The sequence below is a fragment of the Aeromonas diversa CDC 2478-85 genome (assembly GCF_000819805.1).
Lineage (GTDB): Bacteria > Pseudomonadota > Gammaproteobacteria > Enterobacterales > Aeromonadaceae > Aeromonas > Aeromonas diversa.
In genome coordinates this window covers 1-109,971 of the sequence record NZ_CDCE01000025.1, presented here as the reverse complement: position 1 = coordinate 109,971, position 109,971 = coordinate 1, and the positions used below count along the sequence as shown (strand labels likewise).

Genomic DNA, 109,971 nt, shown 5'->3' with positions numbered 1-109,971 from the left:
TGATAACTAGATCTGTACACATGATTATTCTTTACTGCATTCTCTAGAAAAGAGAAAACCCTTTGTTAAATAATGAGCTCACCAACCAAAGTAAGTCAGCAAGCCCATTATGCAATCAACTCATCTGAACACTAAAAAATAGTTTGCTCACAAAAACTAAGACTTAAGAAAAATAATCATCAAACTAAACCATTGTCAGCACATCATCTTATTCAACGTCTTCAATGTATGGATCTTTATACTTTTTAACAAAGATATAGTTTTTAGTGCCGCACCATATGATAGGTTTACCCTCACCACCATTGCTGTAGGAACACCGTCCTGCGACTAAGACGTAAGCACCAAGCAGATCATCTAACTCGTCAACCTCGAAGAATTGCATGAAATCATCTGCTATATCTTCAAATATAGCCACGCTAGCAGAATTATAGCTCATCCTTGAGTTGAGCCATATTTTTCCATCTGCCGTTTTTTAACGGACACAATAGGGCCCCAATAAAAATTGATCTTGTCATGATGCTTTTCTTTCGTAATATCAGCAAAACTAATTACTATATCCTTCACTTGCCCATCAAGCATCACATCATCATTAGTCCTATAGAAAATAATACGACTAGCAGACTTCCTGAAAGCCTCACTTTTGACTAACCGATGCAAAATTCGGCGAAGTGTAAACTGCTGTGACGAAAGCCGAGTATTATCAGTAATGACATACCTTCGACCACCTTCTCCTTGACCAGAGATAGGGGGAGCCTGCACTTGGACAACATCGATCGCGCCCCCCTTTTCTTTGTCTAGTCTGACAATTATAGTGTCATTGTTTGCCACTTCATCTGCCGTTTCTGTTACATCATCTCTGTTTTCTGTAGATGAAACATACTCAACCTTGAGGTCACAACCTTCAGCATGATGAGCACAAAAATGTGGGGGGTTCCCATGAATGCTTCTTTTTCTGTACCACGCAAACTCACCACACTCGGTACAAACAAGACTGGTTCTTTTAGTCTCTAACTCTCCGGTAGGCAATCTCTCAAACTCGGCTGCCTCCCAATTCTTGTTATCAAGGGTGCATTTTGCATACTGCATGATGGGCTCCTGAAGCTAATTCAGACATACTCACCACTAACGTTATATCCCATCAGGGCTCATTTGGAGTTTATCATGTTGTATACAAGAGGTAGATCACATAACAAAATAGGTTCGCACTCTTCATATGACTCAGTGAACCAGTCATCCACCTGTTCAAAACATTAAACTGAGAAGTATCTTAATGTAAGAATAAGGCAAGGAGCCATGAGATGAGTTTCTATGGCTTTACTTATTATCTAGACCTCACCTCGGCTGACAGATATAGGTCACCGGATTGAGATGGCAGTTCTGAACGATGGCGCCGGGGAGTTCGAAGGCTTGAGGGGCATGACGGAAGCGATAGACGCGGGTTAGCACGAAGAGATCGGCGTGATCTTCGGAAAACGCCACCTCGTTTTTGCTGGCATAAAACGGCGTCTCCTTGGCAAAGGCGGTGGTCTTCACCTCGATGAGCCGATCTCTTCCATTAGCCTCGAAGGAGTGAATGTCATAACCAAGCCCATCCCCCTTGCTCTGGGAGACATGCTCCACCCGATCGGCCAAGTACTGACACCCTTGGGCTATCAAACGTTGCCGCTCAAAGGCCACGACCAGCTGCTCACCGGCCAATCCCAACGAGCGATTAGCCGCCTCTTGGGCCACATAGTCCCTATGTAGTTGCGGGCGCCTGAGCTGATAGGGTGCGACCTGCTCTTGCAGGCTGTTATCGAGGGCGGGTGGCTCGACTAAGAAGGTGCCGAAGTCAAAATAGGCGGGCGCGACGGCGGGGCGCGCCACCTCGGCATCGAGCTGGCGGTCGAACTCGGGGTGATGGAGCAGCCAGGTTTCCACCTCCTCTCGCAGCGCCTCTTGGACGTTGGCAAGGGGCTTGTAGCCTGCAATCCACATGCGGTTGAGCGACTTTAAGACGGCGCTGATGTTCTGGTGTTTCTTCTCTACGGCGGCAGGAGTGCGAGCGCTGAGCTTACTGAGCAGAGCACGGCGGTGTTCGGCCTTGTTATAGCGCTGACCGGCCAGCTCCTGCTGCAACATGGCCATATAGTCCGACACCGTGGCGGCAATCTCCAGCGCTGACCAACTATTCCCGCGAGCCATCGGACTTTCCTTTTATATTCAATCAGTAAGGCGGTCATATTACGCCCTTATGGACGCCTCAGCCAGCGCAGCCCTCAGCCCAAACAAAGCGCCCCCATCAGGGGGCGCTGTCGTTAGAGAGACACAGTCACAAGCTGGCCATCACGCAATCTCATACTTCTTTATCTTGCGATAGAGGGTGGCGATGCCGATGCCGAGGGCCTGGGCGGCCAGCTTCTTGTTGCCAAGGCGCGAGAGGGTCTCCTCTATCATCTGCCGCTCCATGCTCTCCAGGTCGTTCTCGGCCATGATGTGCCCGGCGGGCTCATCGCGGCCAGGCCACTGGGGGCGGGTCGCCTCACTCGGCTGGGGGTCGCCGTGGTGAAGGGTCGTCGGTTGGGCCGGCTCTGCGCCGGCATGAGCGGCCTGCTCGGGCGATGCCTGGGGGCCCCGCTGATTGCGAATGATGTTGGGGGGAAGCAGGGAGCCTTCAATCACCTCGCCGGACTGGATGACGTTAACCAGGTATTCGATGAGGTTGCTAAGCTCACGCACGTTGCCGGGCCAGCGATACCCCTTGAGCAGGGCCATCACCTCCTCGGTGATGCCGGGGTAGACGATGCCGATGCGGTTGGTGTGCAGGTTAAGAAAATGGTGGGTCAGCAGCTCCACGTCCCCGTGGCGTTCGCGCAATGGGGGCAGGTGCAGGGGCACCACGTTGATGCGATAGAAGAGATCTTCGCGAAACTTCCCCTCGTCGATAAAGGTCTCGAGCTGCTGATGGGTGGCGGCGATGACCCGAATGTCCACCGGCACCGTGCGGCTGGCGCCGATGGGGGTCACCTCGCGCAGCTCCAGCACCCGCAACAGCTTGGCCTGCATGGTGAGCGGCATGTCCCCAATCTCGTCGAGAAACAGGGTGCCCTGGTGGGCGGCCTGAATCAGCCCCTGCTTGCCCCCGCTCGAGGCGCCGGTGAAGGAGCCTTTGACGTAGCCAAACAGCTCGCTCTCGAGCAGCTGCTCGGGAATGGCGGCGCAGTTGATGGCGATAAACGGCTTGTCGTGGCGCGGGCTCAGGCGGTGCACGGCGCGGGCCACCACCTCCTTGCCGGTGCCGCTCTCCCCGGTGATCAGCACGCTCGAGGGGCTGAGCGCGATGCGCTGGAGCAGGTGCTTGAGATGGCGCATGGGCTTGCTCTCGCCGATGAGGGGCTCGAGCCGGGCGTCCTGCTCGGTGGGGGCGCTAAGGGCGGCGTGGGACTGGTGAAACGCCATCAGGAAGATCTGCTGATCCTGCACCGGTTGCAGCTGCCCTATGATGAGCTCCTGGCGATCTCCCCAGCTCAGGATGTGTTGCAGATGGCCGGTGAGACCGCTCTGGGCGAAGGTGAGCGGGCGCACCGCCAGGGTGCGGCCGAGCAACTGCTCCTTGGCCACGTTGAGCTGCTTGAGGGCGGGCGGATTGGCGTGGATCACCTGGTTGCGCTCGTTTAGGAGCAGACAGCCCTGATCCATGTTGGCGGTGAGCGAGAGCAGCAGCTTGTCCACCCCGTCCCCGTAGCCGCGCCTGCGCACCAGATTCGAGACCAGCATGGTGGAGATGTGCCGCACATAGTCGCTCACCTCCTGCAGGTTGTCCCGCAGGCGCGCCTGCTGCTCGCCGTTGAAGGCCACCAGGCTTATCACCCCGACGCACGCCTCGTCCACCATGATGGGCACCCCCAAAAAGGCGCGCTCACGGCACTGCGCCTTATGGCTGCAACCGCGGCAGACCGGGTCGTCGCTGGTCTGGATCACCACCTTCTCGCACTGGTTGTCGATGACGTAGCGCAGCAGGCGCGAATCCCCCTCCAGCTCGCGGCCGAAGCCGCAACCATAGGGGCCGGTGCCGGCCACCCGCACCAGGCTGGCGTCCACTATCTCCACCTCCAGCTGCAACACGCTGCCAAGCATCTTGGCAAAGCGCAGTATGGTGGGCTGGATCTGCATCAGGGGAAAACGGGGGCCACACGAGGTCATTCGAACGTCCTTCTCTGTCGTCTCTGGTGGGTGTCATCGCGGCCCTATCCTATGCCAACTCGGCCGAGATGACTTCGGGCGGGATCACGAAAGCGTCGGCCGGGGAACCTCGGCCGACATGAGGCGTCATTTCTTGTGACAACAGCGCTGCACCGCGCGCACCACGTTCTGGTAGCCGGTGCAGCGGCAGAGGTTACCGGCGAGACCGCGGCGGATCTCCGTCTCGGTCAAAGGGCGGCGGGCGGTCTTGTCGAGCAGGGCGGCCCCGGCCATCACCAGGCCCGGGGTGCAAAAACCGCACTGCACGGCCCCCTCGTCGATCAGGGCCTGTTGCAGATCCGAGAGTCTGCCGCCCTGCTCCTCCCCCTCCACGGTGCGAATGGATTTGCCGTTGGCCCACACCGCCAGGTAGATGCAGCTGTCGATGGCGACCCCGTCGACCCGCACCGTGCAGGCGCCGCACTCGCCGACGCTGCACCCCTCCTTGACGCTGATAAGCCCCTGGGAGCGCAGCAGGTGCAGCAAGGAGAGGCTGGGGGGCACCGAATAGCGGTAGGGTTTGCCGTTGATCTCGCACTCGATATCGAGCTGGGCACAAGTTTGTGGATGCATCAGAGGATCTCCCCCCCGGCCCGGGTGATGGCGCAGCGCACCACCCGCTCGGCCAGGGTCTTGATAAGGTGAAGGCGAAAATCTTTCTCCGCCCGCCAGGAGGAGCGCGGGGCCACGTCGGCCTCCACGGCGCGGGCAATGGCGGCCAGGGTCGCCTGGGTCAGCGGGGCCCCCTCGGCCAGCGCCTCGGCGTGGGGGGTGCGGATGGGGGTCGGCGCCGCCACGCCATAGGCCAGACGCAGCTGCAGGATGCGCCCCTCGCCGATGCGGCACCAGGCGGCGCAGCCTATGGTGGCGATGTCCATGGCATCGCGCATGGCGTATTTGAAGTAGTGACTGCCCACCCCCGACTCGGGATCGGGAGCGATATGGATGGCCACCAGCACCTCGGCCGGGGCCAGGGCCACCCGGCCGGGGCCGGTGTGAAAGCCTGCCAGGGGAATGAGGCGCGTGCCCTCGGGACCGGCTATCTCGAGGCGCACCTCCAGTGCCAGAGAGGGGGCGGCCGAGTCGGCGCTGGTGGCGCCGTTACAGAGGTTGCCCCCATAGGTGGCGACGTTGCGAACCTGGGGGCCCGCTATGGTGGCGGCCGCCTCGGCCAGCATGGGGATGCGCCGCTGCACCAACTCGCTTTCGATGATCTCGGTGAAGGTGGTGCCCGAGCCGATACGCACTGTGCCATCGCTCAGCTCACGGATGCCGCGCAGCTCGGGCAGTTCGTGAATGTCCACCAGCTCGCCGTAATCGGCGCTCAAGTGGTGCAGGCGGATCATCACGTCTGTGCCCCCGGCCACCAGCCGGGTACCCGGGTGAGCGCCCAGCAGCGCAACCGCCTCGGCCACGCTGGTCGCCCTGTGATAGGCGCGAATATCAAACATGGGGGGCCTCCTCAATCAGAGCGGCGCGGACAAACTCCCGATAGAGGGTCTTGGGAGTGATGGGCAAGGTGTTGATGGCCACCCCGGTCGCCATCAGGATGGCGTTACGAATGGCCGGCGCCGGCGAGATGATGGGCGGCTCGCCGAGGGACTTGTGGCCATAGACGGACTGGGGCTCGTAGGTCTGCACGAAGTCGCACTCGAGCGGCGGCAAGTCCGTGATGGTGGGAAACTTGTAGTCGAGCAGGTTGGGGTTTCGCACCACGCCGCTCTTGGGGTCGATGATCATCTCCTCAAACAGGGCCCATCCGATGCCCATTCCCATGCCCCCGTGCACCTGCCCCTCGGCCAGCACAGGGTTCAGGATTTGACCGGCGTCGTGCAGGTTCATGATGCGGTTAATGGTGACCTTGCAAAGGTCCAGATCGACGCTGAGATCGACCAGGGTGCAGCCAAAGCTTGGCGGGTTGGTGGTGGTCTTGTGGGAGACTTCCGAGGTGATCTGGCCACCGATGGAGAGGTGGTAGTAGGCGTTTTGCGACACTTCGGCCACGCTCATCAGCACCTTGTCCGGCGCCCCGGCCAGCACCACATCGCCGTCGATGAGGGTCAGCGACCCCACCTCCTGATGGCAGAGCTGGGCGGCGAGCGCCAGGATGCGCGCCTTGAGCTGGAGCGCCGCCTCGTGGATGGCGGGGGCGGCCACATAGCTCTGACGCGAGGCGAACGAGCCGGGGTCATAGGCGGTGATGTCGGTGTCCTGGGTCGAGATGACCCGGATCTGCTCGAAGGGGATCCCCAAGGTCTGGGCCGCCATCTGGGCGAAGACGGTGTCCGACCCCTGCCCTATCTCGGTGGCGCCGATCTGCAGGTTGACCGAGCCATCCTGGTTGAGCAGCATGCGCGCCCCCGCTATCTCCACCCCCACCGGATAGGTGTTGGAGCCATAGCTAAAACAGGCGACCCCCACCCCGCGGCGCACCCGCCCGGTCTGGTTCTGGCACTCGGCACGGCGCCTGTCCCACTCGAAGAGCTCGCGCCCCCGGCGCAGGCACTCGGGCAGCCCGGCGCTGTAGATGGTCTTCTGGTTGACCGGGTTGACGTCTCCCTCACGCGCCACGTTGGCCAGGCGCACCGCCAGGGGATCGAGCCCGAGGGCGGTGCAGGCGTCGTCCATCATGCACTCGAGGGCGAACACCACCTGGGGCGCCCCGTAGCCACGCATGGCCCCGGCGGTGGGCAGGTTGCTGTAGAAGGTGCGGGCGTCATAGCCGAAGGCGCTGCGCGGATAGAGGTAACTTATCTTGTTGGCCCCGGCGCAGGCGATGGAGTGACCGTGAGAGGCATAGGCCCCGGTGTTGGAGAGCACGTGCAGCCGGTAGCCGAGCAGGCGGCCGTCCTGGTCCATGCCGAGCTCACCGTCTATATGAAAGCCGTGGCGGGTGCGCGAGGCGAGAAAGCACTCCTCACGGCTCAGGGTGACCTTGACCGGCACGCCCCCGAGCCTGTAGCTCAAAAACGCCGCCATCGGCTCTTCCAGCACGTCCTGCTTGTTGCCAAAACCGCCCCCCACATAGGGTTTGACCACCCGCACGTTGGCCCAGGGCAGGCCCAGGGACTTGGCGACCCGGCTGCGCACTATCTGGGGGATCTGGGTGCTCGAGACCACCACCAGGTGGCCCGGCTGCTCCATGTAGGCGTAGCAGGTGACCGACTCCAGGTGGCAGTGCTGCACCACAGGGGTCTCGTAGTGGCCCTGGCAGCGAAACGGGGCGTTCTCGATGGCCTGCTCTGGCTCGCCGCCGCGGATCTGGCTCTGGCGCAGCAGGTTGCCCCCCGGATGGATGGGCTCGGCCCCCTCGGCCAGGGCGCTGTGGGCATCGGTCATCACCGGCAGCGGCTCATAGGTCACCCTGACCAGGGCCGCCCCCTTCTCGGCGGTGAGGGGATCGCGGGCCACGACGATGGCGACACCGTCCCCGTAGTGGCGCACATGGTCGGTGAGCAGGCGGCGGTCTTTCACGTCGCGCTTGCTCTCGTCGAGATTCCAGGCGTGGCCGGCGGTGCGATAACAGATGTCGGGCACATCCTGCCAGGTGAAGACCGCCTCCACCCCTTGCAGGGCCAGGGCCTCGGTGCAGTCGATGGCGGTCACCCGGCCGTGGGCCAGGGTGCTTCGCACATACTTGGCGTGGCGCATGCCGAGCATGGTGAAGTCGTCGGTGTAGCGCGCCCTCCCCGTCACCTTGGCCTGGGCGTCGACGCGCCGAAAGGGTAATCCTATGGACATGGTTACATCCTCTATTCCCTGGGGAAACATCAAGAACCAGGAGGGGATCAGCAAGATATGCGCCCATCTCTCGGCGCTGGCCGCGCCGCTGGCACAAATGTGAAGGGGATCCCATCTGACCCCGCCACCGGGCGCCACCGCCACGAACGCGCGAAGTGCGCTTGGCCCCTCCCCTATCAAACTGGTAGTCGCCCCTATCAAAATGAGAGCCCGGCGGGTGCCGGGCTCGTCTCGGTGACCGGGGCTAGATGGCCCAGCCACCGGCGTAGAAGGCCACCAGGGCGATGGCGATGATGACGGTGCCCGGGTTGAGCAGGTGCCACTCGCGGGCGCAGATGCGGCCTATCACCAGGGCACTGAAGCCGAGCATGATGCCGGTCACTATGTTGCAGGTGAGCACGATAAAGACGGCGCACAGCAGCCCCGACATGGCCCCCACCAGATCGCTAAAATCGAGCTTGGTGACGTTGCTCAGCATCAGGAGCCCCACATACATGAGGGCCGGCGCCGTGGCATAGGCCGGCACCAGATAGGAGAGCGGCGCGAGGAACAGCATCACCAGGAACAGGGCGCCCACCACGGTAGCGGTGAGCCCGGTCTTGCCCCCGGCGGCGGTGCCGGCGGCCGATTCGATATAGACGGCGGCCGGGGCGGCCCCCACCAGACCCGAGAAGATGCTGCTCACCGAGTCGGAGGTGAGCGCCTTGTCGTTGTTGATGATGTGGCCATCCTGGTCGAGCAGGTTGGCCTGCCCGGCCACGGCACGAATGGTGCCGGTGGCGTCAAACACGGCGGTCATCACCAGGGCCAGCACACTTGGCAGCACCAGGGGCGAGAGGGCCCCCATGATATCGAGGCTGAGGATGAGGGAGTGCCCCTGCGCGTCGGCCAGGGTCGGCATGGCAAACAGCCCCTGGTATTTGACCGACGGATCAAAGAGGAGGCCGATCACCGAGATGCCGATGATCACCAGCAGGATCCCGCCCGGCACTCGCAGCCGCTCCAGGCCGAAGATCATGGCCAGCCCCAGCAGGGTCATCATGACAGGCATGGTGGTGAAGCCGCCGAGGGCCACCGGCAACCCCTCGAGGGGGTTCTTGATGACCAGCCCGACCCCGTTGGCGGCAATCAGCAGCAGAAACAGGCCGATGCCGATGCCGGTGCCGTGGGCGATCCCCATGGGGAGGTTATTGAGGATCCAGCTGCGCACCCCGGTCACCGAGATGGCGGTGAAGATGACCCCCATCAGGAAGACGGCGCCAAGCGCCACCGGAATGGGGATCTGCTGCCCCAGCACCAGGCTGAAGGCGGTAAAGGCGGTGAGCGAGATGGCGCAGCCGATGGCCATGGGCAGGTTGGCCCACAGTCCCATCAAGAGCGACCCCACCCCGGCCACCAGGCAGGTGGCCACGAACACGGCACCGGGAGGAAAGCCCGCCTTGCCGAGCAGCCCCGGCACCACGATGACCGAGTAGACCATGGCGAGGAAGGTGGTGAGCCCGGCCAGCACCTCCTGGCGCACGCTGCTCCCGCGCTCGCTTATCTTGAAGAAACGATCGAGCCCCGAGTCGGCGACCGGCGTCTTGGCCGGGGCCGCCTCCATCCTGCGACTTGCATTTGACATAACGGTACTCCTTCACCCTGTGTGGGTTGGTTCCTCACTGTGGCGGCCGGTTTTTGCGCGCAGGGCGCCACCGCCATCACTCGCCTGACGGATACCTGGCCATGGAAAAAGGGCAGGGTCTCCCCTGCCCGAAACGGGTCTAGCCGCGCTCGTGCACCAACTGACCATCCACATAGGTGCGGTAGATGGTGCGATCGTCCCCCAGGGTGAGCAGCACGAAGAGCTTGTCACGCAGGGCGGTCGAGTTGTCGTAGCGCAGCTGCTGCATCGGGGTGGCGACCGGGTCGAGCACCACGAAGTCGGCCTCCTTGCCCACCGCGAAGCTGCCGATGCGATCGTCCAGCCCGAGGGAGCGGGCCCCGCCCAGGGTGGCGAGGTAGAAGGAGTGGAACGCCGAGAGGCGAAGCCCCTGCAACTGGGCCACCTTGTAGGCCTCGTTGAGGGTCTGCAGCATGTTGAAGGTGGTGCCGGCCCCGATGTCGGTGCCCATGCCGACCTGGATCTGGCGACTCCACGCCTTGTCCATCTGGAACAGGCCGCTGCCCAGATAGAGGTTGGAGGTGGGACAGAAGGCGATGGTCGAGCCGGTCTGTTGCAGGCAGTCCCACTCTGCCTCTTCCAGGTGAATGCAGTGGGCAAACACGCAGTTGGGGCCGGTGAGGCCGAAGCTGTTATAGACGTCGAGATAGCCCTTGTGGTCGGGATAGAGGGACTTGACCCAGGCGATCTCGTCCTTGTTTTCGGAGAGGTGGGTTTGCAGATAGGTGGTGGGGTACTCCTGTCGCAGGGCGCTGGCCACCTCCAGCTGCGCCGGGGTCGAGGTGGGGGCGAAGCGCGGGGTCACCGCATAGAGCAGGCGCCCGTTGCCGTGCCAGCGCTCGATCAGCGCCTTGCTGTGGCGATAGCTGCTCTCGGCGGTGTCGAGCAGATAGTCCGGGGCGTTGCGATCCATCATCACCTTGCCGGCGATGAGGCGCATGTTGATGCGGCTGGCCGCCTCGAACAGGGCATCCACCGACTGGGGATGGACGCTGCCAAACACCAGGGCCGTGGTGGTGCCGTTACGCAGCAACTGCTTGATAAAGAAGGTGGACATCTCGCGGGCATACTCGAGATCGTTGTAGCGCCGCTCGGTCGGGAAGGTGTGGTGGTTGAGCCACTCCAGCAGCTGCTCTCCATAGGCACCCACCATCTCGCTCTGGGGGTAGTGCAGGTGGGTGTCCACGAAGCCGGGGACGATGAGCTTGCCCCGATAGTCGCGCACCCGCACCGTGGGAGGCACCAGATCGCGCCCGTCCCGCCACTCGCCGAACCAGTCGATGCAGCCGTTGCGGATGATGAGCAGGCCATCCTCGACAAACTGGGTGTTGGCCTCGATCTCGGCCGGATCCGTCACCACCCGGGTGATGTGAAAGAAGCTGCCGCGCACCGCCTTGACCGAATTGTCGTATCTCATGGGGTCGTCCTGTCGTTTGAGACTGAAGAGAGGGGTAAATCGGCCTCATCAGTGACCGTTCCACTCTGTTGCCGTGCCCTGGCCCGTCGGCTGGCGGGGAGCACCAGATTCATGATGATGGCGGTGATGCCGCCGACGCAAATGGGGTTCTCCACCAGCATATAGATGCCGTCCGGCAGTACCCGAAACAGGTTGGGATCGTAGGAGACCCCGAGCCCGAGGCCGAGGGAAGTGGCGACGATCAGGCTCTCGCGCCGGCTGAATCCGTGGCTGATGATGATGCGCCCGCCGGCGATGGCGATCATGGAGAACATGATGGTCATGGCCCCGCCCATGACGGGTGCCGGTATGGTGGTGAAGAAGCGCCCCACCAGGGGGAAGAGGCCGAGCAGCACCAGGATGAGGGCGATCACCTTGCCCACGTGGCGCGACGCCACCCCGGTCATCTGGATCACCCCGTTGTTCTGGGCGAAGGTGGTGAGCGGCAGAGATCCCAGCGCCGAGGCGATGACCGAGACCAGGCCGTCGGCCAGCACGCCGCCGCACAGGCGTTTCTGATAGTCGGGCCCCTGGATGGGCTGGTGCGAGACCATGGCGGTGGCCGTGATGTCCCCCACCGCCTCGAGCACGCTCAGCAGATAGATGGTGCCGGCCAGCAGGAAGGCGTAGAGATCGAAGGTGAAGCCGTACTTGAACGGTACCGGGACTGTGACCAAGGGCAGGTTTTGCAGCGGGCTGAAGTCCACCTTGCCCAGCATCAGGGCCACCGCATAGCCCACCAGCAGGCCGATGGCGATGCCGCTCATGCGCAGCAAGGGGTTGCGACTGCAATTGAAGGCGATGATGACGCACAGCACCAGCAGCCCAAGCCCGAGGTTCTCGAGATGGCCGAAGGTGCCCCTCTCGATGGCGGCAAAGCCGCCGCCAAAATCGACGATCCCCACCTTGATGAGACTAAGGCCAATCATCAGCACCACCACGCCGCTCACGGTCGGGGTGATGACCCGCCGCAGATAGGGCAGTACAAACGACGAGCCCATCACCAGAAAGCCGCCGACGAAGGAGACCCCGAGCAGGGTGGAGAGGATCTGATCCTCCCCCAGCCCCTCTTTGCCCATGGCACTGCCGAGCGCAATCATGACGGTGACGAAGGAGAAGTTCACCGACTGGATGGAGAGCAGCCCCGAGCCGATGGGGCCATAGCGGTGCACCTGCAACCAGGTGCCCACACCCGAGGCGATCATGGCCATGGAGACCAGATAGGCGGTGGTCTCGGGGGCGAGCCCCAGGGCGCCGCCGACGATGAGCGCCGGGGTCACCATGGGAACGAAGATAGCGAGCAGATGGGTCACGGCCCCCATCAGGGTCTGCGAGAAGGGGGGCTTCTCCTCCAGCTCGTAGATAAGATCCGAATGCCTGGGTGTCGATGCAGACATGATATCTGTCCTCTCCCGCCGGGGCCCGTCCGTCCGGCCCCGGATTCGATCTTGGGGGCCTGGGCCCCGTTGTCAGGTACGGCGGACGGCTGCCCGCCGTGGTCAGGGACGGGGAGCGAATGCCCCCCGTGTACCCGCTACCGGCTAGAACCGGCCCAGCTCACGCAGGATCTGCTCCGGCGTGAAGTGCCACTTGCGCAGCCAGACCCCGCAGGCGTCGTGGATGGCGGTGGCGATGGCGGGGGCGGCGCCGTTGACCCCGATCTCGGAGATAGACTTGGCGCCATAGGGGCCGACCTTGTCATCGCTCGGTACCAGGAAGGCGCGAAAATCGCGCGGTATGTCCCCTATCTTGGGCGCCCCGTAGCGCTTGAGATCCCGGGTCACCGGAATGCCGTGGCGATCGTAACAGAGCTCTTCGGTCAGGGTGTGGCCGATGGCGCGCAAGGTTGCCCCGTAGATCTGGCCGAGGGCCAGCTCGGGGTTGATGGGCGTGCCGCAGTCGAGCAGGGCATAGAACTTGTCGACGCGGATCTCGCCGGTGCGCACGTTGACCGCCACCTCGGCGAAGTTGGCCCCGTAGGGGAAGGCGAGCTGGCTGGTGATATAGCTGGCGGTGCCCACCAGTATGCCAAAACCGGTGCCGCTCTCCCCCTTGTGGGCGAGATCCCCCAGGGTCACCTCCCCGCTCTGGCCGCGCACCAGCCCCGGATAGACCAGCTCCACCTGATCCAGCGGCTCGCCCAGCATGGCGGCCCCGTGGGTGAGGATCTTCTCCTTGAGGTTCTCGGCGGCCATCTTGGCGGCGTTGCCCGAGAAGCAGGTGCCCGACGAGGCGTAAGCCCCCTTGTCAAACAGGGCGTGGTCGGTGTCACCCGAGATGACGTGCACGTCGCTCACCGGGCAGCTCAGTACCTCGGCGGTGAGCTTGGCCACCACGGTATCGAGGCCGGTGCCGATGTCGGCGCCGCCGGAGTGGACGATAAAGGTGCCGTCCGATTCCAGTTTCACCATGCAGTTGGCCTGATCGATATCGGGGATCCCCGATTTTTGCATGATGATGGCGACCCCGCGCCCGATGCGCCAGTCACCCTCGGCGACCTTGGGACTGTCCCAGCCGATCAGCTCGCGCCCCTGCTTCAGGATGGGCTCGAGGGCGCAGCTGGCGGCGGTGGGCACCGAGGTGGGGGCCTTGCCCTCGCCGATGGCGCCGAGCACCTTGAGGGTATCCCCCTCGTGCACCCGGTTGTGCTCGATCATGTCGAGCTGATCGATGCCGAGCTCGGCCGCCAGTTCGGCCAGGGCCATGGTGAGGGCGAAGTTCCCCTTGGGCGCCCCGTAACCCTGATAGGCGCCGGTCGGGCAGATGTTGCTGTAGTAGGTGTGCACCCGAAAACGCACGTTGTCGCACGGATAGAGGGGCAGCGACAGGGCCGGGCCGTTGCTCGGCACCGTCAGGCAGTGGTTGCCGTAGGGGCCGGTGTTGGCACGAAAATCCATCTCGACCGCGGTCAGGGTGCCATCTTTTTTGGCCCCCAGCTTGACGGTTACCTTGGCCACGTGGCGCGAGGTGTTGCTGATGAACTCCTCCTCACGGGTGTAGCGGAAGGTGACGGGACGACCGGTGACCCGGGTGGCCCAGGCGCACACCTCTTCCAGCAGGATGTCCTGCTTGGAGCCAAAGCCGCCGCCGACCCGCTCCTTGATGACGTGCACCTGATGCTGCTTCATGCCGACAATGCGGGCCACCTGGCGGCGCACGTGCCAGGGCACCTGGGTCGAGGCGTGGATCACCAGGCGATCGCCGTCCATGTAGGTAAAGCAGATATGGGGCTCGGTCGGGCACTGCTGGGCCTGGGTCGACTCATAGGTGCGCTCGAGCACCAGATCCGCCTCGGCAAAGGCGCGGTCCACATCGCCCAGCTCCCCGTGCACGCTGGCGGCCAGGTTCTCGTGGGGACGGGCGCCGATGGGGAAGTTGATGATCATGTGCTCGTCGCCGCGGCGCACGGCGTTGGCATTTTGCGCCTCCAGATCCGCCGGGGCGCCGGCCATGTAGACGATGGGCTCGTCGTGCACCACGGGGGCGCCGGGGGCCATCGCCTCATCGAGGTTCATCACCGCGGGGAGCTGCTGATACTCCACCTCGACAAGCGCCAGGGCGGCCAGGGCGATGGCCTCGCTCTCGGCCACCACGGCGGCGACCCTGTCCCCCACGTGGCGCAGCTTGCGACTGAACATGCGGCGATCCAGCGGCGAGGGCTCGGGGGCGGTCTGGCCACCCGGGGTGTAGTAGACCTCGGGGCAGTTCAGGTGGGTGATGACGTGCACCACACCGGGCAGGGCTTCGGCGCGGCTCACATCGAGCCGGGTGATGAGGGCGTGGGGATGGGGGCTGCGCAGCATCTTGATGACCAGCGCATCCTCGGTGACCCTGTCCTCCACGTAGCAGGGCTTGGCCTGCACCATCTTGGCCGAATCGAGCTTGGGACACTGCTTGCCGATGTGGCGCAGATCATCGCGAAACTCGGGGGCGATGGGGCTGAAGTAGTCCGGATCGTCCATGCGGGCGGCGGCGAGCTCCACCGCCTGATAGAACTGCTGGTAGCCGCTGTCGCGGTGGAACAGCCCGGAGAGAGCGTCGTCGATTTGCGCGCGGCAGGGCTTGGGGTGGCGTGCCAGCAGATCGGTCAGGATCAGGGCGGCGGCCGGGTCGTTATAGCCCGACTGCACCACGCCCACGTCCACCATGGCCTGCTGCACCAGGCTGAGCTGGTTCCAGCTGCCGAGGGACTCGGCGGTGCGGATCTCGGCGCCGTCGAGCTGGCCGCCGATGAGCAGGGAGGCGTTGACGATGCGGCCGTTGAACAGGATGGCGTCGGAGCCGGCGAAGCCGAAGCCGTCGTCGCTGTTGCGCACCGAGTGCATGCGGCACTGCTCGAAGAGGATCTGCTGGGCGTTCTTGCCTACCGGTGCCATCACGGTGCGCAGGGCGCCGTTGAGGGTGAAGTTAAGTTCCATCATGCCTGACCTCCCATGCTCTGCTGGCAGTCGATCAGCAGATCGGCCACCACCACCCCTGTGATGTATCGCTTGTACTCGCGGCTGCCGGCCAGATCGCACTCGGGCTGGATAAGCTCGGCCACTATCTTCTCGAGCACCTCGGGCGCCAGGGCCCCGCGCTCGGCGTCGTGCAGGCGGCGCGGCGCACGCTCCACCTCGGCCAGGGCGATGCGTGCCCTGCCCTCCTTATCCAACGCCACGGCGGCAGTCACCACCCCGAGGCCATCGGCGTTGCGGCGAATGCGGCGGGTGGCGCAGGTGAGAGTCGGCTCGGGCAAGAGCACCGCCAGCACCAACTTATCGCGCCGCCCGGCCAGATAGGCCTCCAGGCTCAGGGTCTCGCCCCCCTCCAGCAGCAGGCGCGCCTCGAGCACCAGCAGCACCGGATAGAGCACAGAGTCGTGGGTGAGGCTGGCCAGCTCGCCGCCCAGAGTGGACTGGTTACGCAGGTGGCGGGAGTAGACAAAGCCCAGCGCCTCGGTCAGCGCGGGCGGGGTGTCCGGGTGATCCTGGATGGCCTGCAGGGTGCAGGTGGCGCCCAGATGCAGGGCCCCCTGCTGCCACTCGATGCGATTTAGCCCCAGCTTGTCGAGCAGGATGGCGATGGTGCGACGGGTGCGGGTCGGGGTGGCGTTGAGCTTGCTACCGCCCCCCATGTAGACCGCCTCGCTGCCGAAACGGGCCTTGAGCTCGATGGCCTGCCCGATCTGCTCGGGCCGAAAGAGTTGTTCGATCATGGTCTGTCCTTTTCGTGAGTCCTGTTGGCGTGGGCCCCGCGTCGGGGCCCGACGGTCACAATTGGTCCATCCGTGCCCACAGCCGGCGGGCGGCCTTGCGCGCCTGCTCGTAAATCGGGGCGGTATCGAAGGGGAAGGCCCGGTCCTGGTAGACCATGCGCCCCTCCACCATGACGTCGGTGACGCTGCCTGCGCCCAGGCCAAAGGCCAGATGGCCGGGCAGGTTGGCCCCCTCGAGCGGAGTCGGCGCCCCATAGTCGCAGACGGTGAGATCGGCCTTGTAGCCGGCCTCGAGACGACCGAAGCGAGCCCCGAAGTTGCGCTCGAGCAAGGTGTTGCCGTTGGCGAGGAAGCGGGCAAAGCTGTCGGGCCACAGGGCGCCGCCGGCATCCCTGTGTTTGAAGAAGGCGAACTTGAGCTCCTCGAACATGTCGGCGCCGATGCCGTCGGTCCCCAGTGCCAGGTTGCGGTAGTCGGCCAGGCGCTGGTTGTAGCCCACATGGTTGTTCATGTTGGAGCGGGGGTTGTGCACCAGGAAGGCGTCGCGCTCGTTGAGCAGGGCGATATCCTCGGGCGAGAGGTAGATGCCGTGGGCCACCAGCGTCTTGTTGTCGATGAGAGAGAAGCCGTCGAGGCGGGCGATCAGCTCCTTGCCATAGTGGTGGTGGCCGTGGGAGAGGTCATAGCTGTCTTCGGCCACATGGATATGCAGGCCGCGCCCGGTGGCCTGTTTGGCCTCGCGTAGCATGGCGAGCCCTTCGTCGGGCACGGTGAAGGGGGCGTGGGCACCGATGTGGGCCTCCATCAGGTGGGGCTCGCCCTTCTGGCGATCCGCATCGAGCTGGCGGGCGAAGGCGATGTTCTCCTCCACCCCGGCGCGCAGCTCGGCCAACCCCCCGTTGCGATCCGTGGTCTCGTAGCTGGTCATGCCGCGCAGCCCCGCCTCCATGAAGCCACGGCGCAGCACGTTCAGGGAGCCGCCGATAAAGGCGGGCGAGGCGTGGTGGTCGATCACCGAGCTACAGCCGCTCTTGATCGCCTCGAGCGAGCAGATGAGGCCGCTGTAGTAGAGGGACTCCTCATCGAGCGCCCGATCGAGGCGCCACCAGAGGTTCTTCAGGGTGGAGATAAAGTCCGGGCAGGGGGGGATAGAGGCCATGATCCCTCGCGCCAGCCCCGAGTAGAAGTGGTTGTGGGCGCAGACGATGCCCGGCATCACCAGTTTGCCGCCCATCTCACGGTAGGGAGCATCCGGGTAGCGGGCGCAGAGGTGGTTGCCCACCTCCTTGATGAGATCCCCCTCGATGGCGATGTCGACCCCCTCCCGGATGCGGGAGGGGTGCAGCTCGGCGGCGGTGACGTTCTTTAGGATCAGCATGATTACTCCTCCACCTTGCCCAGCAGATAGGAATGATGCTGGTGCACCCGGGTGATGATGCGGCACATCTCCTCGAGGCCCGCGGGGATGCGATCGATGGCCCCCGCCTCGTCGATGGCGAGGCGATAGGTCTCGCCCTGTTGACGCACCGAGAGGGCCGCCCCGTCAATGTAGAAGCCGGGGTTATGGCTCTGCTCGAAGTCCTGGGGCAAGCTGAAAATGGTGACCTTGTCCTGATAGGGCTTGCCCTGCCAGGGGCAGAACTGGGCACAGTTGCCGCACTCGTTGCAGTAGGCGTCCAGGTGCAGGGTCTGGAACTTGTCCTTGAAGCCCGGCACCGGGATGGCCACGTTGGCGCGGTTGGGGCAGACGTCCACACACTTGCTGCACAGGGTGTTGCACTCGAGGCAGCGATGGGCCTCCTGGGCCACGAAGGCGCTGCGCTCATCCTTGTCCACCAGGGTGACGGCGATACTCCCCTTGCGGCGGTAGATGTCACCGGTATCGGCCACGGCCAGATCCGGGGTATGGGCCTGACGGGCCAGGTGCTCGCGCTCCAGCACCAGATCGGTGGCGCGGCGGGCGGTGCCGATGGCGGCGACGATGGAGGAGGGTCCCTGCTGCACGTCACCGATGAGGAAGAGGTTGCGACGACGGGTCTCGCCGGTGCGCCCATCCACCTCGGGCCAGCCATCTTCCCCAAGGGGCACCCCGATGCGGCGCAGCACCTCGTGGTCGGGCTGCTCGCCGATGGCGGTGATCAGGGCATCGATATGCAGCACCTCGGTCTGCTCGGTCGGCACCGGGCGGCGGCGTCCGTTGGCATCGGGCTCGCCGAGGGCCATGGTGCGCACGGTCAGGCTGCCATCCTTGTCGAAACGCTCCGGGTTGGTGAGGAAGCGAAACGCCACCCCCTCCTCCAGCGCCTCGAGGTACTCCTCACGGTAGGCGGGCATCTCCTTCTCGCTGCGACGATAGATGACGGTCACCTGGCTCACCCCGGGCACCTTGAGGGCGGCGCGGGCGCAATCCATGGCGGTGTTGCCGGCACCGATCACCCCGACGTGGCGGCCGAGCGGCAGGGGCTTGCCCTGATTGAAGCTACGCAGGAAGTTGAACGACTTGTGGATGCGATCCCCGTCGCCCTCCAGGCGCAGGCCACCGTTCTTGTCGGCACCTATGCCGACGAAGACGTAGGTAAAGCCCATCTGGTGCAGCTTGTCGGCGGTGAGCTCGGGGTCGCAGCCAAACTCGAACTTGACCCCGTGGGCGGCGACGAACTCGATGTCGTGCTCGATGAGTTCGGCCGGGATGCGAAACGCGGGGATGATGTGTTTGACCACGCCACCGGCGTCGGCCTCGCGCTCGAACAGGGTGACCGGGTGGCCGGCGCGGGCCAGGAAGTAGCCGGCGGAGAGGCCGGCGGGGCCGGCACCAATCACGGCGACCGGGTGCTTGTCACCGCTGCCGGCCGGCTTGTGCCAGCGCGCCTTGTACCCCTCCCAACCGAGCTCCAGGGCCACCTTTTTCAGCTCGCGGATGTTGAGGGCACTGTCGTAGTCGAGACGGGTGCAGTTGTACTGGCACTGGTGATCGCAGATGTGGCCGGTGATGGCGGGCAGGGCGTTGCGCTCGTAGATGAGCTCGAGTGCCTCCACATGGCGTCCCTCTCCCATCAGGCGGATGTACTCGGGGATGTCCTGATGGATGGCGCAGGCGCTGACGCAGGGGGCCACATAGCAGTCGGTCATGGGCAGGCTGGCGCCCACCTCGATGCGATCCTCGGACTTCCACCCCTTCTGGGTGTACTCCATGGTGAGGGCGCGCGCCGCCAGGGTCTCGAGTTTCTCCACGTCCACCCGGGTCATGCCCCAGCAGTCGGAGGCGTCGAGCTCGGCCAGGCACTCGCGCTGGCGCAGGTAGCCACCGGGTTTGAGCAGATCGGTCGCCATGGTGATGGGACGGATGCCGGTCTCGAAGATGTCGCGGATGTTGAACTTGCTGGCCCCCCCCGAGTAGGAGATGGGCAGGCGGCCGTCGAAGGCACGCGACAGCACGGCGGCCACGTTGATGGAGAGCGGGAACAGGGCACGCCCCGACATATACATCTCGTTGCCGGGCAGGCGCCCCTTGCCGTTGATCGTCCCGAGCGTGTTGGTGAGCTTGACCCCGAAGGTGAGCCCCTTCTCTTCGCCCAGCGCCATCAGCCGGGCGAGCATGGCCTTGGCCTGATCCAGCTTGAGATCGTGATCGAAGGACTCTGCACTGAGCCCCACATAGGAGAAGCCGCAGCCGTCGAGGATGGCGCGCACCCGCTCGAAGCCGAGCAGGGTGGGGTTCAATTTGACGAAGGTGTTGAGCCCCTTCTCTTCCAGCATGTAGCGGCAGATGGCCTCTATCTCGTTTGGCGGGCAGCCGTGCATGGTGGAGAGGGTCACCCCGTGCACCAGGCGCGAGGGGATGGCATCGACCATCTGCGCCAGCGCGGCGCGGCGCACCCCGAGCCCCATGCTGTCGAGGAAGGCCTGATCGGCGAGCTGCTCATGAAGCGCCTGACGGTACTCGGCAAACTTGGGATGCTGGCCCGCCTCCATCAGGTTGTGGATGAACTGCTGCATGGGGGGCTGTTTGATGCCGTCGAGGTTGTAGCCGACGCTCATGTTGAAGATGAAGGACTTGGCCTCACCCCCGAGGCGGGGGTCGAAGATGGCCTCCAGCAGGTGGAGGGCAAACCAGGCCTTGAGGTACTCGTCGAAGGCCTTTTGCAGGGTAAATTCGGTGGACCACTCGGTGTTGAAGCACTCGTCCTCGGCGTCGATGCAGGGCTTGTCCAGCTCGAGGCGATCGAGGATCTGCACCGTCTTGAGCTCCATGAAGCGACCGCCGGTGAGCCAAGCGGTCACTATGTTCTGGGCCAGCTGGGTATGGGGGCCGGCCGCCGGGCCGATGGGCGTCTCGCAACTCTCTCCGAAGACCTGGATCTTGCGCTCATCCTGCTTGCGATAAAATTCGCTGGCGGGAATACCGAAAATAGCGTGGCTCTTTTTATATTCCTCGAAGATCCGGGTAAGCAGGCTCTTGAAGGGAACGGGTCGCATAATATCGCCCATGGTGATCTCCTTGCTGCAGACATCGTAATAAGAGAGGCCTCCCTCACTGGAGGTCTATACGAGCAAGGAGAGCAACATTCAGGCCAGCGACCGCCTATCAAATAGAGTCGGCCATCATTTCGTGAGCCAAATCAGATTAATCCCCCTCAAATTCAGGCCTGGCTGACCAATGAAAATGAGAGCAAATATCAATTGCGTGGCCGTGTATTTATCAGGGGGCGGAGCGTATCAAATGCGGGGTATTTTCTATCACTTTGATACGCCCTTTATCCGGTTAAAGATGAATATTCATGCTTTTTCCATCTTCTGGGGCCGCTGCTGCGCGCCCCTCTCTGGCCAGCAGATCGCGGTACGCCGCCGGGGTGTCCACGTCCAGCAGGATCTCCGGCCACGCCAGCTCTACATGGCGGTGGGGATGAGAGAGCAGCCAGCGGCGCACCGGGCCGGTGAGCTCGGCGCGGGCCAGCTCGCCGGCCAGCGTACGGGGCATCAGCACAGGGTGGCCGGCCTCGCCACAGTAGCTGGGCAGGAGTGTTTGCTCACTCCTCTGGCGCCATAGCGCCTCGAACAGGGGGCGGGAGAGGCAGGGGAGATCCCCGTGGGTGATGAAGAGATGCTCGCTTTGGCAGGCGGCCACCCCCAGCTGCACCGAGCCGGCCAACCCGGCCAGGTAGTCGCGATTCTCGATCACCTCGATATGCTCATGACTCGCATATCGGCGCAGCAGCTCATCCCCCCGATGACCTACCACCAATATCACCCGCTGGCAGGCAGAGAGGGCATTTTTGAGACTCGCATCAAGCAAGGTTCCCCCGCGATACGGTAGCATCATTTTCCACTCCCCCATGCGGGAGGATAATCCCGCCGCCGTCATGACACAGTCACAGGGCAGCGGGTGTGGTTTATCCGTCTCGTCACTATTTATCGGGGTGATCATAATGGGAAATCCCTGTTTATCAGCCGGCTATTTTCCCGATATTGAACGCCTGCTCGGCCAATTGGTAAATAGAAATTCTGGCCCCTCATCCCTTATCGCCCTGTGCGGTGCCGGTGGCAAGACCAGCACCCTGTTCTGGCTGGCACGCCATTTTGCCCAAACCGGCCTCAGGGTATTGATCACCACCACCACCCGTATGTACCTGCCCACCCCGGATCAATACGACACCCTGATCATCGGGGAGCATGTTGGCGATGGGATGGGCGCTCGCCCGAGTGATGTGGCCGCCATAGCTCCCGGCATCACGGCGCTGTTCGCCGCCCGCGAGGGGGAAAAGGTGAGCGGCCCCTCCCCCGCCGCCCTCGACCGACTCAAGGCGCAGGGGCATTTCGACCTCATCCTGGTCGAGGCCGACGGGGCGCGCGGTCGCCTCTTCAAGCTGCCTGCGTTGCACGAACCTTGCATTCCCTCTGCCAGCGACTGGGTCATCGCCCTCACGGGCGCGCCCTGCATCGAGGCCCCGGCGGGGCCAGAGCACATCCACCGTTGGGAGCAGGTACAGGCCGTGACTGGCCTGAAGGAGGGGCAACCACTCACTCTCGCCCTGCTCGATGGCCTGCTCGATCACCCTGAGGGGATCTTCAAGGGAGCCCCAACCCAGGCCAGACGGGTCTGGCTTATCAACGGTAATTATCAAAATGAGAGGGCGTGGGAGCGCGAGCTGGCGAGCCTGCTGGGGCGTCATCCCGAACTCCACGCCATCTGGCTGGGAGCGGTACGCGAGCCTGTCGCCATCCGCTACTCGGTCTCCCATGTGGCCGACTCGACGCCCTAGCGGCGGCCACCGTCAGAGAGGTAGCTATGAATCTGTTTGCACACGCCGCCCGGCTGGAGCAGGAGAACGTCCCCTTCGCCCTGGCCCAGATCATCGAGAGCCGCGGCTCGACCCCCCGCCACCGGGCCCAGATGCTGATCCAGGCCGACGGCCAGATCGTCGGCACCATAGGGGGCGGCATGGTGGAGCGCAAGGTGATCGAGGAGGCCATCGAGGCCATCGCCGAGCGCAAGTCCCGCATCTATCACGGCCGCATGGCCCGCAACGGGGAACATGCGGTGGGCTCGGACTGTGGCGGCGCCATGTCGGTCTATATCGACGTCTACGGCCTGCGCCCGCGCCTGGTGCTGATCGGTGCCGGCCACGTAAACCGCGCCCTGGCCCAGGCGGCCGCGCCGCTCGGCTTCGACATCCACGTGGGGGACTGCTTCGAGGGGAGCCTCAATCCCGACATCTTCCCCACCGGCACCCATCTGCGCCATGGCGAAACCATGAGCGCCGCCATCGAGGCGCTCGCCATCGAGCCGACCGACTTTGTCATCATCGCCACCAACCATCAGGACAAGGAGGCCCTCGAGCGCCTCATCACCCGCCCCCTCGCCTACCTGGGTTTGCTTGCCAGCAAACGCAAGGTGCAGACCTTCACCCAGGCCCTGCGCCAGCAAGGGGTGAGCCAGGAGCAGCTGCAACGCCTGCACGCCCCCATCGGCTACAACATAGGGGCCGAGACCCCGGAGGAGATCGCCATCAGCATTCTGGCCGAGCTGCTGCAGGTGAAAAACCGCAAGCCCGTCGGCTTGCTGCAAGAAGATGTTCGCCTGACCCGTGACAAGCTGGTGGTGATCCGCGGCTCGGGGGACATGGCGACCGGGGTGGCCCTGCGCTTGCACCACGCAGGCTTTAAGGTGGCCATGCTGGATCTGCCGCGCCCGACGGTGATCCGCCGCAGCGTCGCCTTCGCCCAGGCCATGTTCGACGGCCACGCCGAGGTGGAAGGGGTGCGCGCCGAGCGGGTCGACAGCCCGGAGCAGGCCCTCGAGACCCTGGCGCGCGGCATCATACCCGTGCTGGCCGACCCCGAGTGCCACAGCTTGACCGAGCTCAAGCCGCGCTTTGTGGTCGACGCCATCCTCGCCAAGCAAAACCTCGGCACCCACAGGGAGATGGCCCCCATCACGGTGGCCCTCGGCCCGGGCTTCGAGGCGGGGCGCGACTGCGACGCCGTGATCGAGACCAACCGGGGCCACCACCTGGGCCGGGTCATCTATCAGGGCTATGCCCAGCCCAACACCGGCATTCCCGGCGTTATCGACGGCCACTCCGAGCGCAGGGTACTCAGGGCCCCGGTCGAGGGGGTGATGGAGGGGCTCTGCCGCCTCGGGGATCTGGTCAAGGAGGGGGACCCGATCGCCCGGGTCGGTGCGACCCCTGTCTTCGCGCCGCTCTCCGGCATGGTGCGCGGGCTGCTCTCTGACGGCATCGCCGTCACCCCCGGCTTCAAGATTGGCGACATAGATCCGCGCGGCGAGCGCGCCGATTTCACCACCGTCTCGGACAAGGCCCGCGCCATCGCCGGCGCCGTGCTCGAAGCCATGATGCATCTGGCCCAGCGCAGATAAGTCAGCGCGCCAACAAAAGGGCCCACCATGATGGCGGGCCCTTTTCCATTCTCGTTCCTCGAGTCGGCTTAGCCGTGCTTGACGCGGGTCTCTCCCGCCACCGACACCGGGGAGCGTTTGCCCTTGCGGCTGATGACCACCAGCGCCAGCGCGATAAGGGCGATACCGCTCCCCTCCACCGGCCCCGGGTTTTCGCCGAGCAGCCACCAGGAGAGCAGCACGCCGCTCACCGGCACCGCCAGCGTGCTGAGGCTGGCAATCCCCGCCGGCAGCTTTTTCAGCACAAACAGCCAGAGACTCCAGGCCAGCGCGGTGGCGAAGATGGCGCTGTAGGCGAGCGCACCAAACACATAAGGCTGCCAGTCGATGGGGCGCTCCGGCACCAGGGCCGCCACCAACGCCATCACCAGGGTGGCGTAGATCATCTGCCAGGTGGTGAGGGACATGAGATCCACCGACGGGTGGCGGACATACATCCGCTTGGCGATGATGGCGCTGATCCCCCAGCAGATGCCGGAGGCAATCCCCAGCAGCGCGCTCTGCATGGAATCCATATGCAGCTGCCAGGGCTCGATCACCAACAGCAGGCCGCAGGCGGCCACGCCGACCGCCAGATAGTGGAGCCTGCGCATCCGTTCCCCCAGAAAGAGCGCCGCGAAGATCACCACCCAGAACGGCATGGTGTAACTCAGGATCGCCACCTTGCCCGCCCCGCCGCTGATGAGCGCCCACTGGGCCAGCCCCACCATGCCGCAGGTCTGGAACAGGGCGATGGCCAGGGTATAGCGAAACGGGGTGGGCCTGAGATAACGGCGCCCGCGCAGGCACTGCACCAGCAGCAACACCAGGGATCCGCACAGGCAGCGCAGGGCGGTGAACTCGAACGCCCCCGCGTAGAGCATCACCTGCTTCATCACGATCCAGCTGTAACTCCAGATGGCGGTGAGCAGGACCAGTCCCCCCAGCGCCGCCATGTTCAACTTGCTACTCATTGTGCTGCCTTGTTGCTGCTGCGGCCGGGGCGGCCGCCATTCGGGGCGCCATCTTACTCCTCTGCCTCCCCCCTGCCCACCGCGGATAAGAACTGGCAGGCATAGGCTTCCCGTCTGCCAATCCCTTGCGCCAGTTAACAAAAAGGGGGCCGACGGCCCCCGGGTGATACAGGCTGCTCGACCCTACTGACTTATCAGGGTACCGGTCTTGCCGGCGATCCCCTCGGCCGCCTTCTCAAGCTGAGTGATGAGGGACTCGCGCCCCGGCCGGGAGGCGGCAAAAGAGACCGCCGCCTCCACCTTGGGCAGCATGGAGCCGGCGGCGAAGTGCCCCTGCTCAATCAGGCTGGCTGCATCCCTGACGCTCAGGCGATCGAGCCACTGCACATCGGGCTTGCCGAAGTTAATGGCCACCTTCTCCACCGCCGTCAGTATGATGAGGAGATCCGCATCGATGAGCTCAGCCAGGCGAGCGCTGGCCCAATCCTTGTCGATGACGGCGCTCGCCCCGCGCAGGTGGTTGCCCTCACGCAGCACGGGAATGCCACCGCCGCCGGCGGTGATCACCACCTGACCGGCCGCCAGCAGGGCGCACACCGTCTCTTTCTCGATGATGTCGACCGGCTTGGGCGAGGCGACCACCCGGCGATAGCCGCGGCCGGCGTCCTCCTTGAGCCGCTCGCCCTTGGCCATCAGGGCTTCGGCCTCTTCCTTGCTGAAGAAGCCACCGATGGGCTTGCTCGGATCGAAAAAGGCGGGGTCGTTTTTATCCACTTCCACCTGAGTCACCAGGGTCGCCACCGGGGTGGGCAGACCCAACTCGAGCAGCGCCTCGCGCAGGGCGTTTTGCAGGTCATAGCCGATATAGCCCTGGCTCAGTGCCACGCAGACCGACATGGGCAGGTGCGGCGCCTTGGGGTCGTGACGGGCCGCCACCTCGAACGCCTGCTGGATCATCCCCACCTGGGGGCCATTGCCATGGGTGAGCACCACCTGGTGCCCGTCGGCGATAAGGCGGGCGATGACCCGCGCCGTCCCCTGCACCGCCTTCATCTGCTCGGGCAGGTTGTTGCCCAGGGCATTGCCGCCGAGCGCCACCACGATTCTCTGTTTCATCTTGCGCCTCTCTGTTGGGATGACCCGGCCACGGGGGCCAAGGCCGCATTGAAGGGATCGCGGGCCAGGAAGCGCCCCGCCCCGCGCCTGCCGACAAACTCGCCCTCCCGGGCCACCACCTCGCCCCGACTCAGGGTGAGGCGCAATAGGCCGCGGCAGTGCATCCCCTCGTAGGGGGAGTAGTCGGCGTTATCGTGCAGATGTTGGTGTTCGATCAGCTGCTCGCCCCTAGGATCGATCACCACCAGATCGGCGTCGGCGCCGAGACTCAGGCTTCCCTTGCGCGGCCAGAGGCCAAACAGGCGAGCCGGGTTGGCGCTGGTCAGCGCCACGAAGCGCGACGGCGTGATGCGCCCCGTCATCACCCCCTCGGAGAAGAGCAGAGGGAGGCGGTTCTCCACCCCCGGCAACCCGTTGGGGCAGCGGCTGAAGTCCCCCCGCGACAGGGCCAGACGCTGGGCGTGGGAGAAGCTGCAGTGATCGGTGGCCAGGGTGTCGATATCCCCCGCGGTCACGCCCACCCAGAGCTTGTCGAGTTCGCTGCGGGGGCGCAGCGGCGGGCTCAGCAGGTAGTCGAGGCCGTTTTCGCGGAAGTAACAGGCCTCGTCGAGCAGCAGATACTGGGGGCAGGTCTCGACCCACACCGGCTGCCCCTGACGGCGCGCCAGCTTGAGGTAATCGAGCCCCAGGCCGTTGGAGAGGTGGACGATATAGAGGGGGGCATCCCCGGCCAGCCGGGCCAGGTTGATCATGCGCCCTATGGCCTCGGCCTCACACTCGAGGGGGCGGCTCAAGGCGTGGTAGTAAGGGGCCGTGTGACCGGCGGCGAGCAGGGCGGCGCGCCGCTCGGCGATGGCGGCGTCATTCTCCGGGTGGACCGCGGTCAATGCCCCCACCTCCTTGAGGCGCGTCAGCGCCCGCAGCACGTCTGTGTCCCCCAGCTTGTACTGGTAGGTGAGGTAGAGCTTGAAGCTGCTCACCCCCGCCTCCACCATGCTGGCCATCTCATGGAGGATGGCGTCGTCCACGTGCTGCACCACGCCGTGAAAGCCGTAGTCGATCACCGCCTGACCACCCGCGTACTCATGATAAAGGGCCAGCTGATGGTGCAGATTGCACCCCGCCGGCCCGAATCCCATGTGGTCGATGATGGTGGTGGTGCCGCCACAGGCGGCGGCCCGGGTGCCGCTGTAAAAGTCATCGCAGCTGCGGGCGATCCCCACGTCGATATTGAAGTGAGTGTGGGCGTCGATCCCCCCCGGCATGACGTAACAGCCGGCGGCGTCGATCACCTCGCAACCGGGGGCCATCAGACTGGTCCCCCGGGCGCGGATCACCCCCTCCTCGATGAGGAGATCCTCGCGATACTCCCCCGCCTCGTCGACCAGGGTGCCATTGATGATGAGTCGTCTCATCCCTGACTCCTGTCACAACGCCCCGCGGGCGCGCCGCGGGGCAAGAGGGCTTGGCGCCCTATGTTGCTCAAGAGGGCCTAGCCCTCGAGCTCGCTGAGGTATTGCAGGGGGATCACGGCATACATGGCGGCGCATTTCACCAGGTGATCCTTCCAGGTCTTCTCGTTCGGGGCGTGGGCCTCGGGCTCCTTGCCCGGGCCAAAGCCGATGACCGGAATGCCGTGGCGGCCCATGATGGAGACGCCGTTGGTGGAGAAGGTCCACTTGTCGATCAGCGGCTTCTTGTTAAAGAGCCCCTCGTAGGCGCGGGCCAGGGTCTTGACCGTGATGTGATCCTCTTCCACCTTCCAGGTCGGGAAGTAGCACTCGGTGGGGTAGACCAGGCCGGTGTAGGCCGGGCGATCGTACTGATACATGGAGACCTCGGCACCGGCCGCCTTGACCGCCGGCAGGGCACGGATCTCGTCGAGCGCCCCCTCCCAGGTCTCGCCCCAGGTGAGGCGACGGTCGATGGAGACGGCGCAGCTGTCGGCCACGGCGCAGCGGCTTGGCGACGTGAAGAAGATCTCGGAGACGGTCAGGGTCCCCTTGCCGAGGAAGTCGTCATGGCCGAGGTGGTGGCTGAGCGCCTGCAACTCGCCGAGGATGGGGCCCATCTTGAAGATGGCGTTGTCGCCGCGCTCGGGCGCCGAGCCGTGGCAGCTCACCCCCTGCACCTCGACCCGGATCTCCATGCGTCCGCGCTGGCCGCGGTAGATGTTGCAATCGGTGGGTTCGGTACTGACCACGAATTCGGGGCGGATCTTGCTCTGCTCTATGATGTACTGCCAGCAGAGGCCATCGCAGTCTTCCTCTTGCACGGTGCCGGTCACCAGCAGGGTGTATTGGTCCTCGAGCCCCAGATCCTTGATGATCTTGCCCGCATAGACCATGGAGGCCATGCCCCCCTCCTGATCCGAGGCGCCGCGGCCACCGATGATCTCGTGATCTTCCATCCCCTCATAGGGATCGAAGGTCCAGTTGGCCATGTTGCCGACCCCCACGGTATCGATGTGGGCATCCATGGCGATCAGGTGCGGGCCGTGGCCGATATAGCCGAGCACGTTGCCCATGGGATCGATCTCGACCTTGTCGAAGCCGACCCTCTCCATCTCCTCTTTGATGCGCAGCACCACGCGCTCCTCATCGCAGCTCTCGCTCGGGATTGCGATCATGTCGCGCAGGAAGGCGCTCATCTCGGCGCGATACTTGTGGGCCTGCTCCAGCACCATTTCAAACGGAATTTGCTTGCTCATCGTCATCTCCAACGCTTGTCAACCGGCGGCGCCAGCACAGGGCGCCGACCTCAATCTGCTCGCCCCCGAGGTGGAGGCCCCGTTCACCCCTCAGATGGGGTGCTTGCCTTCCCACACCACCTCGCGGTAGTGGGCCACATCGGTATCCCCTTCGGTGTTGACCAGCAGCACCACCGACTCCTGGTTGAGCCCGAGGCGCGCCATCAGGGCCTCGCGCTGTGGATGGTGGCGCACCGCCACCAGCAGCCCGACCCCCACGGCGCCCGACTCGCCCGAGACGATGCGCGAGTCCTCACCCAGCGGATTGCCAAGCACCCGCATGCCGAGCGCCGAGACCTTGTCGTGACAGGAGACAAACTGGGTGGCGCAGCCCTTGAGCAGCGGCCAACCGAGGGGGTTGGGTTCGCCGCAGGCGAGCCCGGCCATGATGGTGCGCATCTCGCCCCCCACGTTGACCATCTCCCCGGCGACCCCGGAGCGGTAGAGACAATCCGCCTGATCCGGCTCGACGATGATGCTGTGCAGCTCACGGGCACCGAAGCAGTCCACCAGATAGCCGAGCACCCCGCCCGCCAGGGCCCCGACCCCGGCCTGCAACAGCACATGGGTGGGTTGTTTGATGCCCATTGCCTGCATCTGCTCCACCGCTTCGTCGGCCAGGGTGGCGTAGCCTTGCATGATCCAGGTGGGGATCTCGGTGTAGCCCTCCCAGGCGGTGTCCTGCACTATGTACCAGCCGCGCTCCTCGGCCATCTTCATGGTCAGGCGTACGGTGTCGTCATAGTTCATGTCGGTGACGATGCACTCGGCCCCCAGGCTCAGGATGTGATCCACCCGCTCCTGGGCCGAGCCCTTGGGCATGTAGACCACCGCATGCTGACCCACCTGTTTGGCGGCCCAGGCGACGCCGCGCCCGTGGTTGCCATCGGTGGTGGTGGCGAAGGTCATGGGCTCCTTGATGGTGCGTTTGATGAGATCGAAGGTGAACTCCTCCACCGCCACCCCGAACTTGTTGCACAGCAGGTTGGCGATGGCGTAGACCCCGCCCAGCATCTTGAAGGCGTTGAGGCCGAAGCGTTTGGACTCATCCTTGACCAGGATCTGCTTCACCCCCACATAGGCGGCCAGGGCCTGCAGGTCGCACAGGGGCGTTGGCTCGTAACCGGCCAGTTTCTTGTGGAAGGCGCGCGCCTTCTGGGCCTCGGCGCGGGAGAAGAGAGGGGACGTTTCACCGGTAAAAAAGCGGTTATCGGCAATATCCATCTTCAGGGAAAATTGGGACATGCGTACCTCGCAAGACAAGCCTGAGTGAGCCTGGCCTCGCCGGGTGACCCGCGATATTCGGGCCCCCTGGGGAGACGACTCACCATGATTAATCCGGGGCGGGAGAGTTATTTCCCGCCCCCTGCTTTCGTTATTTATTTGACCCGTTTCTGGGCCTCTTTGAGCAGCGCCTCAAGGGTTTCACCCGGTGCGAAAAATTTACGGGCGACGATCATGGCCGCGATGATATAGGGCTTCCAGCTCGCCTCTTTGTATGTGGCGATGCGGTATTTCTCGAATACCCCTTCGGTCACTTCCCCCTCCTTGCAGGAGACGCCGGAAATATCCGCCGGCAGGCAGTGCATATAGAGCGCCTCGCCCCCCTTGGTGTGCTTCATCATCTCCTCGGTGCAGTGCCAATCCTTGTGCTTGGCATTCTGCTCGAGGCAGTGTTTCTCCAGATCTTTCAGGCCGGCGTGATCGTTGGCGCGCAGCAGCTCGGTGCGCTGCTCCATCACCTTGTAGGGCGCCCAGGACTTGGGATAGACGATGTCGGCATCCTTGAACGCCTCCTCCATGGAGGTGACCTGACGGAAGCTCCCGCCGGAGGCCTTGGCGTTTTCCTTGGCCACCTCGATCACATCCGGGATCAGGTCATACCCCTCGGGATGGGCCAGGGTCACGTCCATGCCGAAACGGGTCATCAGACCTATGATGCCTTGCGGCACCGAGAGCGGCTTGCCGTAGCTGGGGGAATAGGCCCAGGTCATGGCAATCTTCTTGCCCTTGAGGTTTTCCAGGCTGCCGAAGTGCTCCTGCAACCAGGCCAGATCGGCCATGGACTGGGTCGGGTGGTCGATGTCGCACTGCAGGTTCACCAGGGCCGGGCGCTGGGGCAGCACCCCCTTCTCGAACCCTTCGTCGAGCGCCGCACCCACTTCGCGCATATAGGCGTTGCCGGCCCCGAGATACATGTCGTCACGAATGCCGATGGCATCGGCGCAAAACGAGATCATGTTGGCGGTCTCGCGCACCGTCTCGCCGTGGGCGATCTGGGACTTGCCCTCGTCGAGATCCTGCTGGGCCAGGCCGAGCAGGTTCAGGGCCGAGGCGTAGGAGAAGCGGGTGCGGGTGGAGTTGTCGCGAAAGACCGAGATGCCAAGGCCGCTATTAAAGAGCCTGGTCGCGATATTTTCGCCGCGCAGTGTCTTGAGCGCCTCGGCAATTTTTAATACCAGCTCCAACTCCTGGGGCGTCTGCTCCCAGGTCAGCAGAAAGTCTTTTTCATGCAGGCCGGATTTGAGGTTTTTGATCTCTTTAATTAACTGGTTCACGTCTTTCATCATTCGCCCCGCTCATTGACTGAGAATATGGATGGCGCTCTGGGTTAATAACGAATGCCACCATCACAATGAACCGGGGTGAACACTCGAAAGCGCGGTCAACACAGAGCAATCAATTAGCGTGCCAAGCACCCGACGCAATAACGCGGCGGCCGCAACGCCCTCATTAGCGTGACCCCATTCACAAAAGAGGCCACAAGCCGGCAAGCCCCCGGCCGAGACGACGAGCACGGCAGAAAAAAAACCGCCCCGCCGCAGCGCCCAAAGGGAGCCCACGAAGGAGCCAGACGGCAAAAATGATAATAATCGGGTGGGGATTATCAGATTGATAAAGGAAGGGGTGAGAGGGGGGGGAGGAAAAGTGATGGCGCTTGTCCAATCGAGCACTCTCCCCCGCAGACGAGGGGAACAGGGCCGAGTGCGAGTTCGAGCTCGATGCCAAGAACGGTTCATCCCCGCGGACGCGGGGAACAGGTGATCGTGAAGTTTTTCGGCACATCGACAGCCGGTTCATCCCCGCGGGCGCGGGGAACAGTATATCGATGAAGCTGCAAGCAATTGAATTTTCGGTTCATCCCCGCGGGCGCGGGGAACAGTAGGAGTTCGGCGGGGGTCATTACGCCGGCTCCGGTTCATCCCCGCGGACGCGGGGAACAGATCCCGCTGAAGGTATCCGCCAGGCGGGTCAGCGGTTCATCCCCGCGGGCGCGGGGAACAGGAAGTGAGCCATAGCCTCAAAGAATTGGCGGTCGGTTCATCCCCGCGGGCGCGGGGAACAGTTGCCGATAACCCTATTTATCGGCATCACGGACGGTTCATCCCCGCGGGCGCGGGGAACAGGCCGACTCAGACGCAAACGCGAGAATCGTAATCGGTTCATCCCCGCGGGCGCGGGGAACAGAAAGCCCCCGTCCCCTATGGCGTGTGGCGCCGCGGTTCATCCCCGCGGGCGCGGGGAACAGCCCTGCTAGAGGTGAAGCCCTTTATTACTGCGCGGTTCATCCCCGCGGGCGCGGGGAACAGTCGTAACCGGTGGGGGCAGTGGCCCCCATTTTCGGTTCATCCCCGCGGGCGCGGGGAACAGTTGAGGTCCATTGCCACCGGCCCGTTGAAGTGCCGGTTCATCCCCGCGGGCGCGGGGAACAGCAAGGAAAACCTCGCCGAACCGAAGGTCGTGGCGGTTCATCCCCGCGGGCGCGGGGAACAGCTGCTCGTCTCATCGTAGCCAAACGCTGGCGGCGGTTCATCCCCGCGGGCGCGGGGAACAGGGACTGCTGGTTTGAGGGAAATATTACTAGTGCGGTTCATCCCCGCGGGCGCGGGGAACAGCGCCCGGATATCGTAAGCATTCGTAACGTTGCCGGTTCATCCCCGCGGGCGCGGGGAACAGCCGAAGCCGCCGCCAGCGCCGTTGATCTGCGCCGGTTCATCCCCGCGGGCGCGGGGAACAGCCCCATGACGTTTATACCGCTGCATAAGGAGGCGGTTCATCCCCGCGGGCGCGGGGAACAGCAGTATTCCATCAGCAGGTCCTGCACGTCGGCCGGTTCATCCCCGCGGGCGCGGGGAACAGGCCAGAGCCGAGTACAGCGCCAATACCTGCCGCGGTTCATCCCCGCGGGCGCGGGGAACAGTACATATTCCAGCTCTCGTAGCGACAAATACTCGGTTCATCCCCGCGGGCGCGGGGAACAGCATAGCGCCACCGATTCCCGTGGGCGCACCATCGGTTCATCCCCGCGGGCGCGGGGAACAGTGACCACTCTCACGAGCAACATTCTCAAAACCCGGTTCATCCCCGCGGGCGCGGGGAACAGAGATGCACAACTCAAGGGGGTAGTATGACGGACGGTTCATCCCCGCGGGCGCGGGGAACAGGGTGCATATACCAAGGCGGTCACCGCCATCACCGGTTCATCCCCGCGGGCGCGGGGAACAGGTGGTGCCATCGCCACCGGTGGCGGGATCGCGCGGTTCATCCCCGCGGGCGCGGGGAACAGTTCTTCTCCTGAATGCGAGCGTACTCGAAGCCCGGTTCATCCCCGCGGGCGCGGGGAACAGTGCCGATGATGAAATTTAAATAGACCTGTGGCCGGTTCATCCCCGCGGGCGCGGGGAACAGAAGGGCTACTCTTACCAGCGCGGCGGCAACGTCGGTTCATCCCCGCGGGCGCGGGGAACAGGCCCATTGTGGCGAATACATTCGCCCGAGGGTGCGGTTCATCCCCGCGGGCGCGGGGAACAGAGAAACCAGCCCACCCTTAGCAGCATCATCAGCGGTTCATCCCCGCGGGCGCGGGGAACAGATTGTGGGACTCGTCCATCAAGAGAACAGCGCCGGTTCATCCCCGCGGGCGCGGGGAACAGGCATCGGCAAGGGAAAGAAAGGGGAAGGGGGGCGGTTCATCCCCGCGGGCGCGGGGAACAGGAGGCCGACAAACTCAGATATTCGGCGCGATACGGTTCATCCCCGCGGGCGCGGGGAACAGTTACTCTGGCCTCGGAGGCGTTTAGCTGTTGCCGGTTCATCCCCGCGGGCGCGGGGAACAGTAGCACTGAGCTCGCAGGTTCCTGGCTATCTCCGGTTCATCCCCGCGGGCGCGGGGAACAGGTCGTCATCCGCGAGCAGGTCATTGAGCGTGGACGGTTCATCCCCGCGGGCGCGGGGAACAGGCGTTGGCGTGCGACCTGCTGCTCCCGGCTGTCGGTTCATCCCCGCGGGCGCGGGGAACAGCTCGGGCATATCCTCCACTAAGCGCACGTAGCCGGTTCATCCCCGCGGGCGCGGGGAACAGCCAGCTTCTCCTCCAGCATGTCCAGATGTTGGCGGTTCATCCCCGCGGGCGCGGGGAACAGCGATACAGCTGAGCGATACCCCCCCTCCTGTGCGGTTCATCCCCGCGGGCGCGGGGAACAGCCCTGGCTACCGCTCAGTCCGATGTGATGTCCACGGTTCATCCCCGCGGGCGCGGGGAACAGAATCGGGCCGTAAACGGCCCTTGCGGGGGGCGCGGTTCATCCCCGCGGGCGCGGGGAACAGGCGCGGAGGAGCAGGCCAACGCGCTCCGCCAGCGGTTCATCCCCGCGGGCGCGGGGAACAGGCTTTTAGCGCAGCATCAACTGAGACCCCTGCCGGTTCATCCCCGCGGGCGCGGGGAACAGACTTAACAGATGCTATTGATTTTGATGGCTTTTTCCAACCATAAAAAAGCCACCGACTAATCCAGATTGTTAATGAACGCTAAGCTATTGATTTTCAATGGGTAGAAAAGAGACCAATCGGCAACCATCGAGGTCCACCGGCACCCTTCGATTAGAGCCCAGGGTTTGAAAGTCAAACCCCGAGTCGTTATTGGCAGGCCAGGCCATCACGATATTGCCCTGCTCCACCAAGGCCTCGCACTGCTGCCAGATCATCTCGCGCACCCGGCGCGACACCTCTCCCACATAGACACCGGCACGCACCTCGAGTAACCAGACCGCGAGCCGACCGCGCAGGCGCGGCGGCACATCTTCGGTCACCACCACCAGCATGCTCATCACTGACTCCTGTGACCGGCGTCCCCCATGCCGGCGGGTTCGGGAATGGCGGGGGGCTGGGCATCTGCGGGGGCTTCGGGCGGGGTGATGCCCCCGGCCAAGAGCACCTCCTCGATAAGCGGGATGAGTTTCTCCAGGGTGCGCTGCTTGTTAAAGCTGTCACGACAAGCCAGGCGCACGGCGCGATCCGGGTTGGCGTCGCCGCGTGCGGCAATCTCGAAGGCCTGGGGCACCACTGTCTCAAACTTGATGATGTCGGCGATGTCATAGACAAACGAGAGCGGCTTGCCGCTATGAATAAAGCCGATGGCGGGGGCATAGCCTGCCGCCAGGATGGCTGCCTCCGTGATGCCATAAAGGCAGGAGGTGGCCGCGCTGATGCATTTATTGGGCAAGTCTCCCTTGTCCCAGTCCTTGGGGTCATAGCGCCGCCCCTGCCACTTCACCCCATAGCGCGCGGCCAGCAGCTTGTAGGTTTCCCGCACCCGCGCCCCTTCGATGCCGCGCAGTTGATCCACCGAGCGGCGGCTGGGGGGCGGCTCGCCAAAGCGCAGCTCAAACATCTTGCGCACCACCTTGAGACGCAGATCCTCGTCGAGGGCCAGCTTGGCCTGATAGAGCAGCCGATCGGAGCGAGCCCCGCCCGGCTGGCCTGCGGCATAGAGGCGCACCCCGGCCTCTCCCACCCAGACCAGCAGGGTCCCCGCCGTGGCCGCCAGCTTGACGGCGGCGTGCGAGACCCGGGTGCCGGGTTCGAGCATCAAACAGGCGACGGTGCCGATGGGGATGTGAGTGCGGACCCCCTCTTTATCCACCAGCACAAAGGCACCGTCGATCACATCGAGCTGGCCATATTTGAGAAACAGCATGGCCCGGCGATCCTTGATGGGTAGCGGCTTGAGGGGCGGCAACATCAGGCCCGTCCCAACGAGAGCAGACCACAACCCAGAGACTTGGCCGGGCCAATCCCACCTTGCAGCGCCGCCAACAGGGCGTGGGTGTCGTTCACCCTTAAGTAACCCTCGAAGGTGGCCGTCAGTACGCTCAGGCGACTATCTCCCTTACGTCCCTGCTGCATGGTTGAGCCGCTGACCAGCGCCTGTAGCAGGGTAAAACCATGGCGCTCACCCTGACGGGCGAGCCAGGCCAGCTGATCGTGTTCGTAACACAGGCCTCGGCGCTTGCCATCCCGGGTCACGGTTGGGTTGGCCTGCAGGCGAAAGCGATAGGAGCCTGCAGGTTCGAGCCACTGCTCGGGGGCAAAGTGCTTCTCTTGCACCTCTCCTTGCAGGTAATAAGGAAGATCGCGCAGCGGCCCCCAGTTACCCGCGGTTTGCGACTGCACCAACAGCTGTGGCTGTTGCCAGTTGGCCGTGGGCTCGAGGCGCCACAAGAATCGCTCCGGCGCCGTCTGCTCATCGGGAGCAAAGGCCCGGGCCAGAGTGCGATGCAATTCATAAGGATTGGCCAGATCCCGGCGCGCCTCCCGGCTTTTGGGATTGAGGATCAGTTTGCTCAGGAACATGGCACCTCCTGCGGATCCAAGGGCTGGGTGGTAACAAAACGCGGCCCGAAACGGCGCTCGGCAAAGGGGGCAATGGGTTGGTCGAGTCGCACCGCCCCTTCACTGGCCTCGAGCAGCAGACGACGACCCTGACGCCCTGCCCCCTTGCTCAACTCGGGATAGTTGCGCAAGGCAGTCAGGAGATCGCCCTCATGCAAGCCATCTGGTAAGTAAACCGGCGGTGAAGGCAGACACCCTTTTCGGCCCAGGCTCAGGGGCCAATGGGGGTGGCGCAGCGCCTGGTGAATACGCGCCAACAGGGCGGCCTCCCCCTCGAGGCCAACCAGAAAGGCGGCATCGCTCAGGTAGTAGCGGGGGCTGACCACGGTGCGATTCATGTCGACCTTACCGGCCGCATTCAGGATGCCGGTGGCGGTTTGATAGTCGCGCAGCACCACCCCTTCCCTGTCTACTCGCACGCCCATGATGAGGGCGGCGAGATCGTCGACCGGCTCGCTCCGATCCCGCCCCAGAGCGGCGCAGACCAGTCCCAGCACCCCCGACTTGGAGGGCTCTAGCTGGGTATCGCGTTCATCGAAGCGGCTGGTGGTGCCCCAAGATTGCAGGGGCCCCTGCAGCCGCAGTAGCAGTGTCGGCATCTTACTCCTCCCACTGGGTCTCGACGGCATCGCGTACCCAGGCGGCCAGATCACTGACCGAGCCGCGGGCCAGGCTGTTTTCGAGCTGCCACTTGCCGGTGAGATCGATATGGGCCCAACGATCGCCGGCATCCCCATAGACGGGGGCGAGCTTACGCTCGTAGTCAGCGAGCACCGCCACCGACTGCTCGGTCAGGCTCTTGTCATGACGCGGCTGGACGGGGCGCTCGAAGGCGTTGGCCAGGTTGAGGGGGCTTTTACGCAGACTCACCCCGATAAACTCGGGCAGGTTGTGAGCGGCGAAGCTGTTCTGTTTGCCGGTCGGGATGGCGCGCACCATGGCCTGGATCAGGGCCTCGATGGCAGAGGCGGTGAGCTCCTTGTCCTCTTGCAGGTTGTTCAGCAGCTTGCTGACATCGAGCGCCGCGTAGCGATAGAAGGTGGCGGAGTTGAATTCGACCTGACCAATCATGCCGGCACCGGTCTCATCAGGGCCACCGACGTCATCGACCGCGGTGAAGTAGTCAAAGTCACGCTCCACCCTGTGAGTGCTGATGGCGTGAGCCACCTGGCAGGCGGCATCCTGATTGACCTGAGGCAGGTCGGCCAGCATACGGCCGAAGAGGGCAACATCCACCGCCTTGCCACCATCGAGCAGTGTCTTGGCCTGCTTGGCCAACTCGGCCGGGATGGCTGCCTTACTCTCTTTTTTCCCCTTTTTCTCACCCACTGCCGGAATGATCAGGGCGTCCCAGTGCGCTTCAACCAGTGCGGCAAAACCGGCAATCTCGCGCTCACCCAAAAACAGCAGATATTCGGTCTTGCCATCGTCCTTGAGCTTGAGCCCGGCGGCGGCGAGGGCCACTTCAATCTTGCCGGCAGCCTCTTCCTGATCGCGCCCGGCCAGTCTTTCCAGCAACAGAGCCTGCAACTTCTTGGTACGCAGCGCCCGATACTCGGCCGGGATCAGTTGCTGGTCACGGCTATAGAGGCGTACGGCACGCTTGAAACACTGGCTACTGACACGCGCGCGGCGCTGGCCACCGAAGAGGGCGTCTTTGGGTGCCCCGGTATCGTCACGGTTGAGGTTAGAGGGGGCAAAGTTCTGGATCAGATGCAGTTCAACAAACAGGGTCATGGTTTCTCTCCTTGAAAGATTTAATCGTTTGAATCGGCAGTGGCCGCGATGCGGTAAAAGTCACTGGCCCAACGGCGACGCAACTTATCGAGCGCCTCGGGACGAGTGGGGTTAAGCCAGTCGGTGAGATCCCAAAGCAGACGCTGATAATCGATGGCCAGCTCGTGGGATCTCAGCAGCGTCACGCAGTGGCGCAGTGGCTCGGCCAGGGTCTCGCCATCGCTCTCAAGTAGGGCGATAAAGCGCCCCTCGATGGATGGGCTCTGCTCCTGCTTGCGATAGAGAACGCCCATCGCCTTGGCCAGGGTCATCTCACTGTGCTTTGGATGAAGCGCAAAAAGCCCGGCCACCAGGTAGTGGGACTGGCGACGAGCCGAGTCGGGATGCTCATCGGCTGCGATAAAGGGCTCAACGTAGGGAAAGACGCGGGGCGCCGTGCCGGGGGCAAAGGTGAGACTGCGGCGCAGCTCGGCCAAGGCCCCGCGGTTGCTTTGTAACAATCGCTGCAGATGGTCGACAAAAAGCTGATCACTCATTGAAGCTCTCCTGTTTCGTTAAGGGCTGTCAGTTGCTCCCGGATGGCTGACCACAAGCGGGGCTGCGCCTTGGCATTGGCACGCCAGAGGCGGACACTGCCTCCCTGGCTGGCCAGCAGGATCTCCCACGCCGCCAGGGCGGCCTCTTTCAATACCTGCTGCCACTGCCGCTCTACAGCATCGGGGTCTTGTTCAAGCTGCGCCAGGGTGGTCATCAGAGCGCGCTCGGCGCGGGCAAAGAAGAGCGGGGCCACCGGGCCTGCCTCAAACAGAGCGCGGGCACGGCTGCGGGTATCTTTCTGCTGGCTGTCTGGCAGGGTATCGGCAATCAGTTGGACGGCGGCCCCTTTGAGCGAGGCAAACAGGGTCTCGGCCATCTCCAGCATCAGGCGGGTCGCTCGGGTCACCTCGGGTTGCTCCAGCAGAGCCTGCGGCAACTCCAGCTGCTCGACGCGCCAGCGCAGCAGCTTGGCCTGATCGCTGGCAAGGCCGGCGACCAACAGACGAAGGTCGGCTTTGCCCAGCGATTCGTTTAGACGGGTGGCATTTTCCAGGATGGCGGCCGGGCGCGAGCCCCCATCGGGGAGCAGGGCAGGCAGATCGCGCCAGAGGGCTCGCCCTTCACTAAAGGTGAGGCGCACCAGTCCGTTGCTGCCCTCCCGAAAGTTGGCCATGGGGTCGGGGGCATGAGGGTCCTCTTCCAGCCCTTGCCCGGCGGCAAAGCGTAGCCAGCGGATAGCGCCATCCTCCTCTCGTTGAAACAGCACGGCGCGGGTCTGGCGGGTGAAGCGATCGTTGGGGCCAGTGGCAAGTAGAGGAGGCGATGTCAGATTGGTGACGGTGAGCGCGGGTCGCTCCCAGCTCGGCAAGTCTTCATGGTCAGGCAAGGCGGGATGCAGGCTCAGGATAAGGGTCTGCGCCAGGGTATCCCCCAGCGGCAAGACGGCCGCCGTATTTGCCAGCGGGCCCGCCTTGTCGGCATCACGAAACACCTTGACCAGACCACCCGGCGTGCACTGTAAAAAACCGAGCAGGGTTCGAATGGCGTGAGCCGGCGAGATGGCATCTGGCGCTGTGTCCATCGAGTGGTTAAACACCACAGGCGCATTGCCGCTGACGCAGGCCAGATCAATCTGTGACCAGGGCTTGAACTTCTCGCAGGTCCCGCCCGCCGTGGCCAACGCCGCCACCTGCATAAAGGGATGCTCGGGGTGAAACAGCCAGAAACGATCGCGCCACTTTTCCAGGTAGGCGGTGATGGTCTCGGTGGGCAGCCCATGGCTAAACCAGTGGCGCAAGTCCCGTTGACCCCAGCTAGGCGTGTGTGCGCTCAGGGCTCTATGGGTGATGGCAAGCAGCAGGCGATATTGAGCCATTAAGGAGGGTGGCGCCGTTTCGGCCAGGGCCACTATCTGCGGCGCCTGCTCAAAGAGGGCCAGCAGGCCCAGCTCCCTGACCTCGCCGCTTGGCATCCTGACCGGCAGCCAGGGCTCGTCGAGCAGATTAAAACGCATTGTCATTGTCACTCCTTTGGTTATTCCCTGTTCCGGTAGATAAGCCCCAACTCCCCATCGAGCCAAACCACCAGCCTGCCATCCAGTTGCGCCCTGCCGTCGCTATCGAGCAACAGCGGGTAGCTGTGGCGAAGCAGCGGGCTCTGGGCAAAAGCCTGCACGTCGGGTTGCTGCTTGATGGCCTTAACCAGGACTTGATTGGAGAGGCTGAGCTGGCGGGCACAGAGCTGGCAGGCCAGTTCAGTTGAAAGCGGTACATCGAGCGCAAAGGGCTCAGCGTCTGGGGTCAGGGCCACCCCCTTGTCAGAGACAAAGAGCGGGATCACGGTGACGCTGGGTTTGCCCAGTCGGGTGCAGTTAATTAAGCCCTTCTCCTCGCCCTCCCCCTCTTCGTAACCTCTGGGTTTGTTCGAATAAGTACCAAGATCCGCATCGGCTCTGATAACAATATTGCGGGCCAGCTGCCGCTGGTGTTGCTCTGCGGCCAGATAAGTGGCGTAGCTGTATTCCTCGATATATTGGCGTAGCGCCTCACTCACCGGATCGGGCAACTCACCGTCGCCATAGACGGCCTGTACCAGCCGATCGATATCCTGGGGCAGTTGCAAGCTGGTTTCGCCGAGGAGCCGCACCCAGGTCATGGCGAGCAGGTAGGGATCGTAGACAAAGCGCCAACGGGTGGTCGCCAAATCGGGTAATTCACCGGGTAAGAGTCCGGCCACCGTCAACACCGGCTGGCGATGGGGCCCGGGGCGTGCTGGGCGTTGATGGCGATGCAGCCGCCCCACCCGTTGCAGCAGCAGATCGACCGGAGCGAGATCACTGATTAAAAAGTCAAAATCGATGTCCAACGATTGCTCGACAACTTGGGTTGCCACCAACAGGGCCCGGGCCGGACGTTTCCCCTCTTTACCAAAGGTGGAGAGCACGGCAGCTTCTCGCTGTGCCCGTTCATCGGCGGGGAAACGGGCATGAAAAATCTGCAGGATGAGATCTTCCGGTGCCTTGGCCTTGAGCAGGCTATAGAGCTGCTGCGCCCGCTCGACCGTATTGACGATGATGGCGCCACTGCCCCCGTGGGTCAGGGCCTCAAGTGCTACGCAGAGCAACTCCTCGGGTGTCGTACCGCATCCGGCCAACCGGACGGGCTCCATCATTCGGCTTTCTATCTGGTCATCCCAGTCGAGGCCCCTGTCATCGGCCAACACCAGCCGCGGATAGGCAAGCTCTGGCAGCACGGCAGGGTCAACCCGCCATGCCTTGAGCAAACCATCACGACGCTTTGTTGGCAGGGTGGCACTCATCAGGATGACTGAGCAGCCCAGACCTTTTAGCCAGCGCAGCAGCGCCTCAATCAGCCCTTCGGTATAGGTGTCGTAGGCATGTACCTCATCGAGTACCACTACCCGATTGGCCAGCCCCCAGAGCCGTACGAAGTGATGTTTGACGTTCAGCACAGAGAAGAGCGCCTGATCGATAGTGCCCACTCCATAGGGAGCGATCAGCGGTCGCTTGCGACGGGAGAACCAGCGGGCGGCCTCGATCCCCTCACTCTGCTTGCCATCCTCACCCCACACATCCTTGAGCGCGGCCATCATCTCCTGACGGGCGGCACCACCGTGGATCAGTTGCAGATCGGGCGCCGGTCCGTGAGCAAAAGCGTCCATAAACTGGCGAGCACGGGCAAACAGGGCATTGCCGGTAGCCTGGGTTGGCAAGGCCAGATAGAAGCCGCGATGGCCATTGGCACGCTGCAAGTGCAGGTGTGCCATAAAGGCGAGCTCGGTCTTGCCCTCCCCCATGGGTGCCTCCACCAGCAGCAAAGCCGGCCCCTGGCTCTGTTGTAACAGGGCAACGCCCTGTTGCTGCAAGGCTCTCGGCGTGACCGGTTGATCGGCAGCCAACATTTGGCCCAGTTGCCTGTCGAGTGACACTGGCTCGGATAGCATGGGCACAAAGGAACGCCAGCCGATGGTCGCCAGCGCCTGATGAGCCAGCGCCTTGGCATGGAGGTAATGTTGTCTGAGATCGTCGTGACGAATACCGAGGGAGAACCACTCAAGGTTGGAGCCGATCCAGTCGGCGATAGACGTTAGCCCTGCCAGCCAGTTGATGGCCGGCAGCGTCAACTCATCAGTGGTAGCCACTCCTGATGGGGTCAGCACCTTCCAGTAGGCATCGAGCAATGCCTGCCGGGCTTGCTGCCATGCTTTATCTTCACGCAGCGGCAAACCATCCCCAACTTCCTTTGTGGTCAGCGGGTAACCGTGATGAGCCCCAACTGCTTCAGCCACCTGAGTGCACCAGATGACATCGGCACCAGTGTGTGCCGATAGCCATTTTTTCAAAATGGCGGTCGAGGCCCAGTCGTGGCGATCACTGCGCAGCGATGTACTGGCAAAGGTCAGTCCTTGCGCTTTGGCAAGTGCCTGCCCCTGCTCCCATTTGGCCTGAAACCCCGGGATCGCCTTACCCACATCGTGCAGCCCGGCAAGGGTCGCCAACCAGCGGGGGGCCGTCTCAGCCGCCAGGCCAAATTGAGCGGCCAGGTGTTGATGGGTAGTGGCGGGTTCGAGCTCGAGGATCGCCTCGGCCACCGCAGCCACATCCAGCATATGGGCCAGTAAGGGGTGACCCTGATCTTCACCGCTTTTAGCCCAGAGGATGGTGGCCTGCGGATGGAGGCGTGAAAACAGGATGGGGTCTTTCAGCTTTTCCATATCGACTCCTCTCTCTTCTTGCTACCCATAATCCCCCCCTCACTCGCTCACCAGCTGACCCAGTGACGTGGTGGATGCGTGTTTTTTTAGCCCCGCCGTCATGGCGGCGATCACGCTGTGGCGTAGCTCGGGGGGAGAGAGCACCTCGACCTCGCCGCTAAAGCGCAGCAGGTCGCGCACCAGCTCGCGCTGGTCGGCATAGGGAAAGCGCAGGCGAATATGGCCACTGGGCTCGAGGCGTTGAGTCTGATCCCGGTGCCACTGCACATCCTTGACCCAGGGGGCGGCGGAGGGGTCAAAGCGCAGCTCGGCCCACTGCAATGTGCTGCCGGCGAAGATGCCGTAGCCGCTGGCAAACAGGGCGTCGAGCTCGCCACTGCCTCGCTCGCAGGCGGTTTCATCGAGCACAACGGGGCCTTCGATGCGGCTCAAGGCGAACAGGCGCAATGCGGCTCGCCCGTGACACCAGGCGATCAGGTACCAGTTGTCCCGATACCAACACAGGCGCTGGGGCGAGACCTGACGCGCCTCGGCCCGGTGCGAGGTGGCGTGATAGACAAAATGGAGCCGGCGCCGGGCAAACAGAGCCTGCACCAGGGGCAGGAAGAGCTCGGGGGCCACGTATTGGCGGCCAACGCTTTCGACGCGCAGCCGGTCGGCCTCGCTCTGCCACTGGGGGCCAAGCAGCTCGCCGATGCGGGCCTGCAGCTGGGCCAGCCCCTGTTGTTGCAGACCCGGTTGCACCTCTTGCAGCAGCCGGTTGGCCATCAGGAGGGCGAAGGCCTCGGATTCGGTGAGCCAGACCCCGGGTAGGGTGAAGCGGCCGTCCAAGGTGTCGTAGCGATAGCCCCGGGCGACGCGGTCCCAGATGATGGGAGCCTGATAGCGATCCCGCAGCAGCTCCAGCAGTCGCTTGAAGGTGCTGGTCGAGCACTCGAGTCGCTCGAGGATCAGGGATTGGGGGACGGGGTGGCGGTGATCCAGCAGCAGCTGGTGCAGTCTCAAGGCGCGGTCTAGCTGTTCCATCTTCTTGATAAGAAAGAAAACAATGGAACTCACCCTAACATGGGGGGAATGTGAAAACTCTATTGAGTCTCACGATTCGGTGCTCGGCTCACACCACGCCAGGCAGAAAAACAAAAAGCCGCCCCGGGGGGCGGCTTCTTAAGACAGGCCGGATCAGAAGATCAGCTTGTAGAGGATGCCGGACATGGCGATCAGGCCAATGGCGGTCACGAAGAGGTTGCTCGGGTTGCCGGCGTACTTGCGCATGGCCGGGATCTTGGCAACGGCGTACATGGGCATCAGGAACAGCAGCATGGCGATGATGGGGCCACCCAGGTCTTCGATCATGCCGAGGATGCTCGGGTTGATGGTGGCAACGGCCCAGGTGGTCAGGATCATGAAGACCGCGGTCACCTTGTTCAGTTGCTTGACGTCCACACTCTTGCCCTTCTCGCGCAGGGTCTTGGCCATCAGGCCGTTCATGCCCTCTTGCGCGCCCAGGTAGTGACCGAGGAAGGACTTGCTGATGGCGACCAGGGCGATCAGCGGGGCCACGGTGGCGATCACCGGGTTGTCGAAGTGGTTGGCCAGGTAGGAGAGGATGGAGATGTTCTGCTCCTTGGCGGCCATCAGATCAGCCGGGGAGAGGCTCAGCACGCAGCTGAAGACGAAGAACATCACGGTCAGCACCATCATGACGTGGGCACCCAGCAGGATCTTGCTGCACTTGGGCTCGGCACCTTCACCGTAACGACCCTTATTGTCCACCGCGAAGGAGGAGATGATCGGGGAGTGGTTGAAGGAGAACACCATGACCGGGATGGCCAGCCACAGGGTCTTGACGAAGTCACCGCTGAAGGCGTCAGACAGGGCCGGCGCTTCGGTGATGATGGCACCGTTCCAGTGCGGGATCAGGTAGCAGGCCAGGCCCATCAGGGTCAGCACAAACGGGAAGACCAGCACGCTCATCGCCTTGACGATCACCTGGCCACCCAGGCGAACGATCGCCATCAGACCGAGGATCAGGGCCAGGGAGAGGATGGCGCGCGGGGGAGCCGTCATGCCCAGCTGGTGCACCATCAGGCTCTCGACCGTGTTGGTGATGGCCACCGAGTACATCAGCAGGATCGGGTAGATGGCGAAGAAGTAGAGCAGGGTGATGAGCTTGCCGGCGGACTTGCCGAAGTGCTCTTCCACCACCTCGGTGATGTCGCCGTCACGGGTGGAGCCGGAGAGGACGAAACGGGTCAGACCACGGTGAGCGAAGAAGGTGAGCGGCAGGGCCAGCACCAGCATGGCGACCAGGGGCCACAGACCACCCACACCGGCGTTGATCGGCAGAAACAGCACGCCGGCTCCGATGGCGGTGCCATACAGACCCAGCATCCAGACCAGATCCACCTTCTGCCAGCAGCCGGCCTTGGCGGCCTGCTGGGTTACGACGCCTTCGGCGGCAATATTCATCTCGGACATCTGTCATTCCTGTTGCAGTTTATTGTTCGGTCATCATGGGCTCCCCGTCGGGGGAGCTGAGGCTCCTGTGCGGCGAGCCTGCGCCATGTGGGTGTTGGGGTGAGTTAACACTTTCTTAATCACCACTACCTCGTAGGGGTGACTCTAGGGGAATGGCCTTGCCTTTCACAGTGTTTTTTTGATGTTTTCAACCAAAGTTTGATTAAGGTCGGCTTTTGCCGGGCATGGATCACATCAAAATTTCCACGCAGCTACAAAACATAAACATTTTTTGATAATCACCATTCCCCCTCGCGAAGGGAGGTTGCGAAATTGTTATTCACCCCGATAAGAGAGGGGGGTGTCTGGCGAATCCGCCCTGAATTGTTGAGGGGTTGTATCAAGGGGCGCGGCCAAACGGCCGAGAACGCGGCAGCGGGTGTCTCATGAGCTGTTCCCTCAGCGCTGTGAGTGGCTGACTCCTGCTGGCGGTGAGGATGCCGGTGACCCGAGGGCTATGCCCAGTGGGAGGGGTCGCGAGACCACACGGCTGACCCTGTGTGCCGGCCAGAGACGAGGGCCCCTCCCCTCCCCTGCGCTGAACATATCGGGCTTTATTCCCCAGAGACACAGAGAGATACTCTCCTTCCCATGCGGCGGCCCCTGCTGTGATCGCAAGGCGGCGTCGCTCGCCACGACGGGGGGCCGGCGGCGCTCCGTGTCCCCCGCAGATGTCACGCATTCATCAGGATATTCATGACCATCACACGCCAGGATCTGGCCGAGCTGGCGGTGTTCGCCGCCGTCGCCCGCCATCGCAGCTTCAGCCGCGCCGCCACCGAGCTGGGGGTCTCCCCCTCCGCCATCAGCCACAGCCTCAAGGGACTGGAGCAGCGCCTCGGCGTGCGGCTGCTACAGCGCAGCACCCGGGCCGTGGTCCCGACCGAGACGGGAGCCCAGCTGCTCGGCCGGCTGCTGCCCACCCTGGACACCCTCTCCTCTGCCCTCGAGGAGCTGCTTGAGGACACTGGCGAGCCGGTCGGGCGTCTCAAGATCAGCGCCCCACGCGCCGCCATCGAGGAGCTGCTCGCGCCCGTGCTCGCCGAGTACCTGCTCCGCTACCCCCGTATGCGAGTCGAGGTGGTTGAGCAAGAGCTGATGCCCCGCCTCATCGAAGATGGCTTCGATGCCGCCCTCTTCTACGGCGATATGATGCCGCAGGAGCTGGTCGCGGTCTCACTCGACAGCCGGCCGCAGCGCTATCTGGTGGTGGGCTCTCCCGACTATCTGGCGCGCCGCGGCGTCCCGCAGCACCCGCGGGAGCTGGCCGAACACACCTGCATTGGCTATCGCCTGAGTGCAACCCATCACTACCGCTGGGCCTTCGTCGATGGCGGAACCCTGCTGGAGCTGGAAGTGGATGGCCCGCTGACCACCAGCACGCCGACCCTCTATCTCAAGGCGGCACTGGACGGGCTTGGGCTGGTCTACTGCCCGGAGGAGGAGGTTAAAACCGATCTGGCGGCCGGTCGCCTGGTGAGTGTGCTGGAGCCCTGGAGCCCCACCTTCGAGGGCTTCTGTCTCTATTATCCCAGCCGACATCAGCTGGGAAAGGGGCTCAGGTGCCTCATCGATATGCTCAAAGCGCGCAACAATAAGTGAGCCAAATTCACTAATGCATCAAGAAAAAGCGGGATTATCATAAAAATCTAATCAATTAGACTCGTGACCTCCTGTCGTTCGATCAAGAGGTCTCCTCGTGTCTACCCTCAATCCCAGTGCCCTGCGCCGTCGCTTCTGGCACTACGCCCTCCCCTCTGTCCTCGCCATGATAGTGCCGGCCTCCTACTACCTGGTGGACGGCATCTTCGTCGGCCACTTCGTCGGTGCCGCGGGCCTCGCGGCCGTCAACCTGGTCTATCCCATCATCATGGTCCTCATCGGCCTGGCCGCCATGATCGCCATGGGAGCGGCCACCCGCATCTCGCTCCATCTGGGGGCGCACCGCACCAAGGAGGCGCGCCACGCCCTGGTCAGCTGCCTCTGGCTGCTGCTCTTGCTTGGCCTGCTCGCCCCGCTGGCCATCGTGCCCTTCCTCGATCACTGGTTGGGGCTGCTCGGTCTCACCCCGGAGCATCCGGCCTGGTCGCATGCCCGCGACTACCTGGCCTGGATCGGTGGCGGCGCCCTGCTGCTCGGCACCAACCTGGCGATCCCCTATCTGCTGCGTAACGACGACAGGCCGCGACTGGCCATGGCGCTGACCATGCTCGGCGGCCTGCTCAACATCGGTTTTAACACCCTGTTTGTGGTCTGGCTCGATCTGGGCCTGGTGGGGGCGGCCCAGGCCATACTGCTCACCGAGGCTATCGTCACTGTGCTCGGATTTGGCTACTTCTTCAGCCGCCACGCCCGACTGCGACTGCACCTTGGGGATCTGCGGCCGCGCCGACGCGGCACCGGCACCCTGCTGCTGGCCGGCGCCCCGACCCTGGTAGCCGAGCTCAACGTGGGGGTGCTGCTCTTTTTGCACAATACCCAGCTGCTCGCCTACGGCGGCGTGCATGACGTGGCCGGTTATACGGTGGCGGGGTACATGGAGGCCATCTTCGTGGTGATCCTGCAGGGACTCGCCTTCGGTATTCAGCCTCTGGTCGGTCAGGCCGTCGGCGCCGGGCGCCGTCACGAGGTGCGCTTCCTGATGAAGATGGCCCTGCGCGTCACCCTCGGCTATGGCCTGCTGATGTGGGGCCTCATCCACCTCTTCCCGCAGCAGGTGGCGCTCGCCTTCCTCGGCGACGGCGACCCGGCGGTGCTCGCCGCGGCGGTGAGCAGCCTCACGATCAACCTGATGGCGATGCCCCTCGAGGGGCTGGAGCTGATGGGGATAGTGCTGCTGCAGGCGATGGACCGACCCCGACCGGCGCTGGCCCTGACGGTAACCAAGACGGTGCTGCTCATCCCCCTCATCGTCGGCCTGCCGCTGCTGTTTGGTCTCAAGGGGGTGCTGCTGGCACAGCCAACCACAGTGGCCGTGCTGGCTACACCACTCCTCTTCCTGCTGTGGCGCGAGTGGCTGGCCCTGAGGCAACCCTCGCCGCGCCCCCTGCCCGCCCACTGAGTCCAATCGACCGATAAAAAAAAGCCCCCGCAATGCGGGGGCTTTCTCTATGAACATCAGCAGTAGCCGTAGCTCATCAGGCGCTGGTAGCGCTGCTCGAGCAGCTGCTCGTTGTCGAGCGGGCGCAGGGCGTCGAGATCCTGCTTGATGCGCGCCTTGAGGCTGGCCGCCATCTTCTCCACGTCGCGGTGGGCACCGCCGAGGGGCTCCTCGACTACGGCGTCGATGAGTTTCAGCTCCTTCAGACGCGGGGCCGTGATGCCCATGGCCTCGGCCGCCACGGAGGCCTTGTCGGCGCTCTTCCACAGGATGGAGGCGCACCCTTCCGGCGAGATGACCGAATAGGTGGAATATTGCAGCATGTTGACGCGATCGCCCACGCCGATGGCCAGGGCGCCGCCCGAGCCACCTTCACCGATCACGGTGCAGATCACCGGGACGGTCAGGCCAGCCATCTCCTTGAGGTTGCGGGCAATGGCCTCGGACTGGCCACGCTCCTCGGCCCCCACGCCCGGATAGGCGCCCGGGGTGTCGATGAAGGTGATGACCGGCATCTTGAAGCGCTCGGCCATCTTCATCAGGCGCAGGGCCTTGCGATACCCCTCGGGACGCGGCATGCCGAAGTTGCGCTTGATCTTCTCCTTGGTCTCGCGCCCCTTCTGGTGGCCAATGACCATGACCGGCTCGCCGTCGAGACGGGCGATACCGCCGACGATGGCCTTGTCATCGGCATAGGCGCGATCGCCCGCCAGCTCATCGAACTCGGTGAAGATGTGTTCGATGTAGTCGAAGGTGTAGGGGCGCTGGGGATGGCGCGCCATCTGGGATACCTGCCAGGCACCCAGATCGGAGAAGATCTTCTTGGTCAGCTCTTCGTTTTTCTTCTCCAACCGGCGGATCTCGTCGTTCAGGTTAACGGCTTTGTTGTGCTCGCTCACATGCTTGAGTTCATCGATCTGCGCCTGCAGCTCGGCAATCGGCTGTTCAAAATCCAGAAAAAGACTCATAGGGCCTAAAACCTCTATTCAAAAACCAATTCCACCCGGTCCCGCCCCAGCAGGACTCTCAGGTCATCCATCAGTTGATCGGTGGGGGTCACCCGCCACTCGGTACCGAGTGTCAATCGTCCCCGTGCTCCGGGGCGACGGTAGTGTACCTGAACCGGACAGACTCCGGCACGGGCGGGCTCCAAAATCTCGGTAAAACGCTGGAAAAAACGCTCATCGATCCGCGTCTCGTCGATAAAGATGCGGATGGCGCGAGCAAACCGCTCACGCGCCTCATCGATGCCCAGCACTTCGCGGGCAGACATCTTAAGGCCACCGGAGAAGTCATCAAAGCTGACCTGTCCCGATACCACCAGGATCCGGTCTTTCTCCAGCAGCGCCTCGTAACGATCCAGCGCCTCGCTAAACAGGGTCACGTCGAGGCGACCGGACTTGTCATCCAGGGTCATGATGCCCATCTTGTTGCCACGCTTGGTGATGATGGTACGCGCGGCGATGACCAGCCCCGCGGCCGTGGTCACCTTGTCCCGGTCGGTCGGATGCAGATCGCACAACCGGCCCGAGGTATAGCGACGCAACTCGCCGCTGTACTGGTTGATGGGGTGACCGGTCAGGTAGAGACCGAGGGTCTCACGCTCCCCCTCCAGCCACACCTTGTCGGGCCACTGGGGCACGTTGGCGAACGCCTTCTTGACGTCGTCCACCTCCTCGGTGAGCACGCCAAACATGTCGACCTGCCCCACCGCCTGCGCCTTGGCGTGCTGGTCGGCGGCGCGCATCGCCTCCTCCAGGGTCGCCATCAGGGCGGCGCGGTGGGGACCGAGCCGGTCCATGGCGCCGGAGTAGATGAGCTTCTCCATCACCCGCTTGTTGATCTTCTTGATGTCGACCCGGTTACAGAAGTCGAACAGATCGCGGAACGGGCCGTCCTTGTCACGGGCCTCGAGCAGTGCCTCGATGGGCCCTTCCCCCACCCCCTTCACCGCACCGATGCCATAGACGATGTGGCCATCCTCGTTGACGCTGAAGCGGTAGCGGCCGGTGTTCACATCCGGCGGTATCACGGTCAGCCCCATGCGCTGGCACTCGTCAACTAGCGTCACTATCTTGTCGGTGTTGTCCATGTCGGCGGTCATCACCGCAGCCATGAACTCGGCCGGGAAGTGGGCCTTGAGCCAGAGGGTCTGATAAGAGACCAGGGCATAGGCGGCGGAGTGCGACTTGTTAAAGCCATAACCCGCGAACTTCTCCACCAGATCGAAGATCTTCATCGCCAGCTCGCCATCGACCCCGTTCTGGACCGCCCCCTCCTCGAAGCCGGCCCGCTGCTTGGCCATCTCCTCGGGCTTTTTCTTACCCATGGCGCGGCGCAGCATGTCTGCGCCGCCGAGGGTATAGCCCGCCAGGGTCTGGGCGATCTGCATCACCTGCTCCTGGTAGAGGATGATGCCGTAGGTCGGTTCCAGAATCGGTTTCAGGCTCTCGTGCTGCCACTTCTCGTCCGGATAGGAGATGGCCTCGTTGCCGTGCTTACGGTCGATGAAGTTGTCCACCATGCCCGACTGAAGCGGGCCCGGACGGAACAGGGCCACCAGGGCGATCATGTCTTCGAAGCAGTCGGGCTGCAGCCGCTTGATGAGATCCTTCATGCCGCGCGATTCGAGCTGGAACACAGCAGTGGTCTCGAAGCGCTTGAGCATGGCGAACGACGGGGCATCGTCGAGCGGAATCGCGGCGATGTCGACCGGTGGCTTGCCCTCTTTGGCCAGGCGCGGATTTATCATGCCGAGCGCCCAGTCGATGATGGTCAGCGTTCGCAGCCCCAGGAAGTCAAACTTCACCAGGCCCGCGTACTCCACGTCGTTCTTGTCGAACTGGGTGACCGGGTGATGCCCCTCATCGTCGCAATAGAGCGGCGCGAAGTCGGTGATCTTGGTGGGGGCGATCACCACACCACCGGCGTGCTTGCCGGCGTTACGCACCACCCCTTCCAGGCGGCGCGCCATGTCGATGAGGTCTTTGACCTCTTCGTCCTGCTCGTAGAGCTCGGGCAGCTTGGGCTCGGCCTCGAACGCCTTGGCGAGCGTCATGCCGGGATCGGGCGGAATGAGCTTCGAGATGCGATCCACGAAGCCGTAGGGATGACCCAGCACCCGACCGACGTCGCGCACCACCGCCTTGGCCGCCATGCTGCCGAAGGTGATGATCTGGGAGACCGCATCCCGGCCGTACATCTCGGCCACGTGCTCGATCACCTGATCGCGCCTGTCCATACAGAAGTCGACGTCGAAGTCGGGCATGGAGACCCGCTCGGGGTTCAGGAAACGTTCGAACAGCAGATCGAATTCGAGTGGATCAAGATCGGTGATCTTGAGGGCGTAAGCCACCAGGGATCCCGCCCCCGAGCCCCGGCCCGGCCCCACCGGGATGCCGTTATCCTTGGACCACTGGATAAACTCCATCACGATGAGGAAGTAACCCGGGAAGCCCATCTGGTTGATCACCTTGAGCTCGATGTCGAGGCGATCGTCGTACTCGGGGCGGCGCTCGGCCCGCACCGCCGGATCGGGAAAGAGGAACTCGAGACGCTCCTCGAGGCCCTCTTTGGATTTCATCACCAAAAAGTCTTCGGTGCTCATCTCCCCGGTCGGGAAGTTGGGCAGGAAGTACTCACCGAGGCGCACGGTGACGTTGCAACGCTTGGCGATCTCCACCGTGTTCTCGAGGGCCTCGGGAATGTCGGCAAACAGCTCCAGCATCTGCGCCTGGCTCTTGAAGTACTGCTGTTTGCTGTAGCGGCGCGGGCGACGCTTGTCGTCCAGGGTGTAGCCGTCGTGGATGGCGACCCGGATCTCGTGGGCGTCGAAGTCCTCTTCGCTGAGGAACACCACCTCGTTGGTGGCCACCACCGGCAGGTCGAACTCGGTCGCGAGATTCACCGCCATATGGAGGTACACCTCCTCGTCGCTGCGCTCGGTACGCATCAGCTCGAGGTAGTAGGCGTCGGGGAAGTGCTCCTGATAGAAGGCGAGGCAGCGCTCCGTCATCAGGCGGTTGCCCTTGAGCAGGAACTTGCCCACGTCCCCCTCGCGGGCGCCGGAGAGGACGATCACCCCCTTGGCGTGCTCGGCGAGCCAGGCCTTGTCGATGACCGGGCGCCCCTGCACGTGGCCGCGCAGGTAGCCGCGCGAGATGAGCAAGGTGATGTTCTGGTAGCCGTCGTTGTCCATGGCGAGCAGGGTGAGACGAAACTGCTCGTCGCCGAGTTCACTGCTCTGGACCCAGAAGTCGGCGCCGACCAGGGGCTTGAGCCCCTTGCCGTGGGCCGAGCCATAGAAGCGCACCAGACCGCACATGTTCATCTGGTCGGTCAGGGCCAGGGCGGCCATATTGTCGGCGGCGGCGGCCGAGACGATGGGCCCTATCTTCTGCAGGCCGTCCACCATGGAGAAATCGGAGTGGACGCGCAGGTGTACGAAACGGGGTTCAGCCATGCTCTCTCCTTACTCTTCCAGCCCTAAGGCCCGGCGTACCGGCTTGAAGCTCTTGCGATACTCGGACAGGGGCCCACGCTCGGCCAGGATGGCGAGGTGCTCAGGCGTAGGGTACCCCTTGTGGCGGGCGAAGCCATATTCGGGATGGCGGGCGTCGAGCGCTGCCATCTCGGCGTCCCGGGTCACCTTGGCCAGGATCGAGGCGGCGCTGATGGCGGGCACCAGGCTGTCCCCCTTGACCACGGCGCGCGCGGCCATCGGTAAGCCAGGGCAGCGGTTGCCGTCGATAAAGACCAGCTCGGGGGTGACCGACAGCCCCGCCACGGCGCGCTGCATGGCCAGCATGGTGGCGTGCAGGATATTGAGTTGGTCGATCTCCTCGGGGGTGGCGCGGCCGATGGCAAAGGCCAGCGCCTTCTCCTTGATCTCGTCAAACAGGGCCAGGCGCTTCTTCTCGGAGAGCTTCTTGGAATCGTTGAGGCCCGCAATGGGGCGACTCGGGTCGAGGATCACGGCGGCGGTGACCACGTCACCCACCAGGGGGCCGCGACCCACTTCGTCCACGCCGGCGACGATCAGGTTGCTCGGGATCTCGATGGTCATGGTATTACCTTGAGAGAGGGCGCAGCCAGGCTGCGCCACTGTTTATCGACCGATCAGCCCCAGTACCGCCTCGGCGGCCTGGTGATCGGCGTTGCAGCGGATCAGCTGGTGCAACTCGGTGAAGGTGTTGATGAGCGCGCGGTTGTCGTGCTCGAAATAGTTGCTCACCGCCTCCACCAGGTTTTCGGGAGTGCACTCGTGCTGGATGAGCTCGGGCACCAGCATGCGACCGGCCAACAGGTTGGGCAGGGAGACGAATTCTGTCTTCACCAGCCGCTGGGCCAGCCAATAGCTAAAGGGTTTGAGCTTGTAGCCCACCACCATGGGTTTTTTCACCAGCATGGCCTCAAGCGAGGCGGTGCCGGAGGCGAGCATCACCACGTCGGCGGCGATCATGGCCTCGCGGCCCTGGCCGTCGAGCAGCACCATGTCGAGGCTGGGCGCGACCTCGGCCTTGAGGGCCATAAACTGCTCGCGCCGCCGCTCGTTGACCAGAGGCACCAGGAAGCCGAGATCCGGGTAGCGCACCGTCAGGTGCTTGCACGCCTCGAGAAACAGCGGCGACATGAAGCCCACCTCAGCCTGGCGACTGCCGGGCAGCACCGCCAACCAGCGACGATTGGCATCGATGCCCAGCGCCCGGCGCACCGCCGCCTGATCCGGCACCAGCGGGATGTCATCGGCCATGGTGTGACCGACGAAGCGGCAGGGGGCGTCGAAGCGGTCGTAGAAGGCCTTCTCGAACGGCAGGAAGGCGAGCACCAGGTCGGTGGCGGCCTTGATCTTGTGAATGCGGTTCTGACGCCAGGCCCAGACGGAGGGACTGACGTAGTGCACCGTCTTGATACCGGCGCGGCGCAGTTTGAGCTCCACGCCGATATTGAAATCGGGGGCATCGACGCCGACGAAGAGATCCGGCGGGTTGTCGATGAAGTGGCGCAGCAGCTGGCGGCGCACCGAGAGGATGCGCGGCAGACGGCCCAGCACCTCGCTGATGCCCATGACGGCCAGCTCTTCCATCTCGAACAGGGCCTTGACCCCGAGCGCCTGCATGCGCGGTCCGGCGATGCCTTCGAACACGGCATCCGGGTAACGCGCCTTGATCTCGCGCACCAGACCCGCGGCAAGGATGTCGCCGGAGACTTCTCCGGCGACGATGCCGATGCGGATGGGATCAGGCACGGATGATCCCGCGCTCGTTGCCCTTGAGGAAATCCACATAGAGCTGGACCGCCGGCTCTGCCTTGGCCATCTCCTCGAGCACAGGCACCACCTCTTCGATGGTCTTGCCGGAGCGGTAGATCTCCTTGTAGGCGCGCTTGACCGCCAGGATGGCGTCACCGCTGAAGCCGCGACGACGCAGCCCCTCGGAGTTGACCCCGAACGGCTTGGCGTAGTTGCCGGCAGCCATCACGTAGGGCGGCACGTCCTTGTTGAGGGCGGCGCAGCCACCGACGAAGGCATGGGAGCCGACGCGACCAAACTGGTGAATGGCAGAGAGACCGCCGAAGATCACGAAGTCACCGATGTGCACATGGCCCGCCAGGGTGGCGTTGTTGGCGAAGATGCAGTTGTCACCGATGATGCAGTCGTGAGCCACATGCACGTTCACCATGAACAGGTTACCGCTGCCCACCTTGGTCAGGCTCTGGTCCTGGGTGGTGCCACGGTGGAAGGTGCAGTTCTCGCGGATGACGTTGTTGTCGCCGATCTCGAGGAAGGTGCGCTCACCGACGTACTTCTTGTCCTGGCAATCCTCACCGATAGAGGTGTGCTGGAAGATCTTGTTGCCGCTACCAATCTTGGTCGGGCCCTTGATCACCACATGGGAGCCTACCCAGGTGTTGTCACCGATCGTCACCTCGGCGCCGATGACGGTGAAGGGGCCGATTTCGACCCCTTTTCCGATGACGGCAGACTCATGGACGATGGCGGTTTCGTGAATGATGGCAGTCTGGTCAGTCACTATTAAATCTCGCGTTTGGCGCACATCAACTCGGCGGTACAGACCACATCACCGTCGACGGTGGCGACGCCGGTGAACTTGGCAATACCGCGACGCTCCTTCAAGAACTCCACGTCCAGCACCAGTTGATCACCGGGGCCGACCGGGCGCTTGAAGCGGGCGTTGTCGATAGAGGCGAAGTAGTAGAGTTCATTGGGGGAGGGCTTGCCCACCATGGTGAAGGCCAGGATGCCGGTGGCCTGGGCCATGGCTTCGAGGATCAGCACACCGGGGAAGACCGGCTTGGCCGGGAAGTGTCCCTGAAAGATGGGCTCGTTGAACGAGATGTTCTTGATGGCGCGCAGGGTCTTGCGCTCCTCGGTGATCTCGTAATCTTCAACCCGATCCACCATCAGAAACGGATAACGGTGCGGCAGCAGCCCCATGATCTCCTGGATATCCAGGCGTTTAGCTTCTTGTGTCAAAGGAATAACCCTATCGTTTTACTGTTCGTCGTCGCTTAGCTTCTTCTCAAGCTTGCTTAACCGCTTGTGCATCTCCTCGATACGCATCACCCGGGCGGCGGTCTTGCGCCACTCTTTATTAGTCTGCAGGGGGATGCCGGAGGAGTAGACACCGGGCTCTGTGATGGGACGCATCACCATGGCCATACCGGTGACGGTGGCCTGGTCGCAGATCTCCATGTGCCCGTTAAAGACGGAAGCGCCGCCAATGATACAGTATTTACCGACCTTGAGACTACCGGCCATCACGGTCGAGCCCGCCACTGCGGTGCCGTAGCCGATCTCCACGTTGTGGGCGATCTGGCACTGGTTGTCGATGATGACGTTGTCGGCGATGCGGGTATCTTCCAGCGCACCCCTGTCTATGGTGGTGCAGGCACCGATCTCGACCCGGTTGCCGATGGTCACGCCGCCGAGCTGGGGGATCTTGATCCACTCGCCACGCTCGTTGGCGTAGCCGAAGCCGTCGGCGCCGATGACGGTGCCCGATTGGACCAGGCAATCGCTGCCCATGGTCACGTTATGATAGAGGGTGACGTTCGCCCACAGACGGGAGCGGTCACCCAACTTGGTGTTCTTGCCGACGAAGCAGCCTGGGCCAATGCGCACATCGTCGCCCAGCACCACGCCGGACTCGATGACCGCATTGGCACCGATGGAAACCCTCTCGCCCAACTGAGCGTCTGCGGCGATCACCGCGCTCGGGTGGATGTCCGTGGCCGGCTGTGGCGTGGTGTCCAGCAACTGGGCCACGCGGGCGAAGCCGACGTACGGGTCTTTCAGCACCAGCGCGTTGGTCGGGCAGAACGGCAGGTCCGCCTCGGTGATGAGCACCGCGGCCGCCTTGGTCTGCTCCAGGTATTGACGGTACTTCTTGTTGGAGAGGAAGGAGATCTCTCCCTCCCCTGCCTTTTCCAGTGTCGCTACCTTGCGAATCTCCAGGTCTGCGTTTCCGTGGACCTGGGCACCCAGACGCTGGGCCAGTTGTGCGAGAGTGAATGCCATTAATCAGATGCTCTTACTTGCTTGCCTTGGAGATAACCTGGGTGGTGATGTCCAGCTTGCTGGAGGAGAAGGGGGCTGCATTGTTCTCCAGGATCAGGTCGTAACCGCCGTCACGGGCGATCTGGTCGATGGCCACCTTGACGTCTTTGAGGATCTTGGAGCGCTCTTCACCCTGACGACGGGCGTTGTCCTGCTCGAAGGCTTGACGCTTCTGGTTAAACTCCATCTGCAGCTTTGCCAGTTTCTCCTGGTTTTGCTTCTTCTGATCCTTGCTCATGAAGGATTCGTCCTTGCGGAACTTCTCGACCAGCTTCTGGCCCTCCTCCTCGAGCTTTTGCAGCTCACGGACACGGGGTTCGAACTCACGCTTGAGCTGGGCAGTCACCTGCTCGCGCTGGGGAAGACGCTGAAACACCTGCTCCATGTCCACCACACCGATCTTGGTGTCAGCCATGGCACTACCCATACCAAGGGTCATCAGGGCCAGGGTCAGACCGGCCGTCTTCAGTACTTTATTCACACTAACTCCTCATTCCCTGTGAACAGGGTGAACTGTCAAACCACGTGCTGCGGCAAATATGCCGCCTTGTTATCGAGGCGCCCGAGGGCGCCCCAAAGGCCTTTGCTTGGTTAGAAGGTACGGCCGATATTGAAGGAGAAGACTTCGGTTCTGTCCCCTTCATATTTCTTGATGGGCCTGGCCAGCGAGAAGACCAGCGGGCCCATGGGCGAGAGCCACTGCAGCGAGACGCCGGCCGAGACACGCACGTTTGCCGGATCCGAATAATCCTGGGTGGCATAGTTGCAGTCCAGACCCGCACCGCAGGGGTAGAGGCTGTTGTCGAAGTCGGTATCCCAGACGCTGCCCATATCGATAAAGGCGGTGGAGCGGATCTGCGGCGCGTAGGTCTCGGAGACGAACGGGGTCGGGAAGACCAGCTCGAACGAGGCCACCGCCAGGGCGTTACCCCCGACCGAGGTGTTGGAGCCTTCGTAATTACCGGTAAAGATGGGCGAGCCCCCGGCATTGGCCGGCTTGTTGTAAGTCTTGTAGATCGCCTTGGGACCGACCGAGTTGCTCTTGAAGCCGCGAATAGTATCGAAGCCACCGGCATAGTAGTGCTCGAAGAAGGGCAGCATCTGATCCTTGTCCTGTCCGGTGGAGCCGTAGCCATCACCGTAGGAGACCCGAGCCTTGCCGATCATCACCCACTTGTGATCCGCATCGATCGGGAAGTAGTGGGCATCATCGAAGGAGAGCTTGTAGTACTGCAGATCCATCCCGGGCACGGTCACCTTGGCGTTGAAACGCTGGCGATCACCCGCTGTCGGGAACATCCCCTTGTTGAGGGTGGAGCGGGTCCAACCAGCGGTGAGATCCACCGTCAGGAAGTCGAGGTTCTGACCGTCGGTGGAGTATTGATCCCAGAACTGGTCCATCTGCACCGACTGGCGGTTGTTGTTGAACTCGTTCCAGCACCAGCCGTTGGGATCCCCGTTGTTATCCTTCACGCACTGCTGATAGTTGGCCTCGTTGAAGCTCGGGCGGCTCAGCTTGGTGCTCTCGACACCGGTACTGAAGTCCAGACGGTTCTCCTCGTTGACCGGGAAACCGCTGGAGAGACGAAAACCTACGGTCTCGTTCTCGTAGTCGACGATGTCGGCATCCTTCGCACGGAACTGGTTGTAGTAGACACGCCCGCCCAGGCTGACCCCGTCTACGGTGAAGTAGGGGTCGGTGTAGCTCAGATCGACACTCTTGGAGTAGTCATTGGTGCTGGCGTTGATCCCCACCCGCTTGCCGGTGCCGAGGAAGTTGTCCTGGGTCAGGCCCGCCTGCAGGCTCAGCCCCGACTCGGTACCGTAACCGATACCGGCGTTGATAGAGCCGGCCGGCTGCTCCTTGACCTTGAAGTCCAGATCGACCTGATCGTCGCTGCCCGGCACGCGCTTGGTCTCGACCTCGGCGCTCTCGAAGTAGCCGAGACGGTTGAGACGGGTCTTGGACTGCTCGACGTTGTCGGAAGAGAGCCAGGTGCCCTCCATCTGACGCATCTCGCGGCGCAGCACCGCATCCTGGGTGGTCGCGTTACCGGTGAAGTTGATGTTGCGTACATAGACGCGCGGACCCGGCTCCACGTTGACGATGAGCTCGACCTCTTTGGTCTCGTCATTGATCTGCGGGAAGGTGGCCACCTTGGGATAGGCATAGCCGTAACGACCGAGGAACTTGGAGAGCACCTCTTCGGTATGGGTCACCTGGCTGGCAGAGTAGACGCTGCCGGCCTCGATGGGAATGAGCCCCTTCATCTCGCCGCCACGGTCGATGAGATCGCCCTTGAGCTGGACGCCGGAGACCTTGTATTGAGCCCCTTCCTTGATGTTGAGGGTGACGTAAACACCCTTCTTGTCCGGGGTCATTGAGACCTGGGTGGAATCCTGCTGGAAGCGGATATAACCGCGATCCATGTAGTAGGAGCGCAGGGTTTCGATGTCACCGGCCAGCTTCTGCTTCTGATAGCGCTGATCGGCGGTGAAGTTCCACCAGGGTACTTCGTCGCGCAGGGAGAGCTGGGCGATCAGCTTGTCTTCCGGGAAGACCTGGTTACCGACTATGTTGATCTGCTGGATCTTGGCCGCTTGCCCTTCGACGAAGGTGAGCTTGAGGTCAACCCGGTTGCGCGGCAGCGGGGTGACGATGGCCTTTACCTTGGCCGAATACTTGCCGACGCCGTAGTAGAAGTCTTCCAGTCCCTTCTCGAGGGAACTCAGCATGGTACGGTCGAGCGGCTCACCAACCCGAATGCCGGAGGACTCCAGGGTCTGATTGAGCTGCTCTTCCTTGATGTCCTTGTTGCCGGAAAACTCGATGCTGGCGATGGTCGGACGCTCTTTCACCTCGACCATCAGCACACGACCATCCCGGTAGAGCCTGACGTCTTCGAAGTTACCGGTGGCATAGAGCTTCTTGATGGCCGCGGCCAGGGCCAGGCTATCGACCTGATCGCCAACCCGGATCGGCAAGTTAAGCAGGGCGGCACCCAGAGTGACACGCTGCAGACCCTCAACCTGGATATCCTGAACGGTGAAGGAGGCGGGAGCTGCATGGACCGCCAGGGAAGCCCCCAGCAGGCAGCTCAAGACCAAAGCATTTTTCACGGCCATTTTGTTCTTATGTGTCCTTGTTGATGCCCGCCGCTCAGAGACGGGCGAAGTCGTTAAACAGCGCAATTCCCATCAGCGCCACCAGAATGGCGGCACCAATCTTGAAACCAATCTCCTGCACCCGCTCCGAGACAGGGCGTCCACGCACCGCCTCGATGAGGAAGTAGAGCAGGTGTCCCCCATCGAGCACCGGCAGGGGGAACAGGTTGATGATCCCCAGGTTGACGCTGATGAGGGCCAGGAAGCCCAGAAAATAGACCAGACCATAGTCGGCACTGCTGCCGGCCCCCTTGGCAATGGAGATGGGGCCGCTCAGATTGTCGAGGGATACGATACCGCCGATCAACTTGCCCAGCATGTTGAAGGTGAGCCCGATGAGATCCCAGGTCTTGAGCAGGCCATGCCACAGGGCCTGCAGAGGGCCATACTGTAGCAGAGTCCGGTACTCATCCGGTAATGGAACCACCTTGGGGGCGATCCCCACGTATCCCATCTCGACGCCGTCTACCTTGCGGCTATCGGGCACCATGGTCAAGGAGAGACGCTCACCATTGCGAGCCACCTCAAGAGAGAGGGTCTGCCCCGGCGCCTTGCGCACCGCATCGGCAAACTCTTGCCAGTGGGTCAGCGGTTGACCGTCGAGGGCCATCAGTCGATCGCCAACCGACAGACCCGCCCGCTCGGCCGCCCCCTTGGCCACCACTGTGGCCACTTCGGGCAGCACCTGAGCGCCCAGCGGGACAATACCCAGGCTGGTGACAGGAGACTCCTTGTCCGGGTCAAACTGCCACTGAGTGAGGTTGAGCTCACGGGTCACCGCATAGTCGGCTCCCTTCTGTTTCAGGGAGAGGGTGAGGTGAGACTCGCCAAGCTGCTCGAGCAGGGCATAGGTGACCGACTCCCAGTCGCCGGCGTCTTCACCGTTGACACCGACGATCTCCATGCCCGGCTCGAGCAGGGCCTCAGCGGCGATGGAGGCGGGACGCACCTCCCCCACCACCGGCTTGACCGCGGGCACCCCGATCATAAACATCAGCCAGAAGGCAAACAGGGCAAACACGAAGTTGGCGAAGGGACCGGCGGCCACGATGGCCATACGGGCCCACACCGGCTTGTGGTTGAAGGCGACACGCTCATCACCGGGCTTCAGCTCATCGACGCGACCGTCGAGCATCTTCACATAGCCGCCCAGCGGGATCATGGCGATCACATACTCGGTCCCATCCTTGCCGAACCGACGCCACAGGGCGCGCCCGAACCCGATGGAAAAGCGCTCCACCTTGACTCCGCAGCGGCGCGCCACCCAGAAGTGGCCAAATTCGTGTACCGCCACCAGGATGCCAAGGGCCACCACAAAGGCCGCAATATTCCAAAGCACAGACCCCATTACACCTCCAGCCATTGCCGTGTCTGATGACGCACCTGGGTATCGAGCGCCATCAAGTCATCGAGTGATCCAACCACTGCCCCGCCAAAGCGCTCGCAGGCCTGCTCCACCAGGCCGGCGATGGCCATGAAGCCGAGCCGCCCCTGCAGGAAGGCCTCCACCGCCACTTCGTTGGCGGCATTGAGGGCCGTGGTCGCCGCCTGACCGGCAGCACACGCCTCGATGGCGAGCTGCAGGCAGGGGTAGCGCGCCGCATCGGGGCGCAGGAAACTGAACTCTCCGACACTGAAAAAATCCAAAGGTTCCACGCCCGAGGTGACACGGGTTGGATAGGCCAGGGCGTGGGCGATGGGGGTACACATGTCCGGGTTGCCGAGCTGGGCCAGCACAGAGCCATCCTTGTACTGCACCATGGAGTGGATCACCGACTGGGGGTGGATGATCACCTGGATCTGTTCGGGGGCGGCGTTGAAGAGCCAACGGGCCTCGATATATTCGAGCCCCTTGTTCATCATGGTGGCCGAATCGACCGATATCTTGGGGCCCATGGACCAGTTGGGGTGAGCGATCGCTTCCTCGGGGGTCACGCCATGCAGGCTCTCTACCTCACGGTAACGAAACGGTCCGCCGGAGCCGGTCAGCAAGATCTTGCTCACCCCGGCACGTTCGAGATCGCAGAAGCCGAGATTCCCCTGCACCTCGAGCGGCAGGCTCTGGAAGATGGCGTTATGTTCGCTGTCGATGGGGAGCAGGGTGGCCCCGTGGGCGCGCACCGCCTCCATAAACAGGGCGCCCGACATCACCAGGGATTCCTTGTTGGCCAGCAGCACCCGTTTGCCGGCGCACACCGCCGCCATGGTGGCAGGCAGCCCAGCGGCACCGACGATGGCGGCCATCACGCTATCGGCATCGGGGTGAGCGGCCACTTCGCACAGGGCGCGCTCACCACTGAGTACCCGCGTCTCACAGCCATGGGCACGCAGGCGACCGGCCAGTTCACCGGCGGCCAGCTCATCGACCATGACCGCGAAGCGGGGAGTAAACTCGAGGCAGTCGCGCACCATGGCATCGACACTGCGCGCCGCGGTCAGCGCCAGGATCTGCCAGCGCGCCCTGTGCTGGCGGACCACCTTGAGGGTGCTCTGACCAATAGAGCCGGAGGCGCCCAGAATCACCAGGTTTTCCATGCAGGCTCCTAGGAAAGCAGCAGGTAGCTGAGCAAAAAGACCGGCAAGGCGGCCGTCAGGCTGTCGATGCGATCGAGCACGCCACCGTGGCCCGGCAGCAGGGCGCCTGAGTCTTTCAGTCCCGCCTCACGCTTGAACATGCTCTCGCTGAGATCCCCCAACACGGAGGCAAGCACCGCCAGCAGGCTGCTGAGCAGCACCACCAGGGTTCGCTGGCTGTCGGCATCCTGCCACCAGGCGACCGTCACGGCCAGTCCGGCGGAGCAGAGCAATCCTCCCAGCATCCCCTCCAGGGTCTTGCCCGGACTGACGGCGGGAGCCAGCTTGCGCTTGCCAAAGGCACGGCCACAGAAGTAGGCGCCCGAGTCCGCCGCCCACACCAGCCCCATCACAAACAGCAGCAGCCAGGCGCCGGTCGCGCTGTCGTGCCAGATGTTGACGCTACGCAGGGACAGCAGAGCCCAGAAGAAGGGGATCAGGGTGGCGGCACCGAACAGGGTCTTGAGCCAGCGGGAGTGGCGCCACAGGGCGGCGGAGCCGGGATAGCGCACCACCAGCAGTAGCGCCAGCAGCCACCAGGAGGCAGAAAGATAGAGCATGCTGGTGGGCAAGGATGCCAGATCCGGCGACCAGAGCCGGTCGACCGGCTGCCACAAGAGGGTCAGACCGAGCAGCACACAGAGCAGCAAAGAGACGGGGTGACGCAAACGGGCGTCGACAAAGGCCCCCCACTCCTGGCTGGCCAGGACAAAGACACCGGCAAGGAGCAGAGCAAACCATTTAATAGGGAGAAAGAAGAGCGCCCCGAAGACCAGGGGGATCAGCAGGAGTGCGGTAATAATGCGTTGTTTTAGCAAAAGAGTTCCTCTCTCGGGAAACGCTCAACCGGTCTTTCGGTCGGCGATGAGGGCGCGGATCTGCTCGCCGGTACAGCCAAAACGGCGCTCACGGCTGACGAAGGAGGCAATGGCCTCGCTAAACTGTTGCTCGTCGAAATCGGGCCACAGGACGGGGGTAAAGTAGAGTTCGGCATAGGCCATCTGCCAGAGCACGAAATTACTGATACGGTGATCGCCCCCGGTTCGGATCAAGAGATCGACCGGCGGAAGATCGCCCATACAGACAAAATGGGTGAAGCTTTCCTCAGTGATCTGATCGCACGCCAGACGACCGGCGGCGACCTCTTCGGCCATGCGGCGTGCCGCCTGGGCAATGTCCCACTGACCACCATAGTTGGCAGCGATGTTAAGGGTAAGCCCCGGGTTGTTGGCGGTCAGCGCCTCGGCCTTGGCAATCTTGTCGCGCAGGCGGTCGCTGAAGCGACGAGTATCGCCAATGACTCGCAGACGGATGCCATTTTGATGCAAGGTGTCGACTTCACGCCCCAACACCAACATAAACAGCTCCATCAGGGCGTTCACCTCCCCTGCGGGGCGGCGCCAGTTCTCGCTGGAGAAGGCGAACAGGGTGAGAGCCTGCATGCCGGCCCGTGCGGCAAACGAAACGGCGTCGCGTACCGACTTGACCCCGGCCTTGTGCCCATGCACGCGCATCTTGCCGCGGCTCTGGGCCCAGCGTCCATTACCATCCATGATGATGGCCACATGGCGGGGCAGACTCTGGTTGGCAATCTCACCGACTGCAGCCGAAAGCGACATTCATATCTCCCACAAACAGAAAAGCGCCGCACAGGGGCACTGCACGGCGCTCGTAATATACCTTTCGGAGCCTTAGATTTCCATCAGCTCCTTCTCCTTCGCAGCCAGGGCTTCATCCACCAGCTTGACGAAGGCATCGGTCAGCTTCTGGATATCGTCCTGGGCACGACGGTCGTCGTCCTCGGAGATCTCTTTATCCTTGAGCAGGGCCTTCAGATCGGCGTTGGCATCGCGACGGATGTTACGCACGGCCACGCGGGCATTTTCTGCTTCGGCACGCACCACCTTGGTCAGATCGCGACGACGCTCTTCGGTCAGCGGCGGCAGGGGGATGCGCATGGTGGTGCCGGCGGTGGCCGGGTTCAGGCCCAGATCCGAGCTCATGATCGCCTTCTCGACGGCCTGGATCATGGTGCGGTCGAACACGGTCAGCGCCAGGGTACGAGAGTCTTCTGCCACCACGTTGGCCAGCTGCTTCAGCGGGGTCGCAGAACCGTAGTACTCGACCTGGATACCATCGAGCAGGCTCGGATGGGCACGACCGGTGCGGATCTTGGACATCTGGGACTTGAGCGCATCCACGCTTTTCTGCATGCGCTCCTTGGCGTCGTTTTTAATCTCGTTGATCACGGTGGTATTTCCTTGTAGTTCGTGGGTAGTGGACCCGAACAGTCTTATTTTGCGATGTGGTGGATCAGGGTGCCTTCCGGCTCACCCATGACCACGCGACGCAGCGCACCGGGCTTGTTCATGTTGAACACGCGGATCGGCAGGTCGTGATCGCGAGCCAGGGTGAAGGCGGCAAGATCCATGACCTTGAGCTCCTTGTCGAGCACCTCGTCATAACCCAGCTCATGATACATCACGGCGTCAGGATTCTTAACCGGATCATCGCTGTAGACACCATCGACCTTGGTGGCCTTGAGCACCACGTCGGCTTCGATCTCGATGCCACGCAGACAGGCCGCCGAGTCGGTGGTGAAGAAGGGGTTGCCGGTACCGGCAGAGAAGATCACGACCTTGCCGGCGCGCAGATGGCTGATCGCCTCGGCCCAAGCATAGGAGTCGCAGATCCCCTGCAGGGAGATGGCAGACATGAGACGGGCATTCACATAAGCACGATGCAGGGCATCACGCATGGCCAGGCCGTTCATCACGGTCGCCAGCATACCCATGTGGTCGCCCACCACGCGGTTCATTCCCGCCTTGGCAAGGCCGGCGCCACGGAACAGGTTGCCGCCACCGATGACCAGACCGACTTGCACACCCAGCTCAACCAGCTCCTTGATCTCTTGGGCCATGCGATCCAGTACGGTCGGATCGATACCGAAACCTTCTGCTCCTTGCAGGGCTTCACCGCTCAACTTGAGAAGAACACGTCTGTATGCAGGCTTGGGATTGGTACTCATGGGAGTGATTCCTGGTCATATAAAGACCGCGACAGATGTCGCGGTCCGGAGAACGGTAAAACCGGTTCGATTAGGCCTTCTGAGCGGCCGCGATCTGAGCAGCAACTTCGGCAGCGAAGTCGGTTTCCTGCTTCTCGATGCCTTCGCCCACTTCGAAACGGGTGAAGGAAACAACGTCAGCGCCTTCTTTCTTCAGCAGCTCGGCAACGGTCATGGAAGGATCCTTCACGAACGGCTGACCAGTCAGGGAAACCTCACCGGTGAACTTCTTCATGCGGCCTTCAACCATCTTCTCGGCGATCTCTTTCGGCTTGCCAGAGTTGATGGCGATGTCGATCTGAATCTCGCGCTCTTTGGCAACGACTTCAGCGGACACGTCTTCCGGCTTGACGAACTGCGGGCTGTTGGCAGCAACGTGCATGGCCAGATCTTTGGCCAGCTCGTCGGTACCGCCAACCAGCTTGGTGATAACACCGATGCGGGCGCCGTGAACGTAGGTACCCAGGTTGTCACCTTCAACCAGCATCACGCGACGCAGGTTCATGTTCTCACCGATCTTGGCGATCAGGTTGGTGATGGTCAGCTCTACGGACTCACCGTTACCGAAGTCGGCAGCCTTCAGGGCGTCAACGTCAGCGATCTTCTGGGTAGCCGCGATCTCGACGATCTTCTGACCCATGGCCAGGAAGCCGGCATCCTTGGAAACGAAGTCAGTCTCGCAGTTCAGCTCGATCATGACGGCAACGTTGCCTTCGGTACGGGCGAAGATCACGCCTTCGGCGGCGATACGACCGGCTTTCTTGGCGGCCTTGGCCTGACCGGATTTGCGCATGTTTTCGATAGCCAGCTCGATATCACCGTTGGCTTCTTCCAGCGCTTTTTTGCAGTCCATCATGCCAGCGGCGGTGCGCTCGCGCAGTTCTTTTACCAGGGCGGCAGAAATGTTTGCCATGTCCAGTATCCTCGGTCTTGAATTGACAAAAAACAGGGGCCATAAGGGCCCCTGCCAACCAATGTGTTCAGCTTGGTTAATAAGGGCTTTGCAGACCTTATCAATTACTCAGCTTCAACGAAGCCATCTTTCTCGGCTTGAACAACGATGTCCTGCTCACGGGCTTCCAGAACGGTGTCAGCGGCAGCGTTCAGGTAGAGCTGTACGGCACGGATCGCGTCGTCGTTACCCGGGATGATGTAGTCTACGCCGTCCGGGTTGGAGTTGGTATCAACTACGGAGATAACCGGGATACCCAGGTTGTTGGCTTCCTTGATGGCGATGTGCTCGTGCTCGGCGTCGATCACGAACAGAACGTCAGGCAGGCCGCCCATGTCTTTGATACCGCCCAGGCTCTTCTCCAGCTTGTCCATTTCGCGAGTACGCATCAGCGCCTCTTTCTTGGTCAGCTTGTCGAAGGTACCGTCCTGGGACTGGGTTTCCAGATCTTTCAGACGCTTGATGGACTGACGAACGGTCTTCCAGTTGGTCAGCATACCGCCCAACCAGCGATGGTTCACATAGAACTGGTCGCAACGGGTAGCGGACTCTTTAACGGCTTCAGCGGCGGCACGCTTGGTACCAACGAACAGTACCTTGCCCTTCTTGGCAGCGGTGGAGCTCAGGAAGTTCATGGCATCGTCGAACATCGGAACAGTCTTCTCGAGGTTGACGATGTGAACGCCGTTACGAGCACCGAAGATGTAGGATTTCATCTTGGGGTTCCAGTAACGGGTCTGGTGACCGAAGTGAACGCCAGCCTGCAGCATGTCGCGCATAGAAACTTTAGCCATTTTATACCTCTATTGGGGTTAGGCCTCCACACATCCCATGTGACCGACCCGTAAGGGGCACCCCGGCACAGGTGTCGATGTGTGTGTGGTGTTTAAGTTAAGGTGAAGAACCCGGAAGAGACCCGAGTTCGGCGCGCTTTATACCATATCCCTGAGCAAAACACCACCTTGGCATGGGGGCAAGGGGGGGCGAGAGCCGAGATGAGATGTGATGAGAATCACGCTGGAAGTCGGGGGGGGATGCGGATAAAATTTACAACCGCTTGCAAACGCATACAATTTTCAATTGCCTCCCCCATGGGGTGGCCTAGAGAGAAGCCATGACTGCCAAGATCAAGACCCCCGAAGAGATGGAAAAGATGCGCGTCGCCGGCCGCCTGGCCGCCGAGGTGCTCGAAATGATTGCCCCCCACGTCAAGGCGGGCGTCACCACCGACGAGATCAATACCCTCTGCCATGAGCATATCGTCAACGTGCAGCAGGCCATTCCGGCCCCCCTCAACTACCACGGTTTCCCCAAGTCTATCTGTACTTCGGTCAACGAGGTGGTGTGCCACGGCATCCCGAACCACAAGAAGCTGCGCGAGGGTGACATCGTCAATCTGGATATCACCGTCATCAAGGATGGCTACCACGGCGACACCTCCGCCATGTTCGTTATCGGCCAGACCACCCCTCTGCGTCGCCAGCTCTGCAAGACGGCGCAAGATAGCCTCTATGCTGCCATTCGCCAGGTGCGCCCGGGCATGTGCATCAGCGAGATCGGCGCCATCATCCAGCCTATCGCCGAACAGGCGGGCTTCTCCGTGGTGCGCGACTACTGCGGCCACGGTATCGGTAAAGAGTTCCACGAAGAGCCGCAGATCCTGCACTATCGCAATGGTGGCAAGATGGAGCTCAAACCCGGCATGTGTTTCACCATAGAGCCGATGATCAACACCAAGAAGCACCACTGCAAGGTCAACCCCAAGGATGGCTGGACCGTGACCACCAAGGACGGCGGCGACTCCGCCCAGTGGGAGCACACCCTGCTGGTCACCGAGGATGGCTGTGAGGTACTGACCCTGCGCGAGGGCGAAGCCCTCGACCGGGTCATCAAACACGGATAACATCGAAAACCGGCCCCCAGGCCGGTTTTTTTATCCCTGTTACCGAGTACGCAACATCATGGACGCTCTTTCTCTCCCCTCCCCGCTGGATCGCGATCACTACCGGGAACGGCTGGCCCACTGCATGAGCCAACAGCAGACCCGCTTCGAGGCCGGCGAAGAGATCATCACCCTGGTCACCGAGCGTGCCCGCTTCATGGATGCGCTGCTCATCGAACTCTGGCAGCAGTTTGGTTTCGACCGGGTGCAAGGGTTGACCCTGATCGCGGTCGGCGGTTATGGCCGCGGCGAGCTGCACCCTCACTCCGACATCGATCTGTTGCTGCTCTATGAGGAGGAGCCGGACGAGGTACTGGGCCTGCGGATCGGCGACTTCATCGCCTTTCTGTGGGATCTGAGGCTGGAAGTGGGGCAGTCAGTGCGCAACGTGGCCGAGTGCGTCGAGCAGGGGCGGCGCGATATCACCATCGCCACCAACCTTATCGAGGCGCGCTATATCACGGGTCACCACCCCGGCTTCGATGCCCTCAAGGCGGCCACCTCCCCCGCGCATTTCTGGTCGAGCGAGGCCTTCTTTCGCGCCAAGCGCCAGGAGCAGCAGGAGCGCCACCAACAGTTTCAGGGCACGGCCTACAAGCTGGAGCCGGACATCAAGAGCAACCCGGGCGGCATGCGCGACATTCAGACCCTGGCCTGGGTCGCTCGCCGTCACTTCGGGGCCACCACCCTCACCGAGATGACCAGCCACGGCTTTCTCAACCAGGCCGAGTTTCGGGAGTTGCAGGATTGCCAAAACTTCCTGTGGAAGGTGCGCTTCGCCCTGCACATGGCCATCAACAAGGGCGACAATCGCCTGTTGTTCGATCGCCAGCGCACCGTGGCCCAGATGCTGGGCTTCGAGGGAGAAGGCAACGCCCCGGTCGAGCAGATGATGAAGCGCTTCTACCAGACGGTACGCCGGGTGGCCGAACTCAACGAGATGCTGCTGCAACTGTTTGACGAGGCGATCCTCGGCAACAGCGCCATGGATGTGCGCCGTCTCAGCGATGAGTTTCAGCTGCGCGGCCGCCTCATCGATGCAGTCGAGCCGGATCTCTTCACCCGTGAGCCCGCCGCCATACTGCGCCTCTTCTATCAGATAGCCCAGCACCCCAACGTGACCGGCATTCACTCGGCGACCCTGCGCCAACTGCGCGAGGCGCGCCGCCGACTCGGTTGCTGGCTGCAGGATATCCCCGAGTGTCGGCGCCTGTTCATGGCCCTGCTGCGCCACCCGGGGGGGATCGGCCTGCCACTGACCCTGATGCATAAGTACGGCATCCTCGCGGCCTATCTCCCCCAGTGGAACCTCATCGTCGGTCAGATGCAGTTCGACATGTTCCACGCCTACACGGTCGATGAACACACCCATCGCCTGTTCAAACACTTTCATTTCTTCGCCGATCCCGAGAGCCGCAAGCGCCACCCCCTCTGTCACGAGCTGTTCAACCAGCTGCGCAAACCCGAGCTGCTCTACGTGGCGGCCCTGTTTCATGACATCGCCAAGGGACGCAAGGGGGATCACTCCGAGCTTGGCGCGGTCGACGCCCTCGAGTTCTGCCAGCTACACGGCTTCGACCGTTACGAGAGCCGGCTGGTCGCCTGGCTGGTGCGCCACCACCTGCTGATGTCGGTGACCGCCCAGCGCCGGGATATCTATGATCCGGATGTCATCACCGATTTTGCCCAGAAGGTGCGCGACGAGCTCCACCTTGAGCTGCTCTGCTGCCTGACGGTGGCCGACATCTGTGCCACCAATGACACCCTGTGGAATGACTGGAAGGGCACCCTGCTGCGCGAGCTGTTCTTCGCCACCCAGAAGGCGCTGCGCCTGGGGCTCGAAAATCCGCCCGACATGCGCCTCAAGATCCGCGAGAACCAGCGCCAGGCCAAACAACAACTGGCCCAGCGCGAGATGAGCGAGGAGGCGATCAACACCCTGTGGGGGGATTTCAAGGCCGACTACTTCCTGCGCCACAGCCCCGAGCAGATCGCCTGGCACACCCGCCATATCCTCGAGCAGGAAGATGACCGGCCTCTGGTGCTGGTTGGCAAGCACCCGACCCGAGGGGGGAGCGAGATCTTCATCTACTGCCGCGACATGCCCAACCTCTTCGCCACCGTGGCGTCGACCCTGGATCAGAAGAACCTCAACATTCACGACGCCCAGATCATGAGCTCGCGCAGCGGCTTCGTGCTCGATACCTTCATCGTGCTCGAACCCAACGGCCAACCCATCAGCCCGAATCGCCTCCCCACCATCAAGGGAGCGCTGGAGAAGGCACTGCAAAATCCGGGCAAGCTGGTGCTGCGCTGCAAGCCGCCGTCGCGGCGCCACCGCCAGTTCGATGTGCCGACCCGCGTCACTTTCCTGCCTCACAAGGGAGAGGTGCGCCATACCCTGGTCGAGCTCATCGCCCTCGATGCCCCTGGCCTGCTGGCGCGCATCGGCGCCGTGTTCCAGCAGTGTGGACTGGCCCTGCACGCCGCCAAGATCACCACCATAGGCGAGCGGGTCGAGGACTTCTTCAGCCTCACCACTCTGGATGGGGAGCCGCTCGACAGCGAGCAACAGCAACAACTGGAGGCCCGTCTGGTACAGCAGCTCGCCCAGTTGACTCAGGCTTGAGCGAACGGCAAACCCCGCCCGCAAGATGGCTGAACTCGAGGGCAAAAGTGTGATACAACAAACAGAATTTTTTGAAAGGGAACCGTCATGACCGAGTTGCAACAGATCATCGAGGCCGCCTTCGAGCGCCGCGACACCATCACTCCCGGCACCGTCGATGCCGAAACCAAGGCCGCCATCCTGCAAGCCATCGAGCTGCTCGACAAGGGCCAGGCACGCGTGGCCGAGAAGATCGCCGGCGAGTGGGTGGTGCATCAGTGGCTGAAGAAAGCGGTGCTGCTCTACTTCCGTATCAACGACAACGCCATCATCAAGGGCGACGATGCCCAGTACTATGACAAGGTCCCCCTAAAGTTCTCCGACTACAGCAGCGATGACTTCAAGGCCGCCGGTGTACGCGTCGTGCCGCCTGCCACCGCACGCAAGGGCTCCTTCATCGCTCCCAATACCGTGCTGATGCCCTCCTACGTCAACATCGGCGCCTTCGTCGATGAGGGCACCATGGTCGATACCTGGGCCACCGTCGGCTCCTGCGCCCAGATCGGCAAGAACGTTCACCTCTCCGGCGGTGTCGGCATCGGCGGCGTGCTCGAGCCGCTGCAGGCCAACCCGACCATCATCGAGGACAACTGCTTCATCGGCGCCCGCTCCGAGGTGGTGGAAGGCGTGATCGTCGAGGAAGGCTCCGTCATCTCCATGGGTGTCTTCATCGGCCAGTCCACCCGTATCTATGACCGTGAAACCGGCGAGATCCATTACGGCCGCGTGCCGGCAGGCTCTGTGGTGGTCTCCGGCTCTCTGCCCTCCAAGTGCGGCAAGTACAGCCTGTACGCCGCCGTGATCGTCAAGAAAGTCGATGCCAAGACCCGCGCCAAGGTGGGGATCAACGCCCTGCTGCGCTCCATCGACGAGTAAGCGTCACCATTTAATAAAGGGCGCCTTATGGCGCCTTTTGTTTTTCCAAGCCTGGTCACAGGCCGCCTGGAAGGCTTGGGTTAAGATAGACGGGAAAGGTCTGTTTTGACTCGAGGAGCCGTCATGCAAGAGCAGTTTGAAAACCTCAAGAGCCTGGGGATCCAGGATCCCGACAGCATAGAGAGCTATACCCTGCGCCAGGAAGCAGGGCACGACATCCTGAAGATCTACTTCAAGAAGCAGAAAGGGGAGTTCTTCGCCAAGAGCGTCAAGTTCAAGTACCCCCGTCAGCGCAAGACCATACTGGTCGATTCCGGCACCCATGAGTACAAGGACATCACCGAGATCAACGCCAACCTGAAATACGTGGTCGACGAGCTCGACATCATCACCCAGGGGGCACACGCCACCTCGGCCAACGCCGACATCAAGCAGAAGATCCTCAAGGACCTGCGCCATCTGGAGAAGGTGGTGCAAAACAAGATCCGCGAGATAGAGCAGGATCTCGAGAAACTCTAACCCCGTCCGGGTGCGCTCAACGCACCCGGCATAGAGATGCAAAAAGGGGGAGGCCAATGGCCTCCCCCTTCTTATCACAGCGATGGATTAGTGGGACTTCATCCACATGTCCATGTCAGTCTTCAGGTTATCGGACTTGGTACCGAAGATGGCCTGGACACCGGAGCCAGCGACCACCACACCGGCGGCGCCCAGCTTCTTCAGACCGGCCTGGTCAACCTTGGCCACATCCTTCACACCGACACGCAGACGGGTGATGCAGGCATCCAGAGAGGCGATGTTCTCCTTGCCACCGAAGGCCAGCACCAGCTGCTCGGCCATGTAGTGTTCGGCCATTTCACCGACAGATTCTTCCTCGGTAGCGTCTTCACGACCCGGCGTCTTCAGATCCAGCGCCTTGATAGCCACGCGGAAGATGATGTAGTAGGCCGCGGCGTAGCACAGACCAACCAGCGGGAACATCCAGCCCTTGGTGGACTGAGAGAAGAGCACGACGTAGTCGATGAGACCATGGGAGAAGGTGGTACCGTGCTTCATGCCCAGCAGGATCATGACCACGAAGGCAGAGCCGGCCAGCAGGGCGTGGATGGCGTACAGTACCGGGGCCACGAACAGGAAGGCAAACTCAATCGGCTCGGTGATACCGGTCAGGAAGGAGGTCAGGGCTGCGGAGACCATGATACCACCGACCTTGGCACGGTTTTCCGGCTTGGCGGAGTGCCACATGGCGATGGCTGCAGCCGGCAGACCGTACATCTTGAACATGTAACCACCCGCCAGGTTACCGGCAGTGGGGTCACCAGCGATGTAACGAGCGATCTCACCGGTGAACACCTGGCCTGCGGCGTTGGTGTAAGAGCCGGCTTCGAAGAAGAAGGGCACGTTCCAGATGTGGTGCAGACCGAAGGGGATCAGGGAGCGCTCGACGATACCGTAGATACCGAAGGCCAGCGCCGGGTTCTGATAGGCAGCCCAGTGGGAGAAGCTCTGGATCAGACCGCCAACCGGGGGCCAGATGAACGCCATGACCACACCGGCGATGATAACGGCCAGACCGGTGATGATGGGCACAAAGCGCTTACCGGCGAAGAAGCCCAGGTACTCGGGCAGCTGAATACGGTAGAAGCGGTTGAACATGTAGGCGGCGATACCACCGGCTACGATACCGCCCAGCACACCCACGTTGGAGACCTTGTCGGCCATGGCGGCATAATCGGCAGCAGCCGGATCGAGGCCGGCAACGATGGGGGCGACCACACCGATGGTCTTGGTCAGAATGGCATAGCCAACGGTCGCGGCCAGGGCGGCAACGCCGTCGTTGTTGGTGAAGCCCAGGGCCACACCGATGGCGAAGATCAGTGCCATGTTGCCGAAGACGGCACCACCGGCCTGTTCCATGATTTGAGATACGATAGCAGGCAACCAGCTGAATTTGGCTGCGCCGACGCCGAGCAGAATACCTGCTACCGGCAGAACGGACACAGGCAGCATCAGCGATTTACCGACCTTTTGCAGGTTGGAAAATGCATTTTTCAACATTGTGTGTGCTCCTGATGAGGATTATTTACCATTAGGGTCAAGCGGAACTCATTCGCTGCCATTCATTCCTGATACGCCAGAAAATGAATCGACCCGAGAGTTTATTGTTAGACGGGGTAAATATAACTGCTCATCGAACAAGATGCTGTATCAATAAGCGTCAGGAAAACAAATTTGGAGGAAAGATCACAAGATTGATTAAGGAGAGAACAAGAGGGGAATTAAAGAATAAAATACCTCAAATATAACCCTAGCAGAAATATATATTAATATCCGTCACCAACTGTATTTGCATTACAACCAAAATTATCACGACGTATCCCCACGTAACACAACGTAACCAGCTCGGTGATTGCAAATAAAAACTCCCGCCATTAGGCGGGAGTCTCAGGGGATAAACGCTTATTTTTGCGACTGTCTGACTGCGTCAACGAACGTCTTTCTGGCGCTGGTCGAGCCTGCCCGCTCGGCCTCATCCACCAGTTTCATTGCCTTCTCAATATCGCCAGCCTTGACCGCATTGCCAATCTGAGTGCGATAGAAGGCATCGGTTTCGCCCAGCATGGCAGGTTTGGACGCCGATGCCGCCAAGGGGACTACCAGCTTGTTGGGGCTCTCGTTCACGACAGGAGCATTGGCATCGATGGCATCCTGATAGACAGGCTTGTAGTAGTTACTGTCGGTCTTGTTGCCGCTCAGGTCCTCAACCGAGAGATTCACGACACCCCAGGGAGAGTGAGGGATCACCGGGTCTTTGACCCCGTAATCGACCACACTCAACGACTTGGCCATCAACTTGGCCTGACTCATGATGGTGGTCGTTTCATCCAGCCCCTTGGGATCGGTATAGATAATCATGTAGGTTTCGTTGTTGGGATTGCCTACATAACTGCGGTCCACGGTGAACACAGCCTCTACCCTGTCGCCCTTGAGCATCCTGGCCGGCTCGTATTTAAATACGTCCTTACCCAGCTTACGGGTGACCTTGAATCTGGAGTCCAGCATCATCACGGTCGGATTGAACATGCTCTTCTCAATCACCCCTTCTACCGTAATACGCAGATCCCCGCTGTTGGCGGGCAGACGGAAGGCAGCCACATAGCTCTTACCCTCTTCAAACTGATAAGCCGCAGAAGCGCCATCGATCGGCACGATATGATCGCCAACCGAGAGCACTTTATAGGGCAGGGAGGTAAGATCATGGCAGCAAGGTTCGGCCTGGCTCAGGGCACTGATCGCCTGTTCTCTGCCATCTAACACCGCCTTGTACTCCTTGGTCGGCGCCACTGTGCTCTCCAGCGTCGCACAGCCTCCCAATGCCAATCCACACACCATGGCCAGAGCAATCTTGGTATAGGTCATTGCACCTCCCTTTTAATACAGAATCAAAAGATACGCCCCCGACAAGCGGGGGCGCGGGTTGTCAGCTTAGCGACAGATTACCACCAGGCTTCGGCTTGAACACCAAAGTTCCAGGCGTTGTCTTGCTTAACACCTTGGCTATCGGCACGGAAGGCACCATCATTCTGCGCATAGGAAGCAAATACACGGATCTCCGGACGAGCCCAGAAGCTGGAGCCAGCGGACCAGGCCTGAGCCAAGGTGTACTTGGCACCATCGGTGGACTTCTCGACACCACCCTTGGCAGTCTCGTTATCCTTGTAGTAACCCACTTCTGCGATGGTCTTCATGTAGTCGTTCCACTTGTACATGGGACGCACGACAGCCGAGAAGGTGTCACGATCCTCGTACTCGGAACCCCAGGCAGAGAAGTCGCTGGATTTGCCGTAGATGATTTGGTGACCGAATTCAACCTTGTCACCAACCGGCAGCACACCCCAGTTGATCAGGCGGAAGCCATCGCCGCTCTTGGAAGCAGCTTGCAGACCGCTACCGGAGCCACCGTCATAGCTGGTCGCTTGGCCAGCCAGACCATCGGCGAAGTACTGCACGGCGGTCTTGTTGAAGCCACCCAGCATCCCCTGAGTCAGCTCGGCGGTGATCATATGGCCATCGTTGATGCCCGGGAATTGCTTGTCTTGTTGATCGGTCGGGTTGGCCATGGCGAAGTCATAACCCAGCTCCAACGAAGCATCAGCCCAGAGGGGAATACCGGCGTAACGGATGTCGAAGACGTTGGTGTCCAGAGTCTTGGTGTTCTCCTTGGCATCGTACTCAGACCAAGGGTCATTACGCAGCACAGCAACGGAGAGCTTGCCAGGACCAGCCTGGATGTTCTCTACACCGGCACCGGCACCGGAAACATCCCAGTAGTAGGTGTCGGAGATATGAATGTCATGGCGCTGGTAGTAACGCTTACCGGCCCACAGGGTCTCGTTGCCACCGAATAGGTTTTTGGCCTGTACGTTAAACTGGCGCAGAGCGAAGGTTGAATCACCACTGGTACTGTCGGCTTCCCAGTCACGTTTCTGACCAGAGGTCATGGCAAACATGGAGTCTACGTAGAAGGACTTGTTTTCCTTGTTGTAGACCTCTTGACCCAGCTGAACCTCGCCATAGGTCTCATTCTCGTTACCCAGACGGCCGACCTTGTGTTTATCAATGGTCTGCATTTCACCGTTATCGGATACACCAACGCCGGAGCGGAAGTAGCCGTGGAAATCAACGGCAGAGGCGGAGGCGGAGGCCAGGGCAGCGGTCACTGCTGCAGCAATCGGGAGCCACTTTGCTTTCATGTTTTAGTTCCTTAATTTCCCGTTGTGGATGTGTGTTCCAAAAATCCGGTTCACTATCGCCGCCAGAGGATGTCGAAAATGCTTGGCGTGATAACCGAGCGGATTATAGGGAGCGCCCAGCAGGGGAAACCATGAGGCAATTCACAAAACGGCGACAAATTGCGCCAAACCAGATCTGATTGAAAATAAAATCAATGAAATCGTTTTCTTTTGAACAGATAACCCACAAAAACACACAAAAAAGGTCAAGCATTGCGCCTGAAAGCGATATCCTTGATTATTAATCCCTTGAAATTAAGAGTGAGAAGGCTAATTTCACCATTAAAATATGATTGAAAGCGCTTTCTTGATTAAAAAATACGCGCTCAATGCAAATATGCTATGCGCATAATTAAGAGCCAAGGTGGATGAAAAAGTTCCACCCGAGGCATAAATAAAACGAGAAAATAGAGACTCAAATAACCCACAAAATACAATGATGCTCCATCGATTGTATGTAGACGCCGCTTGTCATCTTTTCATCACGGACTCCCTTTAGGCTCTGTCCATCCTGTTTGGACTGGCCTCCACCCAGAGGAGTCGTATCATGCGCATCGGCCGCTTCACTCATTTTTTTTCCCTCTGCCTGCTGCTACTGGCTGGCACGCTCACCCTGGCGCTGTGGCAGGGTGCCCGCCAGCTTGCCGCCGAGCAGCAGGCGCTATTCACGCTTCAGGTACTGCAGCAAAGGCTCGGTCAGCAACTCCCAACCCGATTGCAGGAGTATCTGGGAAACGGTAACAACGAGAGCCTCCAGCAGGCGATCCGTCTACTGGACGCCGCCATCAGTCAGCTGCCCCAAACCCAGCCCGAGCTGGGAGAGACCCTTGGCACCCTGCGCCAGCGCATGAAGAGCGACTACCTGGCCGCCGGTAAACTCTCCGGCACCCCGGCGCTACTGCTACAGCACGCAGAGCAGGAGATGGCCGGGCAGATCCGCCAGTTGCTGGCCTATGCGGGGCGTCCGGTCGACCCGGCACTGGAGCCGGCGCGTCTGGCCTATCAGATCCAGGCGCAGGCACTGGCCACCACCCTGATCGAACTCATCCACCAGCGAGAGAGTTATCAGGGCCAGGGAGAGACGGGGAACAAGAAGGCGCTGGAGCAGACCCTGGCGCTGATGCAGGGCCAGTACCGGCAGCTCGCGACCCTCCCCCTGCTGGGCCATCTGGAAGAGAAAGAGGAGCCGCTGCTCCCCTTGCTCACTCCGGCACCCCCTGCCGAGCTGGGTGAGCAGGCCAGAGATGAACTCGCCTCCTTGCTGCGACGCTACCCTAAGGAGCTGGACGAGACGACCCGACAGCTGGCCCGCCAGCAGCAGGCCCGCCAGCAGATCCGCCAGGATGTGGCCTCGCTCTATGCACTGCTCGACACCCTGGTGAAATCCCAGCAAACCGAGCGCCAGCAGGGCTTGTCGCAACTGGGCTCGACCATTGCGTCGATGGCCGCCGCCCTGGTGCTCTTTACCCTGCTGGGCTGGGGCTTCCAATACCGCTGGGTACTGCGTCCGCTCAGGCGCCTGCAGCGGGCCTTCGCGGCACTGGCGCAGACCGGCCAGGCAGAGCCCCTGCCCGCCATGGGTCAGGGTAACGAGCTGGCCGAAATAGGTGAGAGCTATAACCAACTTATCGTGCAGTGGCAACGCAGCAGCCAGACCAAGGCCAGCCAGCTCGATGCCGTCTCGCGCCATCTCAATGAGATGGTGACCCACGTGGAGCAGATCTGTCATAGCACCCGGAGTGCGGCCTCAGTGGTCAGAGAGAGCGGCGACATGATGCGAGAACTCGATCTGCTGGCTGCCGAGGTGCGCCAGGTGGCCGACGAGATAGCGCACCACGCCCATCACAATGAGCACACCATGCGCGAGAGCGAGAGCGTGGTCCAGGCGATGCTGGAGGCGAGCCGCAAGACCACGGGAGCCATCGACGAGAGCCGCAGCGCCATCAAGGGGGTGACCCTCTCCCTCAACGAGGTGGAGGCCATGGTGGAGGTGATAGGGCACATAGCGCAGCAGACCAACCTGCTGGCCCTCAACGCCGCCATCGAGGCGGCGCGCGCCGGTAAGCAGGGGGAAGGGTTTGCCGTGGTGGCCGACGAGGTTCGCCACCTCTCGACCGACACCCAACGCTCCCTGCAGCAGATCGTCGGTGTGCTCGGCAGGCTGCAAGAGGCCGGCGGTCGGCTCTCGGCCTCCATGGAGCAGATAGAGCAGCACGCCCGGGCACAGCAGAGCCAGGCGGGCACCCTCTTTGGCGTGACTCGCGCGATGCAGGAGAGCGCCCGCAGCACGGCCAGCATCGCCTGTCAGGGAGCCGGCAATGCCCGCTCCCAGTCAGAATACCTGACGCGCTTTGCAGCGCTGATGGAGCAGCTGCATCAGCAGTCGGCCCGGGTCACCGAGGAGGCGACCCGAGTTGCCAGCCACATGGGGGAGCAGGCCTGCCGGATCCCGGCCATCCTGCGCCAGTGATCAGGCCTCTTTGGCCTCGGGGGCGGGCTCGCTCTTCTTGCTCTCCTTGGACTCCTTTCCCTTGCCGCCGGCCAGGGGGGTCACATTGGACTGAGCCTCTCCGAGCGCCTGGGAGTGGCCGAGGAAGACGCCGCCCGGTTGGATAGAGAGGGTGCCGCCACGGCAAATACCCTGCAACCGGCCATGGGCCAGGATGGCGACCGAGGTCGCCTCGCAGGTGCCCTCAAGCACCCCGTCCAGCTCCACCTCGGGGGCGTGAACCTCCCCCTCGATGCGCCCGCCCTGCATCACCCTCACCCGGCCTTCGGTCATGGTCACATTGCCCACCAGGCGCCCGAAGACCAGAAGCTGCCCCTGCAGTTGGAGGTTGCCGGTAAAGGTGGCCTCGGCGGCCAATACGGTCTGTGCCGGCTCGCTCATCGCGGCGACGGGAGCCTTGGGTTTGTCACGACCAAACATTATGAATCTCTCTATCACGTATCCGATGAGTGCCACCAGGGCACATCCAGTGGGGATGAGGTAGAGCCCCAACCCCAGCATGTAGCAAAGCAGTGCTACCCCCCACAGCAGACAGGTGAGGGTAAGCAGGCGCTCGCGACCCGCTGACTTCATGAGTGGATAACCTGTTGTGGTGGCGCCGATGACGGCGCATGAGGCGGACGCACTGCGCCCTGCGCAGCCGCCCAACGGGCGGCCTGACAAGGTACAACGACCGGCTTAGGCGAGAACTTGAGGGCGCCACTCCAGATAGGCGGGGTTGCCGGCAAAACCCAGCTCCCGATAGAGGGGGTCCCCCATGGCACTGGCGTGCAGCCACACCTTGCCCAGTGCCAGCCGACAGGCCTCCTGCTCGATGGCAGTCACCAGGGCTCGGGCCACATACGGCGGCGCCAGGCGGGCAGCACAAACATGTTGAGCAGGTAACCCTCGCGCCCGGCCAGATTGCCCGGGTAGGGGGGCCGGCAAAAGAGCGCCAGCGAGCCCGCCCCCACCACCTCGCCCTCTGTTTCTGCGACCCAGTGCAGACAGGCCCCATCCGCCAGGGTCTGTGCGAAGTAATCGGCCAGCACAACCGCCAGCGCGGGATCCTCGTCCGTCGACGCGAGATCTCCCTCTTCCACAAACAGGGCCAACCGCAAGCGGGTCAAGGCCGGCTCATCCCCCTGCTGTGCCCGTCGAATTCTCATCACGCCTACTTGCATCACACGGTTAAAAGAAAGGGCACCGGCTATCGGGGCCCGCTGATTGTAAGAGTGGGCTCATGTGAGCACAACGCGGTGGCCGTGTCACGGGATCAGCACACGGCTCTCCCCTCCCCCCAGCGCCTCGACCCGCACCTGCACGCCGATGCGCTCGACCAGGGTCTGTACATGGGAGATGACCCCGATCTGCCGTCCGCTCGCCTGCAGCGAGTCGAGGCAGGAGAGGGCCAGATCCAGGCTGTCAGGATCCAGGGTGCCGAACCCCTCGTCGATGAAGAGCGACTCCACCTGGGTCTGCTTGGACGACAGGCTCGAGAGCGCCAGGGCCAACGCCAGGGAGACCAGGAAGCTCTCACCGCCGGAGAGGGAATCGACCGAGCGCACCTCGTCCCCCATGTCGAGATCCACCACCTGCAGCGCCAGGTCGGTGCCGGGCACCCGCTCCAGCCGGTAGCGCGGCGACAGGTCGCCCAGCTGGGCATTGGCCTCGAGCAGCAGCCGCTCCAGGGTGAGACTCTGGGCGAAGGTGCGCAGCTTGGCTCCGTTGGCCTGCCCGATGAGATCGCACAACTGCTGCCAGTGATCGGCCACCGCCTGCTGGGTGGCCAGCTCCTGCTGCAAGCTGCCCGCCCTGAGGGCGGCCGCCTCGGCCTGGGCCAGGGCGCTCTTGCACGCAAACAGTTGCTCATCCAGGTCACGACAGTGGGCTTCCAGCTCGGCCAGACGCTGCACCAGCTCCTCCTGCGCCAGGGCAGCCAGCTCGGGGTGGTGCTCCTGATAGCGATCCCGCTTGCTCTGCTCCAGCGCCAGCGCCCGTTGCCGCTCGGCGAGGCGGGTGCGGGCCTCGCCCACGGCGTCCTCCAACCCCTGCAAGGCAGTGCGGCGCGCCTTGAGCTCTTCCGGGCTGATGGCCAGCAGGCGGCGCAGGTCATATTCGGCGATGCCTAGGGCGCTGGCGTGAGCGGCCCAGCGGCCCAGCACCTCGCGCTTGCGCCGGCTGCTGACCTGTTTCTCCTGCTCCATGTGGGCGAGGCGAGTCTTGAGTTCAGTCTGGCGCTCACGCAGGGCGCGCGCGCTGCCTTGCATCGCCTCCAACTCGCTGGCGATCTGTTGCAGGCGCGCCTGCCAGCGACTCTCGACCAGGGCTATCTCTTCCCCCCCCAAACAGGCGGCGCGACTGGTGAGCAGCCCCTGGCGCTGCTGATCGTGCTCCTTGTAGTCGCGCTCGAGCTTGTGCAGCACGTCGCGCTGGGTCTGCAGGCGCGCCTCCTGAGCGCTCAGGGCAGGGGTGAGGCTGGCAATCTCGCCGGCCAGCCGCTCCCACTCGCTCTGGCCGTGCAGCCAGGCCTCGCAGGCACGCTGCCACTCGTGCCACTGCCGAGTGCCGAGCCACTGGCGCCAGGGCTGGCCCCCCATCTGCTCGTCGAGGCGAAGGCCTCCCAGCTCGAGACGCTGACGCAGGGTGGCCTCCTGCTCCCCCATCGCCTTCACTTCCCCTTCCAGGGTGATGCGCTGACGGTCGGCTTCCTGCCACTGCTGGTCGAACTGCTGGTGCCGCTCGGCCAGCTGACTCAGTTGCTGGCGAATCCCCTGTAACTGCTGCTGGCCGAGCTGAGCCTCACGCAACAGCTGCTGGCTCTGGGCCAGCCCCTGCTCCAGGGTTTGGCTGCGGCCTATCAGGGTGCTCATCAGCTCCTTCCACTCGAGGGGGCGTTGGCTTCGCGGCAATGGATGACCCAGCAGGTTATCGCCGCCCAGCTGCAACCAGCGTTGGGTCAGCTGCTCGGCACGCGTCTCCAGCTCGGGAAGATGCTGCTGGCGTACCAGCAGCTGGCGCGCCAGCTCCTGATGCTCGCTCTCGCACTGAATGCATTGATGATTGAGCCGCTCCCATTCGAGCTCCAGGCTCTGGGCCCGCTGTGCCAGTTGACCCAGAATGCCGGCAACCTGCGGCTGGCTCTGGCGGTAGGGGTGCTCCTCGGCGCCGCACAGCGGGCAAGGGGTGCCATCGCTGAGGAGGTGGCGATACTGCTCAAAACTGGCCACAGCCCGGGACTGCTCCAGCGCATGGCGCGCCTCGTCCCGCTGCAAGGCGAGGCGCTCGCGGGCCGGCACCAGCTCTGCGCTGAGGGTGGCCAACTTGCCCAGCGCCTGCTCCAGCTGTGCTATCTCCTGTTGCAACCGGGTGTGCTGCTCGGCATGGCTGTGGGCGTAATCGACCAGCTCCAGCAGCTGACGCACTTGCCCCAGCTGCTCGGTCTGCTGCTGCCACTGATCCTGTGCCTTGGCGAGGCGGCTCTCCCACTGCTGCTGCTCCAGCTCGAGCTGCTGCTGTTGCAGCCGCGCCAGTTCGCGCTGCCAGTAGTCGCGCTCCTGCTGACCCTGCTCCAGTTGACGTTGCAACTGTTGCAGGGCGCTCAGCTTGCGATCCCGCAGGATGAGCAGTTGCTGCAAGGTGTCGGCATCCTCGCTCCAGTCCTGCATGGCGGTGAGCAGGGGCTGCCACTGGCGGGCGACCGGCGCCAGCTCCTTGTGCTCTTCAAGCCAGAGGCTCCACTGCTGGTGCTCACCCTTGAGCTGCGCCACCTGCTGGCTCTGCTCGCGCCAGCCTTGCTCCAGGGTGCGCTGCACCTCCCGCTCCTGTGCCCCCTCCTGCTGGATCTTCTGCAACTGCTGCTGCTTTTCCCGAATGCGGGTGTCGAGCTCTTGCGCCCGCTTGAGCTCGGGCTGCAGGGCGCCCCATTCGCGCTCGGCGGCGATCTTCTCGGCCAGCAACTGCTGTTCGGTCAGCACGCTCTGCTGGGCCTGCTCTTCGAGTTGGGCCAGCTCGGGGCCGAGTTCGGCGATCACCTTCTCCTGCTGCTGCACCTCCAGGGTGAGGCGGGCCAGTTCGTCGTGATCGGCGCGGGCCACCTGGGCCTGTTCGACGCGGGCGAACTCCTCGCGTTCGGCGGCGGCGGCGCCATGAGCCAGCAGGGCCCTCTCCAGCGCCGCTTCCCCCTCCAGGCAACCTCGCTGCTGGTCGGCGATGCGGCTATTAAGATCGCGCAGATCCTGCATCAGCTGCTGTTGCTGCTGCTCGTGCTTGAGGCTGGAGGTAAGGCTCACCTGCTGGCTCACCCACTGCCTGCGGCTCTCCTCATCCATCAGTACCAGGTCGCCGAGGCGCTGGCCGATGGTCGCCAGCTTCTGCTGCTCCTCCCGCGCTCGCTCATAGGTCTGCATGGAGATGGCGGAGTAGAGCTCGGTGCCGGTCATCCGCTCGAGCAGGGCGGATCGCTCGTTGGCATCGGACTTGAGGAAGGCGGCAAACTCCCCCTGCGGCAATATGACGGCGCGGCGAAACTGCTCCCAGGAGAGGCCCACCAACTCGTCGATGCGATCCTGCAGCTCCCGCTTGCTGCCCGAGAAGACCTGACCCGACTCGACGTCGGTCAGGGAGCGCTCTTGCGCCTGAAAGCGCCCCTCGGCACGGTTACGGGCCCGGCGCACCGTCCAGCGGGCGCGCCAGGTGCGACCGTCACAGCCGCGAAAGCTCACCTCGGCAAAGCCGCTGGCATGGCCGCGACTGAGGATGTTTTTGACATCATTGGCCGTTAATTTGTCTTTCTCGTCTTCATGGGCGCGGCCAATTTTCTCGACATTCTTGCGATTGGCGATAAAACGGGGCATCTCGTCGTAGAGGGCCAGGCAAATGGCGTCGAGCAGCGTGCTCTTGCCGGCACCGGTGTTGCCTGTGATGGCAAAGAGACCGGCCGCCCCGAGCGCACCACGGGTAAAGTCGATGGTGAAGGAGCCGGTCAGGCTGGCCAGATTCTCACCGGATAGAGACAAGATTTTCATATGCCGGACTCCTTGACCTGCTCCAGGATCTCTTCAAACGAGGCGACGAGTGACGCGTCGGGTTCCCCCTCGAACTGGCGCTGATAGCAGAGGCGAAACACCTCGGTGGGAGAGAGTTCATCGAGTCTGCGTCGAGCCAGACCATCGGCCAGACCCTCGCCCGACCCTTGATAGCGGGTACTGATGCGAGCCAGGCGTACCGGCTTGCCTGCCAGGGCCGAGAGAATGCGCTCGCGGATGCGGGCCTCGGGCTTGGGCAGCAGCAGGCGTACCTCGAGATAGGGGCGGGCGCCGGCCTCGACCTCGGGCAAATCGAGGGCCGTGATGGCCGCCAGCGCCTCGTCGAGACCCTGCTCGGGGAGCCGGATCATGGGGGCGGTACGCGGCACCATGAGGCGCGTCACGCTCACCTCGCGCCCGTCCAGGGTCACCTCCAGCACCTGGTGGCGGTAGTCGGCCTCAGAGAGCGACAGCGGCAGCGGCGAACCGCTGTAGTGAACCCGCTCGCCGATGTGCTGGGCCAGGTGCAGGTGACCCAGGGCCGTGTAGTCGGCGCCCTCGAACAGATCGCTTGGCAGGGCATGCTGGTTACCGCCGAGCACCTTGCGCTCGGAGAGCTCGGAGAGCTGGCCGCGTGCCAGATAGGCGTGGCCCATGGCGATGAGGGGCAGCTCCCCGGCCCGTCGGCGCCCCTCATCGAGCACCTGGCGATAGACGGCGCGCACCCCCTCCACCAACCTGTCTTCCCCGTCGGCGAGCTCCCGGGTGCGCAGATCGCTGCTGCGCAGAAACGGCACAGCGGCGCACCAGGCCTGCACGACCCCGTCGCCCCCGGTCAGCGGCACCAACAGACGCTCGAGCTCGAGTTCACCCTCGGCATCCCGGCTGATGCTGCCGACCAGGTGCAGGTCGAAGGCGCGCAGCAGCTCATGGGGCGCATCCAGCTTGGAGGGCGAGTCGTGGTTACCACCGATGAGCACCAGGTTGAGGGCCGGATGGTCGGCCCGCAGCCGCGCCAGGAAGCGGTAGAGCTGCTGCCAGGCGCTGGCGGGCGGGTTGGCGGTGTCGAACAGATCGCCCGCCACCAGCAGGGCATCGGGACGACGCTCGTCGATGGTGGCGGCGAGCCAGTCGAGAAAGGCCTGATGTTCGGCGTGGCGATCGTGACCGTGGAGCTGGTGCCCCAGGTGCCAGTCCGCGGTGTGGAGGATCTTCATGATGACTCTGCAAAAATGGAGGCGATGACACTCTCAGATGGGGGCAGCCAGCCCCGAGATCAAGCCTGGGGCTCAGGGCTGCTCTGAGTTTGCTTACCAACAAACTCAATGAGATAGAGATGGTGGCCGGTCAGGGGATCCGTCTCTTCCCCATGAATGCTAAACCCGTGGTGGCGATAGAAACGCAGGGCCTCGTCGTTCTCGGCATAGACCTTGGCCCTTAGCTGCGGCAGCAGCTCCTTGGCCTGAGCCAGCAAGGCATGGCCGACGCCGCGTCCCTGGCGGTCCGGGCGCACAAACAGGGCCGCCAGGTAGTCGTCCACCAGCGCCATAAAGCCGAGCAGATCGCCACGCTCGTCACAGACCCAGATCTCGGCCTTGTCGAGGTAACGGATACGCAGCTCCTCCTGCACCCGCCACCAGCTGGAAGCGTCGACAAAGTCGTGAGACTGCAGCGAGGCGAGCAGCCAGATCTCGAGAACGGCATCCATGTCTTGTGTCTGTGCGGGTCTTATCATCGATTCGACTCCTGAGTGTTCGCTCAATGAGCAGTCTAGGGGGGATTGAGCGGGCTGTTCCAAACGAAAAACCTCTCCTGTGAGCTGGCTCCGCTTTTTTTAACCAAAGTAAGGCGCTGATCACAGGCCGCACTTTTGCAGTACAATGCCGGCCTGACAACCGAGGAGACCGACGACGCCATGTGGTTCAAGAACCTGCAGATCTACCGTTTTACCCGCCCCTTCGAGCTGACCGTGGAGCAGCTGGAGACCCAGCTCGAGAGCTGCCTCTTCACCCCCTGCGGCAGCCAGGATCTCTCCCGATTCGGCTGGGTCAAACCGCTTGGCAAGTTCGGCGCTACTCTGGCCCACAGCGCCTCCGGCCAGATCCTCATCTGCGCCCGCAAGGAAGAGAAGATGCTGCCCGGGTCGGTCGTGAAAGAGATGCTGGCCGAGAAGGTGGAAGAGCTCGAGCATGAGCAGGGCCGCGCCCTGAAGAAGAAAGAGAAAGAAGCGCTCAAGGAGGAGATCCTCCACACCCTGCTGCCGCGCGCCTTCAGCCGCACCAGCCAGACCTTCGCCTGGATCAATCCGGCCGACAACCTGATGGTGGTGGACGCGGGCTCGGCCAAGAAGGCCGATGACCTGCTGGCCCTGCTGCGCAAGAGCATCGGCACCCTGCCGGTGGTGCCGGTAGCCCTCAAGAACCCGCCCGAGATCACCATGACCGAGTGGCTGAACGAGGGGAACCTACCCGCCAGTTTCACCCTGGAAGACGAGGCGGAGCTGCGCAGCGCCATGGAGCACGGCGGCATCATCCGCTGCAAGCAGCAGGACCTGATGACTGACGAAATCAAGAATCACCTGGCCAACGACAAGCTGGTGACCAAGCTGGCCCTCAACTGGGGCGAGACCCTGAGCTTTGTGCTGGGGGATGACCTCTCGGTCAAGCGCCTCAAGTTCAGCGAAGAGCTGCGCGAGCAAAACGACGACATCACCAGTGAAGATCTGGCCGCCCGTCTGGATGCCGACTTCGCCCTGGTCACCGCCGAGCTGGCCCAGTTCATCCCGGCCCTGTTTGCCGCCCTGGGGGGCGAGGAGCAGGCACTCTGAGTTGCCCGCCGTGAAGGCCGCCCAAGGGCGGCCTTCTTATTTGTACGCACTCAACAACCAATCACCCGCCAACTGCCTGTTTTTAGCAATCAACCGTCAGGATCCTGCGCGAAAGAGGCGGTAAAACTTACTTACAATTTAATCAAAAACATCATTGCCGGCGCCGGCTTGAGTCTTTATAGTCCCGCCGAAACGATGATTGACGCATCATGCCGCGCAACCAGGCATGCCCCGCAATTCTCCTTTCGCCAACCTGCTTATTGACGGCTGCGCCAGCAGCTACTGACTGCCATTAGCGAGGTGACGATATGGACCACTCCCTTCCCCTGATCACGACCCTGGTGGGCGGCTTCGTGCTGGCCTACCTGCTCGGCATGCTGGCGAGCCGCCTGAAGATCTCTCCCATGGTGGGGTATCTGGCGGCCGGCGTCATCAGCGGCCCCTTCACCCCCGGCTATGTGGCCGACCTGCAGCTCGCCCCCGAACTCGCCGAGATCGGCGTGATCCTGCTGATGTTCGGAGTCGGGCTCCATTTTTCCTTAAGCGATCTCTTGTCGGTCAAGCGCATCGCCATCCCGGGTGCCATCGTCCAGATTACCCTGGCCACCCTGCTCGGGCTTGGGCTCGGCCACCTGCAAGGCTGGGGCCTCATCCCCGGTCTGGTGTTTGGCCTGGCCCTCTCCACCGCCAGCACAGTGGTGCTGCTGCGAGCGCTGGAGAGTCTCGGCCTGGTCGACTCCCACGAGGGACGCATCGCCATCGGCTGGCTCATCGTCGAGGATCTGGTGATGGTGCTGGCCCTGGTCATGCTGCCGATCCTGGCCGACTTGCAGCACGGCGGCGAGACGCTGCGCCTCACCAGCGTGCTGGCCGATATGGGACTGATCCTGGCCAAGGTGGCCGCCTTCATCGCCCTGATGATCGTCGGCGGGCGGCGCGTCATCCCCTGGCTGCTGGCGCGCACCATCGCCACCGGCTCGCGGGAGCTGTTCACCCTGGCGGTGCTCTCCTGTTCGCTCGGCGTCGCCTTCGGTGCGGTCAAGCTGTTCGGGGTCTCGTTCGCCCTCGGCGCCTTCTTCGCCGGGGTGGTGATGAACAGCTCGAGTCTCAGCCACAAGGCGGCCAGCGACACCCTGCCGCTGCAAGACGCCTTCGCCGTGCTCTTTTTCGTCTCGGTGGGCATGCTGTTTGACCCGGCCATCTTGCTGCGCGAGCCGCTGGCGGTGCTGGCCACCGTCTTCATCATACTGTTTGGCAAGTCGGTGGCGGCGTTTGCCATCGTGCGCCTGTTTGGCCACAGCCGGCAGACGGCACTCACCATCTCGGCGAGCCTGGCCCAAGTGGGGGAGTTCTCCTTCATCCTGATGGGGCTCGGCGTGGCCCTGCGCCTGGTGCCGGACGTGGCGCGCGACCTGGTGCTCATCGGCGCCTGCCTCTCCATCGCGGTGAACCCCCTGGTGTTCAACCTGGCCGAGCGCTGGCGCCTGCGCTGGGAAGCCCCTTCTCGATGACAAAATCATAACTAATTGAGTGGCAAAGCAAACTTGAAGGTGAGCCACAATTGTGACAGTGTCGGAAATTCATCCATGACCGACACGGAGTCGTCACCATGCTCATGAAGCCCCTCGCCCTCTCCCTGACCCTCGCCCTGCTGGCCGGCTGCGCCGACCCGCAGGGCTTTCATTATGCGCCGCCGCCCCAAACCCTGATCGCCCCCGAGGCGTCGAGCGGCTGGAGCGACAAGCCGGGTTGGCAGGGACACGACTTCATGGTGGCCGCCGCCAACCCCCTGGCGGTGGACGCCGGCTTTCAGGTGATCCGCGCCGGTGGCTCGGCGGTGGACGCCGCCATCGCGGTGCAACTGGTGCTGACCCTGGTCGAGCCCCAATCCTCCGGCATCGGCGGCGGCACCCTGCTGCTGGTGTGGGACGGCCGGCAGGTGAGCGCGGTAGACGGGCGCGAGACGGCGCCGGCGGCGGCCACCGACCAGCTGTTTATGAAAGAGGGCAAGCCGATGGACTTCTACGACGGCGTGGTGGGTGGCCGCTCGGTGGGGGCCCCCGGCACGGTGCGTGCCCTGGCTCTGGCCCACCAGCGCTACGGCAAGCTACCCTGGCGGGATCTCTTCACTCCGGCCATCACGCTCGCCGAGCAGGGCTTTACCATCAGCCCGCGGCTGGCCACCCTGCTCGCCAAGGAGCCCTATCTGGCCAGAGACGCCGACGCCCGCGCCTACTTCTACCTGCCGGACGGACGCCCCAAGGCGGTCGGCACCCGCCTGACCAACCCGGCCCTGGCCAAGGTGCTGCGCACCCTGGCCGAGCAGGGAGCGGACGCCTTCTATCAGGGCCCCCTGGCCGAGGCCATGGTGGCCAAGGTGCAGGGGCACCCGAGCAACCCCGGGCTGCTGACCTTAAACGATCTCACCGACTACCGTGCCAAGGTGCGCGATGGCCTCTGCTTTGACTACCGGGCACACAGGATCTGCGGCTTCCCTACCCCCTCCTCGGGCACCCTGGCGCTCGGCCAGATCTTCGGCATACTGGAGGGGCGCGACATGAGCGCGCTGGCACCGGTGAAGAGCGCCAACGGGCGCCAGGCCGCCTCGGCCGACGCCATCCACCTCTACAGTGAAGCGGCCCGTCTCGCCTTTGCCGATCGCAACCGTTATGTGGCCGATGCCGACCAGGTGGCGGTGCCGGTAGCCGGTCTGCTCGACAAGGGCTATCTGGCCGAGCGCGCCCGCCTCATCGGGCCGCGCAGCATGGGCAGCGCCGCCCCCGGTACCCCGCCCCAGACCCAGGCACGCGGACGGGACGCCACCCCCGAGCTCCCCTCCACCAGCCACGTCTCCATCGTCGACCCAAGCGGCATGGCCATCTCCATGACCAGCTCCATCGAGGACGGTTTCGGCTCGCGCCTGATGGTCAACGGCTACCTGCTCAACAACCAGCTCACCGATTTCTCCTTCACCTCGGTCGATGCCGCCGGCCTGCCGGTCGCCAACCGGGTCGAGCCGGGCAAGCGGCCACGCTCCTCCATGTCACCCCTGCTGGTGTTTGACAAGCAAAGTGGCGAGCTGGAGATGACCCTCGGCTCCCCGGGGGGGTCGGCCATCATCAACTACGTGGGCAAGACCCTGCTCGGCACTCTGGACTGGGGGCTGACCCTGCAACAGGCCATCGATCTGCCGAACTTCGGCAGCCGCAATGGCCCCACCGAGCTCGAGCAGGGACGCACCCCGCCCGAGGTGGTGGAGGGGCTCAAGGCCAGGGGGCACGAGGTGGTACTCGGGGAGCAGACCTCGGGCCTGCAGGGGGTGCAGCGCAATGGCGCCGGTTGGTTTGGCGCCGCCGATCCGCGCCGGGAGGGGATCGCCAAGGGGCAGTGATCAGGAGTGATCGTCTCTGAGCAGGTCGAGCGCCCCCAGGGAGGTCAGGGGCGCACCGAGATCAGGCTCAGACAGTTGCCACCTGGCGCGGATCCGGCTGGCAACCCCCTCCTTCTCGAGTTGGTGGAGCAACCCATTGAAGCGGCTCACCTCATCGGGAGAGACGCGCCCCTTGGCAAAACCGATGCGGTACTCGACTTTAAGATTCACGCCACCGAGCTGACGCACTCCGCTCAGCTTGTTTTGACGTAAGTGGTAATCGGCCGAATGGATGTTACTGAAATAGAGGGGATAACGGCGATAAACCAGCTTGGCCAACCCCTTGGCATCGGCGTTGGGCTGGACGTCGAGCGTCATGCCAACCCCGGTGCGGGCCATCACCTCCTGGTTGACCTGCTCGAGCAGATACTGGGTGAAGGAGGGGCCGAAGGTGCCCACCTTCATGCCCGAGAGGGTGTCGGCAGACAGGGTCTGAAGGGGAGAGTCAGAGGCACAATAAAAACCGTAGCGGGTGGAGGCGATGGGGGCCGAGAAGTTCAGCTTCACCAGCCGCTCCGGGGTCACCCCGAGGGGAAACATGGCATCGACCCAACCGCGCTCGAGCATCAGCCTGGCCCGGCGGCTGGGACGATAGAGGATCTCACACCCCTCGGCCCGACGGCGGCAGGCTTCTTTCACCAACTCCACCAAGGCCCCCTGTGCCCTCCCCGCCTCATCGGCAAAGGTAAAGGGAGCAAAGTCGTGAACGACCATGCGAAGAGGATGTCCCTGACCAGGCAGGGCCACCAGGGCGAGAAACACGAGCAGAGAGAGTCGATACCGCGACATGTAAGCATCCATACGAACCCGTCGTGATGATACCTCGGCCCGTGTGCCGGCCAGCAAAGCAATTGCGTCTTTTGTGAATAGCCGCACAAACGGGGAGAGCACTGATCACGACAGCATGGCCTCGCCAGGAGAGCTATTCTTCATGACGTGGCCAGCATGGCGTCCCCTCCCAGGCTGTTGTTATTTGACTACGAATGACTCCCGTAATGGGCTGTTTGGCTCCAACAGAGGACCCCCGCTGTTATGGGGTTGTAACTCTTCCCACCGGGGGGAACCGGGAAAATGGTAGCGAAAACGTTATAGTCAAAAAGAAAACGTTATCTGGCCAAAACGTTGTTTCTGGATCATAAAAGTATCCAAAAACTGGTGTATATTGCCCGGCGAAAATTCCTTTAACCATGAAGACTGACATGAAAAAGACCAAGATTGTCTGCACCATCGGTCCCAAGACCGAATCCAAAGAGATGCTGGCCAAACTGCTGGACGCTGGCATGAACGTCATGCGCCTGAACTTCTCCCACGGCGACTACGAAGAGCACGGCTCCCGTATCCGCAACCTGCGCGAAGTGATGGCCGAGACCGGTCGCAAGGCCGCCATCCTGCTCGATACCAAGGGTCCGGAAATCCGTACCATGAAGCTGGAAGGGGGCAACGACGTCTCCCTGGTTGCCGGCCAAACCTTCACCTTCACCACCGACCAGACTGTCGTGGGTAACAAGGACAAGGTTGCCGTGACCTACCCGGGCTTTGCCAGCGACCTGCGCGTGGGCAACCGCATCCTGGTTGACGACGGTCTGATCGGTCTGGACGTCATCGAAATCACCGAGCGTGAAGTGATCTGTAAGGTCCTGAACAACGGCGATCTGGGCGAGAACAAGGGCGTTAACCTGCCGGGCGTCTCCATCAAGCTGCCGGCCCTGGCCGAGAAGGACAAGCGTGACCTGGTGTTTGGTTGCGAGCAGGGCGTGGACTTCGTCGCCGCCTCCTTCATCCGCAAGAAGGAAGACGTGCTGGAAATCCGTGAGCACCTGAAGTCCCACGGTGGTGAAGCCATCCAGATCATCTCCAAGATCGAAAACCAGGAAGGCCTGGACAACTTCGACGAGATCCTGGCTGTCTCCGATGGCATCATGGTCGCCCGCGGCGACATGGGTGTCGAAATCCCGGTTGAAGAGGTGATCTTCGCCCAGAAGATGATCATCGAGAAGTGCAACAAGGCGCGTAAAGTGGTTATCACCGCGACCCAGATGCTCGACTCCATGATCAAGAACCCGCGTCCGACCCGCGCCGAAGCCGGCGACGTGGCCAACGCCATCCTGGACGGCACCGACGCTGTCATGCTGTCCGGTGAGTCCGCCAAGGGTAAGTACCCGCTGGAAGCCGTGACCATCATGGCCACCATCTGTGAGCGTACCGATGGCGTGATGCCGTCCAACCTGTCTGCTGCCAACGACAGCAACAAGCTGCGCATCACCGAAGCCGTGTGCAAGGGTGCGGTCGAGACCTCAGAGAAGCTGGACGCCCCGCTGATCGTGGTTGCCACCGAAGGCGGCAAGTCTGCCAAGGCCATCCGCAAGTACTTCCCGAAAGCCTGGATCCTGGCCATCACCACCAACCAGAAGACCGCAGCCCAGCTCTCCCTGTCCAAGGGTGTGATGGCGCACGTGGTTGACTCCATCGCCTCCACCGACGACTTCTACCGCATCGGTATGGAAGCCGCGCTGCAAAGCGGCATGGGCGTGAAGGGTGATGTTGTTGTCATGGTCTCCGGTGCTCTGGTACCGAGCGGCACCACCAACACCTCCTCCGTGCACGTGCTGTAATCACAGCCCAGTGACGAAAACGGCGCCTGATGGCGCCGTTTTTTTATCCCAGTCCAACCTGAGGCCGTTCATCTTGCAGCGGACACTCCTCATCATGAAAGCGCCTCGCAATCTCCTGAAAGTGGCCCTCTATCGCCAGGAAGGCGTCCACCACCACAGGGTCGAAGTGCTGACCACGGCCCTCCCGAATGATACTCACCGCCTTCTCATGGGAAAAAGGCGGTTTGTAGACTCTTTTGGAGATGAGTGCATCATAAACGTCGGCCACACTCATCAGACGGGCACTCAGGGGGATCGCCTCTCCTTTGAGCCCCTCGGGATAACCACTACCATCCCACTTCTCCTGATGGGAATAGGCAATCTCATTGGCCAAATTCAGAAATGCACATTCGAAGTCGAGTGCCTCCTCCACCGCCTTGAGCGCCTTCAACCCCTGGGTGGTATGGCTCTTCATCACCTCAAATTCATCCTCAGTGAGTTTGCCCGGTTTGAGTAGCACTTGATCGGGGATCCCGACCTTGCCAACGTCGTGTAGCGGAGCCGATTTGAAGAGCAGTTCAATCACGGCGGGCGTGAGTTGATCCATATAACGCCCTTCTGATACCAACTGGTTGGCCAACGCCCTGACATAGTGTTGGGTCCGCCGAATGTGGTTGCCTGTCTCGTTATCCCGCGTCTCGGCCAAGGAGGCCATGGCCACTATGATGGCGTCTTGCAGCATTTCCAATTCGTGAGTCCGCGCCTTCACTCTCTGCTCGAGGACTTCATTTTGTCTGGCCAGCGCTTCTCTCGCCTGTCTCAACCTGATGTGAGTCTTGACCCGACTCAACAAGATGGGGGGACTGATTGGCTTCATGATGTAATCGACGGCGCCGACACTAAAGCCCATCTGCTCATCCTCGATTTGGGATTTGGCCGTCAGAAAAATCACCGGTATCTCAGCAAGATCGGGATGCGCCTTGATGCGACGACACACTTCGTAGCCATCGATTTCGGGCATCATCACATCAAGCAGCACCAGATCAGGGTGACTTCGGTGGCAGATCTCAAGCGCCTGCGAACCATTCACGGCCACCAGCACCCGATAGTGGGATTTGAGCAAACCAATCAAGACGGCCCGATTCTCAGGATTATCGTCGACAACCAAAATCGTCTCATTCATTTTAAGCCACACCCAGCTTGTCGAGATCGAGGGGATAGATGGAGACCGCCCTGTTCAACACCATCCTTGCCGACTCGAAGTCACAGTTGTTGATGAACCTGCTGCAATCTGAAAAATCATCAGGCTTGAGCAGCTCTTGCAGTACCAGATAGTGCTCATCAAAGTAATCGAGCACACCGGCATCCATTTCCAGTAATAACTGCGCCAGACGGTAGAGCATGGCCTGCATGGCGGGATCCAGCTCCCCCCCTTTGACGCGCTGAGGCGGGGGGCGATTCAACGATGCGGCCAACTGTTCGAAGAAGCTATTCAGGTGCTCTCTCATCTCATCGAGCACGGCTCTGACATCGTCCTGCCCAGACATAGTCCTCAAGGCCACCTCGAGACGAGACGCTATGTCAGAAGTCAAGATGGCCCCCAGGTTGGCTGACGTTCCCTTGAGCGTGTGGGCATGCCGCATGGCCAACTCGTGCTCTCCCTTCTCCAGCGCAATTTCAATGCGCCGGACAATATCCGCCTGCTCATCCATCATCTGCGAGAGCAGACGGGTATAGAGCTTTTCATTTCCGGCCACACGCAGGAGACCATTTTTGACGTCAAGCGAGGCGATGTCCCGCAGCCGTTGCGCGAGTTCGGTCGCACTGACCGGGTCCGTCTTGGCGGTGGACCCTTTTCCCTGACACCATTTGCTGATGGTCCGATAGAGCAATTCGGGCTCGATGGGCTTGGAGATATGATCGTTCATCCCAAGGCTGAGACAACGCTCGCGCTCCTCAACCATGGCATGGGCCGTCATGGCAATCAGGGGGGTCTGGTCCCACTGGCTCATCGCCCGGATCTGACGACTGGCTTCGTATCCATCCATGACCGGCATTTGCAGATCCATGAAGATGATGTCGAAAGGATCCCCGTGCAATGAGCACGACAACCGATCCAGCGCCTCCTGACCATTGCTGGCCACCGTCACCAGCAAGCCTTTGCTCTCCATCAGTTCGACGGCGATCTGCTGATTAATCTCGTTGTCTTCGGTGAGCAGTACCCGGATGCCGGAAAGCGACCAATCCGACACAGGCCCCTCCTGCCGGTGGGGTCGATAGCCACCGGGTACCAGGCCGACAAAGAGGTTCACCAACATATCAAACAGATGGGAAGAACTGACCGGCTTGGTCAGGAAGCCCGCCGCATTCACGGTTCTCATCTCGCCTTGCACTTCATCTTTGTCATAGGCGGTCACGATGACAATCTTGGGTTGCGCCTCGGGGGGGAGCTCGTGGCGGATGCGGCGCGCGGTAGCGATGCCGTTGAGCCCCGGCATGTTCCAGTCCATAAAAACCAGCTCGAACGGAGCACCCTGCTCATGAGCCTCCTTCAGCACGCGCAAGGAGTCGGTTCCGCTTGCGACCGCCACGACCGGTATGGACATGGTCGTCAGCAATTCCCCCAGAATGTCCCTGGCATGTTCGTTATCGTCAACGATGAGAGTCCGAATATGGGCAAGCCGCTCCGGGACAATCTCATGATGGCGAGCCGGCTGCTCGCTGACGTCAAACCAGGTATTGAAGATGAAACGGCTACCGATGGAGGGAGAACTCTCGACCCGGATACTGCCCCCCATGAGCTCAACCAATCGCCGGCTAATCGAGAGCCCGAGCCCTGTGCCCCCATATTTACGGGTCGTGCTGCCGTCAGCCTGGGTAAACGCCTGAAACAACCCCTGCGTCTGCTTGCCGGTCATGCCGATCCCGGTGTCGGAGACCTCGAAGATGAGCTCTATCTTTCCCGATTGCATCTCGCCCCGACTGACCGACACCGAGATCTCCCCCTCGTCGGTAAACTTCACCGCATTGTTCACCAGGTTGATGATCACCTGTCCAAGGCGCAGGGGATCCCCACACAGCGCTTTCGGGACCTCTCTCTGGATGGCGAAGAGCAGCTCCAATCCCTTGTCGAACGCCTTCTGGCCCGTCACCATAGAGACGTTGTGAAAGACATCATCGAGATAGAAGTCGACCCGCTCTACCGAGAGTTTACCGGCCTCAATCTTGCTGAAGTCCAATATGTCGTTGATGATGCCAAGCAGCAGGGTCGCCGAAGAGTGGATCTTGCCAATGTAATCGTGCTGCTTGGGGGTGAGCTCGGTGTTAAGTGCCAAGTGAGCCATTCCGATGATGGCGTTCATCGGAGTCCTGATCTCGTGGCTCATGTTCGCCAGGAACATGGATTTGACTTCGACGGCCTCTTCGGCCTTGACCTTGGCCTCACTCAGCTCGCTCTCGGCCTGTTTGCGAGAGGTCACATCCCGCAAGAACATGGCCGCCTGACAGCGGCCACCCAGCTCGAATATCGACACCCCCAGGTCGATGGACACCAGACGTCCATCTTGCGTGAAGGTCGGCACCTCATAGGCCCCCTCCTTGAGCAAGGAGGCATGAGACAATTGCAGCGGTAAGGCCAGTAACGAGGCCAGCTCTTCTGGCAACGCCATGCGCAATAGCTCGAAGAGGGAAACACCCAGCGCCTGCGCGGCAGAATACCCGTAAGTTCGCTCGGCGGTGCGATTCCACAAGAGGATTCGCCCCTCGCTATCTATGATGGCAAGACTGGAGGGTGCCCCTTCAATAATGGTTCTTGCCATCTCCTCGCTGGCAACCAGATCCGCAGTACGACGAGCGATCTCTTGCTCCAGCCCCTCCTGATGAACGGCCAGCGCCCGATTCTTTGCATGCAACTCATCGAGTAACTCATCTCGATTTTTCTCACGCAATTGACTCGCCAGCGCCTGGCACTGCCCCAGATTGAGCCTGGATACACCAACCAGAGACCAGCCGGATTTGCAAAGAGACGTGTCGCCCTCGGAGAGGGGCTCGGGGCCGACTATGGCAAATGACGCCCCCATCTCGTGCAAACGGATCTCCAGCGCCCGCTCGTGGCCCCCCTTAAGCAAAGGGAGCATCTGTGCATCCATATTGAGCAGCCATCTATCCTGCTCGGCCTGGGAATAACCGTAGCTGCGCGCCAGGATCAGCAGTTTGGCTCGAAAGGAGATGAGGCTGCTCTCGGCCGCCCGAACGATGATAAAAATGGGATCAACCATAGTGGCACCTGGCCACCACCACGGTGGCGTCGTCGTGATGCTTGGCAAAATGTTCCATCATGTAACCCGCGATCTGCGACGGGCTCCAGCACGACAGGGAATGCTCCTCTTCCAGAGGGATGTTTTCTCTTATCCCATCCGAGGTCACGATAAAGAGATCATGCTCCTCCACGCTCCCCTCGAGGGGGACCAGGGTAGGGATCATCTCGCAGACAACGCCGGATTGGGCATAAAACGAGAACCATTTCCCAAGCCTGTGTTTTCTGAGCATCACGTTTCCCACCCCCACGACCTGAAACTGCCGCCTCTCAAGATCGATGCTGAGCATGGTAATGGCAGCGCCAAGCTCCCCTTTGAAGTGCTGGTGTACCATCTCCATCAGCCCCGCCACGGATGCCGCAGGACACCCCTTGATGAAGCCTTCCATCTCACGGGCCAACAAGGCCGCCACCTCGCCATGACCCAGCACATCGATGACGACGATCAGTGCGCCGTGCGCCCGGGTGACAACCACCACACCATCACCGGATGACACCTCACCAAAGCACGGGGTTTGCCGCATCGCCACCTGCACCGACATCATGCCCTCCATTTGATCGCAGCCACCCGGGTCCCGCCTGACGAGGTGTCAATGGTGAACTCGTCCATCAGACGCTGCACGCCGGGTAGCCCCAGCCCCAGTGATTGACCCGTCGAGAAGTGATCTCGCAGGGCATTGTCGAGGTCGGCAATCCCGGGCCCCCTGTCGATGACGGTCACCCTGACGCCTTCCCGCGCCCCCAGCAGCAGATGCTCAATCCACACCTCTCCGTCCGAGGCATACTTGATGACGTTGGTGGCCAACTCAGACACTGTGGTGGCCACCTCGCTCATCTGCTGCGGGGCCAGGCCACAGGTTCGGGCATAGGTGTAACTCCCCATGACGGCGATGGCGATATCTGTCTCCAGGTGGAGTCGATAACACTCGACCTCTCTCATCTTTCCCTCACAAGAGTTCCATCCCCTGCTCAAGCGAAGCGACAGAGACCATCTCAGAGGTATCCATGCCCACATCCAGCATGCCCATCACAAGACCGGGTCTCAGCCCCACGAAGACACAATGCCGCCCCATCATCTCGACCGCCTTGGCCAACGCCAGCAATCCCATCAACTCATCACAACCGCAGGTCTTGAGTCCGGAGAGATCGATCAACACCCCCTTTATTCCCTCTTCGCTCAGCCGGGAGAGCAGTGTCATCTCGAAGGTCGCCAGTAAGGAGAGGGAGAGATCGACCTGAAAGGAAACGATCAGCGCCTGTTTGAGGCGATTGATAGGGATTGCCTGCTCCATAACGCCCTACTCTCGGTCGTCGAAGTGAGGCCGCCCCAGAATATTGAGACCTACCGTCTTGAAGGCACTCTCAAGCGCATCGCGCAACGTCGCGCTGGTTTTGACCTCACCGACGTTGACCCCTAACTGAACCATGGTTTTGGCAATAGAGGGCGAGACACCGGAGACCAGGCTCTCACACCCCATCAGCTTGGTCGCCTTGGTAATCTTGATGAAATGGTTGGCGACCGCCGTATCGACCACGGCCACCCCGGAAATATCCATGATGAACACCTTGGCTCTCTGCTCGGCAATCTTGTCAAGCACGGCGGTCATGATGTCTTGAGCCCGCTTGGAATCGATGATGCCGACGATGGGCAGCATCAACACGTCCTGCCAAATCATGGTAACCGGCGTCGACATGGCCAGCAGGGCCTCGCTCTGCTCGGCCAATCGCTTGTTGTTGAGGCGGGCATAGGTGTCCACCACTATGGTGGTATCCATATGAAGCAGCTTGGTAAAGGCCGTGACCAAGGCACTGTACTCGTCGCTGTAAAGACTGCCGTCATACATGCGTTTGGTGAAGATCAGCATCGACATGTTCATGCTGGCGAAGTAAGTCGGCAGCGGAAGGCCGACCCGAGCGTGGATCTCCCCCACCATGACACGCTCTTGAATGTATTGGGCATTGATCTGGGCGTTGAAGAAGCTACGCCAGTAAATCTGTTGCTGCTCCTGCACATGAGCGAGCCGCTGGGCATCACTGAAAAACTGCTCGAAGGCGGGCATGGTTCGCAACCAGCCGTAAAAATGAGTCACAAACTCACTCATCTTGGGCATGATCATCTGACCAAACTTGCGTATCAGGGCAAGATCGCTTTCCGTCAGATCATGCAATGTCATCAAGGATGCCGGATCGTCAAGAAACATCTCGTGCGCTTTTTTTAACATCACCTTCCTCCATGAAGAGAGAGTCAACCAGCGACATGCTGCCCATCCCGGTGTGTAGAGGATAGAGCACTAATGGCTCCCTTATTCACTCCTGCGCCAGAAAACCCTGAGCAAACCCGATGCAGGTCTCGGAGAGGCGGGCCAGCAGACCACTTTCGAGGGCCCAGCGGTGCCAGTAGAGGGTACGGCTCACCCCCTGGCCCGGCAGCAGATCCACCAGCTCACCGCTCGCCAGCTCCGGCTCGATCATCAGCCTGGGAATGAGGCAGTAGGCGCAGCCCTGCACGGCCAGCTTGACGAAGGCCTCCGACGAGCGCACCACATGGTGCGGCCAGGCCACGGAGGAAAGGGCGAAGCGCTCGGCGAGAAAGACGCCGTGCATGTCGTCATGGGGGTCAAACACCACGGCTGGCGCCCGGGCCAGGGCCCCGGCATCGATGCCACCGGCAAAGTAGTGGCTGGCGAAGGCCGGACTGGCGACACAGAGGTAGTCGAGCCGCCCCAGGCTGTCGCTGACGCAGCCCGCCATGGGGGTCGGCTCGCTGCTGATGGCGGCCACCGCCTCGCCGGAGCGCAGCCGGTTCAGGGTACGGCTCTCGTCGTCCACCATCAGATTGAGTAGCAGCTGTCCCGAGCGCATCAGGGGAGTGAGGGCCGGCAGCAGCCAGGTGGCCAGGCTGTCGGCATTGGTGGCGATGGCCAGAGAGAGGGGACCACTGCCCTCCGGTGAGAGGGCCGGGTGCAGCTCCTGCTCCAGCAATTGAACCCGGCGGTAGTGGCCGAGCAGACGCTGCCCGAGCTCGGTAGGACGCGGCGGGGTGGCACGCACCAGCACGGGCTGGGCGAGCCAGCGCTCGAGCTGCTTGATGCGCTGCGAGATGGCCGACTGAGTGACGAACAGCGCCTGCGCCCCCTTGTCGAAGCCGCCGTGGGCCACCACGGCATCGAGCGCCGCCAGCCAGTGATAATCGAGTCCCCGCATGATTTACCATTAGCAAAACTGATAATTCATTAAGATTATTAGTTTCACTAAAGCATAGCCACTCTCTAAGCTGCTCCCATCACAGCGGAGAAGCCTCATGAAAGAACTCATCCCACTCTGGCAAGGCCTGACACTCGGCCTGGCCATGATAGTCCCCATCGGCGCCCAGAACGCCTTCGTCCTCAATCAGGGGATCCGCCGTCACCACCACCTCATGGTGGCGGCCATCTGCATCGTCTGCGACGTCTTCCTCATCACCCTGGGGGTGTTTGGCGCCGGCGCCGTCATGAGCAGCCAGCCGCTGCTGCTCGGCCTCATCACCGCCGCCGGCATCCTGTTTCTCACCACCTACGGCAGCCTGGCGCTTCGCAGCGCCCTGCGCCCGGCCGGTGTATCCGGTGAGGGTGACGGGGTGCGTCTCGTCGGGCGGATGGCGGTGCTGCTCGCCACCCTGGCGGTAACCCTGCTCAACCCCCACGTCTACCTCGACACCCTGGTCATCCTGGGCTCCCTCGGCAGCCAGCTGGCCGACGAGGAGCGCCCCTGGTTCGCCCTCGGTTGTCTGCTCGCCTCCCTGCACTGGTTCAGCACCCTGTCGCTCGGCGCGGCCCGCTTCGCCCCCGTGCTGAGCCGCCCTCGGGTCAAGCAGGGCATCGATCTGCTGGTCGGGTTTATCATGCTGACCCTGGCCGGCCAGCTCTCCCTGCAACTCCTTGAGTCCCTCGGCGTGGAGGCCCTATGACACTGCAAGCCCTCTTCGATGCCTGCCGCCAGCTCTTTGAGCGCAGCGCCGTCCCCCATCAGGCGTGGCAGCACGAGCCCATTCTCGACTACGAGACCGATGCCCGCCTGGCCCGCGAACTCGGCTGGACCGCCGAGCCCACCAAGAGCCTGTTCCTGCGCTGCAAGGATGGCAGCCACGCCCTGCTGCTAACCCACAGGGACAGCCGGCTCGACACCAGGCGAGTCAAGGCAGTACTCGGCCAGCGCCCCTCGGTGTGCAGCGACGAGGAGATGAGCGCCGTCACCGGTTGCCTGCCCGGCGCCGTCTGCCCCTTCGCCCTGCCGGCTCGTATTCCCCTGCTGGTGGACCCGGCCCTGCTGGCCTGCGAGGAGCTGATGTTCACCCCTGGCCTGCCGGAATGGACCTTTGCCTTCAAGGGGTTGCATCTGCCCGATCTGCTGGCTCAGCTCCCCAACCCGGTTTTCTGGCTGGGGGAAGAAACTAGCCATTAATTCGGAGTCGGTGATTTTTTCCGCTGCCCAGTCGGTTTTAGACAGGCATTTTCGCTAGTTTTGTGTTAAAACCCCCCGCCTGATTAAAAAAACAGACAGACAACACAACCTGCGGATATCCCAATGAAACTGATAGCGAAACTGCTGGCCGGCATAGTGCTCGGCCTTCTGATCGGCCTCTACGCCCCCGAGTGGATGGCGCGGCTCGTCTTCACCGCCAAGGCGCTGATTGGGCAGCTCATCACCTTCACCATACCGCTCATCATCCTCTTCTTTATTACCAGCGGTATCGCCAGCCTGCCGAAGAACTCCGGCCGCCTGCTGGGCCAGACGGTCGCCCTCTCCTACGGCTCGACCCTGATGGCCGGCACCCTGGCCTTCCTGGTCGCCAGCCACTTCATTCCGTTGCTGGCCAGCACCACCGCCATGACCAACCAGGAGGGGGTCAAGCTCGCCTCTTACCTCACCCTCGAGATCCCGCCCCTGTTTGGCGTGATGACGGCGCTGGCCACCGCCTTCGTGTTCGGCATCGGCATCTCGGCCACCGAGTCGCACGACCTGCGTAACGTCGCCGACCAGGGACGCGACATCATCGACCGCCTGCTGGCCAAGGTGCTGATCCCCCTGCTGCCCCTCTACATCGCCGGCGTCTTCGTCGAGATGACGGTCGAGGGCACCGTCTTTACCACCCTCAAGACCTTCGGGGTCGTACTGGTGATGGCCATACTGATGCACTGGCTCTGGCTCAGCGTGCTGTTTGTCGGCACAGGTCTGGCCCTCGGCCGCTCCCCGGCCGCCCTCATCAAGAACATGTTGCCGGCCTACTTCACCGCCGTCGGCACCATGTCGAGCGCCGCCACCATTCCGGTGGCCCTGCGTGCCAGCAAGCACAACGGGGTGAGCGACGGCATCGCCAACTTCACCGTGCCCCTGTGCGCCACCATTCACCTGTGCGGCTCCACCATTACCCTGGTGACCTGTGCCACCGCCGTCATGTTCCTCTCCGAGCACCTGGCCATCCCGAGCCTCTCCGAGATGCTTCCCTTCATCATGATGCTGGGCGTGGTGATGATCGCGGCCCCCGGCGCCCCGGGTGGCGGCGTGATGTCGGCCCTCGGCCTGCTCACCTCCATGCTCGGCTTCGGTGACGCCTCCATCGCCCTGATGATCGCCCTCTACCTGGCCCAGGACAGCTTCGGCACCGCCGCCAACGTCACCGGCGACGGCGCCATTGCCCTGTGGGTCGACCGTTTCGCCAAGGGTCAGCAAGGGGCCCCGGCCCTGGAGCAGGACGCCGCCTGATCCCCCGCAAGACAGTGAGCCGCCTCGGCTCGCCCCAACAACAAAGACCCCTGCCAATGGCAGGGGTCTTTTTATTGCGCCGCTTACAGGTTGACGGCGAGGCTGGTCGCCACCGGCGCGCTGGGGGTGACCCGCACCGGAATCGACTTCGAGGTGGGGGTGAAGGAGCCCTCGCCGATGCTCTCGATAGGCACCAGGGGGTTGGTCTCAGGGTAGTAGGCCGCCAGGTTCCCCTGGGGGATGTCGTAGAAGATGACGTTAAAGCCGGTCACCTTGCGCTCGCGCCCGTCGTTGCAGATGGCCTCCAGATCGACCGGCTGCTCCTCGGCCAATCCCAGCCGGCGGGCATCTTCGGCATTCATGAACACCACGTTGCGCCGCCCCTTGATGCCGCGATAGCGGTCATCCATGCCGTAGACGGTGGTGTTGTACTGATCGTGAGAGCGCAGGCTCTGCAGCAGCAGGATTGGCTGATCGATAAGGCGCTCCGCCTCCTGGGTGCAGGCAGGCAGGATCGAATCCGGCAGCCGGCTCGCCAGGAACTCGGCGTGGCCACTTGGGGTATTCCAGCGCAGCTGCGCGGCGGCGTTTTCCAGGTGGAAGCCACACGGCTGCTCGATACGGGCGTTGAACTCCTCGAAGCCGGCGATGGTGACGGCGATGAGATCGCGCAGACGGCGGTAGTCATCGCGCAGGGCCAGCCAGTCCACCCGGCTGCTGCCCAGGGTGGCGTGGGCCATGCGGGCGACGATGTCGGTCTCCGACAGGCACAGGGGGGAGACAGGCTCGTTCATGCCGGTGGAGGCGTGCACCATGCTGAAGGTGTCTTCGACCGTGATCTTCTGCACCCCGGCCAACTGCTGATCGAGCTCGGTGCGCCCCAGGCAGGGCAGGATCAGCGCATCGTGCGAGACCATGAGGTGGCTGCGGTTGAGCTTGGTGCTGATCTGCACGTTGAGCTCGCTACGGCGCATCGCCTCATAGGTAAAGTCGGTGTCCGGCGCCGCCGCGGCCAGGTTGCCGCCAAGGCAGATGAGCACCTTGCTCTGGCCGGCGTGCAGGGCCTTGAGCGCCTCGTAGACGTTGTGACCGCGCGCCCGGTTGAAGACAACCCCGAAGGGGCGCTCGAGGCGCGCGAGAAACGCCTCGCTCGGTTTTTCGTTGATCCCCATGGTGCGGTTGCCCTGCACGTTGCTGTGGCCGCGCACCGGGCAGAGCCCAGCCCCCGGCTTGCCAAGCTGACCACACATCAGGTGCAGGTTGACGATCTCGCGGATGGTGTCGACCGAGTGCTTGTGCTGGGTGATCCCCATGGCCCAGCAGCTGATGACGGCGCTGCTGTGGGCAAACACCCGCGCCGCCTGCACGATGGCCGCGCGCGCCAGACCAGACTGCGCCTCGATCTCGTCCCAGCCGGTGGCCTTGACCGCGGCGGCGTAGTCAGCGAAGTGCAGGGTGTGGCGCTCGATAAAGGCGGGATCGAGGCACTGGGGGGCCTCCTCCAGGATGTACTTGGCCATGCCGCGCAGGGCCGCCATGTCCCCGCCGAGTCTCGGCGTGAGGTACTGGTGGCTGATGGTGGTGGCGGCCGGGGTCAGCAGCTCCATCGGGCTCTGCGGGCTCGCGAACTTCTCGAGGGCCACCTCTTTGAGGTTGTTGAAGGTGACTATCTTGCAGCCGTGGCGGGCCGCCTTGCGCAGGGCGTTCATCATGCGCGGGTGGTTGGTGCCCGGGTTCTGGCCAAACACGAAGATCGCCTTGGCGGCATCGAAGTCATCGAGCACGACTGTGCCCTTGCCCACCCCCACCGAGCCGAGCAGCCCCACCCCGCTCGCCTCGTGGCACATGTTGGAGCAGTCGGGGAAGTTGTTGGTGCCGAAGAAGCGCCCCATCAGCTGATAGAGGTAGGAGGCCTCGTTGCTGGCGCGCCCCGAGGTGTAGAACTCCGCCTCGTCGGGGCTGGCCAGCCCCTTGAGCTTGTCGGCGATAAGCATCATCGCCTCGTCCCAGCTTATCGGCTCGTAGTGATCGGTGGCGCGGTTGTAGCGCATCGGCTCGGTCAGGCGCCCCTGGTATTCGAGCCAGTAGTCGCTCTGGGTCGCCAGCTGACGCACCGAGTGAGCGGCGAAGAACTCGGCCCCCACCGTCTTGCCGGTCGACTCCCAGGCCACCGCCTTGGCACCGTTCTCGCAAAACTGGAAGGCCCCCTGCTTGTTATCCCCCCAGGCGCAGCCTGGGCAGTCGAACCCGTCGGTCTGGTTGACCCGCAGCAGGTTCTTGATGTTCTGGCGCGTCTTCTGGCTACGCAGCACCTGCTTGAGGGTCGACTGCAGGGAGGAAAATCCGCCGGCCTTGGACGGCTTATCGGTGTGACTGGACATGGTGTTCTCCGGTGGGCCGGGACGATCCGGCCCGGGTGTAACAGACCGGCGGATCGATTCGCGGCAGGTGAATAAGGTTCAGGTTGTGCTCGAGCGCCAAGTGCGCCGCGAGCCGGCTCGGGGAGGCCAGGCTTATCAGGTTGGCGGCGCCAAAGCGCACCGCCTTGTGGATGAGCTCGCTGCCACAGCGGCTGGTGATGATCAGGGTGTCATCGCGCCGCCCCTGGCGCAGCTGCATGCCGATGAGCTTGTCGAGCGCGTTGTGGCGGCCTATGTCCTCCCGGCAGGCGGTGATCTCTCCCCGGGCGTTCATGGCGAGCGCCGCGTGCAGGGCGCCGCTTTGCTGGCCCCGCTGTTGCCAGGGCGAGATCCGGGCTCGCAGGTCCGTCAGGTGCACCGCCTCGGGCAGGGGCCGCACCGGCAGGGGGGCGAGGCAGGGCATCGCCTGCTCGATGGCCTCGACCCCGCAGATGCCGCAGCCGGTGGCGCCGGCCAGGCGGCGCTTGCGCTCCCCCAGCCGCGCCAGGCAGCGGTTGGCCAGGGTCACCTCGAGCACTAACCCCTGAGGGGCATCACGCAGTTGCAGATCGTGGACGTCGTGATTGGCGTGGATGATCCCCTCGGCAAACAGGAAGCCGATGGCGAAGTCGTCGAGATCGTGGGGGGTGATCATCATGACGGCATGGCTGATGCCATTGAGGTTGATGGCCAGGGCGGTCTCCTCGACCAGCTCATCCAGCCGCAGCGACCATTGACTGTGAAGGTCCATAGGGAGGTGTTGTAAAAATGTATGCGGGGGATGAGTTTAGAGAAGTGGTCTGTTTAAAACCAATGAAACAAATCTATATGGCGATAGAGAAAGGCTATTGCCCACCATGGAGCGATTGATTAAATTTGTTAATCATTCCCCCGCTCCTGCCCCCCATGAACATCAAGCAACTGCGCTATTTTTACGAGCTGGCCCAGCATCGTCACTTCGCCCGGGCCGCCAAGGCCTGCTTTATCACCCAGCCGACCCTGTCGGCCAGCATCACGGCGCTGGAGAAGTCCCTCGGCACCGAGCTGGTGGTGCGTAACAGCCAGTTTGTCGCCCTCACCGAGGCCGGCGAAGTGGTGCTGCGCCACGCCGAGCGGATGCTGCTCGAGCAAGAGTCCATGCATCAGGAGCTGAGCCTGTTCACCGGCGAGCTGTCGGGGCTGCTGCGCATCGGCATCATCCCCCAGTCGAGTGTCGACATCATGCCGCTGCTGCGGCGCTTCAACAGCCTGCACCCCAACGTGGCACTGCGCCTGTCGGTGCTGACCCACGCCACCTTGCTCGAGCAGCTCGAGCTGCACCAGTGCGACATCGGCCTTGGCTTCGACGAGCCCCTGAGCGATCACCAGCGTCGCCACCTGGACGTGCGGGTGCGCCGCCCCAATCAGATGGCGGTGCTGAGCCCGTGCGACGGCCGCGAGCCGTGCGCCCCCCTCACCCTGCACGATCTGCTGCCCCACCCCCTGCTGCTGCCAAGTCGCAGCATGCAGTTTCGCCGCTACTTCGACCAGGCCGCCGAGCAGGCCGGGTTGCAGTTTAAGGTGGTGCTCGAGACCGACTCCCTGTTTCATCTGGTGAGCGCGGTCAACCACGGCCTCGGCAGCGCCGTGGTGAGCGCAGGGCTGGCTGCCACCGCCGGCCAGCTGCTCGACGTCTGCTGCCAGCCGCTGCTCGGCGCCGAGGCCGGCACCACCGTCTTTATCGCCCGCCGCCACAGCGTCACCCCGGCCATGCGCGCCTTCATGACCATGCTGGAGAACGCGCCGCAGCACAGCTCGGCAGAGCACTCATAATGCGGTCGCCAGAAGGCGCAGAAATGAAAAAGCCCACGCATTGGCGTGGGCTTGGTAGGTGGCGGAGAGACAGCCAGCGCAATCATCACTTGAGGAACTTGAATTTTAAAGAATTTTCAATCAACACAAAGACGCAATGTACCAATCACTGTACCTATATCCCGCCACCAAAATCATCGCATTCCCCCCAACAAATAAAACCATATGGAATAAGGATTTGCGTAGATATGAAAACAAAGTCTAAAAAACATCCAAAAATGTTATGAAAAACATAACAAAAAACGCCGAGACGTTATGAAAAACATAACAAAAATACTATTAAAAACATAACCTTACAGAAAAAAATGGATGTGAAGTTTTTAAATTAGTGATTCACTGCGCTCACTGTACGGACATGGACAACACCGTACGTTGACCAACTGCTACGCCCGGAGCTCAGTATGAATCAAAACGCCACTCCCCAGACTTACCCCAAAGGTACCAAGCGCCCTTGCAACTCAGCCCCTACAACAACTAAGGCCAAACTGCGCTCATCAACTACCTGCTCCTACCACTTCCTTTCTCTTGGCGAAGTGCTGGCTTTAATCCCTGTCAGCAAGACGACTTGGTATGACGGAATGAAGCAGGGTCTCTACCCGCAAAATTACAAACTCGGTCGACGCCGCGTCGCTTGGCGCAGTTGTGATATCGAGGACTTGATGCAGAAGTTGGTCGGGGGGATGTAACCATGACCACCGCCCTGTCCTTGGAGGACTTCATGGCTGCAATGGGTGTCATCCCCTCACGCCCTCTCACCATCAAGCCTTATGGATACAATCGCTTTCACATTGCTGGAGACCGCTCTGGTACCTGGAATGGTTGGCTCAAAGTCAATTCCAATGGCAGATCTATCTCATTCGGGTCTTGGAAAACCGATGAGAAATTTACATATCACCTACAAGTGCCTGCAGTACCGAGCTATATCCGTGCCCAACAGAGTCAACACGCTAGTAGTGCGGACGCCGAGAGGCGTGCAGCAACTAGGGCTAAAGCTCTCAAGAATGCCAAGAACAAATGGGACTCTTCTAAGCCCCCATCACAGCACCCTTACCTAAAGCACAAGCAAATTTCAGGTATTGGGATCCGTCAGTTGGGTAACAAGTTGATAGTGCCAATCTTTAATGCCCGATCTCAGTTGATTAGCTTGCAAGAAATTACCGAGCTGGGCTCTAAGCACTTTTCCCACGGGCTATCAGTCAAAGGCGGTTACCTGCTCCTTGGATTCTCGCCCAAATCTGGTGAACCGATATTGCTCTGCGAAGGCTATTCAACCGGGGCCACGCTGTTTGAGAACCTCGGCCTGCCGGTCGCCATTGCATTTTCTGCCGGTAACCTGCTCGAGGTCGGCCGTATCATTCGCACGCTTTATAGCAGCAGCAAACTGTGGGTGTGTGCAGACAACGATCATGCCACTGCAGGCAACCCCGGACTAACCAAAGCGCGTGCAGCAGCTTATCAACTGCACGGCCGCTTGATTGTGCCACCGACCATCCCCGGCATAACCGACTTCAATGACCTCTTCTGCCTTAACGGCAAAGCCGCACTGCTCGCGTGTGTTGAAGCCGCTCCTCCAGCCCATTAAATCCGGTGTCACGGCGTCACTGTGTCACAAACACCAACGAGACCGGATCGTTCAACCAACCTTATACAAAGGTATATTCTATGAATACAAGACGTTACGAGCTAAAGGTCGAGCCCTTCCAGTTAGGTCCCTTTGAGTTTCAAGATGGACTCTACTATGTCACCAGTGACAAAGGCCAAGACGATGTTTGGAACAGGATCGGTGCTCCACTCTGGGTAACAGCCTGCGGGCGCGATACCGCAGGTCTAGGCTGGGGCTTGCAAGTAAGCTGGTATAGCCCGGATGGTCGCCCACA

The 109,971-nt window shown here is 62.4% G+C and carries 84 protein-coding genes, 1 pseudogene and 1 CRISPR repeat array; of the genes and pseudogenes, 20 read left to right on the top strand and 65 right to left on the bottom strand.

Features of this window, described 5'->3' with window-relative positions:
* Positions 1 to 432: 432 nt before the first annotated feature.
* The 14 genes from BN1121_RS08530 to BN1121_RS08465 all read right to left on the bottom strand — a co-directional run bounded on the left by BN1121_RS08530 (position 433) and on the right by BN1121_RS08465 (position 21,640).
* Complete coding sequence (locus BN1121_RS08530) at positions 433 to 1,086, bottom strand: hypothetical protein (RefSeq protein WP_197065751.1); 654 nt, start codon at positions 1,084 to 1,086, stop codon at positions 433 to 435.
* 246 nt (positions 1,087 to 1,332) lie between these two features.
* Entirely contained in the window at positions 1,333 to 2,184 is an 852-nt protein-coding gene (locus tag BN1121_RS08525) for a protein NO VEIN domain-containing protein (RefSeq protein WP_005358424.1), read from the bottom strand.
* 141 nt (positions 2,185 to 2,325) lie between these two features.
* Positions 2,326 to 4,182, bottom strand: coding sequence for a sigma-54 interaction domain-containing protein (locus BN1121_RS08520; RefSeq protein WP_005358426.1), 1,857 nt, complete (start codon positions 4,180 to 4,182; stop codon positions 2,326 to 2,328).
* Between the two features lie 126 nt (positions 4,183 to 4,308).
* Complete coding sequence (xdhC, locus tag BN1121_RS08515) at positions 4,309 to 4,794, bottom strand: xanthine dehydrogenase iron sulfur-binding subunit XdhC (protein WP_005358428.1); 486 nt, start codon at positions 4,792 to 4,794, stop codon at positions 4,309 to 4,311.
* Complete coding sequence (gene xdhB / locus BN1121_RS08510; protein ID WP_005358430.1) at positions 4,794 to 5,672, bottom strand: xanthine dehydrogenase FAD-binding subunit XdhB; 879 nt, start codon at positions 5,670 to 5,672, stop codon at positions 4,794 to 4,796. Before xdhB ends, xdhC begins: the two co-directional genes overlap by 1 nt.
* Complete coding sequence (gene xdhA, locus BN1121_RS08505; RefSeq protein WP_005358432.1) at positions 5,665 to 7,962, bottom strand: xanthine dehydrogenase molybdenum-binding subunit XdhA; 2,298 nt, start codon at positions 7,960 to 7,962, stop codon at positions 5,665 to 5,667. The genes xdhB and xdhA overlap by 8 nt, the downstream gene beginning before the upstream one ends.
* Before the next feature lie 244 nt (positions 7,963 to 8,206).
* Positions 8,207 to 9,565, bottom strand: coding sequence for an NCS2 family permease (locus tag BN1121_RS08500; RefSeq protein ID WP_043597660.1), 1,359 nt, complete (start codon positions 9,563 to 9,565; stop codon positions 8,207 to 8,209).
* A 160-nt stretch (positions 9,566 to 9,725) separates the two neighbouring features.
* Positions 9,726 to 11,042, bottom strand: a complete 1,317-nt coding sequence (gene guaD / locus BN1121_RS08495; RefSeq protein ID WP_005358436.1) for a guanine deaminase — start codon at positions 11,040 to 11,042, stop codon at positions 9,726 to 9,728.
* A complete protein-coding gene (locus BN1121_RS08490; protein WP_005358437.1) occupies positions 11,039 to 12,478 on the bottom strand; it encodes a nucleobase:cation symporter-2 family protein in 1,440 nt (479 codons plus the stop codon). Before BN1121_RS08490 ends, guaD begins: the two co-directional genes overlap by 4 nt.
* Before the next feature lie 144 nt (positions 12,479 to 12,622).
* Positions 12,623 to 15,502, bottom strand: a complete 2,880-nt coding sequence (locus tag BN1121_RS08485) for a molybdopterin-dependent oxidoreductase Mo/Fe-S-binding subunit (RefSeq protein WP_200861046.1) — start codon at positions 15,500 to 15,502, stop codon at positions 12,623 to 12,625.
* Positions 15,499 to 16,278 (bottom strand): molybdopterin-dependent oxidoreductase FAD-binding subunit, encoded by a 780-nt coding sequence (gene ygfM, locus BN1121_RS08480; RefSeq protein ID WP_005358443.1) that lies wholly within the window; start codon positions 16,276 to 16,278, stop codon positions 15,499 to 15,501. Before ygfM ends, BN1121_RS08485 begins: the two co-directional genes overlap by 4 nt.
* 55 nt (positions 16,279 to 16,333) lie before the next feature.
* On the bottom strand, positions 16,334 to 17,656 hold the full coding sequence (gene ssnA / locus BN1121_RS08475; RefSeq protein ID WP_005358445.1) for a putative aminohydrolase SsnA: 1,323 nt from the start codon (positions 17,654 to 17,656) through the stop codon (positions 16,334 to 16,336).
* Positions 17,657 to 17,658: 2 nt separating this feature from the next.
* Entirely contained in the window at positions 17,659 to 20,766 is a 3,108-nt protein-coding gene (ygfK, locus tag BN1121_RS08470) for a putative selenate reductase subunit YgfK (RefSeq protein WP_043597656.1), read from the bottom strand.
* A 274-nt stretch (positions 20,767 to 21,040) separates the two neighbouring features.
* The gene (locus BN1121_RS08465; protein WP_268744128.1) at positions 21,041 to 21,640 is read right to left on the bottom strand and encodes an NTP transferase domain-containing protein; all 600 of its coding nucleotides are present in this window, start codon (positions 21,638 to 21,640) and stop codon (positions 21,041 to 21,043) included.
* A 64-nt stretch (positions 21,641 to 21,704) separates the two neighbouring features.
* Here BN1121_RS08465 and yqeC point away from each other — a divergent pair, with 64 nt between their 5' ends.
* Both yqeC and yqeB read left to right on the top strand, forming a co-directional pair.
* Entirely contained in the window at positions 21,705 to 22,538 is an 834-nt protein-coding gene (gene yqeC / locus BN1121_RS08460; RefSeq protein WP_005358451.1) for a selenium cofactor biosynthesis protein YqeC, read from the top strand.
* A gap of 26 nt (positions 22,539 to 22,564) precedes the next feature.
* Positions 22,565 to 24,157, top strand: a complete 1,593-nt coding sequence (gene yqeB / locus BN1121_RS08455) for a selenium-dependent molybdenum cofactor biosynthesis protein YqeB (protein WP_005358454.1) — start codon at positions 22,565 to 22,567, stop codon at positions 24,155 to 24,157.
* 68 nt (positions 24,158 to 24,225) lie between these two features.
* Here the strand turns inward: yqeB and BN1121_RS08450 are convergent, their stop codons facing one another.
* The 16 genes from BN1121_RS08450 to BN1121_RS08375 all read right to left on the bottom strand — a co-directional run bounded on the left by BN1121_RS08450 (position 24,226) and on the right by BN1121_RS08375 (position 45,670).
* The gene (locus BN1121_RS08450; protein WP_043158000.1) at positions 24,226 to 25,149 is read right to left on the bottom strand and encodes a DMT family transporter; all 924 of its coding nucleotides are present in this window, start codon (positions 25,147 to 25,149) and stop codon (positions 24,226 to 24,228) included.
* Between the two features lie 183 nt (positions 25,150 to 25,332).
* Complete coding sequence (arcC, locus tag BN1121_RS08445; RefSeq protein WP_005358462.1) at positions 25,333 to 26,265, bottom strand: carbamate kinase; 933 nt, start codon at positions 26,263 to 26,265, stop codon at positions 25,333 to 25,335.
* Positions 26,262 to 27,680, bottom strand: coding sequence for a dihydropyrimidinase (gene hydA / locus BN1121_RS08440; protein WP_005358465.1), 1,419 nt, complete (start codon positions 27,678 to 27,680; stop codon positions 26,262 to 26,264). Before hydA ends, arcC begins: the two co-directional genes overlap by 4 nt.
* A 77-nt stretch (positions 27,681 to 27,757) precedes the next feature.
* A complete protein-coding gene (locus tag BN1121_RS08435; RefSeq protein ID WP_005358472.1) occupies positions 27,758 to 28,975 on the bottom strand; it encodes a YgeY family selenium metabolism-linked hydrolase in 1,218 nt (405 codons plus the stop codon).
* 90 nt (positions 28,976 to 29,065) lie between these two features.
* Positions 29,066 to 30,259, bottom strand: a complete 1,194-nt coding sequence (gene dpaL, locus BN1121_RS08430) for a diaminopropionate ammonia-lyase (protein WP_005358475.1) — start codon at positions 30,257 to 30,259, stop codon at positions 29,066 to 29,068.
* Between the two features lie 134 nt (positions 30,260 to 30,393).
* On the bottom strand, positions 30,394 to 31,581 hold the full coding sequence (gene ygeW, locus BN1121_RS08425; RefSeq protein WP_005358479.1) for a knotted carbamoyltransferase YgeW: 1,188 nt from the start codon (positions 31,579 to 31,581) through the stop codon (positions 30,394 to 30,396).
* A gap of 445 nt (positions 31,582 to 32,026) precedes the next feature.
* Positions 32,027 to 34,743: direct repeats of the CRISPR family, unit length 29 nt; unit sequence CGGTTCATCCCCGCGGGCGCGGGGAACAG.
* An 84-nt stretch (positions 34,744 to 34,827) separates the two neighbouring features.
* Positions 34,828 to 35,121: a type I-E CRISPR-associated endoribonuclease Cas2e gene (cas2e, locus tag BN1121_RS08420; protein ID WP_005351119.1), complete on the bottom strand. Its 294-nt coding sequence runs from the start codon at positions 35,119 to 35,121 to the stop codon at positions 34,828 to 34,830.
* Positions 35,121 to 36,035, bottom strand: coding sequence for a type I-E CRISPR-associated endonuclease Cas1e (gene cas1e / locus BN1121_RS08415; protein WP_005351117.1), 915 nt, complete (start codon positions 36,033 to 36,035; stop codon positions 35,121 to 35,123). The genes cas2e and cas1e overlap by 1 nt, the downstream gene beginning before the upstream one ends.
* Entirely contained in the window at positions 36,035 to 36,646 is a 612-nt protein-coding gene (gene cas6e / locus BN1121_RS08410; protein WP_005351116.1) for a type I-E CRISPR-associated protein Cas6/Cse3/CasE, read from the bottom strand. The genes cas1e and cas6e overlap by 1 nt, the downstream gene beginning before the upstream one ends.
* On the bottom strand, positions 36,637 to 37,284 hold the full coding sequence (gene cas5e, locus BN1121_RS08405) for a type I-E CRISPR-associated protein Cas5/CasD (protein ID WP_005351114.1): 648 nt from the start codon (positions 37,282 to 37,284) through the stop codon (positions 36,637 to 36,639). Before cas5e ends, cas6e begins: the two co-directional genes overlap by 10 nt.
* Before the next feature lies 1 nt (position 37,285).
* Entirely contained in the window at positions 37,286 to 38,422 is a 1,137-nt protein-coding gene (gene cas7e, locus BN1121_RS08400) for a type I-E CRISPR-associated protein Cas7/Cse4/CasC (protein ID WP_005351113.1), read from the bottom strand.
* A 20-nt stretch (positions 38,423 to 38,442) separates the two neighbouring features.
* A complete protein-coding gene (gene casB, locus BN1121_RS08395) occupies positions 38,443 to 38,958 on the bottom strand; it encodes a type I-E CRISPR-associated protein Cse2/CasB (RefSeq protein WP_005351111.1) in 516 nt (171 codons plus the stop codon).
* Positions 38,955 to 40,478, bottom strand: a complete 1,524-nt coding sequence (casA, locus tag BN1121_RS08390; protein WP_043157348.1) for a type I-E CRISPR-associated protein Cse1/CasA — start codon at positions 40,476 to 40,478, stop codon at positions 38,955 to 38,957. The genes casB and casA overlap by 4 nt, the downstream gene beginning before the upstream one ends.
* 14 nt (positions 40,479 to 40,492) lie before the next feature.
* Positions 40,493 to 43,192 (bottom strand): CRISPR-associated helicase/endonuclease Cas3, encoded by a 2,700-nt coding sequence (locus BN1121_RS08385; RefSeq protein ID WP_005351106.1) that lies wholly within the window; start codon positions 43,190 to 43,192, stop codon positions 40,493 to 40,495.
* A gap of 39 nt (positions 43,193 to 43,231) precedes the next feature.
* Positions 43,232 to 44,218, bottom strand: a complete 987-nt coding sequence (locus BN1121_RS08380) for a helix-turn-helix transcriptional regulator (RefSeq protein WP_005351105.1) — start codon at positions 44,216 to 44,218, stop codon at positions 43,232 to 43,234.
* Positions 44,219 to 44,371: 153 nt separating this feature from the next.
* Positions 44,372 to 45,670, bottom strand: a complete 1,299-nt coding sequence (locus tag BN1121_RS08375) for an HAAAP family serine/threonine permease (RefSeq protein ID WP_043157347.1) — start codon at positions 45,668 to 45,670, stop codon at positions 44,372 to 44,374.
* Between the two features lie 735 nt (positions 45,671 to 46,405).
* On the opposite strand from BN1121_RS08375, the gene BN1121_RS08370 reads away from it, so the two are divergent.
* Both BN1121_RS08370 and BN1121_RS08365 read left to right on the top strand, forming a co-directional pair.
* Entirely contained in the window at positions 46,406 to 47,311 is a 906-nt protein-coding gene (locus tag BN1121_RS08370; protein WP_005351101.1) for a LysR family transcriptional regulator, read from the top strand.
* A gap of 97 nt (positions 47,312 to 47,408) precedes the next feature.
* Complete coding sequence (locus BN1121_RS08365; RefSeq protein WP_005351098.1) at positions 47,409 to 48,770, top strand: MATE family efflux transporter; 1,362 nt, start codon at positions 47,409 to 47,411, stop codon at positions 48,768 to 48,770.
* Positions 48,771 to 48,826: 56 nt separating this feature from the next.
* Here the strand turns inward: BN1121_RS08365 and accA are convergent, their stop codons facing one another.
* The 17 genes from accA to rpsB all read right to left on the bottom strand — a co-directional run bounded on the left by accA (position 48,827) and on the right by rpsB (position 67,939).
* The gene (gene accA, locus BN1121_RS08360; protein ID WP_005351091.1) at positions 48,827 to 49,777 is read right to left on the bottom strand and encodes an acetyl-CoA carboxylase carboxyl transferase subunit alpha; all 951 of its coding nucleotides are present in this window, start codon (positions 49,775 to 49,777) and stop codon (positions 48,827 to 48,829) included.
* Positions 49,778 to 49,791: 14 nt separating this feature from the next.
* Positions 49,792 to 53,271 carry a DNA polymerase III subunit alpha gene (dnaE, locus tag BN1121_RS08355; protein ID WP_005351089.1) on the bottom strand — a complete coding sequence of 1,160 codons (3,480 nt, stop codon included), beginning with the start codon at positions 53,269 to 53,271 and terminating at the stop codon, positions 49,792 to 49,794.
* A gap of 9 nt (positions 53,272 to 53,280) precedes the next feature.
* Positions 53,281 to 53,874: a ribonuclease HII gene (gene rnhB / locus BN1121_RS08350; RefSeq protein ID WP_005351087.1), complete on the bottom strand. Its 594-nt coding sequence runs from the start codon at positions 53,872 to 53,874 to the stop codon at positions 53,281 to 53,283.
* 42 nt (positions 53,875 to 53,916) lie between these two features.
* Entirely contained in the window at positions 53,917 to 55,056 is a 1,140-nt protein-coding gene (gene lpxB, locus BN1121_RS08345; RefSeq protein WP_005351085.1) for a lipid-A-disaccharide synthase, read from the bottom strand.
* Positions 55,049 to 55,840: an acyl-ACP--UDP-N-acetylglucosamine O-acyltransferase gene (gene lpxA / locus BN1121_RS08340; protein WP_005351083.1), complete on the bottom strand. Its 792-nt coding sequence runs from the start codon at positions 55,838 to 55,840 to the stop codon at positions 55,049 to 55,051. Before lpxA ends, lpxB begins: the two co-directional genes overlap by 8 nt.
* A 2-nt stretch (positions 55,841 to 55,842) precedes the next feature.
* Complete coding sequence (gene fabZ / locus BN1121_RS08335; protein ID WP_005351081.1) at positions 55,843 to 56,304, bottom strand: 3-hydroxyacyl-ACP dehydratase FabZ; 462 nt, start codon at positions 56,302 to 56,304, stop codon at positions 55,843 to 55,845.
* 18 nt (positions 56,305 to 56,322) lie between these two features.
* Positions 56,323 to 57,348, bottom strand: coding sequence for a UDP-3-O-(3-hydroxymyristoyl)glucosamine N-acyltransferase (gene lpxD, locus BN1121_RS08330; protein WP_005351079.1), 1,026 nt, complete (start codon positions 57,346 to 57,348; stop codon positions 56,323 to 56,325).
* A 13-nt stretch (positions 57,349 to 57,361) separates the two neighbouring features.
* On the bottom strand, positions 57,362 to 57,868 hold the full coding sequence (locus BN1121_RS08325) for an OmpH/Skp family outer membrane protein (RefSeq protein WP_005351077.1): 507 nt from the start codon (positions 57,866 to 57,868) through the stop codon (positions 57,362 to 57,364).
* 110 nt (positions 57,869 to 57,978) lie between these two features.
* Positions 57,979 to 60,513: an outer membrane protein assembly factor BamA gene (bamA, locus tag BN1121_RS08320; RefSeq protein ID WP_005351076.1), complete on the bottom strand. Its 2,535-nt coding sequence runs from the start codon at positions 60,511 to 60,513 to the stop codon at positions 57,979 to 57,981.
* Positions 60,514 to 60,547: 34 nt separating this feature from the next.
* Entirely contained in the window at positions 60,548 to 61,900 is a 1,353-nt protein-coding gene (gene rseP, locus BN1121_RS08315; RefSeq protein WP_043597650.1) for a sigma E protease regulator RseP, read from the bottom strand.
* Positions 61,900 to 63,087 carry a 1-deoxy-D-xylulose-5-phosphate reductoisomerase gene (ispC, locus tag BN1121_RS08310; protein WP_005351075.1) on the bottom strand — a complete coding sequence of 396 codons (1,188 nt, stop codon included), beginning with the start codon at positions 63,085 to 63,087 and terminating at the stop codon, positions 61,900 to 61,902. Before ispC ends, rseP begins: the two co-directional genes overlap by 1 nt.
* Before the next feature lie 8 nt (positions 63,088 to 63,095).
* Complete coding sequence (locus tag BN1121_RS08305; RefSeq protein ID WP_005351072.1) at positions 63,096 to 63,944, bottom strand: phosphatidate cytidylyltransferase; 849 nt, start codon at positions 63,942 to 63,944, stop codon at positions 63,096 to 63,098.
* A gap of 24 nt (positions 63,945 to 63,968) precedes the next feature.
* A complete protein-coding gene (uppS, locus tag BN1121_RS08300; protein ID WP_005351056.1) occupies positions 63,969 to 64,745 on the bottom strand; it encodes a polyprenyl diphosphate synthase in 777 nt (258 codons plus the stop codon).
* 72 nt (positions 64,746 to 64,817) lie between these two features.
* Positions 64,818 to 65,375 (bottom strand): ribosome recycling factor, encoded by a 558-nt coding sequence (gene frr / locus BN1121_RS08295; RefSeq protein WP_005351044.1) that lies wholly within the window; start codon positions 65,373 to 65,375, stop codon positions 64,818 to 64,820.
* Between the two features lie 44 nt (positions 65,376 to 65,419).
* Positions 65,420 to 66,154 carry a UMP kinase gene (pyrH, locus tag BN1121_RS08290; RefSeq protein WP_005351043.1) on the bottom strand — a complete coding sequence of 245 codons (735 nt, stop codon included), beginning with the start codon at positions 66,152 to 66,154 and terminating at the stop codon, positions 65,420 to 65,422.
* Positions 66,155 to 66,224: 70 nt separating this feature from the next.
* Positions 66,225 to 67,106, bottom strand: coding sequence for a translation elongation factor Ts (gene tsf, locus BN1121_RS08285; protein ID WP_005351042.1), 882 nt, complete (start codon positions 67,104 to 67,106; stop codon positions 66,225 to 66,227).
* Between the two features lie 104 nt (positions 67,107 to 67,210).
* On the bottom strand, positions 67,211 to 67,939 hold the full coding sequence (rpsB, locus tag BN1121_RS08280; protein ID WP_005351041.1) for a 30S ribosomal protein S2: 729 nt from the start codon (positions 67,937 to 67,939) through the stop codon (positions 67,211 to 67,213).
* A 320-nt stretch (positions 67,940 to 68,259) separates the two neighbouring features.
* Between rpsB and map the strand changes: the two genes are divergently transcribed.
* The 4 genes from map (at position 68,260) to BN1121_RS08260 (ending at position 73,150) form a co-directional block, all read left to right on the top strand.
* Entirely contained in the window at positions 68,260 to 69,048 is a 789-nt protein-coding gene (gene map / locus BN1121_RS08275) for a type I methionyl aminopeptidase (RefSeq protein ID WP_005351040.1), read from the top strand.
* A gap of 58 nt (positions 69,049 to 69,106) precedes the next feature.
* Positions 69,107 to 71,716 carry a bifunctional uridylyltransferase/uridylyl-removing protein GlnD gene (glnD, locus tag BN1121_RS08270; RefSeq protein ID WP_043597647.1) on the top strand — a complete coding sequence of 870 codons (2,610 nt, stop codon included), beginning with the start codon at positions 69,107 to 69,109 and terminating at the stop codon, positions 71,714 to 71,716.
* Positions 71,717 to 71,803: 87 nt separating this feature from the next.
* Positions 71,804 to 72,631: a 2,3,4,5-tetrahydropyridine-2,6-dicarboxylate N-succinyltransferase gene (gene dapD, locus BN1121_RS08265; protein ID WP_005351039.1), complete on the top strand. Its 828-nt coding sequence runs from the start codon at positions 71,804 to 71,806 to the stop codon at positions 72,629 to 72,631.
* A 123-nt stretch (positions 72,632 to 72,754) separates the two neighbouring features.
* On the top strand, positions 72,755 to 73,150 hold the full coding sequence (locus BN1121_RS08260; protein WP_005351038.1) for a DUF3461 family protein: 396 nt from the start codon (positions 72,755 to 72,757) through the stop codon (positions 73,148 to 73,150).
* An 87-nt stretch (positions 73,151 to 73,237) separates the two neighbouring features.
* On the opposite strand, the gene ptsG is transcribed toward BN1121_RS08260, so the two are convergent.
* The 3 genes from ptsG to BN1121_RS08245 form a co-directional block, all read right to left on the bottom strand.
* Positions 73,238 to 74,689: a PTS glucose transporter subunit IIBC gene (gene ptsG, locus BN1121_RS08255; RefSeq protein WP_005351032.1), complete on the bottom strand. Its 1,452-nt coding sequence runs from the start codon at positions 74,687 to 74,689 to the stop codon at positions 73,238 to 73,240.
* A gap of 402 nt (positions 74,690 to 75,091) precedes the next feature.
* Positions 75,092 to 76,051 carry a MalM family protein gene (locus BN1121_RS08250; protein WP_005351029.1) on the bottom strand — a complete coding sequence of 320 codons (960 nt, stop codon included), beginning with the start codon at positions 76,049 to 76,051 and terminating at the stop codon, positions 75,092 to 75,094.
* 77 nt (positions 76,052 to 76,128) lie between these two features.
* The gene (locus BN1121_RS08245) at positions 76,129 to 77,385 is read right to left on the bottom strand and encodes a maltoporin (protein WP_005351027.1); all 1,257 of its coding nucleotides are present in this window, start codon (positions 77,383 to 77,385) and stop codon (positions 76,129 to 76,131) included.
* 586 nt (positions 77,386 to 77,971) lie between these two features.
* Here BN1121_RS08245 and BN1121_RS08240 point away from each other — a divergent pair.
* Positions 77,972 to 79,894: a methyl-accepting chemotaxis protein gene (locus BN1121_RS08240; protein WP_005351024.1), complete on the top strand. Its 1,923-nt coding sequence runs from the start codon at positions 77,972 to 77,974 to the stop codon at positions 79,892 to 79,894.
* On the opposite strand, the gene BN1121_RS08235 is transcribed toward BN1121_RS08240, so the two are convergent.
* The 5 genes and pseudogenes from BN1121_RS08235 to BN1121_RS08215 all read right to left on the bottom strand — a co-directional run bounded on the left by BN1121_RS08235 (position 79,895) and on the right by BN1121_RS08215 (position 86,674).
* Positions 79,895 to 80,506, bottom strand: a complete 612-nt coding sequence (locus BN1121_RS08235) for a bactofilin family protein (protein WP_005351019.1) — start codon at positions 80,504 to 80,506, stop codon at positions 79,895 to 79,897.
* Between the two features lie 105 nt (positions 80,507 to 80,611).
* Positions 80,612 to 81,081, bottom strand: a pseudogene (locus tag BN1121_RS08230) (GNAT family N-acetyltransferase).
* Positions 81,082 to 81,180: 99 nt separating this feature from the next.
* Complete coding sequence (locus tag BN1121_RS08225) at positions 81,181 to 84,939, bottom strand: AAA family ATPase (protein WP_005351012.1); 3,759 nt, start codon at positions 84,937 to 84,939, stop codon at positions 81,181 to 81,183.
* On the bottom strand, positions 84,936 to 86,156 hold the full coding sequence (locus BN1121_RS08220) for an exonuclease SbcCD subunit D C-terminal domain-containing protein (RefSeq protein WP_005351010.1): 1,221 nt from the start codon (positions 86,154 to 86,156) through the stop codon (positions 84,936 to 84,938). The genes BN1121_RS08225 and BN1121_RS08220 overlap by 4 nt, the downstream gene beginning before the upstream one ends.
* Before the next feature lie 59 nt (positions 86,157 to 86,215).
* Positions 86,216 to 86,674: a GNAT family N-acetyltransferase gene (locus tag BN1121_RS08215; RefSeq protein WP_043597642.1), complete on the bottom strand. Its 459-nt coding sequence runs from the start codon at positions 86,672 to 86,674 to the stop codon at positions 86,216 to 86,218.
* 180 nt (positions 86,675 to 86,854) lie between these two features.
* Here BN1121_RS08215 and rdgC point away from each other — a divergent pair, with 180 nt between their 5' ends.
* The 3 genes from rdgC to ggt all read left to right on the top strand — a co-directional run bounded on the left by rdgC (position 86,855) and on the right by ggt (position 91,157).
* The gene (rdgC, locus tag BN1121_RS08210; protein WP_005351006.1) at positions 86,855 to 87,766 is read left to right on the top strand and encodes a recombination-associated protein RdgC; all 912 of its coding nucleotides are present in this window, start codon (positions 86,855 to 86,857) and stop codon (positions 87,764 to 87,766) included.
* A 308-nt stretch (positions 87,767 to 88,074) separates the two neighbouring features.
* Complete coding sequence (locus BN1121_RS08205; protein WP_005351003.1) at positions 88,075 to 89,277, top strand: cation:proton antiporter domain-containing protein; 1,203 nt, start codon at positions 88,075 to 88,077, stop codon at positions 89,275 to 89,277.
* 98 nt (positions 89,278 to 89,375) lie between these two features.
* Positions 89,376 to 91,157 (top strand): gamma-glutamyltransferase, encoded by a 1,782-nt coding sequence (gene ggt / locus BN1121_RS08200; RefSeq protein ID WP_005350999.1) that lies wholly within the window; start codon positions 89,376 to 89,378, stop codon positions 91,155 to 91,157.
* Here ggt and BN1121_RS08195 read toward each other — a convergent pair whose 3' ends face one another.
* Positions 91,158 to 91,985 carry a substrate-binding periplasmic protein gene (locus tag BN1121_RS08195; RefSeq protein WP_005350996.1) on the bottom strand — a complete coding sequence of 276 codons (828 nt, stop codon included), beginning with the start codon at positions 91,983 to 91,985 and terminating at the stop codon, positions 91,158 to 91,160.
* 410 nt (positions 91,986 to 92,395) lie between these two features.
* Between BN1121_RS08195 and pykF the strand changes: the two genes are divergently transcribed.
* Positions 92,396 to 93,808: a pyruvate kinase PykF gene (gene pykF / locus BN1121_RS08190; protein WP_005350986.1), complete on the top strand. Its 1,413-nt coding sequence runs from the start codon at positions 92,396 to 92,398 to the stop codon at positions 93,806 to 93,808.
* 43 nt (positions 93,809 to 93,851) lie between these two features.
* Here pykF and BN1121_RS08185 read toward each other — a convergent pair whose 3' ends face one another.
* The 7 genes from BN1121_RS08185 to BN1121_RS08155 all read right to left on the bottom strand — a co-directional run bounded on the left by BN1121_RS08185 (position 93,852) and on the right by BN1121_RS08155 (position 101,306).
* Positions 93,852 to 94,970 (bottom strand): response regulator, encoded by a 1,119-nt coding sequence (locus BN1121_RS08185; RefSeq protein WP_005350984.1) that lies wholly within the window; start codon positions 94,968 to 94,970, stop codon positions 93,852 to 93,854.
* 1 nt (position 94,971) lies between these two features.
* Positions 94,972 to 98,064 carry a hybrid sensor histidine kinase/response regulator gene (locus BN1121_RS08180; protein WP_005350972.1) on the bottom strand — a complete coding sequence of 1,031 codons (3,093 nt, stop codon included), beginning with the start codon at positions 98,062 to 98,064 and terminating at the stop codon, positions 94,972 to 94,974.
* Entirely contained in the window at positions 98,057 to 98,647 is a 591-nt protein-coding gene (locus BN1121_RS08175) for a SpoIIE family protein phosphatase (protein WP_161624295.1), read from the bottom strand. Before BN1121_RS08175 ends, BN1121_RS08180 begins: the two co-directional genes overlap by 8 nt.
* Positions 98,644 to 99,042 carry an anti-sigma regulatory factor gene (locus BN1121_RS08170; RefSeq protein ID WP_005350968.1) on the bottom strand — a complete coding sequence of 133 codons (399 nt, stop codon included), beginning with the start codon at positions 99,040 to 99,042 and terminating at the stop codon, positions 98,644 to 98,646. Before BN1121_RS08170 ends, BN1121_RS08175 begins: the two co-directional genes overlap by 4 nt.
* 7 nt (positions 99,043 to 99,049) lie before the next feature.
* Positions 99,050 to 99,394, bottom strand: a complete 345-nt coding sequence (locus BN1121_RS08165) for an STAS domain-containing protein (protein WP_005350965.1) — start codon at positions 99,392 to 99,394, stop codon at positions 99,050 to 99,052.
* Between the two features lie 6 nt (positions 99,395 to 99,400).
* Positions 99,401 to 100,324, bottom strand: a complete 924-nt coding sequence (locus BN1121_RS20195; RefSeq protein WP_005350964.1) for a protoglobin domain-containing protein — start codon at positions 100,322 to 100,324, stop codon at positions 99,401 to 99,403.
* Between the two features lie 85 nt (positions 100,325 to 100,409).
* Positions 100,410 to 101,306 carry a LysR family transcriptional regulator ArgP gene (locus BN1121_RS08155; protein ID WP_005350963.1) on the bottom strand — a complete coding sequence of 299 codons (897 nt, stop codon included), beginning with the start codon at positions 101,304 to 101,306 and terminating at the stop codon, positions 100,410 to 100,412.
* Between the two features lie 97 nt (positions 101,307 to 101,403).
* Between BN1121_RS08155 and BN1121_RS08150 the strand changes: the two genes are divergently transcribed.
* The 3 genes from BN1121_RS08150 (at position 101,404) to BN1121_RS08140 (ending at position 103,844) form a co-directional block, all read left to right on the top strand.
* On the top strand, positions 101,404 to 102,048 hold the full coding sequence (locus tag BN1121_RS08150; RefSeq protein WP_005350962.1) for a LysE/ArgO family amino acid transporter: 645 nt from the start codon (positions 101,404 to 101,406) through the stop codon (positions 102,046 to 102,048).
* Positions 102,045 to 102,542, top strand: coding sequence for a YbaK/EbsC family protein (locus BN1121_RS08145; protein WP_005350961.1), 498 nt, complete (start codon positions 102,045 to 102,047; stop codon positions 102,540 to 102,542). The genes BN1121_RS08150 and BN1121_RS08145 overlap by 4 nt, the downstream gene beginning before the upstream one ends.
* Before the next feature lie 123 nt (positions 102,543 to 102,665).
* A complete protein-coding gene (locus BN1121_RS08140; RefSeq protein ID WP_005350959.1) occupies positions 102,666 to 103,844 on the top strand; it encodes a dicarboxylate/amino acid:cation symporter in 1,179 nt (392 codons plus the stop codon).
* Between the two features lie 83 nt (positions 103,845 to 103,927).
* Here the strand turns inward: BN1121_RS08140 and BN1121_RS08135 are convergent, their stop codons facing one another.
* Complete coding sequence (locus tag BN1121_RS08135) at positions 103,928 to 106,225, bottom strand: FdhF/YdeP family oxidoreductase (protein ID WP_005350957.1); 2,298 nt, start codon at positions 106,223 to 106,225, stop codon at positions 103,928 to 103,930.
* Positions 106,206 to 106,994 (bottom strand): formate dehydrogenase accessory sulfurtransferase FdhD, encoded by a 789-nt coding sequence (gene fdhD, locus BN1121_RS08130; RefSeq protein ID WP_005350956.1) that lies wholly within the window; start codon positions 106,992 to 106,994, stop codon positions 106,206 to 106,208. The genes BN1121_RS08135 and fdhD overlap by 20 nt, the downstream gene beginning before the upstream one ends.
* Positions 106,995 to 107,149: 155 nt before the next feature.
* On the opposite strand from fdhD, the gene BN1121_RS08125 reads away from it, so the two are divergent.
* The 4 genes from BN1121_RS08125 to BN1121_RS20190 all read left to right on the top strand — a co-directional run.
* A complete protein-coding gene (locus tag BN1121_RS08125; protein WP_043157350.1) occupies positions 107,150 to 108,055 on the top strand; it encodes a LysR family transcriptional regulator in 906 nt (301 codons plus the stop codon).
* A gap of 440 nt (positions 108,056 to 108,495) precedes the next feature.
* On the top strand, positions 108,496 to 108,780 hold the full coding sequence (locus BN1121_RS08120; protein ID WP_081606414.1) for a helix-turn-helix transcriptional regulator: 285 nt from the start codon (positions 108,496 to 108,498) through the stop codon (positions 108,778 to 108,780).
* 2 nt (positions 108,781 to 108,782) lie between these two features.
* Entirely contained in the window at positions 108,783 to 109,676 is an 894-nt protein-coding gene (locus BN1121_RS08115; RefSeq protein WP_005350948.1) for a toprim domain-containing protein, read from the top strand.
* Positions 109,677 to 109,756: 80 nt separating this feature from the next.
* Positions 109,757 to 109,971, top strand: a 215-nt coding sequence (locus tag BN1121_RS20190) for a DUF927 domain-containing protein (protein ID WP_231553021.1), incomplete at its 3' end; no start/stop codon positions are given.

Bases quoted from the DNA above. Each gene is read 5' to 3' on its own strand.
- BN1121_RS08260 (WP_005351038.1), top strand. From the start codon at position 72,755: ATGCAAGAGCAGTTTGAAAACCTCAAGAGCCTGGGGATCCAGGATCCC.
- xdhB (WP_005358430.1), bottom strand. From the start codon at position 5,672: ATGTTTGATATTCGCGCCTATCACAGGGCGACCAGCGTGGCCGAGGCG.
- xdhA (WP_005358432.1), bottom strand. From the start codon at position 7,962: ATGTCCATAGGATTACCCTTTCGGCGCGTCGACGCCCAGGCCAAGGTG.
- rseP (WP_043597650.1), bottom strand. From the start codon at position 61,900: ATGGGGTCTGTGCTTTGGAATATTGCGGCCTTTGTGGTGGCCCTTGGC.
- BN1121_RS08180 (WP_005350972.1), bottom strand. From the start codon at position 98,064: ATGGTTGATCCCATTTTTATCATCGTTCGGGCGGCCGAGAGCAGCCTC.
- BN1121_RS08525 (WP_005358424.1), bottom strand. From the start codon at position 2,184: ATGGCTCGCGGGAATAGTTGGTCAGCGCTGGAGATTGCCGCCACGGTG.
- BN1121_RS08250 (WP_005351029.1), bottom strand. From the start codon at position 76,051: ATGACCTATACCAAGATTGCTCTGGCCATGGTGTGTGGATTGGCATTG.
- map (WP_005351040.1), top strand. From the start codon at position 68,260: ATGACTGCCAAGATCAAGACCCCCGAAGAGATGGAAAAGATGCGCGTC.
- BN1121_RS08220 (WP_005351010.1), bottom strand. From the start codon at position 86,156: ATGAAGATCCTCCACACCGCGGACTGGCACCTGGGGCACCAGCTCCAC.
- BN1121_RS08205 (WP_005351003.1), top strand. From the start codon at position 88,075: ATGGACCACTCCCTTCCCCTGATCACGACCCTGGTGGGCGGCTTCGTG.
- cas5e (WP_005351114.1), bottom strand. From the start codon at position 37,284: ATGCCGACACTGCTACTGCGGCTGCAGGGGCCCCTGCAATCTTGGGGC.
- yqeB (WP_005358454.1), top strand. From the start codon at position 22,565: ATGAATCTGTTTGCACACGCCGCCCGGCTGGAGCAGGAGAACGTCCCC.
- ygeW (WP_005358479.1), bottom strand. From the start codon at position 31,581: ATGAAAGACGTGAACCAGTTAATTAAAGAGATCAAAAACCTCAAATCC.
- arcC (WP_005358462.1), bottom strand. From the start codon at position 26,265: ATGAAACAGAGAATCGTGGTGGCGCTCGGCGGCAATGCCCTGGGCAAC.
- cas1e (WP_005351117.1), bottom strand. From the start codon at position 36,035: ATGTTGCCGCCCCTCAAGCCGCTACCCATCAAGGATCGCCGGGCCATG.
- BN1121_RS08125 (WP_043157350.1), top strand. From the start codon at position 107,150: ATGAACATCAAGCAACTGCGCTATTTTTACGAGCTGGCCCAGCATCGT.
- BN1121_RS08135 (WP_005350957.1), bottom strand. From the start codon at position 106,225: ATGTCCAGTCACACCGATAAGCCGTCCAAGGCCGGCGGATTTTCCTCC.
- dnaE (WP_005351089.1), bottom strand. From the start codon at position 53,271: ATGGCTGAACCCCGTTTCGTACACCTGCGCGTCCACTCCGATTTCTCC.
- BN1121_RS08175 (WP_161624295.1), bottom strand. From the start codon at position 98,647: ATGATGTCGGTGCAGGTGGCGATGCGGCAAACCCCGTGCTTTGGTGAG.
- BN1121_RS08155 (WP_005350963.1), bottom strand. From the start codon at position 101,306: ATGCGGGGACTCGATTATCACTGGCTGGCGGCGCTCGATGCCGTGGTG.
- ygfK (WP_043597656.1), bottom strand. From the start codon at position 20,766: ATGGGCGATATTATGCGACCCGTTCCCTTCAAGAGCCTGCTTACCCGG.
- pyrH (WP_005351043.1), bottom strand. From the start codon at position 66,154: ATGAGTACCAATCCCAAGCCTGCATACAGACGTGTTCTTCTCAAGTTG.
- xdhC (WP_005358428.1), bottom strand. From the start codon at position 4,794: ATGCATCCACAAACTTGTGCCCAGCTCGATATCGAGTGCGAGATCAAC.
- BN1121_RS08165 (WP_005350965.1), bottom strand. From the start codon at position 99,394: ATGGAGCAGGCAATCCCTATCAATCGCCTCAAACAGGCGCTGATCGTT.
- BN1121_RS08120 (WP_081606414.1), top strand. From the start codon at position 108,496: ATGAATCAAAACGCCACTCCCCAGACTTACCCCAAAGGTACCAAGCGC.
- dpaL (WP_005358475.1), bottom strand. From the start codon at position 30,259: ATGTCCCAATTTTCCCTGAAGATGGATATTGCCGATAACCGCTTTTTT.
- accA (WP_005351091.1), bottom strand. From the start codon at position 49,777: ATGAGTCTTTTTCTGGATTTTGAACAGCCGATTGCCGAGCTGCAGGCG.
- ygfM (WP_005358443.1), bottom strand. From the start codon at position 16,278: ATGATCGAACAACTCTTTCGGCCCGAGCAGATCGGGCAGGCCATCGAG.
- BN1121_RS08380 (WP_005351105.1), bottom strand. From the start codon at position 44,218: ATGGAACAGCTAGACCGCGCCTTGAGACTGCACCAGCTGCTGCTGGAT.
- lpxD (WP_005351079.1), bottom strand. From the start codon at position 57,348: ATGGCATTCACTCTCGCACAACTGGCCCAGCGTCTGGGTGCCCAGGTC.
- BN1121_RS08240 (WP_005351024.1), top strand. From the start codon at position 77,972: ATGCGCATCGGCCGCTTCACTCATTTTTTTTCCCTCTGCCTGCTGCTA.
- rdgC (WP_005351006.1), top strand. From the start codon at position 86,855: ATGTGGTTCAAGAACCTGCAGATCTACCGTTTTACCCGCCCCTTCGAG.
- BN1121_RS08500 (WP_043597660.1), bottom strand. From the start codon at position 9,565: ATGGAGGCGGCCCCGGCCAAGACGCCGGTCGCCGACTCGGGGCTCGAT.
- BN1121_RS08450 (WP_043158000.1), bottom strand. From the start codon at position 25,149: ATGAGTAGCAAGTTGAACATGGCGGCGCTGGGGGGACTGGTCCTGCTC.
- BN1121_RS08145 (WP_005350961.1), top strand. From the start codon at position 102,045: ATGACACTGCAAGCCCTCTTCGATGCCTGCCGCCAGCTCTTTGAGCGC.
- fdhD (WP_005350956.1), bottom strand. From the start codon at position 106,994: ATGGACCTTCACAGTCAATGGTCGCTGCGGCTGGATGAGCTGGTCGAG.
- BN1121_RS08170 (WP_005350968.1), bottom strand. From the start codon at position 99,042: ATGAGAGAGGTCGAGTGTTATCGACTCCACCTGGAGACAGATATCGCC.
- casB (WP_005351111.1), bottom strand. From the start codon at position 38,958: ATGAGTGATCAGCTTTTTGTCGACCATCTGCAGCGATTGTTACAAAGC.
- cas2e (WP_005351119.1), bottom strand. From the start codon at position 35,121: ATGAGCATGCTGGTGGTGGTGACCGAAGATGTGCCGCCGCGCCTGCGC.
- rpsB (WP_005351041.1), bottom strand. From the start codon at position 67,939: ATGGCTAAAGTTTCTATGCGCGACATGCTGCAGGCTGGCGTTCACTTC.
- uppS (WP_005351056.1), bottom strand. From the start codon at position 64,745: ATGTCGCTTTCGGCTGCAGTCGGTGAGATTGCCAACCAGAGTCTGCCC.
- BN1121_RS08185 (WP_005350984.1), bottom strand. From the start codon at position 94,970: ATGAATGAGACGATTTTGGTTGTCGACGATAATCCTGAGAATCGGGCC.
- ssnA (WP_005358445.1), bottom strand. From the start codon at position 17,656: ATGCTGATCCTAAAGAACGTCACCGCCGCCGAGCTGCACCCCTCCCGC.
- dapD (WP_005351039.1), top strand. From the start codon at position 71,804: ATGACCGAGTTGCAACAGATCATCGAGGCCGCCTTCGAGCGCCGCGAC.
- BN1121_RS08530 (WP_197065751.1), bottom strand. From the start codon at position 1,086: ATGCAGTATGCAAAATGCACCCTTGATAACAAGAATTGGGAGGCAGCC.
- cas6e (WP_005351116.1), bottom strand. From the start codon at position 36,646: ATGTTCCTGAGCAAACTGATCCTCAATCCCAAAAGCCGGGAGGCGCGC.
- tsf (WP_005351042.1), bottom strand. From the start codon at position 67,106: ATGGCAAACATTTCTGCCGCCCTGGTAAAAGAACTGCGCGAGCGCACC.
- ptsG (WP_005351032.1), bottom strand. From the start codon at position 74,689: ATGTTGAAAAATGCATTTTCCAACCTGCAAAAGGTCGGTAAATCGCTG.
- BN1121_RS08485 (WP_200861046.1), bottom strand. From the start codon at position 15,502: ATGATGGAACTTAACTTCACCCTCAACGGCGCCCTGCGCACCGTGATG.
- BN1121_RS08215 (WP_043597642.1), bottom strand. From the start codon at position 86,674: ATGATAAGACCCGCACAGACACAAGACATGGATGCCGTTCTCGAGATC.
- hydA (WP_005358465.1), bottom strand. From the start codon at position 27,680: ATGAGACGACTCATCATCAATGGCACCCTGGTCGACGAGGCGGGGGAG.
- BN1121_RS08235 (WP_005351019.1), bottom strand. From the start codon at position 80,506: ATGAAGTCAGCGGGTCGCGAGCGCCTGCTTACCCTCACCTGTCTGCTG.
- pykF (WP_005350986.1), top strand. From the start codon at position 92,396: ATGAAAAAGACCAAGATTGTCTGCACCATCGGTCCCAAGACCGAATCC.
- BN1121_RS08520 (WP_005358426.1), bottom strand. From the start codon at position 4,182: ATGACCTCGTGTGGCCCCCGTTTTCCCCTGATGCAGATCCAGCCCACC.
- BN1121_RS08385 (WP_005351106.1), bottom strand. From the start codon at position 43,192: ATGGAAAAGCTGAAAGACCCCATCCTGTTTTCACGCCTCCATCCGCAG.
- BN1121_RS08370 (WP_005351101.1), top strand. From the start codon at position 46,406: ATGACCATCACACGCCAGGATCTGGCCGAGCTGGCGGTGTTCGCCGCC.
- rnhB (WP_005351087.1), bottom strand. From the start codon at position 53,874: ATGACCATCGAGATCCCGAGCAACCTGATCGTCGCCGGCGTGGACGAA.
- cas7e (WP_005351113.1), bottom strand. From the start codon at position 38,422: ATGACCCTGTTTGTTGAACTGCATCTGATCCAGAACTTTGCCCCCTCT.
- BN1121_RS08225 (WP_005351012.1), bottom strand. From the start codon at position 84,939: ATGAAAATCTTGTCTCTATCCGGTGAGAATCTGGCCAGCCTGACCGGC.
- glnD (WP_043597647.1), top strand. From the start codon at position 69,107: ATGGACGCTCTTTCTCTCCCCTCCCCGCTGGATCGCGATCACTACCGG.
- BN1121_RS08435 (WP_005358472.1), bottom strand. From the start codon at position 28,975: ATGAGCAAGCAAATTCCGTTTGAAATGGTGCTGGAGCAGGCCCACAAG.
- ggt (WP_005350999.1), top strand. From the start codon at position 89,376: ATGCTCATGAAGCCCCTCGCCCTCTCCCTGACCCTCGCCCTGCTGGCC.
- BN1121_RS08195 (WP_005350996.1), bottom strand. From the start codon at position 91,985: ATGTCGCGGTATCGACTCTCTCTGCTCGTGTTTCTCGCCCTGGTGGCC.
- BN1121_RS08490 (WP_005358437.1), bottom strand. From the start codon at position 12,478: ATGTCTGCATCGACACCCAGGCATTCGGATCTTATCTACGAGCTGGAG.
- BN1121_RS08115 (WP_005350948.1), top strand. From the start codon at position 108,783: ATGACCACCGCCCTGTCCTTGGAGGACTTCATGGCTGCAATGGGTGTC.
- casA (WP_043157348.1), bottom strand. From the start codon at position 40,478: ATGACAATGCGTTTTAATCTGCTCGACGAGCCCTGGCTGCCGGTCAGG.
- guaD (WP_005358436.1), bottom strand. From the start codon at position 11,042: ATGAGATACGACAATTCGGTCAAGGCGGTGCGCGGCAGCTTCTTTCAC.
- BN1121_RS08245 (WP_005351027.1), bottom strand. From the start codon at position 77,385: ATGAAAGCAAAGTGGCTCCCGATTGCTGCAGCAGTGACCGCTGCCCTG.
- BN1121_RS20195 (WP_005350964.1), bottom strand. From the start codon at position 100,324: ATGTTAAAAAAAGCGCACGAGATGTTTCTTGACGATCCGGCATCCTTG.
- BN1121_RS08140 (WP_005350959.1), top strand. From the start codon at position 102,666: ATGAAACTGATAGCGAAACTGCTGGCCGGCATAGTGCTCGGCCTTCTG.
- BN1121_RS08465 (WP_268744128.1), bottom strand. From the start codon at position 21,640: ATGACGGCGGCGGGATTATCCTCCCGCATGGGGGAGTGGAAAATGATG.
- BN1121_RS08150 (WP_005350962.1), top strand. From the start codon at position 101,404: ATGAAAGAACTCATCCCACTCTGGCAAGGCCTGACACTCGGCCTGGCC.
- BN1121_RS08375 (WP_043157347.1), bottom strand. From the start codon at position 45,670: ATGTCCGAGATGAATATTGCCGCCGAAGGCGTCGTAACCCAGCAGGCC.
- ispC (WP_005351075.1), bottom strand. From the start codon at position 63,087: ATGGAAAACCTGGTGATTCTGGGCGCCTCCGGCTCTATTGGTCAGAGC.
- yqeC (WP_005358451.1), top strand. From the start codon at position 21,705: ATGGGAAATCCCTGTTTATCAGCCGGCTATTTTCCCGATATTGAACGC.
- bamA (WP_005351076.1), bottom strand. From the start codon at position 60,513: ATGGCCGTGAAAAATGCTTTGGTCTTGAGCTGCCTGCTGGGGGCTTCC.